129 protein-coding genes and 1 riboswitch (2 of these 130 running past the window's edge) are annotated in these 115,343 nt (G+C 38.6%); of the genes, 99 read left to right on the top strand and 30 right to left on the bottom strand.

The annotated features are described in order from the left end of the window. From AC4QJR_RS20660 to AC4QJR_RS20580, 17 genes are all read left to right on the top strand, one after another. On the top strand, nt 1–762 hold the 3' portion of the coding sequence (locus AC4QJR_RS20660) for a phosphate ABC transporter substrate-binding protein (protein WP_496524035.1). The gene continues 156 nt to the left of window position 1, outside the view; the window shows 762 of its 918 coding nt (coding positions 157–918); its start codon lies beyond the left edge, outside the window; the stop codon is at nt 760–762. Between the two features lie 79 nt (nt 763–841). Then, complete coding sequence (pstC, locus tag AC4QJR_RS20655) at nt 842–1,762, top strand: phosphate ABC transporter permease subunit PstC (protein ID WP_496524034.1); 921 nt, start codon at nt 842–844, stop codon at nt 1,760–1,762. Then, the gene (gene pstA / locus AC4QJR_RS20650; RefSeq protein ID WP_098571114.1) at nt 1,762–2,649 is read left to right on the top strand and encodes a phosphate ABC transporter permease PstA; all 888 of its coding nucleotides are present in this window, start codon (nt 1,762–1,764) and stop codon (nt 2,647–2,649) included. Before pstC ends, pstA begins: the two co-directional genes overlap by 1 nt. A 43-nt stretch (nt 2,650–2,692) precedes the next feature. Continuing rightward, the gene (gene pstB, locus AC4QJR_RS20645) at nt 2,693–3,487 is read left to right on the top strand and encodes a phosphate ABC transporter ATP-binding protein PstB (RefSeq protein ID WP_496526719.1); all 795 of its coding nucleotides are present in this window, start codon (nt 2,693–2,695) and stop codon (nt 3,485–3,487) included. A 12-nt stretch (nt 3,488–3,499) separates the two neighbouring features. After that, nucleotides 3,500–4,273 carry a phosphate ABC transporter ATP-binding protein PstB gene (pstB, locus tag AC4QJR_RS20640; protein WP_496524033.1) on the top strand — a complete coding sequence of 258 codons (774 nt, stop codon included), beginning with the start codon at nt 3,500–3,502 and terminating at the stop codon, nt 4,271–4,273. Nucleotides 4,274–4,286: 13 nt separating this feature from the next. Further along, nucleotides 4,287–4,946: a phosphate signaling complex protein PhoU gene (gene phoU / locus AC4QJR_RS20635; protein WP_496524032.1), complete on the top strand. Its 660-nt coding sequence runs from the start codon at nt 4,287–4,289 to the stop codon at nt 4,944–4,946. Between the two features lie 218 nt (nt 4,947–5,164). Continuing rightward, nucleotides 5,165–5,773 carry a hypothetical protein gene (locus tag AC4QJR_RS20630; protein ID WP_496524031.1) on the top strand — a complete coding sequence of 203 codons (609 nt, stop codon included), beginning with the start codon at nt 5,165–5,167 and terminating at the stop codon, nt 5,771–5,773. A gap of 105 nt (nt 5,774–5,878) precedes the next feature. Further along, the gene (gene rpmG, locus AC4QJR_RS20625) at nt 5,879–6,028 is read left to right on the top strand and encodes a 50S ribosomal protein L33 (RefSeq protein ID WP_015594975.1); all 150 of its coding nucleotides are present in this window, start codon (nt 5,879–5,881) and stop codon (nt 6,026–6,028) included. A gap of 246 nt (nt 6,029–6,274) precedes the next feature. Next, complete coding sequence (locus tag AC4QJR_RS20620; protein ID WP_496526718.1) at nt 6,275–6,841, top strand: 5-formyltetrahydrofolate cyclo-ligase; 567 nt, start codon at nt 6,275–6,277, stop codon at nt 6,839–6,841. After that, on the top strand, nt 6,838–7,626 hold the full coding sequence (locus tag AC4QJR_RS20615; RefSeq protein WP_496524030.1) for a DUF92 domain-containing protein: 789 nt from the start codon (nt 6,838–6,840) through the stop codon (nt 7,624–7,626). The genes AC4QJR_RS20620 and AC4QJR_RS20615 overlap by 4 nt, the downstream gene beginning before the upstream one ends. Nucleotides 7,627–7,685: 59 nt before the next feature. Beyond that, nucleotides 7,686–8,642 (top strand): L-lactate dehydrogenase, encoded by a 957-nt coding sequence (locus AC4QJR_RS20610; RefSeq protein ID WP_098571121.1) that lies wholly within the window; start codon nt 7,686–7,688, stop codon nt 8,640–8,642. Between the two features lie 70 nt (nt 8,643–8,712). Next, a complete protein-coding gene (gene yqgO / locus AC4QJR_RS20605) occupies nt 8,713–8,907 on the top strand; it encodes a protein YqgO (RefSeq protein WP_496524029.1) in 195 nt (64 codons plus the stop codon). A 172-nt stretch (nt 8,908–9,079) separates the two neighbouring features. Then, nucleotides 9,080–10,642: a rhomboid family intramembrane serine protease gene (locus AC4QJR_RS20600; RefSeq protein ID WP_496524028.1), complete on the top strand. Its 1,563-nt coding sequence runs from the start codon at nt 9,080–9,082 to the stop codon at nt 10,640–10,642. 113 nt (nt 10,643–10,755) lie between these two features. Next, nucleotides 10,756–10,962: a YqgQ family protein gene (locus AC4QJR_RS20595; RefSeq protein ID WP_098571123.1), complete on the top strand. Its 207-nt coding sequence runs from the start codon at nt 10,756–10,758 to the stop codon at nt 10,960–10,962. Nucleotides 10,963–10,976: 14 nt separating this feature from the next. Beyond that, entirely contained in the window at nt 10,977–11,948 is a 972-nt protein-coding gene (locus AC4QJR_RS20590; protein ID WP_496524027.1) for an ROK family glucokinase, read from the top strand. A gap of 174 nt (nt 11,949–12,122) precedes the next feature. Continuing rightward, nucleotides 12,123–13,268, top strand: coding sequence for a YqgU-like beta propeller domain-containing protein (locus AC4QJR_RS20585; RefSeq protein WP_496524026.1), 1,146 nt, complete (start codon nt 12,123–12,125; stop codon nt 13,266–13,268). Nucleotides 13,269–13,359: 91 nt separating this feature from the next. Next, nucleotides 13,360–13,677, top strand: coding sequence for an MTH1187 family thiamine-binding protein (locus AC4QJR_RS20580; protein WP_098571126.1), 318 nt, complete (start codon nt 13,360–13,362; stop codon nt 13,675–13,677). A 95-nt stretch (nt 13,678–13,772) separates the two neighbouring features. On the opposite strand, the gene AC4QJR_RS20575 is transcribed toward AC4QJR_RS20580, so the two are convergent. Next, nucleotides 13,773–13,949: a DUF2759 domain-containing protein gene (locus tag AC4QJR_RS20575; RefSeq protein ID WP_098571127.1), complete on the bottom strand. Its 177-nt coding sequence runs from the start codon at nt 13,947–13,949 to the stop codon at nt 13,773–13,775. A gap of 214 nt (nt 13,950–14,163) precedes the next feature. Here AC4QJR_RS20575 and AC4QJR_RS20570 point away from each other — a divergent pair, with 214 nt between their 5' ends. Continuing rightward, nucleotides 14,164–14,799, top strand: coding sequence for an MBL fold metallo-hydrolase (locus AC4QJR_RS20570; protein ID WP_496524025.1), 636 nt, complete (start codon nt 14,164–14,166; stop codon nt 14,797–14,799). A 163-nt stretch (nt 14,800–14,962) separates the two neighbouring features. Next, on the top strand, nt 14,963–16,054 hold the full coding sequence (locus AC4QJR_RS20565; protein ID WP_496524024.1) for a class I SAM-dependent methyltransferase: 1,092 nt from the start codon (nt 14,963–14,965) through the stop codon (nt 16,052–16,054). Nucleotides 16,055–16,098: 44 nt separating this feature from the next. Here the strand turns inward: AC4QJR_RS20565 and AC4QJR_RS20560 are convergent, their stop codons facing one another. The 12 genes from AC4QJR_RS20560 to AC4QJR_RS20505 all read right to left on the bottom strand — a co-directional run bounded on the left by AC4QJR_RS20560 (nt 16,099) and on the right by AC4QJR_RS20505 (nt 24,200). Continuing rightward, nucleotides 16,099–16,341 carry a DUF2626 domain-containing protein gene (locus AC4QJR_RS20560; RefSeq protein WP_088088969.1) on the bottom strand — a complete coding sequence of 81 codons (243 nt, stop codon included), beginning with the start codon at nt 16,339–16,341 and terminating at the stop codon, nt 16,099–16,101. A gap of 83 nt (nt 16,342–16,424) precedes the next feature. Then, nucleotides 16,425–17,123, bottom strand: coding sequence for a helix-turn-helix transcriptional regulator (locus AC4QJR_RS20555; protein WP_098571130.1), 699 nt, complete (start codon nt 17,121–17,123; stop codon nt 16,425–16,427). Nucleotides 17,124–17,340: 217 nt separating this feature from the next. After that, nucleotides 17,341–17,526 (bottom strand): YqzE family protein, encoded by a 186-nt coding sequence (locus AC4QJR_RS20550; protein ID WP_026563593.1) that lies wholly within the window; start codon nt 17,524–17,526, stop codon nt 17,341–17,343. A gap of 49 nt (nt 17,527–17,575) precedes the next feature. Next, nucleotides 17,576–17,962, bottom strand: coding sequence for a competence type IV pilus minor pilin ComGG (gene comGG, locus AC4QJR_RS20545; RefSeq protein ID WP_251457266.1), 387 nt, complete (start codon nt 17,960–17,962; stop codon nt 17,576–17,578). Continuing rightward, nucleotides 17,959–18,435: a competence type IV pilus minor pilin ComGF gene (gene comGF / locus AC4QJR_RS20540; protein ID WP_496524023.1), complete on the bottom strand. Its 477-nt coding sequence runs from the start codon at nt 18,433–18,435 to the stop codon at nt 17,959–17,961. Before comGF ends, comGG begins: the two co-directional genes overlap by 4 nt. Further along, nucleotides 18,383–18,721, bottom strand: coding sequence for a hypothetical protein (locus AC4QJR_RS20535; protein ID WP_251457262.1), 339 nt, complete (start codon nt 18,719–18,721; stop codon nt 18,383–18,385). The genes comGF and AC4QJR_RS20535 overlap by 53 nt, the downstream gene beginning before the upstream one ends. Then, nucleotides 18,705–19,145: a competence type IV pilus minor pilin ComGD gene (gene comGD, locus AC4QJR_RS20530; protein ID WP_251457259.1), complete on the bottom strand. Its 441-nt coding sequence runs from the start codon at nt 19,143–19,145 to the stop codon at nt 18,705–18,707. The genes AC4QJR_RS20535 and comGD overlap by 17 nt, the downstream gene beginning before the upstream one ends. A 6-nt stretch (nt 19,146–19,151) precedes the next feature. Further along, nucleotides 19,152–19,463 carry a competence type IV pilus major pilin ComGC gene (gene comGC / locus AC4QJR_RS20525; RefSeq protein WP_251457255.1) on the bottom strand — a complete coding sequence of 104 codons (312 nt, stop codon included), beginning with the start codon at nt 19,461–19,463 and terminating at the stop codon, nt 19,152–19,154. A gap of 21 nt (nt 19,464–19,484) precedes the next feature. Then, nucleotides 19,485–20,522, bottom strand: a complete 1,038-nt coding sequence (comGB, locus tag AC4QJR_RS20520; protein WP_496524022.1) for a competence type IV pilus assembly protein ComGB — start codon at nt 20,520–20,522, stop codon at nt 19,485–19,487. Next, entirely contained in the window at nt 20,503–21,585 is a 1,083-nt protein-coding gene (comGA, locus tag AC4QJR_RS20515; RefSeq protein ID WP_496524021.1) for a competence type IV pilus ATPase ComGA, read from the bottom strand. Before comGA ends, comGB begins: the two co-directional genes overlap by 20 nt. A gap of 157 nt (nt 21,586–21,742) precedes the next feature. Further along, nucleotides 21,743–22,534, bottom strand: a complete 792-nt coding sequence (locus AC4QJR_RS20510; RefSeq protein WP_496524020.1) for a YqhG family protein — start codon at nt 22,532–22,534, stop codon at nt 21,743–21,745. Continuing rightward, nucleotides 22,512–24,200 carry a DEAD/DEAH box helicase gene (locus tag AC4QJR_RS20505; RefSeq protein ID WP_375375639.1) on the bottom strand — a complete coding sequence of 563 codons (1,689 nt, stop codon included), beginning with the start codon at nt 24,198–24,200 and terminating at the stop codon, nt 22,512–22,514. Before AC4QJR_RS20505 ends, AC4QJR_RS20510 begins: the two co-directional genes overlap by 23 nt. Before the next feature lie 175 nt (nt 24,201–24,375). After that, nucleotides 24,376–24,463: riboswitch (glycine riboswitch) on the top strand. A gap of 172 nt (nt 24,464–24,635) precedes the next feature. On the opposite strand from AC4QJR_RS20505, the gene gcvT reads away from it, so the two are divergent. From gcvT to gcvPB, 3 genes are read left to right on the top strand one after another with little or no spacing between them, the layout of a single operon-like run. Continuing rightward, nucleotides 24,636–25,742 (top strand): glycine cleavage system aminomethyltransferase GcvT, encoded by a 1,107-nt coding sequence (gene gcvT / locus AC4QJR_RS20500; protein ID WP_375375640.1) that lies wholly within the window; start codon nt 24,636–24,638, stop codon nt 25,740–25,742. Nucleotides 25,743–25,760: 18 nt separating this feature from the next. Next, a complete protein-coding gene (gene gcvPA / locus AC4QJR_RS20495; protein WP_496524019.1) occupies nt 25,761–27,107 on the top strand; it encodes an aminomethyl-transferring glycine dehydrogenase subunit GcvPA in 1,347 nt (448 codons plus the stop codon). Continuing rightward, on the top strand, nt 27,100–28,560 hold the full coding sequence (gcvPB, locus tag AC4QJR_RS20490) for an aminomethyl-transferring glycine dehydrogenase subunit GcvPB (protein WP_251457244.1): 1,461 nt from the start codon (nt 27,100–27,102) through the stop codon (nt 28,558–28,560). Before gcvPA ends, gcvPB begins: the two co-directional genes overlap by 8 nt. Before the next feature lie 285 nt (nt 28,561–28,845). Here gcvPB and AC4QJR_RS20485 read toward each other — a convergent pair whose 3' ends face one another. Beyond that, a complete protein-coding gene (locus AC4QJR_RS20485; protein ID WP_098571143.1) occupies nt 28,846–29,229 on the bottom strand; it encodes a rhodanese-like domain-containing protein in 384 nt (127 codons plus the stop codon). Nucleotides 29,230–29,421: 192 nt separating this feature from the next. Here AC4QJR_RS20485 and AC4QJR_RS20480 point away from each other — a divergent pair, with 192 nt between their 5' ends. The 4 genes from AC4QJR_RS20480 to AC4QJR_RS20465 all read left to right on the top strand — a co-directional run bounded on the left by AC4QJR_RS20480 (nt 29,422) and on the right by AC4QJR_RS20465 (nt 34,863). After that, on the top strand, nt 29,422–30,258 hold the full coding sequence (locus tag AC4QJR_RS20480) for a lipoate--protein ligase family protein (RefSeq protein WP_251457238.1): 837 nt from the start codon (nt 29,422–29,424) through the stop codon (nt 30,256–30,258). Between the two features lie 328 nt (nt 30,259–30,586). Next, nucleotides 30,587–33,145, top strand: a complete 2,559-nt coding sequence (locus tag AC4QJR_RS20475; RefSeq protein WP_496524018.1) for a vitamin B12-dependent ribonucleotide reductase — start codon at nt 30,587–30,589, stop codon at nt 33,143–33,145. A 224-nt stretch (nt 33,146–33,369) separates the two neighbouring features. Further along, complete coding sequence (locus AC4QJR_RS20470) at nt 33,370–33,819, top strand: C40 family peptidase (RefSeq protein ID WP_496524017.1); 450 nt, start codon at nt 33,370–33,372, stop codon at nt 33,817–33,819. Nucleotides 33,820–33,978: 159 nt separating this feature from the next. Further along, nucleotides 33,979–34,863 carry a patatin-like phospholipase family protein gene (locus tag AC4QJR_RS20465; protein ID WP_251457231.1) on the top strand — a complete coding sequence of 295 codons (885 nt, stop codon included), beginning with the start codon at nt 33,979–33,981 and terminating at the stop codon, nt 34,861–34,863. Nucleotides 34,864–35,102: 239 nt separating this feature from the next. Here AC4QJR_RS20465 and AC4QJR_RS20460 read toward each other — a convergent pair whose 3' ends face one another. After that, nucleotides 35,103–35,498 (bottom strand): SA1362 family protein, encoded by a 396-nt coding sequence (locus tag AC4QJR_RS20460; RefSeq protein WP_306460572.1) that lies wholly within the window; start codon nt 35,496–35,498, stop codon nt 35,103–35,105. A 57-nt stretch (nt 35,499–35,555) separates the two neighbouring features. Then, nucleotides 35,556–36,500 (bottom strand): DUF1385 domain-containing protein, encoded by a 945-nt coding sequence (locus AC4QJR_RS20455; protein ID WP_251457229.1) that lies wholly within the window; start codon nt 36,498–36,500, stop codon nt 35,556–35,558. Nucleotides 36,501–36,789: 289 nt separating this feature from the next. Here AC4QJR_RS20455 and AC4QJR_RS20450 point away from each other — a divergent pair, with 289 nt between their 5' ends. The 17 genes from AC4QJR_RS20450 (at nt 36,790) to AC4QJR_RS20370 (ending at nt 49,448) form a co-directional block, all read left to right on the top strand. Beyond that, nucleotides 36,790–37,287, top strand: a complete 498-nt coding sequence (locus tag AC4QJR_RS20450) for a YqhR family membrane protein (protein ID WP_496524016.1) — start codon at nt 36,790–36,792, stop codon at nt 37,285–37,287. A 79-nt stretch (nt 37,288–37,366) separates the two neighbouring features. Further along, complete coding sequence (locus AC4QJR_RS20445; protein ID WP_496524015.1) at nt 37,367–38,428, top strand: M24 family metallopeptidase; 1,062 nt, start codon at nt 37,367–37,369, stop codon at nt 38,426–38,428. A 21-nt stretch (nt 38,429–38,449) separates the two neighbouring features. Continuing rightward, the gene (efp, locus tag AC4QJR_RS20440) at nt 38,450–39,007 is read left to right on the top strand and encodes an elongation factor P (protein ID WP_098571152.1); all 558 of its coding nucleotides are present in this window, start codon (nt 38,450–38,452) and stop codon (nt 39,005–39,007) included. Between the two features lie 134 nt (nt 39,008–39,141). Beyond that, nucleotides 39,142–39,639 carry a DUF6803 family protein gene (locus AC4QJR_RS20435; RefSeq protein ID WP_496524014.1) on the top strand — a complete coding sequence of 166 codons (498 nt, stop codon included), beginning with the start codon at nt 39,142–39,144 and terminating at the stop codon, nt 39,637–39,639. 150 nt (nt 39,640–39,789) lie between these two features. Beyond that, on the top strand, nt 39,790–40,239 hold the full coding sequence (locus tag AC4QJR_RS20430; RefSeq protein ID WP_496524013.1) for a PCYCGC motif-containing (lipo)protein: 450 nt from the start codon (nt 39,790–39,792) through the stop codon (nt 40,237–40,239). A 10-nt stretch (nt 40,240–40,249) separates the two neighbouring features. Further along, entirely contained in the window at nt 40,250–40,900 is a 651-nt protein-coding gene (locus AC4QJR_RS20425; RefSeq protein ID WP_496524012.1) for a c-type cytochrome, read from the top strand. 235 nt (nt 40,901–41,135) lie between these two features. Next, nucleotides 41,136–42,188, top strand: coding sequence for a hypothetical protein (locus AC4QJR_RS20420; RefSeq protein ID WP_496524011.1), 1,053 nt, complete (start codon nt 41,136–41,138; stop codon nt 42,186–42,188). A 13-nt stretch (nt 42,189–42,201) separates the two neighbouring features. Then, complete coding sequence (locus AC4QJR_RS20415; protein ID WP_098571157.1) at nt 42,202–42,654, top strand: cytochrome c maturation protein CcmE; 453 nt, start codon at nt 42,202–42,204, stop codon at nt 42,652–42,654. 25 nt (nt 42,655–42,679) lie between these two features. Next, nucleotides 42,680–44,662 carry a heme lyase CcmF/NrfE family subunit gene (locus tag AC4QJR_RS20410; protein WP_496524010.1) on the top strand — a complete coding sequence of 661 codons (1,983 nt, stop codon included), beginning with the start codon at nt 42,680–42,682 and terminating at the stop codon, nt 44,660–44,662. Between the two features lies 1 nt (nt 44,663). Beyond that, entirely contained in the window at nt 44,664–45,170 is a 507-nt protein-coding gene (locus AC4QJR_RS20405; RefSeq protein WP_098571159.1) for a cytochrome c-type biogenesis protein, read from the top strand. Between the two features lie 12 nt (nt 45,171–45,182). Beyond that, nucleotides 45,183–45,554: a hypothetical protein gene (locus AC4QJR_RS20400; protein ID WP_496524009.1), complete on the top strand. Its 372-nt coding sequence runs from the start codon at nt 45,183–45,185 to the stop codon at nt 45,552–45,554. Then, on the top strand, nt 45,551–46,546 hold the full coding sequence (locus AC4QJR_RS20395; protein WP_496524008.1) for a hypothetical protein: 996 nt from the start codon (nt 45,551–45,553) through the stop codon (nt 46,544–46,546). The genes AC4QJR_RS20400 and AC4QJR_RS20395 overlap by 4 nt, the downstream gene beginning before the upstream one ends. Nucleotides 46,547–46,570: 24 nt before the next feature. Beyond that, nucleotides 46,571–47,275, top strand: coding sequence for an ABC transporter ATP-binding protein (locus AC4QJR_RS20390; protein ID WP_496524007.1), 705 nt, complete (start codon nt 46,571–46,573; stop codon nt 47,273–47,275). Continuing rightward, nucleotides 47,272–47,952, top strand: a complete 681-nt coding sequence (locus tag AC4QJR_RS20385) for a heme exporter protein CcmB (RefSeq protein WP_375375658.1) — start codon at nt 47,272–47,274, stop codon at nt 47,950–47,952. Before AC4QJR_RS20390 ends, AC4QJR_RS20385 begins: the two co-directional genes overlap by 4 nt. 3 nt (nt 47,953–47,955) lie before the next feature. Further along, nucleotides 47,956–48,717, top strand: coding sequence for a cytochrome c biogenesis protein (locus AC4QJR_RS20380; RefSeq protein ID WP_496524006.1), 762 nt, complete (start codon nt 47,956–47,958; stop codon nt 48,715–48,717). Between the two features lie 12 nt (nt 48,718–48,729). Continuing rightward, nucleotides 48,730–48,861, top strand: coding sequence for a CcmD family protein (locus AC4QJR_RS20375; protein WP_081825327.1), 132 nt, complete (start codon nt 48,730–48,732; stop codon nt 48,859–48,861). Between the two features lie 77 nt (nt 48,862–48,938). Continuing rightward, entirely contained in the window at nt 48,939–49,448 is a 510-nt protein-coding gene (locus tag AC4QJR_RS20370) for a TlpA family protein disulfide reductase (RefSeq protein WP_496524005.1), read from the top strand. A 44-nt stretch (nt 49,449–49,492) separates the two neighbouring features. Here AC4QJR_RS20370 and AC4QJR_RS20365 read toward each other — a convergent pair whose 3' ends face one another. Next, a complete protein-coding gene (locus tag AC4QJR_RS20365; RefSeq protein WP_251457191.1) occupies nt 49,493–50,170 on the bottom strand; it encodes an SIMPL domain-containing protein in 678 nt (225 codons plus the stop codon). Between the two features lie 215 nt (nt 50,171–50,385). Between AC4QJR_RS20365 and spoIIIAA the strand changes: the two genes are divergently transcribed. From spoIIIAA to spo0A, 22 genes are all read left to right on the top strand, one after another. Then, the gene (gene spoIIIAA, locus AC4QJR_RS20360) at nt 50,386–51,309 is read left to right on the top strand and encodes a stage III sporulation protein AA (protein WP_251457188.1); all 924 of its coding nucleotides are present in this window, start codon (nt 50,386–50,388) and stop codon (nt 51,307–51,309) included. Further along, entirely contained in the window at nt 51,310–51,825 is a 516-nt protein-coding gene (gene spoIIIAB, locus AC4QJR_RS20355) for a stage III sporulation protein SpoIIIAB (protein WP_098571168.1), read from the top strand. Between the two features lie 11 nt (nt 51,826–51,836). Further along, the gene (gene spoIIIAC / locus AC4QJR_RS20350; protein ID WP_007084610.1) at nt 51,837–52,040 is read left to right on the top strand and encodes a stage III sporulation protein AC; all 204 of its coding nucleotides are present in this window, start codon (nt 51,837–51,839) and stop codon (nt 52,038–52,040) included. 15 nt (nt 52,041–52,055) lie between these two features. Beyond that, complete coding sequence (spoIIIAD, locus tag AC4QJR_RS20345; RefSeq protein WP_373561647.1) at nt 52,056–52,445, top strand: stage III sporulation protein AD; 390 nt, start codon at nt 52,056–52,058, stop codon at nt 52,443–52,445. 31 nt (nt 52,446–52,476) lie between these two features. Beyond that, entirely contained in the window at nt 52,477–53,676 is a 1,200-nt protein-coding gene (gene spoIIIAE / locus AC4QJR_RS20340) for a stage III sporulation protein AE (RefSeq protein ID WP_375375661.1), read from the top strand. Between the two features lie 11 nt (nt 53,677–53,687). Then, nucleotides 53,688–54,317 (top strand): stage III sporulation protein AF, encoded by a 630-nt coding sequence (spoIIIAF, locus tag AC4QJR_RS20335; RefSeq protein WP_496524004.1) that lies wholly within the window; start codon nt 53,688–53,690, stop codon nt 54,315–54,317. Beyond that, nucleotides 54,310–54,963, top strand: coding sequence for a stage III sporulation protein AG (gene spoIIIAG / locus AC4QJR_RS20330; RefSeq protein ID WP_496524003.1), 654 nt, complete (start codon nt 54,310–54,312; stop codon nt 54,961–54,963). Before spoIIIAF ends, spoIIIAG begins: the two co-directional genes overlap by 8 nt. A 207-nt stretch (nt 54,964–55,170) precedes the next feature. Then, complete coding sequence (locus tag AC4QJR_RS20325) at nt 55,171–55,740, top strand: SpoIIIAH-like family protein (protein WP_098576554.1); 570 nt, start codon at nt 55,171–55,173, stop codon at nt 55,738–55,740. Nucleotides 55,741–55,991: 251 nt separating this feature from the next. Continuing rightward, entirely contained in the window at nt 55,992–56,504 is a 513-nt protein-coding gene (gene accB / locus AC4QJR_RS20320) for an acetyl-CoA carboxylase biotin carboxyl carrier protein (protein ID WP_098574927.1), read from the top strand. An 18-nt stretch (nt 56,505–56,522) separates the two neighbouring features. After that, on the top strand, nt 56,523–57,878 hold the full coding sequence (gene accC, locus AC4QJR_RS20315; RefSeq protein WP_098574926.1) for an acetyl-CoA carboxylase biotin carboxylase subunit: 1,356 nt from the start codon (nt 56,523–56,525) through the stop codon (nt 57,876–57,878). Between the two features lie 18 nt (nt 57,879–57,896). After that, the gene (locus AC4QJR_RS20310; RefSeq protein ID WP_251457176.1) at nt 57,897–58,307 is read left to right on the top strand and encodes an Asp23/Gls24 family envelope stress response protein; all 411 of its coding nucleotides are present in this window, start codon (nt 57,897–57,899) and stop codon (nt 58,305–58,307) included. A gap of 223 nt (nt 58,308–58,530) precedes the next feature. After that, nucleotides 58,531–58,929 carry a transcription antitermination factor NusB gene (gene nusB / locus AC4QJR_RS20305; RefSeq protein WP_098574924.1) on the top strand — a complete coding sequence of 133 codons (399 nt, stop codon included), beginning with the start codon at nt 58,531–58,533 and terminating at the stop codon, nt 58,927–58,929. A 33-nt stretch (nt 58,930–58,962) separates the two neighbouring features. Beyond that, nucleotides 58,963–59,820, top strand: coding sequence for a bifunctional methylenetetrahydrofolate dehydrogenase/methenyltetrahydrofolate cyclohydrolase FolD (gene folD / locus AC4QJR_RS20300; protein WP_496524002.1), 858 nt, complete (start codon nt 58,963–58,965; stop codon nt 59,818–59,820). A gap of 91 nt (nt 59,821–59,911) precedes the next feature. Beyond that, on the top strand, nt 59,912–61,270 hold the full coding sequence (gene xseA / locus AC4QJR_RS20295; RefSeq protein WP_496524001.1) for an exodeoxyribonuclease VII large subunit: 1,359 nt from the start codon (nt 59,912–59,914) through the stop codon (nt 61,268–61,270). Beyond that, on the top strand, nt 61,260–61,493 hold the full coding sequence (locus tag AC4QJR_RS20290) for an exodeoxyribonuclease VII small subunit (RefSeq protein ID WP_311315808.1): 234 nt from the start codon (nt 61,260–61,262) through the stop codon (nt 61,491–61,493). Before xseA ends, AC4QJR_RS20290 begins: the two co-directional genes overlap by 11 nt. A gap of 3 nt (nt 61,494–61,496) precedes the next feature. Further along, complete coding sequence (locus tag AC4QJR_RS20285; protein WP_496524000.1) at nt 61,497–62,390, top strand: polyprenyl synthetase family protein; 894 nt, start codon at nt 61,497–61,499, stop codon at nt 62,388–62,390. A gap of 188 nt (nt 62,391–62,578) precedes the next feature. Then, entirely contained in the window at nt 62,579–64,474 is a 1,896-nt protein-coding gene (dxs, locus tag AC4QJR_RS20280; RefSeq protein WP_496523999.1) for a 1-deoxy-D-xylulose-5-phosphate synthase, read from the top strand. A 3-nt stretch (nt 64,475–64,477) separates the two neighbouring features. Next, nucleotides 64,478–65,317 (top strand): TlyA family RNA methyltransferase, encoded by an 840-nt coding sequence (locus tag AC4QJR_RS20275; RefSeq protein WP_496523998.1) that lies wholly within the window; start codon nt 64,478–64,480, stop codon nt 65,315–65,317. 161 nt (nt 65,318–65,478) lie between these two features. Continuing rightward, complete coding sequence (gene ahrC / locus AC4QJR_RS20270) at nt 65,479–65,928, top strand: transcriptional regulator AhrC/ArgR (protein ID WP_098574917.1); 450 nt, start codon at nt 65,479–65,481, stop codon at nt 65,926–65,928. Nucleotides 65,929–65,943: 15 nt separating this feature from the next. Beyond that, on the top strand, nt 65,944–67,662 hold the full coding sequence (gene recN / locus AC4QJR_RS20265) for a DNA repair protein RecN (RefSeq protein WP_496523997.1): 1,719 nt from the start codon (nt 65,944–65,946) through the stop codon (nt 67,660–67,662). Between the two features lie 180 nt (nt 67,663–67,842). Continuing rightward, on the top strand, nt 67,843–69,132 hold the full coding sequence (spoIVB, locus tag AC4QJR_RS20260) for a SpoIVB peptidase (protein WP_496523996.1): 1,290 nt from the start codon (nt 67,843–67,845) through the stop codon (nt 69,130–69,132). A gap of 380 nt (nt 69,133–69,512) precedes the next feature. Next, entirely contained in the window at nt 69,513–70,304 is a 792-nt protein-coding gene (gene spo0A, locus AC4QJR_RS20255) for a sporulation transcription factor Spo0A (protein ID WP_098574914.1), read from the top strand. An 83-nt stretch (nt 70,305–70,387) separates the two neighbouring features. On the opposite strand, the gene AC4QJR_RS20250 is transcribed toward spo0A, so the two are convergent. Next, nucleotides 70,388–70,525, bottom strand: coding sequence for a YycC family protein (locus tag AC4QJR_RS20250; RefSeq protein ID WP_144547617.1), 138 nt, complete (start codon nt 70,523–70,525; stop codon nt 70,388–70,390). Between the two features lie 37 nt (nt 70,526–70,562). Between AC4QJR_RS20250 and AC4QJR_RS20245 the strand changes: the two genes are divergently transcribed. Beyond that, complete coding sequence (locus AC4QJR_RS20245; RefSeq protein WP_496523995.1) at nt 70,563–71,291, top strand: glycerophosphodiester phosphodiesterase; 729 nt, start codon at nt 70,563–70,565, stop codon at nt 71,289–71,291. Between the two features lie 108 nt (nt 71,292–71,399). On the opposite strand, the gene AC4QJR_RS20240 is transcribed toward AC4QJR_RS20245, so the two are convergent. Next, nucleotides 71,400–71,633, bottom strand: coding sequence for a DUF2627 domain-containing protein (locus tag AC4QJR_RS20240; RefSeq protein ID WP_098574911.1), 234 nt, complete (start codon nt 71,631–71,633; stop codon nt 71,400–71,402). A 182-nt stretch (nt 71,634–71,815) separates the two neighbouring features. Between AC4QJR_RS20240 and AC4QJR_RS20235 the strand changes: the two genes are divergently transcribed. From AC4QJR_RS20235 to AC4QJR_RS20150, 18 genes are all read left to right on the top strand, one after another. Beyond that, nucleotides 71,816–73,891, top strand: coding sequence for a sigma 54-interacting transcriptional regulator (locus AC4QJR_RS20235; RefSeq protein ID WP_496523994.1), 2,076 nt, complete (start codon nt 71,816–71,818; stop codon nt 73,889–73,891). 129 nt (nt 73,892–74,020) lie between these two features. After that, complete coding sequence (gene yqiS / locus AC4QJR_RS20230) at nt 74,021–74,926, top strand: phosphate butyryltransferase (RefSeq protein ID WP_496523993.1); 906 nt, start codon at nt 74,021–74,023, stop codon at nt 74,924–74,926. A gap of 30 nt (nt 74,927–74,956) precedes the next feature. Continuing rightward, a complete protein-coding gene (gene bcd / locus AC4QJR_RS20225) occupies nt 74,957–76,060 on the top strand; it encodes a branched-chain amino acid dehydrogenase (protein WP_098574908.1) in 1,104 nt (367 codons plus the stop codon). Nucleotides 76,061–76,166: 106 nt separating this feature from the next. Next, entirely contained in the window at nt 76,167–77,270 is a 1,104-nt protein-coding gene (gene buk / locus AC4QJR_RS20220; protein ID WP_496523992.1) for a butyrate kinase, read from the top strand. Between the two features lie 21 nt (nt 77,271–77,291). Then, nucleotides 77,292–78,713 carry a dihydrolipoyl dehydrogenase gene (gene lpdA, locus AC4QJR_RS20215; protein WP_496523991.1) on the top strand — a complete coding sequence of 474 codons (1,422 nt, stop codon included), beginning with the start codon at nt 77,292–77,294 and terminating at the stop codon, nt 78,711–78,713. A 39-nt stretch (nt 78,714–78,752) separates the two neighbouring features. Continuing rightward, nucleotides 78,753–79,748: a thiamine pyrophosphate-dependent dehydrogenase E1 component subunit alpha gene (locus tag AC4QJR_RS20210; protein ID WP_251457144.1), complete on the top strand. Its 996-nt coding sequence runs from the start codon at nt 78,753–78,755 to the stop codon at nt 79,746–79,748. Nucleotides 79,749–79,760: 12 nt separating this feature from the next. Then, nucleotides 79,761–80,744 (top strand): alpha-ketoacid dehydrogenase subunit beta, encoded by a 984-nt coding sequence (locus tag AC4QJR_RS20205; protein ID WP_496523990.1) that lies wholly within the window; start codon nt 79,761–79,763, stop codon nt 80,742–80,744. Nucleotides 80,745–80,808: 64 nt separating this feature from the next. Then, nucleotides 80,809–82,116: a dihydrolipoamide acetyltransferase family protein gene (locus AC4QJR_RS20200; protein WP_496523989.1), complete on the top strand. Its 1,308-nt coding sequence runs from the start codon at nt 80,809–80,811 to the stop codon at nt 82,114–82,116. Nucleotides 82,117–82,242: 126 nt separating this feature from the next. Further along, a complete protein-coding gene (locus AC4QJR_RS20195; RefSeq protein WP_496523988.1) occupies nt 82,243–84,141 on the top strand; it encodes a methylmalonyl-CoA mutase family protein in 1,899 nt (632 codons plus the stop codon). Next, nucleotides 84,122–86,320 carry a methylmalonyl-CoA mutase gene (gene scpA / locus AC4QJR_RS20190; protein ID WP_496523987.1) on the top strand — a complete coding sequence of 733 codons (2,199 nt, stop codon included), beginning with the start codon at nt 84,122–84,124 and terminating at the stop codon, nt 86,318–86,320. The genes AC4QJR_RS20195 and scpA overlap by 20 nt, the downstream gene beginning before the upstream one ends. Beyond that, nucleotides 86,320–87,441: a methylmalonyl Co-A mutase-associated GTPase MeaB gene (gene meaB / locus AC4QJR_RS20185; RefSeq protein WP_496523986.1), complete on the top strand. Its 1,122-nt coding sequence runs from the start codon at nt 86,320–86,322 to the stop codon at nt 87,439–87,441. Before scpA ends, meaB begins: the two co-directional genes overlap by 1 nt. Nucleotides 87,442–87,545: 104 nt before the next feature. Then, nucleotides 87,546–87,983: a BrxA/BrxB family bacilliredoxin gene (locus AC4QJR_RS20180; RefSeq protein ID WP_098574899.1), complete on the top strand. Its 438-nt coding sequence runs from the start codon at nt 87,546–87,548 to the stop codon at nt 87,981–87,983. A gap of 123 nt (nt 87,984–88,106) precedes the next feature. Beyond that, on the top strand, nt 88,107–89,273 hold the full coding sequence (locus tag AC4QJR_RS20175; RefSeq protein ID WP_496523985.1) for a M20 family metallopeptidase: 1,167 nt from the start codon (nt 88,107–88,109) through the stop codon (nt 89,271–89,273). A gap of 210 nt (nt 89,274–89,483) precedes the next feature. After that, nucleotides 89,484–90,260: a transporter substrate-binding domain-containing protein gene (locus tag AC4QJR_RS20170; RefSeq protein WP_098574897.1), complete on the top strand. Its 777-nt coding sequence runs from the start codon at nt 89,484–89,486 to the stop codon at nt 90,258–90,260. 62 nt (nt 90,261–90,322) lie between these two features. Then, entirely contained in the window at nt 90,323–90,982 is a 660-nt protein-coding gene (locus AC4QJR_RS20165; RefSeq protein ID WP_098574896.1) for an amino acid ABC transporter permease, read from the top strand. After that, the gene (locus tag AC4QJR_RS20160) at nt 90,975–91,697 is read left to right on the top strand and encodes an amino acid ABC transporter ATP-binding protein (RefSeq protein WP_251457127.1); all 723 of its coding nucleotides are present in this window, start codon (nt 90,975–90,977) and stop codon (nt 91,695–91,697) included. The genes AC4QJR_RS20165 and AC4QJR_RS20160 overlap by 8 nt, the downstream gene beginning before the upstream one ends. 308 nt (nt 91,698–92,005) lie before the next feature. Then, entirely contained in the window at nt 92,006–93,001 is a 996-nt protein-coding gene (locus AC4QJR_RS20155) for an aromatic acid exporter family protein (protein WP_375375671.1), read from the top strand. A gap of 23 nt (nt 93,002–93,024) precedes the next feature. Then, nucleotides 93,025–93,537, top strand: coding sequence for a L,D-transpeptidase (locus AC4QJR_RS20150; protein ID WP_257148538.1), 513 nt, complete (start codon nt 93,025–93,027; stop codon nt 93,535–93,537). A gap of 41 nt (nt 93,538–93,578) precedes the next feature. Here AC4QJR_RS20150 and prli42 read toward each other — a convergent pair whose 3' ends face one another. Beyond that, a complete protein-coding gene (gene prli42 / locus AC4QJR_RS20145) occupies nt 93,579–93,677 on the bottom strand; it encodes a stressosome-associated protein Prli42 (RefSeq protein ID WP_155928433.1) in 99 nt (32 codons plus the stop codon). A gap of 162 nt (nt 93,678–93,839) precedes the next feature. On the opposite strand from prli42, the gene mce reads away from it, so the two are divergent. From mce to AC4QJR_RS20125, 4 genes are all read left to right on the top strand, one after another. Then, nucleotides 93,840–94,253: a methylmalonyl-CoA epimerase gene (gene mce, locus AC4QJR_RS20140; RefSeq protein ID WP_496523984.1), complete on the top strand. Its 414-nt coding sequence runs from the start codon at nt 93,840–93,842 to the stop codon at nt 94,251–94,253. 1 nt (nt 94,254) lies between these two features. Then, entirely contained in the window at nt 94,255–95,805 is a 1,551-nt protein-coding gene (locus AC4QJR_RS20135; protein WP_496523983.1) for an acyl-CoA carboxylase subunit beta, read from the top strand. Between the two features lie 142 nt (nt 95,806–95,947). Then, nucleotides 95,948–97,069 carry a tripeptidase T gene (locus AC4QJR_RS20130; RefSeq protein ID WP_375375674.1) on the top strand — a complete coding sequence of 374 codons (1,122 nt, stop codon included), beginning with the start codon at nt 95,948–95,950 and terminating at the stop codon, nt 97,067–97,069. A gap of 79 nt (nt 97,070–97,148) precedes the next feature. Then, entirely contained in the window at nt 97,149–98,426 is a 1,278-nt protein-coding gene (locus tag AC4QJR_RS20125) for a DNA polymerase IV (protein WP_496523982.1), read from the top strand. Between the two features lie 48 nt (nt 98,427–98,474). Here the strand turns inward: AC4QJR_RS20125 and zwf are convergent, their stop codons facing one another. Beyond that, nucleotides 98,475–99,944: a glucose-6-phosphate dehydrogenase gene (zwf, locus tag AC4QJR_RS20120; protein WP_098574933.1), complete on the bottom strand. Its 1,470-nt coding sequence runs from the start codon at nt 99,942–99,944 to the stop codon at nt 98,475–98,477. A 283-nt stretch (nt 99,945–100,227) separates the two neighbouring features. Here zwf and rnz point away from each other — a divergent pair, with 283 nt between their 5' ends. Then, nucleotides 100,228–101,151 carry a ribonuclease Z gene (rnz, locus tag AC4QJR_RS20115; protein WP_496523981.1) on the top strand — a complete coding sequence of 308 codons (924 nt, stop codon included), beginning with the start codon at nt 100,228–100,230 and terminating at the stop codon, nt 101,149–101,151. A gap of 52 nt (nt 101,152–101,203) precedes the next feature. On the opposite strand, the gene namA is transcribed toward rnz, so the two are convergent. From namA to proC, 3 genes are all read right to left on the bottom strand, one after another. Continuing rightward, nucleotides 101,204–102,223 (bottom strand): NADPH dehydrogenase NamA, encoded by a 1,020-nt coding sequence (gene namA, locus AC4QJR_RS20110; protein WP_375375677.1) that lies wholly within the window; start codon nt 102,221–102,223, stop codon nt 101,204–101,206. Between the two features lie 82 nt (nt 102,224–102,305). After that, a complete protein-coding gene (locus AC4QJR_RS20105) occupies nt 102,306–103,445 on the bottom strand; it encodes a glycosyltransferase family 2 protein (protein ID WP_496523980.1) in 1,140 nt (379 codons plus the stop codon). A 58-nt stretch (nt 103,446–103,503) separates the two neighbouring features. Next, entirely contained in the window at nt 103,504–104,349 is an 846-nt protein-coding gene (gene proC, locus AC4QJR_RS20100; RefSeq protein ID WP_496523979.1) for a pyrroline-5-carboxylate reductase, read from the bottom strand. Nucleotides 104,350–104,832: 483 nt separating this feature from the next. On the opposite strand from proC, the gene AC4QJR_RS20095 reads away from it, so the two are divergent. Then, nucleotides 104,833–105,795: an MBL fold metallo-hydrolase gene (locus AC4QJR_RS20095; protein ID WP_496523978.1), complete on the top strand. Its 963-nt coding sequence runs from the start codon at nt 104,833–104,835 to the stop codon at nt 105,793–105,795. Nucleotides 105,796–105,823: 28 nt separating this feature from the next. Further along, on the top strand, nt 105,824–106,621 hold the full coding sequence (locus AC4QJR_RS20090) for an SDR family NAD(P)-dependent oxidoreductase (protein WP_375375681.1): 798 nt from the start codon (nt 105,824–105,826) through the stop codon (nt 106,619–106,621). A gap of 53 nt (nt 106,622–106,674) precedes the next feature. Here the strand turns inward: AC4QJR_RS20090 and AC4QJR_RS20085 are convergent, their stop codons facing one another. Further along, complete coding sequence (locus tag AC4QJR_RS20085) at nt 106,675–106,866, bottom strand: YqzH family protein (protein WP_496523977.1); 192 nt, start codon at nt 106,864–106,866, stop codon at nt 106,675–106,677. Nucleotides 106,867–107,025: 159 nt separating this feature from the next. On the opposite strand from AC4QJR_RS20085, the gene AC4QJR_RS20080 reads away from it, so the two are divergent. The 3 genes from AC4QJR_RS20080 (at nt 107,026) to AC4QJR_RS20070 (ending at nt 109,046) form a co-directional block, all read left to right on the top strand. Continuing rightward, entirely contained in the window at nt 107,026–108,285 is a 1,260-nt protein-coding gene (locus AC4QJR_RS20080) for a Y-family DNA polymerase (RefSeq protein WP_496523976.1), read from the top strand. Between the two features lie 17 nt (nt 108,286–108,302). Then, a complete protein-coding gene (locus AC4QJR_RS20075; RefSeq protein ID WP_496523975.1) occupies nt 108,303–108,638 on the top strand; it encodes a YolD-like family protein in 336 nt (111 codons plus the stop codon). 75 nt (nt 108,639–108,713) lie between these two features. Next, entirely contained in the window at nt 108,714–109,046 is a 333-nt protein-coding gene (locus tag AC4QJR_RS20070) for an iron-sulfur cluster biosynthesis family protein (RefSeq protein WP_496523974.1), read from the top strand. A gap of 21 nt (nt 109,047–109,067) precedes the next feature. Here AC4QJR_RS20070 and AC4QJR_RS20065 read toward each other — a convergent pair whose 3' ends face one another. The 3 genes from AC4QJR_RS20065 to AC4QJR_RS20055 form a co-directional block, all read right to left on the bottom strand. Further along, a complete protein-coding gene (locus AC4QJR_RS20065; RefSeq protein WP_496523973.1) occupies nt 109,068–109,988 on the bottom strand; it encodes an alpha/beta hydrolase in 921 nt (306 codons plus the stop codon). Between the two features lie 137 nt (nt 109,989–110,125). Next, nucleotides 110,126–110,266 (bottom strand): hypothetical protein, encoded by a 141-nt coding sequence (locus AC4QJR_RS20060; protein WP_180230143.1) that lies wholly within the window; start codon nt 110,264–110,266, stop codon nt 110,126–110,128. Between the two features lie 78 nt (nt 110,267–110,344). After that, nucleotides 110,345–111,247 (bottom strand): hydroxymethylglutaryl-CoA lyase, encoded by a 903-nt coding sequence (locus tag AC4QJR_RS20055; RefSeq protein WP_496523972.1) that lies wholly within the window; start codon nt 111,245–111,247, stop codon nt 110,345–110,347. A gap of 153 nt (nt 111,248–111,400) precedes the next feature. On the opposite strand from AC4QJR_RS20055, the gene AC4QJR_RS20050 reads away from it, so the two are divergent. The 3 genes from AC4QJR_RS20050 (at nt 111,401) to AC4QJR_RS20040 (ending at nt 113,211) form a co-directional block, all read left to right on the top strand. Continuing rightward, complete coding sequence (locus AC4QJR_RS20050) at nt 111,401–112,090, top strand: CoA transferase subunit A (RefSeq protein WP_144547582.1); 690 nt, start codon at nt 111,401–111,403, stop codon at nt 112,088–112,090. Between the two features lie 23 nt (nt 112,091–112,113). Further along, the gene (locus AC4QJR_RS20045; protein ID WP_496523971.1) at nt 112,114–112,782 is read left to right on the top strand and encodes a 3-oxoacid CoA-transferase subunit B; all 669 of its coding nucleotides are present in this window, start codon (nt 112,114–112,116) and stop codon (nt 112,780–112,782) included. 174 nt (nt 112,783–112,956) lie between these two features. Continuing rightward, nucleotides 112,957–113,211, top strand: a complete 255-nt coding sequence (locus AC4QJR_RS20040) for a YqkE family protein (protein WP_251457084.1) — start codon at nt 112,957–112,959, stop codon at nt 113,209–113,211. 35 nt (nt 113,212–113,246) lie between these two features. Here AC4QJR_RS20040 and AC4QJR_RS20035 read toward each other — a convergent pair whose 3' ends face one another. Together AC4QJR_RS20035 and mciZ are read right to left on the bottom strand one after the other, a co-directional pair. Next, nucleotides 113,247–114,158, bottom strand: coding sequence for an aldo/keto reductase (locus tag AC4QJR_RS20035; protein WP_496523970.1), 912 nt, complete (start codon nt 114,156–114,158; stop codon nt 113,247–113,249). Nucleotides 114,159–114,221: 63 nt separating this feature from the next. Next, nucleotides 114,222–114,353 (bottom strand): Z-ring formation inhibitor MciZ, encoded by a 132-nt coding sequence (mciZ, locus tag AC4QJR_RS20030; RefSeq protein WP_496523969.1) that lies wholly within the window; start codon nt 114,351–114,353, stop codon nt 114,222–114,224. Nucleotides 114,354–114,423: 70 nt separating this feature from the next. On the opposite strand from mciZ, the gene AC4QJR_RS20025 reads away from it, so the two are divergent. Together AC4QJR_RS20025 and AC4QJR_RS20020 are read left to right on the top strand one after the other, a co-directional pair. Continuing rightward, on the top strand, nt 114,424–114,978 hold the full coding sequence (locus AC4QJR_RS20025) for an NUDIX hydrolase (protein WP_496523968.1): 555 nt from the start codon (nt 114,424–114,426) through the stop codon (nt 114,976–114,978). Next, nucleotides 114,975–115,343 carry the start of an endonuclease Q family protein gene (locus AC4QJR_RS20020; RefSeq protein WP_496523967.1) on the top strand. It continues 795 nt past the right edge of the window, so the window shows 369 of its 1,164 coding nt (coding positions 1–369); its start codon is at nt 114,975–114,977; the stop codon falls past the right edge of the window. Before AC4QJR_RS20025 ends, AC4QJR_RS20020 begins: the two co-directional genes overlap by 4 nt.

Below are 115,343 nucleotides of genomic sequence, written 5' to 3'. Positions count from 1 at the left end.
GGTTCCTCTGCGATGCAGCCATTAGTTGCAGCTGCTGCTGAAGAGTTTATGGCTGAAAATCCAAATGTCAATGTTCAGGTAAATGCGGGTGGATCTGGTACAGGCTTATCGCAAGTTGCTGAAGGGTCTGTTCAAATTGGTAACTCTGATGTATTTGCTGAAGAAAAAGAAGGAATCCCTGCTGACCAGCTTGTTGACCATAAAGTAGCTGTTGTGGGCATGACTGCTGCTGTTAACCCTAAAGTTGGTATTAAAGAAATTAAAAAGGCGGATTTAATTAAAGTTTTCACTGGTAAAATTACAAACTGGAAAGAACTTGGCGGTGCTGATCAAAAGATCGTTCTAGTAAACCGTCCAGACTCTTCAGGTACACGTGCAGTATTCAATAAATTCGCCCTTGATGGAGCAACACCTGCGGAAGGTATTACGGAAGATTCATCAAACACAGTTAAAAAGATTATTAATGAAACTGATGGTGCAGTTGGTTACCTTGCATTCTCATACTTCACTGACGATTCTGTCACACCACTTGCTATTGATGGAGTAGAACCAACAGAAGAAAATGTACAATCTGGACATTTCCCGATTTGGGCTTATCAACACTCTTATACAAAGGGCGAGGCAACAGATCTTGCCAAAGCGTTCCTTGACTATTTAATGTCTGATGATATCCAAAACACTTTATTAAAAGAACAAGGATATCTTCCTGTCACAAAAATGAAAGTAGAACGCGATGCTGAAGGGAATCAAAAAGACCTATAACAACAGGTTGAAAATAAAAGGGTAAATGCAAGTAGGCGTTTACCCTATTATGACGTATTTTAGGGGTGTTTGGTGCATTATGGAAAAATTAGAACCTGCAAAAGCTAGATTATTAAAGTCTAAGAAAAATTGGCTGGATGGGGAAATACGCGGGAGAATTCTCGTTATCCTATGTGCTGTCATAATGATATCTGCAACCATCTCAATCACCATTTTCCTAGGATCAAAAGGGTTACAATCCTTTATTAAAAATGGTGTAAGTCTTATTGAGTTCATAACCAGTACACACTGGAATCCTACAAATCTAGCAAAACCGGAATATGGGGCATTACCGTTTATTTTTGGATCCTTTGCGGTAACCTTTTTATCAGCTTTGGTTGCAGCACCATTAGGGATTGGCGGAGCGATTTTTATGACGGAAATTGCACCCTCATGGGGGAGGAAAATTTTACAGCCTGTCATCGAGCTTTTGGTTGGAATTCCATCGGTTGTTTATGGTTTCATCGGGCTTACAGTATTAGTTCCCTTTATTCGGGAGCATGTGGGCGGACTGGGTTTTAGCTTGCTGTCTGGAACGATTGTTTTATCTATCATGATTTTGCCAACAGTAACAACAATTGCAACAGATGCGATGAGTTCACTGCCTAAAAATCTTCGTGAAGGTTCGTATGCTCTTGGCGCTACTCGCTGGCAGACGATTCGAAAAGTATTAATACCTGCCGCATTACCTACCCTCTTAACTGCTATTGTTCTTGGTATGGCAAGAGCATTTGGAGAGGCTCTTGCGGTACAAATGGTTATTGGTAACGTAAGAGACTTGCCAACAAGTTTATTAGATGCTTCAGCAACCTTAACAACTATTATTACTCTAAACATGGGTCATACAACCTATGGCAGTGTAGAAAATAATACGCTTTGGTCAATGGGCTTAATATTATTAATCATGTCGTTTGCGTTTATTCTCCTTATTCGCTACCTATCATCAAGGAGGAAAATGTAATGAACAGTAAAACTGCAGATCGAATTGCTACAGGCGTATTTATTACCATTGCAATCATAATCATTTCTATTTTAGTTGGCTTATTTTATTATATTTTGGTTAATGGACTTAAACATATTTCTCTTGAATTTTTAACCACTCCATCAAGCAATGTACGTGCTGGTGGGGGCATTCGTGACCAATTATTCAATTCGTTTTATATATTATTTATTACGATGTTAATCGCCCTTCCGTTAGGAATAGGCGGGGGGATCTATATGGCGGAATACGCTAAGCCAGGAAAAATTACTGATATGGTTCGTTCCTGTATAGAAGTTTTAGCTTCGCTGCCATCTATTGTTATTGGGATGTTTGGTTTATTAATGTTCGTTAATTTAACAGGCTGGGGCTACACCATTTTGGGAGGAGCTTTAGCATTAACTGTTTTCAACTTACCGGTAATTGTTCGTGTAAGCGAGGATGCTATTCGTGCAGTCCCGAGAGAGTTGAAAGAAGGAAGTCTAGCATTAGGGATTACTAAGTGGCATACGATAAAAACTGTTTTATTACCAAGTGCTTTTCCGTCTATTTTAACAGGAGCGATTCTTGCTGCAGGGCGTGTATTTGGGGAAGCTGCTGCGCTATTATTTACTGCTGGTCTTTCAACACCAAGACTTGATTACGCAAACTGGAATCCATTTTCCCCTCAATCACCATTAAATATCTTTCGTCCGGCTGAAACGCTTGCTGTTCATATTTGGTCCGTAAACACACAAGGGTTAATACCTGATGTTGAGGAAGTTTCCAATGGGTCAGCTGCTGTTTTAGTTTTATCGGTATTAGTATTTAACTTACTTGCTAGGTGGATTGGAAGTATGATTCATAAGAAAGCTACTGCATCTAAATAAAAGGCGGGGAGATAGAATGGTTACAACATTTGAGGAAAAGGAAATGGTAAACCAAGCTGTTCGGTCAAACAGTCAATTACAAAATGACTTAATCCTAGAGGTAAATAATTTAGAAATATTCTATGGAGAAAAACGAGCAGTAAATGGAATTTCAATCGATATAGAAAAAAATTCAGTTACTGCTCTAATCGGTCCGTCAGGTTGTGGTAAGTCGACTTTTTTAAGAAGTATTAATCGAATGAATGATCTCATTCCCGGTGCAAGGGCAGAGGGAGAAATCATTTATGAAGATCTTAATATCTTGTCGGAGCAAATAGATGTTGTTGCTCTCCGTAAGGAAATTGGGATGGTTTTTCAAAAACCCAACCCGTTTCCAAAATCAATTTATGAAAATATTACGCATGCCCTTAAGTTTGCTGGTATCAAGAAGAAAAGCGAACTGGAAGAAATTGTAGAAGAGAGTTTGAAAAAGGCAGCATTATGGGAAGAGGTAAAGGACAGGCTTCATAAATCTGCACTATCCCTTTCAGGCGGGCAGCAGCAGCGTCTTTGCATTGCTAGGACGATTGCTATGAAACCTACAGTCATGCTTCTTGATGAGCCATCATCGGCGCTGGATCCGATATCCAATGCAAAAGTGGAGGATTTAATCGTTGATTTAAAAAAGGAATATTCAATAATCATCGTTACCCATAATATGCAGCAGGCATCTCGTATTTCCGATAAAACTGCTTTCTTTTTGAGTGGTGATATCATTGAATATGATTATACTGAAAAGATTTTTACCAATCCATCTGTAAAAAAGACAGAGGAATATATCTCTGGAAGGTTTGGATAAGGAGGAAAAGTTGTGGAAACTTCAACATTAACCAGACAGGTTTTTGATATAAAAGATCTGAATTTATGGTATGGTGAGCATCACGCATTAAAAAACATCAATTTTCCGATAAACAAGAAAGAGGTTACTGCAATCATCGGACCTTCGGGATGTGGTAAATCTACATTTATTAAAACACTAAATTTGATGATTAATATGGTCCCAAATGTAAAAATGACGGGCGAAATTAACATTAATGGCCAAAATATATTAGATAAGAAAGTGGATCTCGTCGATCTACGCAAACACGTAGGAATGGTTTTTCAGAAGGGAAATCCGTTTCCGCAATCTATTTATGATAATGTTGCTTATGGACCAAGAGTACATGGGATCACAAAAAAGACGCATCTAGATGAAATTGTCATTAAATCACTAATGGATGTGGCGTTATGGGAGGAAGTAAAGGATCGTTTACATGCTCCTGCATTAGGACTATCAGGGGGACAACAGCAAAGGTTATGTATTGCTAGAGCACTGGCGACCAAACCAGAAGTGATATTAATGGATGAGCCAACATCTGCGTTAGATCCAATTTCGACGCTAAAGATCGAAGAGATGATATTAGAATTAAAAGAAAAATACACGATTGTAATTGTAACCCACAACATGCAGCAGGCATCAAGGGTTTCAGATAAGACTGCATTCTTTTTAATGGGTGAATTAATCGAATTAGATTCAACATCGACAATTTTTTCAAATCCAAGAGACGAACGGACTGAAGGATACATTACAGGAAGATTCGGATGATGAGGTGTCTACTATGAGTACAAGGGCAATTTTTGATAACAATTTAAAAGAGTTGAAAGATTTGCTTTTAACAATGGCTGAAAAATCGGAGCATGCAATCAAGGAAGCGATGATTGCTCTTATTAATCAGGATATGGAAAAGGCTAACCAAGTTATCGATGGTGATAATGAAATCGATGATTTAGAATACGAAATAAATGATAAGGCATTATTATTAATTGCAAGACAATCACCCGTTGCGACGGATCTAAGGAAAATAAATGTAGCTTTAAAAGTATCATCTGAGGTTGAGCGATTTGCAGATATAGCAGTAAATATTGCTAAATCAGCATTGCATATTGGTAATGAAAAACACTTTAAAGAAATCATTGATATCCCAAAAATGATGGAAATGGCCTTGGAGATGGTTTCAGATTCGATTAAGGCTTATTATTCAGAGGATATTACGGTTGCAAAAAAATGTGCAGAAAAAGATGATGAAGTAGATAAAATGTTTGGACGTTTAATACAAGAATTGTTGAGTCATATTCCACAAAATCCACATGCAACAAACCAAATTATTCAATTGGCATTTGTTTGCAGATATATCGAAAGAATCGCAGACCATTCAACGAATATCGCAGAACATGTCATTTACCTCGTGACAGGAACCCGAGTTAATTTAAATGCCTAAAGGATCATAGAGTTGTAAAAGATAAGGAGTTTTTTGCCTTATCTTTTTTTAATAATAGGAAAAAGTTATGGGCCTCAAAGTTTCCAAAAAACGACAATTTGTGTTTATTGTGCGCGGTAGCAACTGGTGGTACGATTAAATTATCATTTATTATGAATAATTTGAAAATTACTTCATATGCAAATGAACCACTATAATGAATAAAAAGGTGTAATTAGATGAATATAATTGAACCGCAACAAAAAAAAATTAGCCCCCTTTTTCCACAGGAAACACTTCAGTTTATTCCTGGTTTATGGGTAAACGGAAAGTACGTTTGGCTCCAAGATTGTAAAGAAAAGGTTTTACATAACGAAGAAATAATAATCAAAGTGAAAGAAGAGCAGCTTCACTCGAAAATTCGATATTCAAGCGTTTATATTAGTAATCACAGCAAGGAAATGAAAGAGATTCATGTTTTGGCCATGCACTACTATCCAATTGTTATTCAAGACAATCTTGCCTTTGTATCACCGGTAGATAAAAGAATCTTCCATCATGCCAATAATAATATTTATCTGGTAAATGGAGAACATAATGGAGTTGGAATGAAGGAATACACAGCCATGCCACAATGGAAGGTTTTTACTGATCAAATATGGAATTCGCTTCATAAAGGGAGCCTAAATTACCTGCCAATGGCAAAAACTCCCGCTTCTAGTATTTTTTCGATAAAAATGTCGTTAGATCCGCAGGAGAATGGAAAAATGAACACGTGGACGATTACCGGGTCTAATAAAAATGAATTACTCTCTTTGGAGCAAGTACTTTTAAAGCAAGCGGAATGAAAGCAATAATTATCTAAAAAAAACATACTAGCATTTCCTTTTAAAAAATGATATTATGGATAAGTCGTATGAATGAAATGCTTAATTGTTTGGAGGGAAATAAACATGCGCGTGAATATTACATTAGCTTGCACTGAGTGTGGAGATCGTAACTATATTTCAACAAAAAATAAACGTAATAATCCAGATCGTCTTGAGCTTAAGAAATATTGCCCAAGAGAAAAACGTACAACAGCACACCGTGAAACAAAATAAGCAGTAGGGCTTCCTGCTGCTTTTTTTGTTGTCTAAAAATTGGATGTGTTAAGCTTTTATTTATTTGGAACTCTGATGATTGCAGTGGAAGGCACGAAGACTCCTGCGGGAGGACGGGGCAGGGGAGACCCCGCAGGAGCGCAGCGACGAGGAGGCTCCCCGGCCCGCCCGCGGAAAGCGAAGTGCCTGGAGCGGAAATCATCAGGCAACTTTAGCAGAGCCTAAAAATTAGGGGTGATACCTGTGATGAATAATAAAGTGTCTATTCGTAAGGATATGAAAGAGAAACTTTCCAGTCTTACAAAACCTTTATATGAACATTATTCAAATAATATAGCTTCCAGGCTTTATGAAGATCAAGATTGGAAACAAGCACAAGTGATAGGTCTAACCATATCAAAAAAGCCAGAAGTTGATACCTATCAAATTATTGAGAGAGCATGGGAATTAGGGAAACAAGTGGTTGTCCCAAAATGTGACCCCAAAGAAAAGAAAATGACTTTTAGAGCAATCACTGATTTTTCTCAACTTGAAACAGTATTTTATGGTTTACTAGAGCCAATTGAGGCATTAACAAATCAAATGAACGCTGATAGGATTGACTTAATCATAGTTCCCGGTTTGGCCTACACACGAGAAGGCTACCGTTTGGGTTTTGGCGGAGGGTATTATGATCGTTATTTACAAAATTACCCGGGTAAAACCCTATCACTTGCCTTTGCTGAGCAGTTGGTTCCACAATTACACGTAGAGGATCATGATATTCCTGTTTCAAAAATTATTACAAACGATGAGGTTATCAAAATAAAATGATTGTAACCATTATTATAGTGATTTTTATCCTATTAGGATCTGTTTCAGGATATCACTCTAAATCCTTGACTCGATCGGGTGCTTTGGCAGCTAGTATTGTTGGACTAGCTGTTTATTTAGGATTCGGGATAAATGGTCTTTACCTGCTTGGTGCTTTTTTTGCTTCATCAACTTTTTGGTCAAAATATAAGAGTAGTTCAAAGTACATAATAGAAGAAAAGTTGGCAAAAGGTGCTACAAGAGATTGGCGTCAAGTTGCTGCGAATGGTGGTGCTGCGGGGCTTTTCAGTATCATTCATTATTTTAATCATGATATGATTTGGTTAATTGGCTTTTTAGTGTGTCTTGCAAGTGCTAATTCTGATACATGGGCTTCGGAAATTGGCAGTTTAAGTAAACAAGACCCCTTATACATACGCACCTTTAAGCGAGTTGAAAAGGGGACATCTGGAGCGATTAGTTTTTTAGGAAGCGCGGCTTCACTTGCAGGGTCTTTTCTCATTTCAATTATAGGATTTTGGCTTTTTGATTTAGGTCTTTTTTTAACTTGTCTGGTGTTTTTATTTGGATATATAGGGAATGTCATTGATACGTTGATTGGGGCCTTTTATCAGCAGCTATATGTATGTGGGCAATGTGGTATTGAAACTGAGAAGAAGAGCCATTGTCAGATGCCAACCGCTAGAATAAAAGGTATGGTCTTTGTAGATAATGATATGGTGAATTTTCTTTCAGGCTTTCTTGCTTCGCTATTTGCAATCATAATCACGTTCTTAAATAAGTAGCTCAGCTTATCAATTGCACTTGATATAGTATTATTATACTTTCAAATGGAGGAATGGTCATGGTAAATCGACGAGTAAATAGGGTTGCCCTCATCGGAACCGGGTTTGTTGGCTCAAGCTATGCTTTTGCACTATTAAATCAAGGAATTACGGAAGAACTAGTCTTAATTGATTTAAATAAGGAAAAAGCAGAAGGAGACGCGATGGACCTAAATCATGGATTACCGTTCTCTCCATCACGAACAAAGATATGGTTTGGGAGTTACCAGGATTGTGGTCAGGCTGATCTTGTCGTAATTACAGCAGGAGCTAATCAAAAGCCAGGGGAGACACGGCTTGACTTGGTTGAAAAGAATACAAGAATCTTTAAAGGAATTGTGGATGAAATTATGGCAAGTGGTTTCGACGGTATTTTCCTTGTGGCCACAAATCCAGTAGATATTTTAACATATGCGGTTTGGAAATTTTCAGGGTTGCCAAAGGAACGGGTAATTGGTTCAGGGACGATTTTAGATACAGCGCGATTTCGTTTTTTGTTGGGAGATTACTTTGATGTGGACACCCGAAACGTGCATGCTTATATCATCGGAGAACATGGCGATACAGAATTGCCTGTGTGGAGCAATGCTGAGATTGCTGGAACTTCCATTAGTGATTGGTCAAAAAACAAAACTGGTTTTAAGAAAACAGATCTTGATCAAATTTTTCTAAATGTTCGGGATGCAGCCTACCATATCATTGAGCGAAAGGGTGCAACCTATTATGGAATTGCTATGGGTCTTGTCAGATTGACCAAAGCGATTCTCCGTGATGAAAATTCAGTCCTCACTGTTTCCTCGTATTTAGATGGAGAATATGGACAAACCGATATTTTTATTGGCGTACCAGCCGTAGTTAATCGTGAGGGAGTTAGACAAGTGGTTGAACTGAATTTAAATCAAGAAGAGCAAACAAAATTCGAGAATTCCGTTAATGTATTAAAGAAAACAATGGAGCCTGTCTTTAAGAACTATTAATAAGAATTCAATCATTTTAATTGGATAATTTAATCGTCATCATCACAAAATAGAAAAAGGAGGGATGATGATGTCTCGAATACTAACATCCATATTAATGATTGGTTCGATAGGGTTTTTGGTTTATAAGTATAAATTCCGACTGATTAATGTCCTGCTGGGATCTGGTTGGATGCGCAGAATTGCTGTAGGATCAATCATGAGTTTTCCAGGAGTAAAGCAAAAAATGATGCAATCGATGTTTGGAAGACCGTCTGAATGGTGAAAACCACAGATGGTTTTTTGTTTTGATTTGGAGAGTTAACTGCAAAAAATAATCAACTTGTTTAATTATTGTAACGAGAGATTTCGTTTATAATGAAAGTTATAAGGGATAGACGAATAATATGAAAGCAGATTTGCCTAAAGCTTATTCTTACATAGGAAGTTGGGGGGATATGAGTAATAAAGAAGGATTCATTTTTTGGAATTTGGCCTATTCATTGATATCTGATCATGGTTATCGTATTATTCAGTTATTTGAAAATCAAAAAGAATTATGGCTCGAAAAGCTTGAAAATAAAAGAGCACCTATCATTCGCATGCTGCATCATAATTTGGATTGGAGTAATGCCATGCAGCGGGATATTGAGTTTACTGCTGCCAATGGAGAAAAAGTTCGAAAACAAATTGGTCGTCATGAGTTGAAGGTTGTTAACATCTACGTCAGTCAATTTCCACCTGTTGATGAATACGAATTTCGACTTACAAAGCCTTTTGTCCATTCAGATGCAAAAAAGACTATGGTCACCTCGGTCCTATTTGCACAGGGACAATACGAGGAAGGCTTCAGACATTTATCCGAGAGGCTATCGCTTGATATTTCTTTTGCAATAAATGAAAACTATTCAGAAGAAGATGTTGAGTTAATGAAGAAAGCAGCCTTAGATTATGCAATAAAAAAAGTAAAGACGGAGCGAGCGATTTTATTAAGTGGTAAACCATTCTTCACTTATGTATTTATCGCAATCCAGCTTACTGTTTTTTTCTGGCTTCAAGTACATGGTGGCAGCACCAATACATCCACTTTGATTAAATATGGAGCAAAAGTTAATCAATTGATTGTTGATGGGGAATGGTGGAGATTTATTACGCCAGTTTTTCTTCATATTGGTTTTGTCCATCTAGCGATGAATACACTAGCTTTATACTTTCTTGGTATAGAAGTAGAAAGAATTTATGGCAGTATTCGGTTTTTAGTGATTTACTTATTTTCTGGAGTTATAGGCTTTGTTGCTAGTTTTATCTTTAGTGCGAACTTATCAGCAGGGGCAAGTGGTGCAATTTTTGGCTGTTTTGGCGCTTTACTTTATTTTGGAGTTATTTACCCGAAATTATTTTTCCGAACAATGGGAGTAAATTTGCTTGTTGTGCTAGGAATTAATTTGATGATCGGGTTCTCTGCATCTGGAATAGATAATGCAGGACATCTAGGCGGATTGGTTGGGGGATTCCTTGCCGCTGGTGTTGTCCACTTGCCGAAGAAAAAAAAGTTACTGTTGCAAATGTTATTTTTAATTGCATCTGCAGCATTGTTGTGGGGTTCTTTATTGTATGGTTATAGTGCATCTGGAAAAGCTCATGATGAAAACTCCAGTTTGTTAATGGCACAGGAATATATAAAACAAAACAATTATGATAAGGCATATACCGTATTAAAGGAATCTGAAAAAAATGCAGTGAATGTATCGGAGAGAACTTATTTTCTCTTATCCTACGTAGAAATTAAGAAGGATATGCTCTCTGAAGCCAAGGTACATTTGGAAAAGGCAATAAAACTAGATCCAAGTTTTGATGAGGCGTTTTATAATTTAGCTCTTATTAACCTAGAACAAAAAGAGTTGGAAGAAGCTAAAGAAAATATACAGCAGGCTAAGAAGCTTAATCCGAAACAACAGGATTATGCTGATTTACTACAAGAGATTAATCACCAACTCCAATCTTCCAATAATGGGGAGTAGAATTGAAGTTTCTCTAAAACTAAGATTATATTTTCTTGAGGATAGATGCCGGGGTGGGTTATACTTTTTCTTGGATAATATTTTTTCTCCATTACATAACTAGGAGATATAGGATGAAAACAATTTATGATATTCAACAATTTTTAAAGAGATTTGGAACGATAATTTATATTGGTGATCGGGTTGCTGACCTTGAATTAATGGAAATGGAATTAAAGGAACTGTATCAGTCACAACTAATAGAACCAAGAGAATTCCAAACTGCATTATTAATTTTGAGGCATGAAATACAATTTCAAAAAGAAAAAAGTCAAAAATAAGATGGGTGATTTTATTGTCGAAACAATGGATTGTCGGTGTTGACCTTGGTGGTACAACGACTAAACTAGCTTTTATAACAATGGATGGAGAGATTGTTCGTAAATGGGAAATACCAACAGATAATACGAATGAAGGAAAAAACATAACCCATAATATTGCAAGAGCAATTGATGAAAAATTAACAGAACTTGGTCAAACAAAAGATTGTTTAATAGGAATTGGGATGGGAGCACCCGGTCCAGTTAACTATGAAAAGGGCATACTTTTAAATGTTGTAAACTTAGGCTGGCCTAATAACTATCCTTTAAAGAACAGTCTCGAGACCGCAACATCACTCCCAGCTGCAATTGAAAATGATGCAAATTGTGCAGCGTTGGGTGAAATGTGGATGGGAGCGGGCAATGGAGCAAAGGATCTTGTTTGCGTAACCCTTGGAACAGGTGTCGGCGGGGGTGTTATTGCTGGTGGAAAAGTTGTTCAAGGTATTAATGGTGCAGCTGGTGAAATCGGTCATATTACTGCCATTCCTTCTAATGGTGCACAGTGTAACTGCGGGAAATCGGGATGTCTAGAAACAGTTGCTTCTGCAACAGGAATAGTACGCCTTGCCCGATTGGAACTTGCTAAGGGAACACAAAGTGAATTAACTGCAATAATGGCTGAGAATCACACGATTACAGCTAAAGACGTCTTTGATGCAGCACGAAATAACGATCAGTTGGCTCAGACCGTTTTGAATGAGGTTTCCTTTCACTTAGGTTTTGCATTGGCTAGTATTGCTAATACACTAAATCCAGAGAAAATCGTTCTTAGCGGCGGTGTTTCTAAAGCAGGCGATATTTTATTAAATTCAGTCATAAGTAATTTTGAGAAGTTTGCTTTTTCAGCAGTTCGTGACTCAACAAAACTAGCATTGGCTACACTCGGAAATGATGCAGGTGTGCTTGGTGCTGCTTGGCTTATTAAAAATCAATTGAATCAATAAACAGACTATAAAGGAAAATCCGCAGATATGTGGCTTTTCCTTTATTACTTTCCGTAATACTTGTAATAGATGATTATGGCTTTTTTCCTATTTTGAAAAATTTGTTATAATATTGAAACAATATAGTTTAAAAAACGTACTTATTTATGAGAGAGAATAAGAGAGGAGGAAGTATTGAATACTTTGAAAAGGAATAATAGTAAATATCCAATGTTTCTGATCCTCTATTTATTTATATCCGTCCTCATCTTAGGTGCATGCGCTCAAAACGAGCAAGTAAAACAAAAAGTTCCTTCTAAACATGGAAAAACTAATTCTCCTGTTACCACTGCTTCAGGAGATAAGTGGAAATTACCAATTTCGATCCCTGAAGGTGAATTTTCCAAACTCGCCGGCTGGCTTTCTGAGAAACAAATCCTCTATATTACGAATCTAGAACAAACTTCAAGTATATACCGCTACGAACTCTTTACAGGTAAAAGTGAATTAATTTATAAAAGTGAATATCCCATTATCAATGTACAAATTAGTCCATCCCGAAAAAGTATTCTTATCCATGCTTCGAAAACAAATGCTGAAGGATTAGTTACAATAATTGATACGAAGGGAAACGTAATCTTTAAAAAGGATTTTCCATCCTATGAATTAGCATTTGAATGGAATCCATATAATGAATCTCGGGTCTTAGTAACAAAATTTGCTGAGGATTGGAGTTTTCAAGTGTTATTACTGGATTTGGAACAATCAACCACAACCGAACTTGATGTGCCTCAGCCTTTTATGAAGTGGATAGCTTCGAATCAGATAGCTTGGATTAGTTGGAATGTGGATCAGCCATCGTTATTTGCACCGCTTAATAGTAGAAATTTAGATACTGGAATGGAGAAGAAGTTGTTTTCTTCAGTTATTCATTTTTCTGCATTTCCTGACTTAACCATGACAATCACCTTAAATGAACAAAACCAATCCATGTCCAGTTATTCATTTTATGATAAAGACCTGCGTAAACTATCTACTTTTTCAATGCCGCAATTAACAAAGTATTCAGATTGGTTAGTTCCTTTTTATGACTATAATAAAGAAAAAGGACAATTTACAACCTTAAGACCCCTATCAAGCGGAGAATCGGATGCTTATTCAGAGGGTTTCCAGCTTCTAAATTATAATATTAAAAATGGCCGCAGCGAGCTAATAATGGAAGGATTAGAAAATGAGCCATTGATACTGTCACCTACAGGTGGGGCACTTTTGTATGGGAATCGGTTTGAAAAAATTATTGATCTTAATCATAAGAAAATATATGAATTGATAAAAGAATGACACTAGGATACACAGTGTCATTTTTTTATTTTATCTTCTGTTATGATAAAATCACGTTGAATCAAAAATTAAAAGAGGCAGGTATTCAGTCATGGCTATTGTAGATGTAACTGTTATTCCAATTGGAACAGAAACTCCTAGTGTAAGTAAATATGTAGCAAGTGTTCAAAAGGTTTTGAGAAAATATCAAGACGAAGGGAAAATACGTTTTCAATTAACACCCATGAATACCATTATCGAAGGTGAGCTTCCCATCCTATTTGAAGTTATCCAAGAAATGCACGAGGTACCCTTCTCTGAAGGAATCCATCGGGTCGCTACGACGATTCGTATTGATGACAGAAGAGATGTCAAGCGAAGCATGGAATATAAAGTAGACCGGGTTACTAGCCTTTTAAATGAGGACTAAATTAAGGAGATTACAAAAAAAGTAATATGTGCGTCGAGGACAATTTCACTCCATGTAAAATAAAAAGACTGCCGGTTGGCAGTCTTTTAAAATTCTTAGTGAGTTCCTGTTGGAAATCCAGAATTAATGATGGTCATTACTGTAAACCAGCCAAAAACCACAAATGAAGCTACACCCCAAAATGCAGCTAAGAAATTTTTTTTCTTAAGTGCTGAAAGTCCACCGAAAGCAGCAAGAATGGTTACAAGAGCAAAAATTATTACTAAACCCATGGAAACCCCCCCTTTTATTATGATAAGCAGGCATACATCAAACAAATTTAAGAAAATTATGTACCTATATTATTTACATTCGTTTCTTATTTTATATTTTTTTCTTTCGTTTGTCGAGAGCAAAAAAGAACTCGGGTGAATTTGTATTCTTTCTCTCTGCTTAAAACTTAGTGTAAAATAATGATATCGCAAATTCAATTGGAGGTACGAAAGTATGAAATGGCAGCAAATTCCATTGGGGGCACTTCAAACTAACTGTTACATCGTAGAAAATTCTGACCGAGCATGTTTAATTTTTGATCCCGGCGGTGAAGGGAAGAAGCTCATTCAGTTGTTGAATAATAGAAAACTGAAACCTCTTGCTATTATTCTAACTCATGCACATTTTGATCATATCGGAGGTGTAGATGAAGTAAGGGACTTTTATAAAATTCCAGTATATCTTCATAAAAAGGAAGAAAACTGGCTTGGTGATCCTGCGCGAAATGGTTCACAATTTTTTATGATTCAGGATTCAATAAGAGTCAATCCCGCTGATCAGATTATTAATAATGAAGGTGTTATGAAAATTGGCGAATTTGAATTTAGCATTTTTCATACTCCTGGTCATTCACCAGGAAGTATCTCTTGTTATTTTAAAGAGCAAGGGTTTGTTATCTCTGGAGATGCCCTTTTTCAAGGCAGTATTGGCCGTACAGACCTAATGGAAGGGAACGCATCACAGTTATTAAAAAGTATCCACGATAAACTGCTTGTATTACCTGAGGATACGTATGTATTATCTGGTCATGGACCTGTGACAACCATTGGTGCAGAAATGGATAGTAATCCATTTTTGAATGGATTTTAGCAATTAGGGGAGACGATATAGAAAAACCCTTCTCCGAAATGAGAAGGGTTTTTCTGGGGGATATTCTATTCTAATATGGGAGGGGATAAAGTTTAAGCTACTATCCTTACAATATTATAAAGTTTTCACTGTGTCAATAGTGTTTATTTGAAAAGGAGTATATATGGACACATTTTTTAGAACATTAATTTCAACTTCTCCCAATGAGTTAATTTCCTATGAAAAATACATTGGCTCAGCATTGTATCATCCTGAATTTGGCTATTATATGAAGGATAAACAAAAAATTGGGCGGCAAGGTGATTTCATAACAACAAGTAATATTTCTGATATATATGGAAGAATGATGGCGACTTGGTTTTCTCACATATGTACCAATTCACAACTTGACCCTGTATTTTGTGAAATAGGTGCTGGAAATGGACGATTTGCCAAAGCGTTTTTACAGGAATGGAAAGAAAGGATTCAAACGCCTTTAACATATATTATTGTTGAAAGCAGCCCTTTTCATCGAAAACTGCAACGGGAATTGTTAATGGATGATTTTCCCATTGTCCAAGTGGAGAACATCAACGAAGTTATCGCATTTGAAGGAATGATTTTTTCAAACGAACTCTTTGATGCATTACCAGTTCATGTCATTGAAAAAGAAAATCAGGAACTGCATGAAGTTATGATAGGGATTCGAAATAATGAACTGTATGAACAAAAGGTACCTTTAACCAATACTGATATCAAATTGTTTTTAAAGGAAAGCCAGATTGAATTAAAGGAAAAGCAGCGGTTGGAGGTCCCGTTAGCCATGGTGGAGATGATAAAGGGAATCTCCCGTGCATTGATAAAAGGGATTGTAGTAACAGCTGATTATGGTTATACAAATGAAGAGTGGATGGACCCTAGAAGGGTAAAGGGGAGTTTGAGAGGTTATTATCAGCATCAGATGATTGATGATATCTTGCAAAACCCTGGTGAAATGGACATTACCACTCATATCCATTTTGATTACCTAATTCAAAAAGGGGAACAGGAAAACTTAGAACTTGTTTCAAAGCTAAGACAGGATGAGTTTTTATTACAGGCAGGTATTCTGAAAGAATTAGCAAACCATTACAATCCCAATCCCTTTTCAGAGGTAAGCAAACGGAATCGAGCGATTCGCAGTTTGATTATGCCTTCAGGAATTAGTTCCTATTTTCATGTGGTTATCCAGCAAAAAGAGCTAAAATTAAAATGGAGAGATTTCTTCAGCGAATAAAGAAAAAACGCCGGAATTTTCCGGCGTTTTTTTCTAATGGTTACTTAATGTCCTGCACCAGGCACCATCATGAACGTTGTCCAATAAGTGAAGCCTGCGAAGAAAACTGTTAAATAAGCTCCGAATACCCACAAATACATGCGCTCGGATAGTTTTAGATAGCTAAGCAGAACGAAAAAACCTGTTTGGGCTAAGAATAACATTGCCGTCTTATCCATATCACCAAGATAAAACATTACTGTAAAAATGCCCGTCCAGAAACCACAAACTCTGAACATGCGATCCATATGTATCCCTCCTTTTACCCTTCGATCCCATCATTACAATATTATAAAGTAAAAGGAGGTACAATGTAAATAATGGTTTCGATTTAGTTTGTTACAAGCGCTTGATAAGAACAAGTTTCACAACCAGAAATAATATTATCTTTTTCAATTAACTCAACTGATTCAAAAAGTGCTCCAAACATTCCTTTTAAGAATTCATGGTGCATACTGCAAACTGTTTCCGAATGATCTTCTGCCACTTCTTTGAAAGGGCAATTGAAAATTTGGAAATAGATTTTTGTTTTATCGCCATTTGCTTCAAATTCAGGATAAAAACCAGCAAGCGTTGCCGCACTTTTTAATATTGTTAGCTTTTGGTCAAATTCTAATTCCTCTCCAAACGCCCTTTTTGCCTTTTCTTGTTCAATCAGCTCTGCACCGAAACGCTTTCCAGTATGGAAAAGTGCTTTTTTACCAATCTCTCCAAGTGAAATCATGGTTTGGAATGCGACTTTAGATAAGAGCATGTAGTCACGAAATGGGAAATGCAACTGTATTACATCATCTGAGAGACGATACAATCTACTCGGTCTGCCGCCTTTACCAGTTTTCTTAGTTTCAGACACTAACATGTTCACATCTTCAAGTTTTGATAAATGTAATCGTGCAACATTTGGGTGAATATTAAAGTTTTCTGCCACTTCTTGTACTGTTACTTCTTGATGACGTTTGGTAATGTATTGATAAATATAGTACCGCGTTGGATCTGATAAAACGTTTGTTATCTTTAATGTTTGTTCCATCATTGTTCACCTCGGACCCCCATAATTTATTCCATTATAATACAGCCCTTCTAACATGGGAATGAGGTTAACAATGTTAACACAGTATGTTTAGAAAATGTTCACAATTTGCGACTTTATATTGTAACAATGTGTTAAAAGAAAGCAATTTTAGGTTATAAAATCATTTGTCAACAGTAAAATTATCATTTTTTGAAAAATAAGGCATTTAGAGAAGCTACATTCTTCGCCTTTTTTTAACTTCAAAATAGAGGATGTAAGGAAGTATACCGAACCAACGATACCAGAAAGAAGCTTTTGTTTCTTTTCGTTCGGTACGAAGACGCTTCCTTTCATCCTTTGGTTGATCTGCATATTTTACAATCGTTTGAGTCATGAATTTTACATAATCATTGGTTTTCATGGACATACACCTGCCTTTAAATTTCATGAACAAGTATGCCCATATTTAGTTATTTCAATTCAAGCCATTTGGATAATCGTTTGGTCCGCGTATCAAAATATCCCCTTCCGTTAACTGTTATACCATCAGTATTGAGGTGCAATGTAAAATTGACCTTTTGAATATACCCTATGGGTGTTTCAGTTTGGTAATCTATGTTTCCCTTTACATACGGCAGCGTCCCTTTGGCAGGCAGTATGCCAGTCTTTTGATAAATCGATTCAATCTTTTTTACTGATGAGAGGAAATAATACTCCTCGAGCATGATGGTATTCGTTTCGTGAGCAATTTTTCTTTCAGATAAAAATACTTCAATTCGGCTCGAAAGAAATAATAAAAAAATGATTAGAAGGCACAAGGTTAGTGGGTAAGTGAAGCCACTCTCATTATTTTTCATGGGACATTCAGCCAATTTCCCATGGAGAAAGCAGTAACTGAATTTTTTCTTCCCCTTAGGTCAGTTACATCGATTTTGACGGCATTATTTAAGAGCGTGAACGAATGCTGTGAAACATTTTGGAGGAGTATTTCATGACCAGTTGAATTGACACGGCGCCTAAGGTTCGTTCCGTATTTTTCATACTGAATGGTTTCCGCATCTTTTGTTAGAATTAAGCGATTCGAGATCACCTCTGCACGACTGGAAAGCCGAATCTCCTTTTTAATTTGGCTCGAAAAAACATCCCACTCCATTGCTTGTAAAGAAGCCTCCGTATCCTTATGATTAAGAATTATTTGGAATAATGGTGTCATAAAAAAAATAATTGTTGTGAAAATAGAAAAAGAAATAAGCACTTCAATGAGTGTAAAGGCATCGTCATTCAAGCAGCCCGCAAACTTCAACTTCAGGAAGGAACGAATTTTTTTCAACTCTCACACACACCTCCTTTTGTCCAGCCATCTCACTGTCCTTCCATATGATTTGAAATTCAATTCCATTTTGAATAGAAGTGGAATTTGATGTTCCCTGATTACTGACTAAATTCGCTTGTAATTCTTCGTACATCAACTGTCTAGACATATTTTCTAATTCCAATTGCCGGGATTGTTCTCTTAGTTCGGTCAATAATGGCAGTAAAAACGAACTAATTATAAACAATGCTGATAAGGACAGTAGAAGCTCAAGCAGAAAATAGCCTTTAGAACTCCTTAACATAAAACCGTCCCTTTCCGATTAACAGGGTCATTTGATAGGTTTTATTTTTGGTTTGGATGAGAAAGGTACCAAACTGGTTCACATTTCCATCGTTTAGGAATTTGAAATATAAGGGTATGGAAGCTTCAGCAAGATAAATATTTCTTGAATAATTTCGTACGAGGATTGGCGGCATGTCGGTCCTCAAAAACATGTAATACTTAAACTGCGTTGGAAGAATAACAACGGATACTTCATGTTGATGAGAGATAGCATATTGTTGTGAATAATATAGGTCTGCTTTTAATTGGGTTAAAAAGGCCTCATCCTCCAGGACTGAGTGCTGCGGTTTTAAGGAGAAAACTGTAATTGAGGAGATAATCATGAAGATGGAGAGAACTAACAGGGACTCAATTAAAGTGAAGCCGTTTTGATCGTTTTTCATTGGGGATTAGTTACTTTCAGTTGAAGTTACATTGCCATCAACGTCTATTGCAACTGTATTCCCATTCGGACAACCTTTTGAGTCTTCCTTTAAATATCCTTCTGATTTTAGTTCCGCAATTGTGGGGATTTTGTTTTTGTCCATTTCATATGCTTGAACTTGAGCCTGGACCATTTTCACGTAGGCCTCACATCCTTTATTGTTGATATTTGAATTATGTTTAGCAACGTTAGGAATTGTAATAATTAACAGTACTGAGATTACTAGCATAACAATCATCATTTCTATTAATGTAAAACCTTTTTCATTTTTTATCATTCTAACTAACCTCCAATTTTTTTAAATACCATCAAGCAGGTGAAACATGGGTAAAAGAATAGCTAAATACATTGACACGACAAGAAATCCAATAATGATGTAAAGAATAGGTTGAATAGTTGCTAAGCGTTTTTGAATCATTTCTTCCATGTTTGTGATACAGTGCTTGCTGAAAAATAGCAGTTCCTGCTCCAACTTTCCATTCTCTTGTCCATGTTTTACAATCATCGGAAATTCTTTTTCGAAGTATGACATCGTTGCCAAAATTGACTCTAATCTTTCTCCGGTAATTAGCTTACATTTAATTGCAGCAGCTAAGTGACTGTAAAAAGGATGTCTGAGATTCTGTTCAAAAAGTAGTAGTGCTTCAGAAACCGATAATCCACCGGAAAGTAAGAAGCTTAGTTGAATGGAAAAGTAGTGAGTGAATAGTAATTTGAGGATCCTGCCAACAATTGGGATGCGAACTAGATGTGCCCTTTGTTTTAGGACGGTGAGCTTTCGAAATATCAGCAAATAATACATTGCTCCCAATGATAGAGTAAAAAGCAAGATGCCGATCACGATTGGAAAATAACGATCGAAAGCGTAAACGACATTCATAAAAAAATTTGCTTCTAGACCAAGGGACGAAAAAAGACTTGTGAACCTTGGGAGTAATGTATTTTCGACGAAAATAAATAGAAATCCTGTAATGACAATGAGCAAAGCAGGATACTGAAGCAGTTTTAGAAGCTTGTGTAAATCTTTATCTTTAAGTAATGCAAGTTCACTTCCCTCCAGCAGAGCATCCGCAAAGCAGCCATGTTGTTCGGCAAAATAGACATAACCGACTAAATCTTTTTGGAAGCCAAGATTATTTAGTGCAACATGAAATGGTAGACCTTTTTTCAATTCTTCTAAACAATCATTAAGTTCCTCCTTTCGTTTTGAGGGTAATTGTAATGCTATGGATTCAATTGCAAGTGCAATTGGATATCCCCTTGCCAAAAGTTCACCAGTTCTTCTTAAGAAATTTGCTTGTTCATTCACTGTCCATTTATGACGATTCATCATCATACACCAATCGCTCGTATTCAGATTCTTGAATATAACCAAGGGCAATACCTTTGTTTATTACATCTTTTAAGGTGCGGTAACGCGTATTTATTTTATCACCTTGGGCTGCCTTCATTACCCCGTGTAAATTTCTTCCTGATAATAGTTCAAACACACTTGCGCGTTTCCATCTGTTATAGGAATAGCAAATAGGTGTGCAATCCCCCTCGCAAAAAGGGCACGAGAGTTCCACCAATCTTTGTGCAGTAATGGCAATCAGTGTCTGTTCAACTTCTAACCAATTCACACCAAACTCTCGCAGGCGATAAACTGCCCCCTTTGCGTCGCGAGTATGCATTGTGGAGAGGACAAGATGGCCTGTTAAGGCAGCTCTTACTGCGATTTTTGCCGTCTCAGCATCGCGAATTTCACCGACCATAATAATGTCTGGGTCATGACGCAGAATTGCCTTTAGACCAGTCGCATATGTTACGCCTGCTTTTTCATTGACCTGTATTTGCAGGACGGAGTCATAGTTTTTTTCGATGGGATCCTCGAGCGTGATGACATTGCGGTGAAATAGGTGGGCTGTTTCATTTAAAAGGGAATAAAGTGTAGTTGTTTTGCCGCTGCCAGTTGGCCCGGTGAAAATGATAAGTCCATGAGCATGTTTGAGAAGGGCAAGTAGTTTTCGTGTCATTGACGGGAATAGTGAGAGTTGGTGAAAAGGGATTTGTTCTTGCTGTGGGAGCAGCCGGATGACAAGGCTCTCTCTGTTATTAGAAGGAAGCGTGGATAGTCTTAAACCCATTAATTGTCCGCCAACTTCACAAAAAAATGCTCCGCTTTGTGGCCGTCTTCTTTCACCGATATCCATATTGGCTGTGAATTTAAAATGTGAAATTAATCTGTCGCATTCGTCTTTAGGAAGGGATAGTCGGGGAATGAGTTTGTTGGTTAATCGTAGTTGAATGAGTGTGTCATTCTTCCTTGGAATAATGTGAATATCTGTTGCCTGATTCCTTGCCGCATCGGCAATAATTCGATTTGCTAAGATTTCTATCGCGCTAACAATAGGTACCACCGCCTTTAATATTTTTCATTTGATAATATTCGACAGCGTTCCTGCTTATCCTTCTTTATTTTCAAAAAATATTTTTATTTTTTCAGCAAAATATTTTAAGGGTGTCAGGCACCATGTGAAATTTTCACATGGTGCCTGACACCCTCATTTTGTGCCTTTATATGGCTTTGTCGGTTAGATAGAAGAGGCCTCCGTTGATGAAGGATATGGATATTTTTGGTTCGTATTGCTCTTTTAGGGCTAGTTTTTCCGTTTCGAAGTTTTCATTTTCTTCTTCGACATCTTCATAAAAATGGTTTAAGAGTCGTAAATCCTGCTCCCAGCGTTTTCTTGCGTCTTCAGCCCAGGAGTGGTCATCTTTCTCAATCACGGAAGTTAGATACGCTTCTATCCTTGACATCCCACTCTGCGGCCTCACTAATGGTGATAAGGTAAAGGAATAATCCGGAATTTTTGGTGTTAACGGTATTTGCAGAAGCCTGTCATGGAAATCTTCGACCATTGTTCCGTTTATGAGTTGTAAACCGATGGACTTAAAAATATCACGCTTACGATCACATTGATATGAGATTTTAACATTCATACATAGCCATGGCAGCAAGGGGGTCTGCCTGTTCTGATGGCAATGATTTTCGTAAAGCCGCATATAGCTGGCTAGTTTCTTAGTTGAAGCAAAAATTTGATGTAGACGAGGAGAACCAAAATGAATGATTTCCCCTTTTATATTTTCAGGAGCTGCATCTTGATTCGTGATAAAGGTTAGCCTCATCGGATTTGGAATCCCGCCTGTTTTTTCTAAATAATGCCAGTAAAAAGGGCGGTTCATTAATTCCTTGTCAAGTTCCACTGTTAACTGAACCATTAAATATCCAGGGCCATTCTCTACAATTTCACAATCATTAGCCTGAAAATAGGTCAATAGAAAGTTATGAATTTCCTGCTGCTGCATGGGAATCTCCTTTCTTCATCGATTCTGCAAATTCAATCATTGATGATAAGTTTTCCATTTTTATGCGCATTTCCCCTTCAGTAGAGGATTGTCCGAATATATCTATTAAGTGGTCTTCAATATTGCCAAATTCCAACTTTGTTAAAATATCGTCCAGTTCGCCGATTACTTTTTCGAATAAATGGATTTTTTCATAAAGAAGCTTTAAGATATGCTCCTCGACCGTGTTTTTTATTGCAAAGTTATAAATCATGACATCTTTTTCCTGCCCAAGACGATGAATACGACCAATCCGCTGTTCTAGCCGCATTGGATTCCATGGCAAATCGAAATTAATTATATGGTTGCAAAATTGAAGATTAATTCCTTCGCCGCCCGCTTCTGTCGCAATTAGAACTTGTGCATGCTTTTGAAATAATTCTCTCATCCAGTCCTTTTTCCCGCGCTTAAACCCGCCGCGAAAAGGGACAGATGTTATTCCATGCTGTTTTAAATACCATTGTAAGTACATTTGAGTGGCTCGATATTCTGTGAAAATAATCACTTTATCATTTACCTTTTGAATTAACTCTAATGCTTTTTCCGCTTTGGAATTTTTCTGAACAGCTTCGACCTTTTTCATTAAATATTGAATTTGTTCTTCGAAAGCTGGAGTTGGATTTTCCTTTTTTTGCAGCATATTCTTTAATGTATAAAAAACGGCCTCTCTGCTGCTGCATGCCTCACGCTGCAACGTCATGACTGAGAATGAACTAGTTTGTACCCAATTCCCTTCACTTTTTAAGTTTGTAATTGACTCGTAAAGATCTTTCTCCTCAGGGGTACATTCAATTGGAATCGTCTCAACATGCCGTTTTGTCCATTCGATTCCTGTATCTGCCCGCCTATTCCGAATCATGACCTTGTTTACTAATTCTTTTAAATGTTCATCATCATTTAAGGATCGTGCATCACGCTTGTATTTTTCATAGAATGCCGTTTCGCTCCCTAAATGTCCTGGTTTTAATAACGAAACCAGATTGAAAATTTCCTCGACTCGGTTCTGAATCGGTGTTGCCGTCAACAATAAACAAAATTTCTTTTTCAGATTTTGAACAAATTCGTAGTTTTTTGTTTTGTTATTTTTTAGTTTATGTGCTTCATCAATGATGATGAGATCATAGTCTTGTTGGTAGATAATGTCGCGATGTGGATTACGTTTTGCTGTATCAATCGAGGATACGACGACATCGCACTGTTCCCACACATAGCTTTTTCTTTGTGATATAGCAGGAATGAAAAATTTGCTATTTAGCTCGGTCGACCACTGTGTAACTAAAGAAGCAGGGACAAGGATTAATACCTTTTTCACCAATCCGCGTATCATATATTCTTTTAGAATTAATCCAGCTTCAATTGTTTTTCCGAGCCCAACTTCATCAGCAAGGATAGCTTTTCCGTTCATATTTTCAATTACTTGTTTCGCTGTTTCGAGCTGGTGTGGAAGCGGGGTTAAATTAGATAAATGACTTGGTGCCAATAAACCGTTGAAATCAGGAACAACGAGATGTTTTTCTACTCCAATTGCTAGTTTAAAAAGCTCCCAATTCCCCCATGGACCATCGTTATCGATTCTATGTAAAAAATCATCCTTCCAAGAGGAATCAAATTCAATTTCGATCGACATGGTGTCAACTCCTTTTTTACAATTTCCAGCTTTATTCTTTCAAATAAAATTATTGCCCAATGTATTATTTTAATGGTAGGATGATTATAGTCTTGAATGTTTTAAATATTTTAATAAAGTAATTTATTTTATAAGTATAATTAGTATGACCAATTTGGATAATATTATAATGCGAATGATAACAAGGGGAGAGACTACCTTTGTAGCGCCGAAGGAGCAAGCAGAAATGTGAATCTCTCAGGCAAAAGAACTCTTGTTTGACGCAGCTCTGGAGAGTGCTGATTAGACATTTACAGCCACCAAAGGGGAAAGCCTTTAAAGGTAAACTTTCAGGTGCAAGGACAGAGACCTTCCTAATTTTACATGGGAGGTTTCTGTCCTTTTTTATGGTTATCCTAAGAATAGTATGTGCCAAAGATTGAAGGGGGATTAAGAATGTCTGAATTAAAACGAACTCCGCTTTTTGATGTGTATAAGGAATGGGGAGGAAAAACCATTGATTTCGGTGGTTGGGAGCTGCCAGTTCAATTTTCCAGCATTAAAGAAGAGCATGAAGCTGTTCGCACACGTGCAGGATTATTTGATGTTTCCCATATGGGTGAAGTGGAAGTAAAAGGCAAGAATAGCTTGGATTTTTTACAAAAAATGATGACAAATGACATTTCAAAAATTAAAAATGGCGGTGCCCAGTACACGGCCATGTGTTATGAAAATGGCGGTACTGTCGATGACCTTCTTGTATATAAAATTGAGGACAATCATTACCTGTTAGTTGTTAATGCATCAAATATTGAAAAAGATTATAAGTGGCTTGAAGACCATGTAACTGGAGATGTTACTTTAGAAAACTTATCAGAAAAAACAGCGCAGCTTGCCCTTCAAGGACCACTTGCAGAAAAAGTACTGCAAAAGCTCGCTGGGAATACGGATTTGAGTGGGATTGGTTTTTTCAAATTCCAGCAAGAAGTAATACTTAATGGGAAAAAATCCTTAGTATCAAGAACAGGATATACCGGTGAAGATGGTTTTGAAGTATATTGTGATGCAGAGGATGCAGTTGATCTTTGGAAAGATATTTTAGCAGCAGGTAAGGAAGACGGAGTAATTCCTGTTGGATTAGGTGCCCGCGATACACTGCGTTTTGAAGCAGTATTAGCACTTTATGGCCAAGAACTTTCTGCAGAAATTTCACCACTAGAAGCAGGGATTGGCTTTGCCGTGAAATTATCCAAGGAAGTTGATTTTATTGGGAAAGAAGCATTAATCCAACAAAAGGAAAAGGGCTTACCAAGAAAATTGGTAGGAATTGAAATGATTGATCGTGGGATTCCACGTCATGGATACCCAGTATATAGTGGGGATCAGTTAATTGGTGAGGTTACAACAGGCACTCAATCACCAACTTTAAAGAAAAATATTGGTCTTGCTCTAATTAATTCGGAATTTACAGGGCTTGAATCCGTTGTTGAAGTGGAGATTCGCGGTAAACGCTTAAAGGCTACTGTCGTTCCAACACCTTTTTATAAAAGAGAAAAGAAATAACAGAAGGGAGTTAGTTTTATGAAACATCGCTATTTACCTATGACTGAACAAGATAAGAATGCTATGCTCGAGGCAATTGGTGTTTCCTCTATTGATGAACTGTTTAGCGATATCCCTGAAAAAGTAAAATTTAAGGGTGAATACAATATCAAAGCAGCTAAGTCTGAAACAGCCTTAATGAAAGAACTGTTTAATATGGCTAGCAGGAACGCTGACCTAAAAAGAAATGTTTCTTTTATTGGTGCAGGTGTATATGACCATTACATGCCTGTTATTGTCGACCATGTTATTTCTAGATCAGAATTTTATACAGCTTATACACCATATCAACCAGAAATATCTCAAGGTGAACTTCAAGCAATCTTTGAATTTCAAACGATGATTTGTGAATTAACTGGCATGGATGTGGCCAATTCCTCTATGTATGATGGCGGAACAGCACTTGCTGAAGCAGCAATGCTTAGTGCGGGCCATACAAAAAGAAAAACAATTATAGTCTCTAGTGCCGTACATCCTGAAGCACGCGATGTTCTTAAAACATATGCAAAGGGTCAGTACCTCAATGTGGTCGAAGTACCTGTGAAAGATGGAGTTACGGATCTAGAAGCATTAAAAGGGCTCGTAAATGAGGATGTTGCAGCTGTTATTGTCCAATATCCAAACTTCCTTGGACGAATCGAGCCTTTAAAAGAGCTGGAAGAAATTATCCACGCAAATAAGTCCATGTTTGTAGTTTCAAGCAATCCATTATCCCTTGGGGTGTTAACACCTCCAGGTAAATTTGGTGCTGACATTGTTATTGGTGATGCCCAGCCATTTGGAATTCCAACCGCTTTTGGCGGCCCTCATTGCGGCTATTTCGCAGTTACTACTAAGTTGATGAGAAAAGTTCCTGGACGTCTTGTTGGACAGACGACAGATGACCAAGGCCGTCGTGGGTTTGTTTTAACCTTGCAAGCTCGTGAACAGCATATCCGTCGTGATAAGGCGACATCAAATATTTGTTCCAACCAAGCTTTAAATGCCCTTGCAGCATCTGTGGCAATGACAGCTTTAGGTAAAAAGGGTGTACGTGAGATGGCGGCTGCCAACTTACAAAAGGCTCATTATGCAAAAAATGCATTTAAGGAAGCTGGCTTTGAAGTGGTATATGATGGTCATTCATTCAACGAATTCGTTGTAAAATTAAATAAACCTGTCAAAGAAATTAATCAACAGCTTTTACAAAAAGCAATTATTGGCGGCTATGATTTGGGTCGTGATTATCCAGATCTTGTTAACCATATGCTGATTGCTGTAACAGAACAACGCTCTAAGGAAGAAATTGATACTCTAGTGAAAGAATTGGGGGATTTCCATGCATAATCAAGACCAGGCACTCATTTTTGAACTTAGCACACCAGGCCGCATCGGTTATAGTCTGCCAGAAATGGATGTACCAGAGCTAGATCTCAATGGACTTCTTCCTGATGGTTATATTCGTACGGAAGAGCCAGAACTTCCTGAGGTTTCAGAACTTGATATTATGCGCCACTACACGGCACTATCAAAAAGAAATCATGGTGTTGATTCAGGATTTTATCCACTCGGCTCTTGTACAATGAAATATAATCCAAAAATTAATGAAAATGTAGCACGCTTTAACGGCTTTGCACATGTCCATCCGCTGCAAGATGAAAGTTCTGTACAAGGTGCACTTGAACTTTTATATGATTTGCAGGAGCATTTAATTGAAATTACCGGGATGGATGAAGTGACTCTGCAGCCAGCAGCTGGAGCACATGGGGAATGGACCGGTTTAATGATGATCCGTGCTTACCATGAAGCCAACGGTGATATGAAACGTACAAAAGTTATTGTTCCTGATTCCGCACACGGGACAAATCCAGCATCAGCAACAATTGCAGGTTTAGAAACCATTACCGTTAAATCCAATGAACATGGTCTAGTTGACCTTGAAGATTTAAGAAGAGTGGTTGGTGAAGATACTGCAGCACTAATGTTAACCAATCCGAATACGCTTGGTTTATTTGAAGAAAACATTCTTGAATTAGCTGAAATTGTTCATGAAGCAGGTGGAAAGCTTTATTATGATGGAGCTAACTTAAATGCGGTTCTTTCAAAAGCACGTCCGGGAGATATGGGGTTTGATGTGGTTCACTTAAACCTTCATAAAACGTTTACAGGCCCACACGGTGGCGGCGGTCCTGGTTCTGGCCCAGTCGGTGTCAAAGCAGATTTGATTCCGTTCCTGCCTAAACCAATTATCACAAAACAAGGCGATGAGTTTGTTCTTGATTATGATCGCCCACTGTCAATTGGTCGTGTGAAGCCATATTACGGAAACTTTGGCATTAATGTTCGTGCGTACACATATATTCGCTCGATGGGTCCGGATGGATTAAAAGCAGTAACAGAGTATGCTGTACTAAACGCGAACTACATGATGAGAAGGCTTGCTGAATATTACGATCTACCATTTGATCGTCATTGTAAGCATGAATTTGTCCTTAGCGGAAGACGTCAGAAGAAATTAGGTGTCCGCACATTAGATATTGCGAAACGACTGCTCGATTTTGGCTATCATCCGCCAACCATTTACTTCCCGTTGAATGTAGAAGAATGTATCATGATTGAACCGACAGAAACCGAATCAAAAGAGACATTAGATTCATTCATCGATATTATGATCCAAATTGCTAAAGAAGCTGAGGAAAATCCAGAAATCGTTCAAGAAGCCCCACATACAACTGTGGTCGGCCGTATGGATGAAACAAAAGCTGCTCGTAAGCCAGTCTTAAAATATCAAAAAGCTTAAATATTAGAAAGGTCAGATTCGAAAATGGAATCTGACCTTCTCTATTTTTTATATAAAGGCTGTGTTAAACTTGTCTGTTGATTTCCGTTCCAGGCGCTTCGCTTTCCGCGGGCGTTGCGGGGAGCCTCCTCGGCGCTTTCAGCACCTGTGGGGTCTCCCCAGCCCCGTACTCCCGCAGGAGTCTTCGCGCCCTCCACTCCAATCATCAGAGTGCCAAAATCAACATTAACCTTTAACACAGCCAAAATAAAAAAGGCCCCGAAATACGGAACCTTGTTTATCTCATTATTTCTTCGTTTTAACTTTACCAGACCATTTTTTAAACCCGCCTTGTAGTTGGGTTAGATCCCGGTAACCTTTTCGGTGTAAGAATTGTGCTGCACGGGCGCTGCGCATCCCACTTTGGCAGTATAAATATACCGGCATATCAGGTCGAATTTCTTTCATGCGCATTTTCATTTGTGACATGGGGATATTACGTGATCCTAAAATATGGCCGCCTTCGAATTCGTTTGCTTCACGAACATCTATTAGTTGTGCCTTTCTGTATCCCGCACGGAATTCTTCTTCTGTTACCGTTTTAACAATCCTTTTCTGATAGAAATAGGTGAAAACGGAATAGATGATAACTGCTGCAATGATAATTAATAAGGGATAAAGTGAACTCAATTTCTTTTTGCTCCTTTCAAGCTTTCCTGCACTAGTTTATTATATAAGCCAATCTCATAAAGATAAAGATGAATGCTAAAAAATCTTTTCAAAACTTCCTAAATTAATTATAGCAGAAACATCTTATTTTGAATCTATATCAGATTTTGGTAGACTTAAACTCGTAATAATATAAAAAATGAGGTCATTATAATGAAAAAAGAAGTTTGGCGTTTTATTGATACTGGAAATAGTTCACCATCTTTTAATATGGCTTTAGATGAGGCGCTGCTCGATTGGCATAGTGAGGGGAAAATTCCTCCAGTGATTCGATTCTATGGCTGGAATCCAGCAACCCTGTCAGTAGGATATTTTCAAAAAGTGGAAAAGGAAATTGATATGGAGGCGGTTAAGGCTCATCAATTAGGTTTTGTCAGGAGACCTACAGGCGGCCGTGGAGTACTTCATGAACACGAGCTTACGTACAGTGTAATCGTTTCTGAAGACCATCCAGAAATGCCAAATTCAGTGACAGAAGCCTATCGTGTGATATCTGAAGGTATTTTAAAAGGATTTCACCATTTAGGACTTGAGGCATACTTTGCTGTCCCAAAAACAGCGGAGGAAAGAGATGCATTAAAAAACCCTCGATCTGCTGTTTGCTTTGATGCCCCAAGTTGGTATGAGCTTGTGGTCGAAGGCAGAAAGGTAGCTGGCAGTGCACAAACAAGGCAAAAGGGAGTCATATTACAGCATGGATCCATATTGTTGGATTTAGATGAGGATAAATTATTTAGTTTATTTAAATATCCTAGTGAAAGGGTAAAGGAACGAATGAGGAAAGCCTTTAAGGATAAAGCGGTTGCTATCAACGCTATTAGTCCGAGGAGAATTTCTCTTGAGGAAGCAAAGGAAGCTTTTTATAAGGGCTTTGCGGAAGGTCTAAATGTTGAACTAGAGCCTTATCAATTAAATGAACAAGAGCTAGCCTACGTTAATAAGATTGCAAAAGAGCGCTATGAGAATGATGAATGGAATTATAAGAGATAATTGGAAGCGGCACACGTCGCTTCTTTGTTATTTAAGCAAAATAAGCAACCTGCGAATTTTGTTGAATTTTCCTGTTTTATGACGAAAATCTTATTATTGCTATTGATTACTATTAATTATATTATTTTTTGAGTTTGACAAAAAGAATCTTGTTTGTTTGATTTACAATATATAGTGGTGTCGAAAATATTTTCGGTACTATATATTGATATTTAGTTGATTTATTCTAGGTGCCTATGATAACCTAAAAATACAAACCAACTAGATATAGCGCAATACTGCTAGATTTAGCACAATAGGTAGATATTAACATGAAGGAGTTGTTCTCATGTCTGTAGTTTTTAGACATACAATGAATATTGATTTTGAAAGGTTGAATGAGGATATCCGCTTATTCCCCCAGGTGCATCCAGTTACCCCAGATATGAAAATAACTCACAAAGGTGTTTCTCGTTTGGTAATGTTGGACCGCTATACCTTTAAAGACACTGCAAAAATTACCCTTTCTAACGACGACTTCGTTGTTTTAACTATAAAAGAAGATCCGAAATTTCCAGCACGCGGCCTTGGCTATATCCAGGAAATCGATTGGGAAAAGAAAAAAGCAAAAGTTTTAGTGGAAGAGGAGTTTAGAGGAGTACTCGATGATCCTGAAGAAGCTAGCACAGGTGTGATTATTAGGTCATTAGATGTGATTGAAAAGCCGTTAGAGCTGTTCTACGAGCAAATTGCGAAGCGTAATGCTACTGGTCTGGCCTCTGTCGAAGAAACGGAAGAGAAGCGAAGAGAATGGACAGAACGGTTTTATCAAGAACTTGTAAACATGAACTTCATTCCTGCAGGCCGCGTTCTTTACGGTGCTGGGGCAGATACCGATGTTACTTACTTCAATTGCTATGTTATGCCTTTTGTCCCAGACTCACGTGAGGGTATCTCTGACCATCGTAAGCAGGTGATGGAGATTATGAGCCGTGGCGGCGGAGTTGGTACAAATGGCTCAACATTGAGACCGCGTAATACACTGGCCAGAGGCGTAAATGGTAAATCATCTGGTTCGGTTTCATGGTTGGATGATATTGCGAAGTTGACACATTTGGTTGAGCAGGGTGGATCAAGACGTGGAGCTCAGATGATCATGTTAGCAGACTGGCATCCAGACATTATTGAATTTATTATCTCTAAGATGCAAAATCCTAGAATTCTACGATTCTTAATTGAAAATACAAATGATGATACGATCAAAAAACTTGCAAAAGATAAATTAAAGTTTACCCCTCTAACTCTAAGTGAAACTGCAATGTACCAAGGAATTGTAAATTATAAAAACATTCAAGGTTTCGGTGGATTTGATGAAAAAATCATTGCTGATGCAGAAGAGAAATTATTAACCGGTGGTAACTACACGGTACACAATTCTGAGTTCCTTACTGGTGCAAATATTTCTGTTTGTTTAACAAAGGAATTTATGGAAGCTGTTGAAAACGATAGTGATTACGAACTGCGCTTCCCATATGTTGAACACTATGATCAAGAAGAAATGAAGATTTATAATGAAGAATGGCATAAAGTGGGAGATGTCCGCGAGTGGGAAAAACTTGGACATAAAGTACGGGTGTACAAAAAGTTCAAAGCAAAAGAACTATGGAACCTTATCAATATTTGTGCTACCTACTCAGCAGAACCAGGAATATTTTTTATCGACAATGCCAACGACATGACCAATGCAAAAGCATATGGCCAACAGGTAGTTGCAACAAACCCATGTGGGGAACAACCACTTGCACCATTTTCCGTCTGTAACCTTGCAGCAGTCAACTTGGCGGAAATGGCTGATAAAGAAACAAAGACGATCGATTTTGAAAAGCTTAAGCGAACAGTAGCCGTAGGAGTTCGGATGCAGGATAATGTCATCAATGCAACACCATACTTTCTTGAAGAAAATAAAAAGCAGGCACTTGGTGAGCGACGTGTAGGGCTTGGAGTAATGGGCTTGCATGACATGCTGATATATTGTGAAACAAAGTATGGATCACCAGAAGGAAACGAACTAGTCGATCAAGTTTTTGAAGTAATTGCAACTACTGCATACAGAACTTCAATTGAATTGGCGAAAGAAAAAGGAAGTTTCCCATTCTTAACTGGGAAAACAACAGGTGAAACTAATCGATTACGTCAAGCTTTCATCGATACAGGGTATATGAAGAAAATGCCTGAAGATATCCGCCAATCTATTTTAGAAAGTGGAATTAGGAACTCTCATTTACTAACGGTTGCTCCCACGGGATCCACTGGAACAATGGTTGGAGTCTCCACCGGCTTAGAGCCTTATTTCTCATTCTCTTATTTCCGCAGCGGACGTCTTGGTAAATTTATCGAAGTCAAAGCGGATATCGTGAAAGAATACCTTGATAAGCACCCTGAAGCGGATGAAAACAATCTTCCACATTGGTTTGTTACTGCGATGGAACTTACGACAGAAGCACATGCAGATGTTCAATGTGTCATCCAGCGCTGGATCGACAGTTCCATTAGTAAAACAGTCAACGCACCAAAAGGGTATAGCGTAGAACAGGTTGAAAAAGTATACCAGCGTTTATATCGTGGCGGAGCAAAAGGTGGAACTGTTTATGTTGATGGCTCACGTGATTCACAGGTACTAACACTGAAAGCAGAAGAAAACACCAATGAACAATTATCCATTTTTAATGAACAACCAAAACAGCATGTGGTCCTTGTTGATACAATCAGTGAACTTCGTTCAACAAGTGTGACCATCGGATCAGAAGTAGGAAACACATGCCCGGTGTGCCGTACCGGTAAGGTAAAAGAAATGGGCGGCTGCAACACGTGTACCAACTGCGGAGCCCAATTGAAATGTGGTTTATAATTTGTGAGTAATTAATGGGGGAAGAGTTTCCCCCATTTTTTTGCGTGATAAATGTCGATAAATCTGATAACTAATATGAAATTTACTACAATTCAAATGAATATTTACTAGAATTTTTAGAATAAAGTCGAAAATTGTAATATATCTGTAATCTACCTGTTACTTCGATGTTACTCTTTTTTTGTATATTAATAGTATCGAAGCACACAGGGGGATTAAACAAGATGTTGAAAAAAATCATTGCAGCCGTAGCTATGACAATTATTCTTAGTTCATTGTTTACCACTATGGGTGATAAAGCGGAAGCGGCCTCTTATCATACAAAAGCAATCAAAGTTGCAAAAGCAAATCTCGGAGTTCCATATCGATGGGGCGGGTTATCACCAAGAGGGTTTGACTGCTCAGGTTTGGTTAAATATTCTTATGGTAAGGCTGGTAAAGTATTGCCAAGGACGGCAGCTGAAATGTACTACAAAAAAGGATACAAAGTTAAATCTCTAAGAGTTGGGGACTTAATGTTCTTTGCACAGAATAAGGCAAGCAGGCCTAGTCATGTTGCGATATACATAGGTGGCGGAAAAATGATTCAATCTGCATCTTCAAAGGGAGTTTCCATCGCATCTACAAGCAACAGTTATTGGAAGCCAAGATTTATTGGAGCAAAAAGATTTTAATGAATAGTTAAGCGGTTTCAACCTCATTAATAAACCAAGAACATCGTGCAGAGACGATGTTCTTTTTTATTTACAAATTTTTTTGCTTGTCTACCGTACTATTTATGAATGCAACTGCTTAAAGATGTAAAAATAACTTCATCTTTAGGAGTGACTGCCATGTTTATAGACGGCGTTTTTTCCGGAGGAGGAATAAAAGGGTTTGCCTTAATTGGAGCCTGTGCAGAAATAGAAGATAAAGGTTTGCGATTTGTAAGGTTGGCAGGAACAAGTGCAGGATCCATCGTTGCTGCATTAATAGCCGCCGGTTATACCAGTAAAGAAATTTTCCAACTGGTCGACGAATTAGATCTTTCAAAACTACTGGATACCCGAAAAACAATCATTCCATTCCCATTTGCTAAATGGCTGTTTGTCTATTGGAGGCTGGGTCTTTATAAGGGAAACGAGCTTGAAAAATGGCTTTGTGAAAAACTTGAGGCTAAAGGGTTAAAAACATTTGCAGATTTACCCCCTCAGGCCCTTAGGGTCATCGCTTCAGACCTTTCAAATGGGCGAATGATTGTTTTACCAGACGACTTACAGAAGTATGGCATCTCACCCGGTTCCTTTTCCATTGCTAAAGCGATAAGAATTAGCTGCAGTATCCCATATTTTTTTGAGCCAGTAAAAATGCGTTCAATGGACGGTATGAATGTATTAGTTGACGGAGGAGTTTTGAGCAATTTTCCAATGTGGCTTTTTGACCAAGAGAATGTACAAAAAGTAAGACCAGTGCTCGGAATTAAATTAAATGCTAGTGAATATGAGCATGAAAAACATAAAATCAAAAATGCGGTACAATTATTTGCTGCCTTATTTGAAACGATGAAAGATGCCCACGATTCCAGGTATATTTCCAAAAAACATGTAAAGAATATAATCTTTATCCCAACTGAAGGTGTTTTATTTACGGAATTTTCATTAACAGAAGAAAAGAAACACGAATTATTTAATTTAGGAAAAGAAAAAGCGAAACAATTTTTGAAAACATGGGGGTATTAATTAAGATATATTTCTGCTTGTTCATAAAAATATGGCTGTGTTAAAGGACAATGTTGATTTTGGCACCCTGTTGATTGGAGTGGAGGGCACGAAGACTCCTGCGGGAGTACGGGGCAGGGGAGACCCCGCAGGAGCGCAGCGACGAGGAGGCTCCCCGGCACGCCCGCGGAAAGCGAAGTGCCTGGAACGGAAATCAACAGACTAGTTTAACACAGCCAAAAATATAAAAAATCGAGCGCCTATAGTGACGCTCGATTTTTCTTTTTCCCCTTTTTGCCGTCGATAACGGTCAAATGTGCAGGAGATTTCTTTTTTGTCTTGTTGCTTTTCTTTAATGAGGCTAACGTTCCGAGAGAAGAAGTCTTAACAGTTCCTTCCCCGCTCTTTTGTTGTAATCGTTTTTTTGATTTTTTTGCTGCTTTTAGAAATGCCCGCTGCTCTTTTTTCTGAGGGCTTGAGCCGGTAAACTTTCGAACTAGGAAATAAACGACTAAAACAACCAGTGCCATGACAGCTATACTTTGAATGAAACCGGCTGGATTAGCTGTAAATGTACCAATAACACCAAGTAATGCTAGAATAATAAGTCCCCCAATAACCACATTAACAAATGTCCGATTTTTCAAGAAAGCCACCTCCCTAAGAGCATCTTAAGCATTTTTATAATCTTTTAAACACGATAAAACAAAGATTTAGACAATTTCTTCACTTTCTATGGAGAACTCAGTTTCTTTCTCCATTTTCAATAATCGGTTAAAAGAAAGGATCGCCACTTCCACTTGGTCATCTTGAGGTTCCTTCGTTGTTATTAATTGAAGCCAAAGACCAGGTATCCCAAGATATTTCAAGACAGGAACATCTCTGAGTTTGTTTGTCACTTGAAGAATTTCAAAGGCGATTCCTAGAACAACCGGGATTAAAAGGAGTCGGTCGACAACCCGTAACCAAAGCGGAGTAGTAGGTACAAACATGTAAACAAAAACACCTACAATTACAGTAAATAAAATGAAACTGCTCCCACAGCGGTAATGGAGTCGAGAATGTGCCTGCACATTTTCTACAGTTAACTCTACACCTGCTTCAAACGTATTAATTACTTTATGTTCAGCTCCGTGATATTGAAACACTCTTTTTATCAATGGAGTAAGGGAGACAAAATAAATATAAGCTATTAGTAAGATTAGTTTAAAAAAGCCTTCCACTAGCACTTGAGCAAAATCAGAAGGGAAAATTGGTTTTGTTAAAACGGCAAGAAAAACTGGAATTAATGTAAAAGCGAATTTACCAAATAAAAATGAGATGACACCAATTGCTGCTACACCAAGATACATGGTTAATTTAGATACTTCTTTTTCTTTTATGATTTCATCTTCTTTTGGGTCAACATCAAATCTTTCCGTTGAAAAGTTTAAATGTTTTGATCCATTTGCACTCGACTCAATAATGGCAATAATCCCACGTAGAAAAGGGATTTTTTTTAACATTGTAAAATAAGGATTTGCTTTACGTGGCAAATGAAAATATTCTACAGATTGATCCTTTCTGCGAACCGCAGTAACATAATGATGCTTACCGCCAAACATAACTCCTTCGACAACCGCTTGGCCGCCATAAACGGGTTTTTGCGAACTAGACATATACATAACACCAACCTAATCAAAAGTTGCACAACAGCAGAAGTAGAAAAATCTGTATGTACTTAATTCTATTCTACTAGAAAAACAAAAAAACCTCTAGGAATGACATAATATTTCCAATTAAAAAAGTTTTTTTTTATGCAAGGGATTGAATACCTAAGGACATAATAAAAAATGGAGTTTATTATGGCTTTTTGTTGACCCTGTATTGTTTTAGGGACAGTATTACATGAATGATGGACGGCAAATAAGGCAGCAAAGAAGCAGAATGTTAATGGAGGTTGTTATTATGTCAAATGAGCAAAAACTAAGTAATTATCCTAAACCCATGTCCTTTCCGGTAATGGTCTTTTGGACAGGGTTATTTGGAGGCTTGTTTTGGGGAACAATTGGCTGGATTGCTTCCTATTTTAGTTTTACAGAAATTCGTCCTACTGTCTTACTGGAGCCCTGGGCGCTAGGCGATTGGAAGTATGAATGGCTTGGTACACTCATTTCCATCATTTTAATTGGAATTTGTTCAGTGGTTGCTGCATTTATTTACTATGCAGCCTTGAAAAAGTTCAAAGGTTTTTGGTTTGGTCTGGCGTATGGTCTTGTATTGTTTGCAGTGGTATTTTTCTTACTTAATCCACTCTTTCCGGGAATTAAGCCCTTCTTTGATTTAAACAGGGATACAATTATAACTTCCGTTTGTTTATATATCGTATATGGAATTTTTATTGGATATTCCATAAATTATGAGTATCAAAATAATAAAGTTCAAGAGAAAGAGGAATCAGCCTAAGTTTCGATTAGTCGGATTTGGTAGGTTATGATAAAATATTTTTGTCCTCATTGATTTGAAAAGGAGAGTGGAGAATATCATGGAAAAAATAGAAAAATTGAGATCTAATTTCTCAACACATGGAATAGATGGGATCTTGATCACAAGTCCATTTAATCGAAGGTATATATCTAACTTTACTGGTACCGCAGGTGTTGTATTAATTAGTGCAGATAAAGCGCAGTTTCTTACAGATTTCCGCTATATTGAACAAGCAGCTAAACAATGTCAGGGATTTGAGATTATAAAGACTACAGGATCTATCCCTGAGGAGGTAGCGGTCCAAGCAAAGAAACTTGGTATTCAAAAGCTTGGATTTGAAGCGGATTTTCTAACGTTTTCTTCTTTTAAATTATATGATAAGGAATTGGAAGCTGAACTAGTACCAATTTCCGGAGTAATTGAAAAGTTACGCTTGATAAAGACGGATTCAGAGCTTAAGATATTAAAGGTGGCAGCTGATATCGCGGATGCTGCATTTAAACATATTTTAGACTTCATTCGTCCAGGAAAAACGGAATTAGAAGTATCGAATGAGTTAGAGTTTTTTATGAGAAGAGCTGGTGCTACATCTTCTTCATTTGATACGATTGTTGCTTCAGGTCATCGCTCTGCACTTCCTCATGGTGTAGCAAGTGACAAAGTTATTGAGGCTGGAGATATTGTAACAATGGATTATGGATGTTATTACAATGGTTATGTATCTGATATTACAAGAACCGTGGCAGTTGGTGAGCCGAATGCCAAGCTTAAAGAGATTTATGAAATTGTTCTTGAAGCCCAATTACGTGGGATGGCGGGAATCAAACCAGGATTGACCGGTAAAGAAGCAGATGCAATCACACGAGATTACATAACAGAAAAAGGTTATGGTGAATACTTTGGACATTCAACTGGACACGGAATAGGACTTGAGATTCACGAGGGTCCAGGATTGTCGATGAAATCAGATGTCGTTTTAGAACCTGGCATGGTGGTAACATGTGAACCGGGCATTTATATCCCAGGTCTCGGCGGTGTTCGAATTGAAGATGATACGTTGATTACAAAAGACCATAACGAAGCACTTACACATTCTACAAAAGAACTAATAATACTGTAACGATTTTAGGAGGATTTTAACATGATATCTGTAAATGATTTTAAAACAGGATTAACAATTGAAGTTGATGGAGGCCTATGGCGTGTTCTGGATTTCCAACACGTAAAGCCAGGTAAGGGTGCAGCGTTTGTTCGTTCCAAACTTCGTAACCTACGTAATGGTGCCATTCAAGAAAAAACGTTTCGTGCAGGTGAAAAAGTAGAGAAAGCTCAAATTGATAATCGTAAAATGCAATATTTATATGCAAGCGGCGATAATCATGTGTTTATGGATATGGAATCTTATGAGCAGGTAGAATTACCAGCAGCAAACATTGAGTATGAATTAAAGTTCTTAAAAGAAAACATGGAAGTACACATTATGATGTTTAACTATGAAACCCTAGGGATTGAATTACCAAACAACGTTACTTTAGAAGTGACTGAAACAGAGCCAGGGATTAAAGGTGATACATCTTCCGGCGGTACTAAAAATGCTACTCTTGAAACTGGACTTAATGTTCAAGTGCCTTTCTTTATCAATCAAGGTGATAAATTAATTATTAACACTTCTGATGGTTCATACGTTTCTCGTGCATAATCATGATCAAAGCCTTAGTCCGGTAAATACGGATTAAGGCTTTTTTTTTAACAATTTCTCCATACTTTCTCCTAAGTTTCTGCACACTTTTTCACTACATTAAGGATGTAGAAAAATTAAAGGAGAAGATGAATATGAATATGACGCATTATATGGGATTATTAGCAGACAATCAACCTTGGAATTTATTGATTTTTATGGCGGTTCCAGTCATTTGTGCAGAAATCCTTGCGATATCGGAAATAGCGATATTGTTTACAAGAAAATTAGATGGTGCACTAAAAAAATTGAATAAAGTAACAGGTATCTTTGCAGGCTTTTATTTTACCGGAATATTTATTTACCTTATGAAATCGGCTTATATACCATTAACTGTTAATGGGGAGTGGAAAGGTTGGATTGACGTTGTAGCTGTTACTTTCTATTTACTTGGAATCATCCCATTTCTTGGCATGGCGCTGCTGGATTTAGGTCTTATTTTCAGACATAAAACTGAGGAAGAAAAACTGAAAATTCATGCTATATTTGTAAGTATTTTTCTAGTAGTTGCTCACATCGCAATGATATTTGGGATGATTGACCCATCACTTGGAACCGGTTCACCTTCTAGTCACGATATGATGAATATGTAATAAAGGATGAATAAGCAATGAGGAAAAAGTTAATAACTTAAACTACTTAAAAAACTTCACGAAATAGTAAGATTTAGTTACATTTTGACTAATCTCTTTTTGCTAAACTTAAAGAGTATTTAATACTATAGGGAAGGGGGGCAATAGATATTGAAACGAATTACATCTCTCTTGTTCCTTGGGATTTTGTTTGCCATTGTTGCAGCTGGCTGCAGTTCCAAACTAAGTGATGAAACCTGGAAACTTGATAAAAAACATTCGCCATTACCAGAGTTTGTTCTGAATACATCTGAAAAGGTTAATGAAACTTATGTTATGGCTGCAACTTATCCAGAAGTGGTAGCTTCGGTTCCTTGCTATTGTGGTTGCGTTGTCGAGGGGCATAAGAGCAATTTAGATTGCTTTGTAAAGCAGGTTGGTGAAAATAATGCAGTGACAGAGTGGGATTCACACGGAATATCTTGCGACACTTGTATCGATATAGCTAGAGATGCAGTTGAGATGCATCTTAGTGGAAAAAGTCCTAATAAAATTTATCAATTAATTACAGGTAAATATGAAGATATTGGGGAGCCAACCCCAACGCCCGAACCTAAGTAAGGGGTAACCCATGAAGAAAATATTAATCGGATTTTATATTTTGATTATTATTGGCATTATTGTCTGTATTAGTAATAGTGGCATTTTTAATAGCAAGAAGTCAGAGGCTATTGCTGCAGGTGAGAAAATCTACAAAAAAAATTGTATCTCCTGTCACGGTGAGACTGGAAAAGGAGAAGGCTCAAAAACTGGAACGGCGTTAAATAGCCAGAATTTTTTAAGCAATGTATCCGATAAAGATTTGTATAATTATATGAAGTATGGAAGAGATGGCACGGTTATGCCTGCCTACGGTCCCAGATTATCAGACAAGGACTTAAAGAATCTTGTTGCTTTTATTAGAGACTGGCAAACGAAGGAAATAACATTTGATACTCCAAAAACAATTGCTGGTGATCCTAAGCGTGGGATGGCGCAATTTAACTTGTATTGCCTTAACTGCCATGGTGAAGCTGGTATTGGTAAGGAGAAAATGGGAACAGCGCTTTCTAATCCACAATATTTGAAATACACTACTGATAAACAAATTTGGATTGATGCAGCTTATGGGCGTGAAGAAACACGGATGGGACCTTCATTAAAAGGTTTAGAAGGTGCACGTCAACTGAAGGAAAAGGATATTACCCATATTGTTACTTATATCCGTTCGTTGGAGAAGTAAAAACTATACTATTGTTGTAAGACCTGAATCTATCAAGTGGATTCAGGTCTTTTTTTTTGAATAGGGACCAAATGTGAACAATTTGTTGTGGATTTTTGACGAAAACGCAACGATTTATATCCTTTAACAAAATGTTCAAGAGTGATTCAACAAATAAGATCGGATAAAGATTATATTTATTCCAAAGAGGACTATAGTAAAAAATAGTATTTTCTTCAAGTCAAGGAGGATTAAGATGCTAAAGAAAAAGTGGTTGGCATTATTCGTAATCGCATCATTTTTAACGAATTTCATCATCCCGCAGGCTAGTGCTGAAACAGCCTTTCATGCAGAAAAATTTCCTTTTAAGGAAATGCAGATTCAAGTAATGCCAGAATTTGATTATCCCGAAGGTTGGTCACGTGATATTCCGTCATTATTAGTTGGTCAGTACGGAACCATTACCAATAAAAGTGGTCAAGATTATGATGGCAAGATAGAGATTGCCGTTCCAGCAATGGAAAAAGGATTTGAAGCCTTCTTAGTAGCAGAATTCCCTGAGAAAGATAAGCCTGAAGTACAGCGTCCGTATGATGTTGATAAAGAAAAAGGACTTATTACTTGGAAGCCAGCTAAGGCGATTAAGAATAATGAGACTTACGAATTTGTAATTGAGTACTATACAAAGTCAATCAAAGTGAAGGATAACAAGACTTTTACATATGAGCTTAAAAATAAAGCTACTATCGATCTTTTAGATGTAATTTTTTATGCTCCGATGGATGCTAAGGATATAAAAATTGAGCCAAAGGCCAAGAACAATTCGAAAAATGAATATGGAGAAGAGCTTTATTACTACCAATATAAAAATGTAAAAGCTGATGCAGGCTTAAAATACTCCTTTTCATATAAAAAAGATGGTACGGAATCTACGATGGAAGCTATAAACAAACAGCAGCCGCCAAACGATGAAAACCATAGTGGTGTAACTGCAACTGATCAAGTTGTTAAAAATGGTGGAACTACCGGTACTTCCAAACGTCCAATTATCGGACTTGGTGGTACAGCAATCATTGGTATAGCGATTGTTATAGCTGGGCTCTTTATATTCCTAGGCTTAAAAGGAAACTATCAATCAGCGTCTAAGGTTACCAAACAACCTAAAACACAACCAAAGAAACAAACTCAAACGGCAAAAAAGGACAATAAGATCAAAAATTCTGAGGAAAAGAAAGAATTACGAAAAAAGCTGTTAACAGGAAAGATTGATCAAGAAATGTACGAAGAGGAAATGAAAAAACTAATCTAATGAGGTGAGCAGGATGAAAAAAAATACGATTGTCATGCTTGGTGGATTTATAATTGCGGGCGCCATTGTTTTCCTTTTGATGGCAGCAACTCCTGGGTCAAGTGGAGTTGAACTAACAATGAAAGAACTATTGGCTACTCAAGAACAACATAAAGATGATTTTGTTACGGTTGAGGGTTTATTAATTGAAGACTCGATTAAATGGGATGCTAACAAAATTGAATTGAAATTTGATGTGAAAGATAACGACGGCAATGTTATGCACGTCATTCACAACGGAACTAAGCCGGATAATTTTTCAGAAGGTGTTATCACGATTCTCCAAGGAGCACCAACCAAAAAGAACACATTTGTTGCAGAAACAGTTAAAACAAGATGTCCGTCCAAATATGAAGGAAAAGATATCAAGGATTACGACCCAGAGACTCATAAAGATAAGTTAAATAAAACACCGAATGAAAAATAACAGGCTAACTTAAGAAGGTGACGAAATGTATTTATTTTCCAATGCAACAATTTATATAGGCTTAGCCATTGCGATTTATTCTCTTCTTATTATCACGTTGGGGATTAGCAAGAAAAATCAAAAATACGTTAACAGTGGTAAAGGTGGATTAATAGCATTATTAGTTTGTTCCTCACTTGCCATGCTATCATTGTTCTACCTTTTAGCAACCTCTCAATTTCAATATGAATATGTTCATGATTACACAAGCAGTGAGCTCCCTATTATCTATAAACTGACGGCACTCTGGGCTGGTAATGCCGGATCGTTGTTATTGTGGACGTTTTTCTTAACTTTATATACCTGTATGATTGCTTTCTCACGGAAGTTAAAGGGGAACCCAATGGTCCCATACATATCTGCCATTTTACTAGCTAATGCTGTTTTCTTCTTCTTTATTCTAGGCTTTGTAGCGAAACCTTTCATTCTATTAGATGAGATTCCAATCGAAGGTAAAGGCTTAAATCCAATGCTTCAAAACCCTGGTATGATTATACATCCAGTCACACTTTACTTAGGATATGTTGGACTTGCCATACCATTTGCCTTTGCGATGGCCGCACTGATTTTGAAAAATGTTGATGATTTCTGGATTAAAATGACAAGACGCTGGACGATTATTGCTTGGTTATTTTTAAGTCTGGGTAATATCTTTGGCGGGCAATGGGCTTATGTTGAACTTGGGTGGGGCGGATACTGGGCATGGGATCCAGTTGAAAATGCTTCCTTTATGCCGTGGCTAACGGCTACTGCATTCTTGCACTCTGTTATGATTCAAGAACGAAAAAACATGTTAAAGGTATGGAATATTAGCTTAATCATTGTATCCTATGCACTTACTTTATTTGGCACATTCCTTGTACGAAGCGGGGTACTGACTTCTGTCCATGCCTTCGCCAATTCAAATCTAGGATTATACTTCTTAATCTTTATGGGCGTGGCAGTGATTGGAGCGCTTTATGTATTGATGAGCCGATACAACCTGCTAAAAAGGAGTGCAGGTGAATTTAACTCCTTTGTGTCTAAAGAAAGCAGCTTCTTAATTAATAATTTATTACTTGTTGGGGCTGCCTTTGCTGTATTTTGGGGAACCATTTTCCCATTAGTATCGGAAGCAGTTCGGGGTACAAAAGTGACGGTGGGACTCCCATTCTTTAATAAGGTTGAAGCACCGATTTTATTATCAATGATGTTTATCATGGCGGTTTGTCCATTGCTTGCTTGGCAGAAATCTACCGTAAAAAATCTTAGGAAAAACTTTATGATTCCGGCAATCCTAGCAATTCTAGCGATGATTTTAATGGTAGTATTGGGAATTCAAAAGGCCTGGGCAGTCATTGGTTACGGTGTTATCAGTCTATTATTAATAACTCATTTCTTGGAGTTTTATAGAGGTGTGAAAGCCAGAAGAAAAATGACCAAGGAATCTCCACTAGTTGCCCTCTATCGCTTAATGATCCGAAATCGACGCAGATATGGCGGATATATCGTTCACCTTGGAATTGCTTTTATTACGATGGGGATTATTGGTTCACAGAACTATGATTTACAAACAATGAAAACGGTCGATTTAGGAAAGTCAATTGAATTACAAGATTATCGAATCAACTATGAACGGCTAGATCAGAAAAAAGAAGGAATTAACGACATCGTTTATGCCGATGTAACTGTGTTTAGAAATGGTAAAAAGCTGGGCACATATCAGCCGGAAAAGGTTTTTTATGGAAACTGGGAACAGCCGTCTTCTGAAGTGGCCATTATATCCTCACTTAAGGAAGACTTATACATCGTATTAAGCGCATGGGAAGACGATGGAAAAGCTACCTTTGTTGTAAAAGTTAATCCCATGATGAATTGGTTGTGGATTGGATCATTCATGATTGTTATTGGCGCACTATTCGCCGTCTGGAATGGAAAATATGGAAATGTAACTCCGAGATACACAGGAGTTCGTAAAGAGGTGTCTTAATATGAAAAGTAAAATATATATGGGGCTCCTTATTATCTTAGCCATATTTCAAGGATCATTCCTTCGTGCGGAAGCTGCAAAACAGATTGACTATAAATCTGCCGAATTCAAAGCTGTTGCTCAGCAATTCGCCTGCACATGTGGCTGCGGTCAGGATCATTATGAATGTGATCCGAATACATGTAATCTAACAACTGAGTTTAAAGCAGACTTAGTTGATATGATGAACAAGGGCTGGGATAAGGATAAAATTCGTGAATATTACGTCAATATTTATGGGGAAGAGATATTAACTTCACCAGAGAAAAGTGGTTTTAGCCTAACCGCTTGGGTACTGCCGTTTGTTGTAATAGGAGCAGCAGGAATTGCAGTGTTTTTCATCATCCGTAAATGGGTGAAGAAAAAAGGAACAGAAGAAGATGTGGCGGAATATGAGAGTCCCGAGGATGAAGTAGAAGGAGAAATCCTTTCCTCTATCATTGATGAAGAACGCAAAAAGTATCTTTAGGATGTGAACAATATGCAAGATATCACCGTCATTTCGATGATTTTTACTACCATTTTAGCGCTTGCTTGTCTATTTCTAATCTTATCACCTTTATTTAAGTGGGATACGTATATACAGGTTTCTTCTAAAGGAAAAGATATCAATGTTACCAAAGAAGCACTTTTGACCACTCTTAATGAAATAGAATTTGAGTTCAAGATGGATAAAATCTCACACGCTGATTATAAGCATTTAAAGAAACAATACGAGACAGAAGTGGCTAGTATTATGAAGGAAGAAGAATTAATGATAACGAATATCGACAGAGAATTAATGGATGAAGTGGAAAAAGAAATTGAAGCTCAGATGAAGACCTATAAGAACAAAAAGGGGGAAGGAAAGTGATCAATAAAATCACCGTTTTCTTCCTCGGGCTGATGCTGTTAATCCCTTTACATGGATTAGCGGCATCAGATTCAAAGGTTTCAATTGATATGCATTATATCGTGATTAGTCCTACAGAAGACGGCGGGACGAATATGATGAATATGGTTAACTATACAAATACCGCAGACCATGTATATAAAGGGGACGGAAAAAGCGAAGCTGTCTTAAATGTAACCCTTCCTGAAGGAGCAGAAGATCTTAACTTTTTAGATAATCAAATTGCCTTTAAAGAGAAGAATAAGGGGTTCATTACAACCACACCAATTCCAGCCAATCAAACGATGGTATTGCCATACAGTTATAGAATGGCAAAACGGAAAGTAATAAGTTTAAAATCTGACTATTCCGTACAAATGATGCAGATTCTCGTTCCAGAAGGAAGAGGAAGTATTGAAGTAAAAGGCGCTGAAGCGACAAGTCAAGGCAGCTTCAAATTTGATGATCAAAATTACTTTGGCTATAGTATTGAAGGACTTAAGGCTAATCAGGCGTTTACTCTGGTTTATAACAAAGACGTTCAGCCACCGGCAGATGAAACCAAAGAAGCGGAAACAACTAGTGAAAGTGGAAATAATAGTTCAGTCACACACACAGCGCCTGCTTTCCATAATCCTGGTCATCTAAGAATTTGGGCACAATCCCCATTACATCGCTTTAACCCGCATGTGTTCTTGATTATTTTAGTGGCGATTGTCATTGCAGGAATCTCTTATTATATCTATTTTAGGAGGAAAGCAAGAATACTTGATGAACGCCTTGGGGCAGATAAGGAAGAGAAAGCATTTAAACTATTAATGACCAAGCAAAAAGCAATTATGGATAAGATCATAGAATTGGAAGAATCCTTCGGTGATGGGAAGTTTTCAGAGGATGAATACCACGCAAAGCTTGAGGCATATAAACAACATCTTGTCCAAGTAAAATTAAATCTGCGTAACTTTGTAGAGTAGCAGCTGGGATGGGAGAGACTTCATATGATAGAAATAAAAAAGCTAACGAAGCAAGCCGATAATAAACTTATCTTGCGTGGTGTAGACCTCTTAATCAATAAAGGCGAAACAGTTGCCATACTCGGACCCAATGGAGCAGGGAAAAGTACACTTCTTAAAGTGCTGGCAACCTTAATAAAACCTACATCAGGACTGATACAGGTTAATGGTATGGATTTGAAAAAAAACGATATAAAAATAAAAAAAATAATGGGTTATTTACCCCATTCCAGCTTGCTTTATGATCATTACACACCATTAGAAAATATTGTCTTCTTCGGAAATATATATGGTGTTAAGAATGTTGAACAACGAGCAACGGAGCTTGTTAAAGAGGTAGGCTTATCATTCTTTTTGAATGAACCTGTAAAGAACTTCTCACGCGGGATGATTCAAAGGATTGCTATCGCAAGGGCCATCGTTCATGAACCAGAAATCCTCTTATTGGACGAGCCGCACACCGGGTTGGACCAAGGGGCTATTGGGATATTGAATAATGTGATCCTTTCTATGAAAGCAAAAGGGACGACTACTTTGATGGTAACACATGATTTTAAACAAGCGGCTGAAATCTGCGACAGGATTATTATTGTTAAAAATGGAAAGATTGTCGATGATTTTAGGATTGAAAATCAAAACTTAGGATATGTTTCTGAGAAATATGAACAATTAGTGGAGGGAGTATCATGAACATTTTTCGAACAGCCCTCTTACTAGCTAAAAAGGATCTATATTCCGAGCTAAAAACAAAGCAAATAATGGTCACACAAATTATATTTGCTGGTCTAGTGATTGTGGTTTTCAGCTTTGCCTTTGACCCTGCTAATAATACAACCAAAGCAGTTATTCCGGGGGTGATTTGGGTCATTATCGTTTTTGCAGGAATTTTAGGTCTGAACAGGTCGTTTATTTCAGAGCAGCGGAATGATACGATGCAAGGATTATTGGTGGCACCAATGGAGGCAGCCAGTATTTATTTAGGAAAGTTCTTAGCCAATTTTACCATGATGCTGATTGTGGAACTTGTTTCGATCCCGTTTTTGTTCCTATTATTTGATTTCAAATTCTATGGAAGTCTTCCATATTTTATCTTAGTAGTATTCTTGGGAAGTTTTGGATTTATTGCGATTGGTACATTCCTTGCTGCATTAGCAGCCAATTCTAAAAGCAGTGAAATGCTGCTTCCGCTCTTGCTGTTCCCGATAACAACACCCATCTTAATCGGTGTTGTCCAAGCGACAAGAATCATCCTAACCAACATGGAGAAATTTTCAAGTGCCGTGGCGTGGATTCAGTTGGTTACAGCGTACGATGTTATCTTCTTTGTTGTGTGTTTCTTATTAATAGATTATGTGCTGGAGGTTTAAGTGATGAGTATGAATCTCGAACGGGAGAAAGCAGTGTTTCCTGGAACTCAATTAACTGTTAAAAATAACCTGGATCTGTCAAAGATTTTATTTGGTGCGACAGTTATTTCGATGCTGGTTGCCTTGTATTTTATCTTTATCTTTGCTGCTGAGGAAGTAACGATGGGAGCAGCCCAGAAAATCTTTTATTTTCATGTAAGCTCTGCATGGCTTGCATTCATGGCATTCTTTGTAACATTTGTATTTAGTATATTGTTTTTAATCAAACGGAAAAGAATTTTTGACACCTATGCCTATATTTCTGCGGAAATTGGAGTGGTGTTTACAATCATCGTTTTAACGACAGGTCCGATTTGGGCAAAATCTTCATGGAATACTTGGTGGGTATGGGAACCGCGGTTAATTACCACGTTGATTCTATTTTTCATCTATATTGCCTACATAATGATCCGACAAATGGATGGAGTTTGGGATAAAAAAGCCAGGCTGGCTGCTGTATTTGGAATTATCGGGTTTGCTGATGTTCCGATTGTATTCTTCGCGATTCGCTGGTGGCAAACAAAGTTTCACCCAATTGTATTTGGTGAGGGACCTTCTCAAAAAGGTGGAGGTATTGAAGGTACCATGTTAGTAGCCCTGTTTGTTTCACTTGCAGCATTTACCATTCTTTATTCTTACCTTCTTCAAAAAGGTGTTTCCTTTGAAAAAATGAAACTTAAAGTTGAGCAGTATAAAGAAAAATTACGAGAAGACTTGGAAAAATAGGAGGAATTTATCATGGGATTTGAATTTATGTATGGTGCGTATTCAGTGGCGTGGGTTGTTATATTCTCATATATGCTAATACTTGGGAAGAGACATACAAAACTGAAGAAAGAAATTGAATTCTTAAAACAACTAGAAAAATAATTAGTATGTAATTTAGGGCCTGTGTAGAATTTACAGGCCTTTTGCATAGAACCTTAGAGGTGTCAGGAGGAAGTACGATGAACAAGCGGGTCATTAAATTACTCGTATTGATTCTTATTGTAGGTATGTTCGGTTTCTTTGGTTATAGTTTAGTAACAAAAGGCAAACATACAGATGTAGGGGATAAAGCGTATAATTTTTCATTGCCAAATTTAGATGGAAGTACAACCAAACTCAGTGATTTTAAGGGAGAGGTTGTCATTTTGAATTATTTTGCCTCATGGTGTGCTCCGTGTAAGGAAGAGTTACCGGAACTAGAATCGTTCCAAAAAGAATATGGGGCTAAGTATAATTTTCTGATGATTAATCGCGGAGAGACCATGGATAAGATTAATAAAGTAACAGAGAAAAATAAAGCTGGAATGAATTATTTATTCGATTATAATTCTAAAGTTTCGAAAATGTATAATGTGACAGGGCAGCCTGAAACCTTTGTAATTGATAAACAAGGGGTAATAAGAGAGCATTTTAATGGTCCAGTTACAGAAATGCAATTATATAATTGGGCAAAGAAATATGATAATTAAACCACAAAAAAGGATTGAACCATAAAAATTGGTTCAATCCTTTTTTAATGTGAAGAAGTAAATTTAAATTCTGCGATTACTTCAGCTTTGACTTTTATTTGTCCCGGTTCTAATGGTGTGGAAGTCATTCCTTTCACGAAAGTGGCAGACTGATTAAAGACAGGCTGGACGGTACTTCCTCCTTCGATGATTTGAATTGGAGTTGGTCTTAACGAAACCTTTATGGTGCTTGCAATGGTTTTAGCTTTTTCAGAGGCATTATTTACAGCAAGAACTAAGGCCTGCTGATAAAATAATTCTTTGTTTTTTGCAGTAAATTGAACATTAGAGACGTAGTTTACCCCATTCTGAACAGCGGTGTCAACAACCTTTCCAATGATTGATAAATCATCAATTATTACTTTTAAAATATGAGTAATTTTATAGCCGCGAAATATTTGTTTCCCTTGATCATAATCATAATCGGATTCAATACGATAATCGAAAGTTTGAATATGATTTTTTGTAATACCTAGTTCAATAAGTGAGTCGATTACTTTAGTTGCTTCAGCGGAGTTTTGTTGTTGCGCCGTGATTAATTGCTTACTTTCAGTAATAATCCCTAAGTTTACTGAAGCTGAGTCAGGTTGTACGTCTATTTCTCCCTCACCTGATACTTTAATTAAGTTGCTCCTGTGAGGGTGTCTATTGCGGTCAAGGGGAGGGGAATTGAAATTGTACACTTTTTAACGCCTCCTTGATGGATATTCTTTCCTATAAAACACGGTTTACCTTATGATACGTTCTGAGATTTAATTCATTCCTGTTAACTTATCAACTTTGTTCTAGCAATAATCTAGGATATTGAAAAAGAATTGACAGATTTGAAAGTCATAATGTGACCAAGCAGGCATACATTTTAAATAATGATAAATGCAAATAAGAGGAGGTTGCACACGTGGAAAAAATCTTAAACTTTTTACCTAAAAAAATAGCAGACCTAATCAGCAAAATCCCTCCTAACCTAAAAGAAGAATTAGAAGAAATTCGTATTCGCATCAATCGCCCTATTGAAATAACAATGAGAGGGAAACCCAGATTTTTATCCTATATTATCCAACCAGAAGATGCTATTCATCTAATGAATAAAATAAGTCATTTCTCCATCTATACACTTGAAGAGGAGCTTAAGCAGGGGTTTATCACTGTTTCTGGAGGACATCGGATTGGACTCGCAGGCAAGGTAATCCTAGAGGGTGGCAAGGTGAAGGCTATTAGAGATATTTCCTCTTTTAATATCCGGATTGCCAGAGAGAAGGTGGGAATAGCAGAACCTCTTATACCATACATCTATCAAGGCAGATGGATGCATACCATGGTGATTGGACCGCCCCAAACCGGTAAAACAACATTACTTCGTGATATTGCAAGAATTGCCTCCTCGGGATTCGGAGTAAGCGGAATAGAGTCAAGTAAGGTCGGAATTGTAGATGAACGAAGTGAAATTGCCGGTTGTGTTCATGGAATCCCACAATTGACTTTTGGTGACCGCTTAGATGTATTAGATGCCTGTCCGAAAGCTGAAGGAATGATGATGATGATCCGCTCTATGAGTCCAGATATATTGGTAGTTGATGAAATCGGACGGAAAGAAGATAGTGAGGCGATCCAAGAGGCTGTTCATGCAGGAATTACTTTGATGATGACCACACATGGGACGAGCATTGAAGAAGTAAAGAACAGACCATCTCTACGATATATTCTCGAACAAAGAATCTTTCAACGGTTTATTGTTCTTGATAGGTCATCAGGACCAGGTACAATTACACACATTTTAGATGTGAATGGAAATGAAATGAATCAAAAAGTGAGAGTGACATAAATGATTAAGCTAATAGGTGCTGTTTTCATAATTGTCGCAACAACCTGGATTGGGTTTGAGATTTCCAGACGCTTTAGTGAACGGCCAAGACAGCTCAGAGCATTAAGGTCTGCACTTCAATCACTTGAAGCAGAAATCATGTATGGTCATACACCGTTACACGAAGCGGCCCGAAGGTTAGCCGACCAATTATCAAAACCACTTTCGCCCTTTTTTGAAGCCTTTTCCAAGAAATTAACAGACACAGAGACAACGGTTAAAGAAGCCTGGGAAACGAGTTTAAGAGATATATGGAGTTCCACAGCATTAAAGCAGGGAGAATTTGAAATAATGAAGCAATTCGGGGAAACCCTAGGCCGGCATGATCGGATCTCCCAGCAAAAACACATTATGCTGACACTGACACATCTAGAAAGAGAAGAGGCAGAAGCGGTTCAAGCACAAGCCACATACGAAAAAATGGTAAAGAGCCTGGGATTTTTGTCAGGGTTATTATTGATTATTTTATTATTTTAGGGGGAAAAGCAATGGGGTTAGAAGTGGATATCATATTTAAAATTGCCGGTGTGGGAATCGTGGTTGCCTTTTTGCATACCGTTTTGGACCAAGTGGGAAAAAAAGAATACGCTCAGTGGGTCACGCTGTTTGGGTTTATTTATATTTTATTTCAGGTAGCTTCAATTGTGGATGATCTCTTTCAAAAAATTAAATCCGTATTTTTATTTCAATAAAGGAGGGGCCCTAAGATTGAAATCATAAAAATCGTCGGCATATCACTCGTAGCAACCTTTCTCGCATTAATTGTAAAGGAACAAAAACCTAATTTTGCTTTTCTCCTAGTCGTCTTTGTAGGTTGTGTCATTTTCCTATTTTTAGTCGATAAAATATATGAAATTATTCATATGCTTGAAAAACTTGCAGTGAATGCAAATGTGAATATGGTTTATATTGAAACGATCCTTAAAATTATTGGAATTGCGTATATAGCTGAATTTGCGGCCCAGATTACCAAGGATGCAGGTCAGGGAGCACTCTCTTCTAAAATTGAAATAGCCGGAAAAATTATTATTCTTGCAATGGCTATTCCGATTTTAACTGTTTTAATAGAAACAATCATAAAGCTTATTCCAAGTTAATGACATACCTGAAAAAGAGGTGTTAAGGAAATTGAAGCAGCGATGGCAGTTTATTCCTATTACCATTCTCGTATTCTTTTTTTTATTGATTCCAAATGTACAAGCTGCTGAAGAGGGAAAAGACCAAACCAATCCGCTTTCCCCCCAGGAGTTGGTTGATGAACAGCTCAAATCGCTCGATATCACAGAACTTAAACAATTTTGGGAGGACATCAAGTATAAATATGGGGGATTCCTTCCAGAAAGTCAGAAAGGCAGTTTGTATGACTTCATTAGTGGTGAGAAAAAATTTTCTTTAAAACAATGGGGATTGGGAATCGTTAAATTTGCCTTTCAAGAATTTGTTGCAAACGGTAAATTACTAGGTTCATTGATTATGTTAACCATTTTTAGTATGTTCCTTCAGTCAATGCAAAATGCTTTCGAGAAAAGCGCCATTAGCAAAGTTGCCTATTCGATTGTTTATATGGTGTTAGTCATTATTGCCCTAAACAGCTTCCATATCGCAATCAGTTATACAAATGAGGCAATCGGGTCGATGATCTCGTTTGTGCTTGCTCTTGTCCCACTTTTACTTGCATTAATTGCAGCATCAGGAGGCCTGATTTCAGCAGCCTTCTTTCATCCGGTGATTTTATTTCTTATGAATATGAGCGGATTGTTTATGCAGTATATCATTCTGCCTCTCCTTTTTCTTGCTACACTTTTGAGTATTGTGAGTACGATGTCCGAGCAATATAAAGTGTCACAACTAGCAGCCTTGCTAAGAAATTGGAGTATTGGACTTATGGGACTCTTTTTAACTGTGTTCCTTGGTGTAATCTCAGTACAAGGGGCTTCGGCGGCTGTTTCTGATGGAATAACGATTAGAACAGCGAAGTTTGTGACAGGAAATTTTATTCCTGTAATCGGGAGGATGTTTACAGATGCTACAGATACGATCGTTAGTGCATCAGTCCTATTAAAAAATACGGTAGGTATTGCTGGGGTGGGAATCTTACTTATTATCGTGGCCTTTCCGGCTATTAAAATATTAATGATTGCCTTTATATATAAATTTGCCGCTGCAATTTTACAGCCGTTAGGCGGCGGCCCAATCATTACCTGTCTAGATATTATTAGTAAAAGTGTTATATATGTTTTCGCAGCACTGGGTATCGTGTCACTTATGTTCTTTTTATGTGTAACAGTTATTGTTGCAGCTGGAAATCTGACGATGATGATCAGATAGGGGGGATAAAAATGGATTTTTTAATAGAGTGGGTAACGAATATTATTCTTTTTATCTTATTAGCAACGGTAATTGATATGCTCCTCCCCAATTCAAGTATGCAAAAATATACGAAAATGGTTACGGGGCTCCTCTTAATTGCCATTATTCTAACCCCAATCTTTAAATTGATCTCCAAGGATTTTGAAACTGCACTTGGATCTATCCCTTCATATCAAGCCCCTGGAGAAAAAAATATGAAAAATTCAATAGATTTGAAGAAAAAAGAAATACAAGCCTTGCAACATGCATATATTTTAGAAGAAATGGCTGTCCAACTGGAAAAGGACGTGAAAGAGGAGTTGATGGAACAATACGGATTGGAGATCGCAAAAATTGATCTAGCTACAAATGAAGAAAGCGACCAAGCATTCCCTGAAAACCTCCAAAAGGTTATGGTTCTTCTGAAACAACCAGAAAATGAAGTGAAGACAGTCGAAGCAATTAAACAAATTGAAATTAACACAGAAACACCTCTTCCATCTAAAAGCTCAACAGAAGAAACTGAAAAAATAGCCGCTTTTCTTTCGCAAAAATGGAATGTGACCGAAAAAACAGTTGAAGTTTCGATTGAAGGGGGGAGTAATAACAAAAATGGATAATAAAAACCAGGGGCCATTTTCATGGCTTAAAAGGGTACTGAAAATCGAAGGAAGTTCTGAAAAGAAGCCAGGTAAATACCAATATATGATCGTTGTTTTATGCATTGGTGCAGCCTTTATGCTTGTTGGCAATATTGTCTTCAAAAAAAACCCGAGTTCAGCAGATATCCCGGTTACGGCCAATGATAAGGTCGAAGCCGAAGATGTACCTGCATTTGGTCTAAACCAAGGTTCCGGCAATAAGACAGTGTCTGCATATGAGGAAAAATACGAAAGTCAACTTAAGAAAGCCCTCCAGCAAATGTTAGGAGTAAACGATGTGACAGTGGTCGTCAACATCGACTCAACTGATAAAAAGGTCCTAGAAAAAAATAGAGTTTCCAAATCACAGACGACAGAAGAAACAGATCGAGAAGGCGGGGAACGTAAAGTTCAGGAGGCCTCAACAGATGAACAGCTTGTGATTATCCGTAATGGTGAAAAAGAGGTTCCTATTGTAGTAGAAACAAAAAAGCCTGAAATTCGAGGGGTCCTAGTAGTCGCGAAAGGCGCAGATAATATTCAAGTAAAAAAATGGATTGTAGAAGCCGTTACACGCGCCTTAGATGTACCAAGCCATCGGGTAGCAGTAATGCCTAAAAAATAGACTGTGTTAAAGCTTATTGTTGATATTGGCACCCTGTTGATTGGAGCGGAAGGCACGAAGACTCCTGCGGGAGGACGGGGCAGGGGAGACCCCGCAGGAGCGCAGCGACGAGGAGGCTCCCCGGACCGCCCGCGGAAAGCAAAGTGCCTGGAGCAGAAATCAACAGGCCAGTTTAAAAGACCTAAAAAATAAAAGGGGTGTTTTTAGATGTTATTGAAAAAACAAACAGTTTGGTTATTAACGATGTTAAGTTTAGTTGTTGTATTATCTGTTTATTACATCACATCACCAGAGCAAAAGGGTAATGATCTTGCAGCTATCCAGCAAGATGCCAAGGAACAAAATAAAGGAAAAACAACAACAAAAACAACAACAAAAACAGAAGCAAAAGATGATAAAACAATTGTATCAACCGTTGCTGGTGATCAAGAGTTTGAAGAACTTCGAATGAAGTTAGATGACCTAAGAAGTCAACAGCAAGAGGATTTAACGACTGAGCTTGCATCAACTGATCTTCCAGCTGTCGAACGCAGCAAAGTAAAAGACCAAATGGATAAATTAAATCAAACTGCACAAAAAGAAGAAATACTTGAAACGCTAATTAAAACAATGGGTTATGAAGATGCATTGGTCAGAGCTGATGGTGAGGAAGTACGAGTTACCGTTAAATCTAAGAATAAGCCTTCCGCAACTGAAGCAAATAAAATCATCTTACAAGTGAAAAAAGAAATTGGTGAAACCAATTATGTAGCAGTAGAATTCCAGCCAACAAAATAAGTTACGAGCAAAAAGGAAAGTCACTGACTTTCCTTTTTTTTGATTGTGGACCCTCATATAGGGTAAAATAATATGTTGTGAGACATCCACTGTCCAAAATTTCCTTTTGTTCATAAAAATATTAAGATAGAGGGATAAGGCAGAGGGTGGGATATTCTATGGTGAAAATATACATCATTGAACTTTCACTAGATATTATCGTATAGTTATAGTAGTTAGTCATAATTTTGTTGTATGAGGGGTGTAACTCAATGTTAAAAGTTCAAGAAATTCGCGAATTAATAAAATTGGTGGACCAATCGAGTATTGATGAGTTTGTATATGAAAACGAAGGTTCAAAAATTAAAATGAAAAAAAATGTTTCTGCTACATATGTTTCACAAGTTAGTGCTGCTCCATCTGTAATTGAAACTGTACCAACTTCAGTAGCACCAATCGTTCAAACCGCAACACCATCGGCTGCCGTTCAGGAAGTAAGCCAAGAAGATCAAAAGCAAGAACCTGTAAAGCAAGCCGATACAACAAATCTTCACAAAATTGTCTCACCTATGGTTGGAACTTTCTATGCTTCACCAACACCAGATGCTGACGCTTATGTTAAACAGGGATCGAACGTCACAAAAGATTCCATTGTGTGCATTGTAGAAGCAATGAAATTATTCAATGAGATCGAAGCGGAGATTGACGGAGAAATCGTTGAAATCCTCGTTAAAGATGGACAATTAGTAGAATACGGCCAGCCTTTATTTTTAGTAAAGCCATAAGTTAGGAGCGATAACAGGATGATAAAAAAACTGTTAATTGCAAACAGAGGGGAAATTGCAGTTAGAATTATTCGTGCATGTCGAGAAATGGGTATTGAATCCGTAGCTGTATTCTCTGAAGCAGACCGCGAAGCATTACATGTTCAGCTGGCAGACGAGGCCTACTGCATAGGACCAACTTCATCAAAAGACAGTTATTTAAATGTAACCAATCTTATTAGTGTAGCGAGGTTAACAGCTTGTGACGCTATCCACCCAGGGTATGGGTTCTTAGCCGAAAATGCTGATTTCGCAGAGCTTTGCCGGGAATGCAATATTACATTCGTCGGTCCAAGCCCTGAAGCGATTACAAAAATGGGTACAAAGGATATTGCAAGGGAAACCATGCGGGAAGCCGGTGTTCCAATTGTCCCAGGGTCAACTGGGATTATTAACGACATCGATGAGGCGCTTGAACTTGTGAAAAACATCCAATATCCAGTAATTATTAAAGCCACAGCTGGCGGAGGCGGCAAAGGAATTCGTGTTGCCAAGAACGAACAAGAATTAGTAAAAGGCATTAGTATCACACAGCAGGAAGCGATGACAGCCTTTGGAAATCCTGGTGTCTACATTGAGAAATATATTGAGGATTTTCGTCATGTTGAAATACAAGTCCTTGCTGATTCCTATGGTAACACTATTCATTTAGGAGAAAGAGACTGTTCCATTCAACGCAGACTCCAAAAGCTTCTTGAAGAAACCCCATCTCCAGCATTAGATGGAGAGATAAGAGAAGAGATGGGAAATGCGGCTGTAAAAGCTGCGAAAGCAGTTGATTATTCAGGTGCCGGCACGGTAGAATTTATATATGACTACCGCAATCGGAAATTTTATTTTATGGAAATGAACACACGAATTCAGGTGGAGCATCCTGTAACGGAAATGGTCACCGGAATAGATCTCATTAAAGAACAAATCCGAGTGGCTTCTGGAGAGAAACTAAAGTTGAATCAGAAGGATGTAACTTTCACTGGATGGGCAATCGAGTGTCGGATTAATGCCGAAAACCCGGAAAAGAATTTTCTTCCATCAGCCGGAAAAATCAACATGTATCTTCCACCAGGTGGATTTGGTGTACGAATTGACTCAGCAGCATATCCAGGGTATACGATTCCGCCATATTACGATTCCATGATTGCAAAAGTCATTGCATATGGCGCAAGCAGGGAAGAGGCAATTTCAAGAATGAAACGTGCTTTAAGTGAATTTGTTGTAGAAGGTATCCATACAACCATTCCATTCCATTTAAAACTGCTCGATCATGAAAAATTTGTAGAAGGCAGCTTTAATACAAAATTCTTGGAATTGCATGATGTGATGAAGTCTCATTAAAAATTGGAGGTGCTATGAATGAGTGAATTTAGTGTCTTGGAAATGGAACAAGGCAATAACGGACATGGGAAAGTTGAAATTGCTCCTGAAGTAATCGAAGTTATTGCAGGTATTGCTGCATCTGAGGTGGAAGGTGTTGCTGCGATGCGTGGAAATTTCGCAACAGGTGTGGTTGAACGGTTAGGGAAAAAAAACCACGGAAAAGGCGTTAAAGTGGAACTAACCGAGTCAGGAATAAAAGTTGATGTTTATTGCATGATGAAGTTTGGAATATCCATTCCATCTGTTGCAAGTAAAGTTCAGGATAATATTCGGCAAGCATTGCTGAATATGACTGCTCTAGATGCTGAGGAAGTTAACATTCATGTAGTGGGCATACAATTTGAAAACCAAAAGAATGAACAAGAGATTATTGACACGGAAGTCTAAATTATGGAAACCAAAGGAGTTTATTCCTTTGGTTTTTCTATTTTTGGAATATAGTTTTAAATAAAAGTGCTTACATAATGGAAAAATAACAAGGTTAGAGTGCGAATCATTTTTAGTTATGCTATTATCGTTAATGTGAAACCTATTCTATGACTTATTACCATTGATGTGTATAAAAAATAGACAAAATTTAATTAATTTCTCTAAAGGAGTTAAATGTATAATGAAAAGAAGAACAGCAAGGGAAAAGGCATTGCAGGCACTTTTTCAAATTGATATAAGTAATACTGAGCCTTCAGCCGCAATTGAACATGTACTGGAAGGGGAGGCGGGTGACGAATATCTTACTAGTCTCGTTCTAGGGGTAATTGAACAAAAAGCCGCAATTGACAATTTAATCAGTGAAAATCTAGAAAAATGGTCGATGGACCGCTTAGCGACAGTTGACCGAAATTTATTAAGAATAGCTGCCTATGAAATGAAATTCTTTAGAACAGAGGTCCCAGAAAATGTTATTTTAGATGAAGCCATCGAAATAGCAAAAATATATGGTGATGACCAATCAAGTAAGTTTATTAATGGTGTACTTTCAAAAGTAAAAAATAAGCTGCAAAACAATTAATGATTTGAGAATTAAGTGAAGGGTGAAGAGAAAATGACCGCTATAATTATTAATGGAAAAGAAATTGCAGAAAAGAAAAGAATGGAAATAGCTGAAGAAGTTAGCAGAATAAAAAGACTTGGGGTAACACCAGGACTTGCGGTTATCCTTGTCGGAAATAACCACGCTTCTCGGACATATGTAACAAATAAAGAAAAAGCCTGTAAAGAACTAGGAATGAATTCTGTTTTAATTGAATTGCCAGAGGAGATTTCTGAAGAGGAGTTACTCTCTAAAATTGATGAGTTAAATAATGATATTAATATTCACGGAATATTAGTTCAGTTACCTATTCCTAAACATATTGATGAGAAAAAAGTGATTGAATCAATTTCTCCTCTTAAAGATGTTGATGGATTTCATCCAATAAATATTGGCAGAATGATGACAGGGCAGAATGCCTTCCTCCCATGTACTCCTTACGGAATTATGGTCCTCCTAGAAGAGACAGGTATTTCAATAGCTGGGAAGCATGTTGTTGTGGTTGGGAGAAGTAATATTGTCGGCAAGCCGGTGGGACAATTATTCCTTAATCAGCATGCAACTGTTACATACTGTCATTCGAAAACAAAAGATTTAAAGTTACATACAAATCAGGCGGATATCCTGATTGCTGCTGTTGGGATAGCTAACTTTATTAAAGCTGAGCATGTAAAAGATGGTGCTGTCGTCATTGATGTAGGTATTAACCGTAATGAAGCCGGAAAGCTTTGTGGTGATGTTGATTTTGCTGAAGTGTCCGAAAAAGCCGGATACATTACACCTGTTCCTAAAGGTGTTGGTCCGATGACAATTACGATGCTTATGTATAATACCCTAAAATCTGCTGAAGAGAGTCTTGACCGCAATTAGAGGGGAATTGTCCTTATCTGTTATTTTAGATAAGGACTGTTTTTCGCTAATCGAAGTGTTCTTTATTATTGGGTAAAAAAAGGAGTTACATATGCAGGAACAAAGATATTTAACTGTGAATGCTCTAACCAAGTACATAAAAAGAAAATTTGATGCAGACCCGCATTTACGAGATGTGCATGTAAGAGGTGAAATTTCAAATTTTAAACAGCATTCGAGCGGACATATGTATTTTACCTTAAAGGATGAAAGGGCCCGAATTCTTGCCGTTATGTTTTCAAGTAACTCTCGTACTATGAAATTCACACCCGAAAACGGCATGAAAGTGATCGTAAAAGGTGAAATTTCGGTATATGAACCAAGTGGTCAATATCAGATCTATATCAAAGAAATGCTTCCAGATGGAATTGGGGAATTGTTTTTAGCTTATGAACAGCTTAAACAAAAACTTGAATTAGAAGGGTTATTTGCGCTTGAAACAAAAAAGACGATACCATTATATCCGAAAACAATTGGTGTGATTACTTCGCCCACAGGGGCTGCCATTAGAGATGTCATTACTACCATTAAAAGGCGATATCCTATTGCAAATATTCTTGTCTTTCCTGCCCTTGTACAAGGTGAAAATGCTGCACCATCGATTGCCAAGGCTATCTCTCAAGCAAATAGTATGACCGGAATTGATGTGCTAATAGTTGGACGAGGCGGAGGTTCCATTGAGGAATTGTGGGCCTTTAATGAAGAACTCGTTGCACGTACAATTTTTTCTTCCGATATTCCTATCATTTCAGCCGTTGGACATGAAACTGATTTTACCATTGCCGACTTTGTCGCAGATTTACGTGCACCTACACCAACTGGTGCAGCTGAACTGGCAGTTCCGCATATTGAAGAGTTAATGGAAAGAGTCTTGCAGCGGCAGACTCGCCTTCTTCGTTCAATGAAAGGGAAATATCAGTTAGAAAAAGAACGGTTAACACGTGTTCAGAAATCCTATGCCTTTCGTTATCCACATCGACTATATGAACAAAAACTAGAGCAGGTTGATAAACTAACAGAACTGCTTGTCCGTGGTGCGTCTAGGTTGTCTCAGATTAAAAAAGGGCAACACGAAACTATTCATAAACGCTTACAAAGGAACCATCCGAGCCAATCTTTACACGAAGCAAATAAACGATTAGATCATACCAATAAAGAAATGAAACGTGCCATGCTCCAGGTATTTTCAAAAAAACAAACTGAATTTGAACGAATTCTTTCCACCTTAGGGGCATTAAGTCCTTTGAAAATTATGGAACGTGGCTATAGTTTAGCATATTCGGAAGAGAACAGACTGATAAAAAGTATTCATCAAGTGAGGATGAATGAGCAAGTTCAGATTCAATTAACAGATGGCAGTCTATTTTGCAAAGTCGAGAATATTAAGGAGAGTGAAAAACGTGAAGACTGAAAATAAACTATCCTTTGAAGAAGCGATGACTAAATTAGAGCAAATAGTGGATAAGCTTGAAGAAGGTGATGTACCTTTAGAAGAAGCGATTATCTTCTATAAAGAGGGTATGGAGTTGTCCAAACTTTGCCATGATAAATTGAAAAATGTTGAAGACCAATTAACACAGATTATTACGGAGGACGGTCAAACAGAGAGTTTTACCATTGACGAGGAGGTATAAGACTTGGGAACCGGGTTACTAGATGCATTTGCGCAAGAATATAAACTTCTGCTTGATTCGGAGCTTCGGACTTTAGTTAATAAGCTTGATGCCCCCCCAATCATAAAGGAATCGATGATTTATTCCCTTGAAGCAGGTGGCAAACGTATACGCCCATTATTACTATTCGCTACTTTAGACTCATTTGGAGTTGAGCCGCAAAAAGGGCTTTTTGCTGCTTCGGCTATTGAGATGATCCATACATACTCTCTCATACATGATGACTTGCCAAGCATGGACAATGATGATCTAAGGAGAGGAAAGCCGACAAATCATAAAGTTTTTGGTGATGCAATAGCTATTTTGGCTGGAGATGCATTATTAACTTATAGTTTTGAGGTAATAGGGAACATTCCCCCTGAGATTGCATCAGATGCAACGAAACTAAAATTAGTGATTGAATTAGCAAAGGCTGCAGGCACAGAAGGAATGGTTGGCGGCCAAGTGGCCGATATGGAGGGTGAAGGGAAATCCTTAACTTTAGAAGAACTTGAGTATATACACATACATAAAACAGGAAAATTGCTAAAGTTTAGTGTTCTTGCAGGTGCGATTATGGCAAATGCGACACAAGATCAATTAGAGAACCTTTCATCATTTGCCCATCACTTAGGTCTCGCTTTTCAAATTCAGGATGATATTCTTGATTTAGTTGGGAACCAACAATTAATTGGGAAGCCTGTTGGCAGCGATACTAATAATCATAAAAGTACTTATCCGCAGTTGTTAACATTAGAAGGGGCAACTGCAGCATTGCATAAACAAATCAATCTGTCAAAGAAGTATTTAAGCCTGACAGGATTGAATACAAACCTACTTTTGGAAATAACTGATTTAGTTGCTTCAAGAGACCATTAATATACGGAATTTGAGGCATTGAAATAAGTGTGTTATAATTATTTTCATTGTAGAAAACGTTGTCAATGCCGTTATCACTCAAGTGTTAGCGGCTATTTTTTAATCAGAGTTAAATTTTCTGAATGTGTCCTTTTTACACAGCTACTAAACAGAGAATGCATAAACGTATGAAAGTGAGTGGTCCAAAAATGGATCTATTATCAATAAAAGACCCGTCCTTTTTAAAAGGCATGTCGAATACCGAATTGGAGGCTTTAAGTCAAGATGTCCGAAAGTTTTTGATTGAAAAGCTGTCTGTTACTGGAGGCCATATTGGACCAAATTTGGGTGTTGTTGAATTAACTATTGCTTTACATAAATGTTTTAACAGTCCTACGGATAAGATTATCTGGGATGTGGGACATCAATCCTATGTTCATAAAATTTTAACTGGCAGGGCTTGTGAGTTTGATACATTGCGGCAGTATAAAGGCTTATGCGGATTCCCGAAACGAACTGAGAGTGAGCATGATGTATGGGAAACGGGTCATAGTTCCACATCTCTTTCAGCGGCGATGGGGATGGCTATAGCTAGAGATTTAAAAAAGGAAAAATCTTTTGTTATTCCTGTGATCGGCGATGGTGCTTTAACTGGTGGAATGGCGTTGGAAGCCTTAAATCATATCGGACACGAGAAGAAAGACATGATTGTTATCTTAAATGATAACGAGATGTCAATCGCGCCTAATGTTGGTGCCGTTCATAATATCCTTGGCCAATTACGCACAGCTGGAAAGTACCAATGGGTTAAAGATGAATTGGAAGTACTACTGAAAAAAGTACCGGCAGTGGGTGGGAAATTAGCCGCAACTGCTGAGCGAGTGAAAGACAGCCTTAAATATTTATTTGTTTCAGGAATGTTTTTTGAGGAACTAGGTTTTACCTATCTCGGTCCAATTGATGGTCATAATTTTGAAGCGTTATTTGAAAACTTCAGCTATGCCAAAAAGACAGAAGGCCCAATCCTTCTGCACGTCATTACTAAAAAGGGAAAAGGTTACCAGCCAGCGGAAAGTGACAAAACAGGGACATGGCATGGAACTGGACCTTATAAAATGGACACAGGTGCCTTTGTTAAGCCAGCAAAAACTCCACCGCCAGCCTGGAGCAGTCTTGTAAGTGAAACTGTTCGTAAGCTTGCTCGAACTGATGACCGAATTGTTGCGATTACACCAGCGATGCCTGTGGGTTCCAAACTTGAAGGCTTTGCAAGTGAGTTCCCTGAGCGTATGTATGATGTCGGGATTGCTGAGCAGCATGCTGCGACAGTTGCAGCTGGTTTAGCTACACAAAATATGAAACCTTTTCTTGCTATTTATTCAACCTTTTTACAACGAGCCTATGACCAAGTTGTTCACGATATTTGCAGGCAAAATTTAAATGTCTTTATGGGAATTGACCGTGCCGGTTTGGTTGGCGCAGACGGAGAAACCCATCAAGGTGTGTTTGATATAGCTTTTTTAAGGCATATTCCCAATATGGTATTAATGATGCCAAAGGATGAAAATGAAGGCCAGCATATGGTATACACCGCACTTAATTATGATGACGGGCCGATTGCGATGCGATTCCCGCGTGGAAATGGACTTGGGGTTCCAATGGATCAGGAATATCAAAATATTCCAATTGGTACATGGGAAGTTCTTAAAGATGGCGATGATGCAGCAATCTTAACCTTTGGAACTACCATACCGATGGCGTTAAAAGCTGCTGAGATCCTTAATAAGAAGGGGATATCTGTTAAGGTTGTCAATGCCCGTTTTATTAAGCCATTGGATGAAAAAATGCTAACTAATCTCCTTTCAAAACATATGCCGATTCTCACCATTGAGGAGGCTGCATTACAAGGCGGTTTCGGGAGTGCAATTCTTGAGTTTTCGCAAAACCATGGCTTTTATCATTCACACATTGACAGAATTGGAATACCCGACAAATTTATCGAACATGGGGATGTTAACTCCCTTCTTGAAGAGATTGGTTTAACAACCGAAGAGGTAGTCAAAAGAGTTTCCATTCTAGCTAGAAAAAAACAACAAAGGGCTTAAGAAATGAAAAATAAAGAACGGTTAGATGTATTACTAGTAGAAAGAGGTTTAATCGAAACAAGGGAAAAGGCAAAGCGGTCAATTATGGCAGGGCTTGTTTATTCAAATGAGGAGCGGTTGGATAAACCTGGAGAGAAAGTCAAAATTGATATCCCGCTTTCTATAAAAGGAAAAGTGCTTCCATATGTCAGCCGCGGGGGATTAAAGCTTGAGAAGGCTTTAAAAGTTTTCGATGTCAGTGTTGCAGATAAAGTACTCTTAGACATTGGATCGTCTACAGGAGGCTTTACAGATTGTGCACTTCAAAATGGAGCAAAGATGTCCTATGCCTTGGATGTAGGTTATAATCAACTCGCCTGGAAACTTAGACAGGATGAACGAGTTGTAGTGATGGAAAGGACCAATTTCCGCTATGTCACACCAGCTGATTTAATTGGAGAAATGCCGAATTTCGCCACAATTGATGTTTCCTTTATCTCGTTAACTTTAATCTTGCCAGTTTTAAAAACACTTTTAGTTACTGGAAGTGATGTAGTGGCTCTGGTTAAACCACAATTTGAAGCAGGCCGTGAGCAGGTTGGGAAAAAGGGAATTGTCCGAGATGAAAAAGTGCATCTTCAAGTAATTGATAAAATCATAAATTTTGCGGTCCAACAAGGGTACACGATTAAAAACTTATCCTTTTCACCAATTACAGGTGGTGATGGGAATATTGAATACTTGCTCCACTTAAAATGGGAAGGCGAACGGGAAACGGGCGACAATCAATTACCTGTCACACCTGTTGAAATTGTAAAGGACTCCCATTTGGAATTTAAAACAAAACAAAATTCAGAAGGATAGGCAGAGGCTTATCCTTCTCTTCGTATTCAAGGCCCTTAATCCGCAGCCATTTTTTAAAGAAAAAATGTACAAGTTTATAAAAATCGGCTAACATATGGGTAGAAGCACGTTTTAGTACAAAATACATAGATAAACTTTTTTAATGATTATGGGGTGAGACAATGAATAAAGGCCAACGTCATATTAAAATAAGAGAAATTATTGCAAGTAATGACATAGAGACACAAGATGATTTAGTGGATGAACTGAAGAATGCAGGCTACAATATAACCCAAGCCACGGTTTCAAGGGATATTAAGGAGTTACATCTTGTTAAAGTTCCCTTAAGCGACGGAAGGTATAAATACAGCCTGCCTGCCGACCAAAGATTTAATCCATTACAAAAATTAAAAAGATCATTAATTGATGCGTTCGTGCGAATCGATGCAGCAGGTCACTTGCTTGTCATGAAGTGCTTGCCAGGTAATGCAATGGCCATAGGCGCATTAATTGATAATCTGGATTGGGAAGAAATATTAGGAACCATCTGCGGTGATGATACGATGTTAATTATTTGCCGAACTCCAGAGGATACTGAAGTAATCACCAATCGGTTCCTAGATATGCTTTAATTGGGGGAATGTTCCTTGTTAGCTGAATTATCTATTAAAAATTTCGCCATTATCGAATCCTTGTCTGTAACTTTTTCAAAGGGATTAACGGTTTTAACGGGAGAGACTGGAGCAGGAAAATCAATCATTATTGATGCTATTCATTTATTAGTTGGAGGCAGAGGGTCTGCAGAGTTTGTTCGGCATGGCGAGGAGCGTGCCGAAATTGAAGGACTTTTCCAGCTGGATGATAGTAAACATCCTGTCATTGCTAAAGCTCTTGAATTTGGCATCGATATTGATGAAGGAATGGTTATATTACGACGAGATATTTCCCAGTCGGGTAAAAGTATTTGCCGGGTGAATGGGAAGTTAGTGACGATTGCTACTCTTAGGGAAATTGGGTCAACACTTGTTGACATTCATGGTCAGCATGAGCATCAGGAATTAATGGATGAGTCGAGACACTTAACCTTGTTAGATCAATTTGGTGCGGATGATATTTTTCCATCTCAAGGGGAATATCAGCAGGTTTTTCGGCGTTATGAGCAAACATTGCAAAGGTTAAAAGCATTAAGTGAAAATGACCAACAGACTGCCCATCGGCTCGATCTTATTTCGTTTCAATTGGATGAGATCCAAAATGCAAATTTAAAGATAAATGAAGATGAAGAACTTTTTGAAGAAAAAAGAAAACTGAATAATTTTGAACGAGTGTTCGAAGCTCTTCAATCGAGTCATAACGCCTTACAAGGGGAACAAAAGGGGCTTGATTGGATTAGTATGGTAATGGGGCATCTCGAGGATGCTGCTGCCATTGATAGCGCATATAAGGACATGTATGAAGCGGTTTCAAACAGCTACTACCAATTGGAGGATGCTGCACGGTCCTTAAGAACTGAATTAGATGCATTAGAGTTTGATCCTCAGCGGTTGCACGAAATTGAAGATCGCCTAAATGAAATTAATCGCCTAAAACGGAAATATGGTAAAACCATTGATGAAATATTAGAATACGCCAGAAATATTGAAGAAGAAATTGAAACATTACAAAATAAAGAAACGCATATAAGCGAATTAGAAAAAGAATTAGCCTCGATAAAAAAAGACTTAATGCTAGAAGCAAAACAATTAACGGAAATTCGTCTAAAATGGGCTGACAAACTTACAAAGTTAATACATAAAGAGTTAAAAGAGTTGTATATGGCGAAGACTGTTTTTGAAATTCGCTTTGAGTCTAACCCAATGCAGTTTACCAAAAATGGGGTGGACCATGTCGAATTTTACATATCAACTAATCCTGGTGAGCCACTAAAGCCTTTATCAAAAGTTGCTTCAGGAGGGGAATTATCACGAATGATGCTGGCATTAAAAAGTATTTTCTCTCAGCATCAAGGCGTGACTTCAATTATTTTCGATGAAGTAGATACAGGGGTGAGCGGCAGGGTTGCTCAGTCTATTGCCGAGAAGATCTATAAGGTGGCAAGCCTTTCCCAGGTTTTATGTATTTCGCATTTGCCACAGGTTGCTGCGATGGCCGATATACACTTGTTTATTTCCAAACTTATTAAAGGCGGAAGAACAAAGACTTCTGTTACTCCATTGCAGCTTGAAGATAAAATTAATGAAATCGGCCGGATGATTTCTGGATCTGAAATAACCGACCTTACAAAAAAACATGCTGAAGAATTATTATATTTAGCTGCAGAGAGTAAGAAAAGCGGCAGTGGAGCACTGATCCGACTTAATCGTTAGTTTTAGACATTTTTCCATTCAGAAAAGCTATATTTACTATATTTTTAATAAAAATTGTAATGCTATCCATTTCGGGTAGCTTTTTTATGTTGAACCAAGTTATAAATGATTGTCAAGGAGGCAAAATTAAAGATGTAGCCATTTAAGTTTAATGAAAAGAAGCGAGGAGAGTGAAAAAATTTGAAGTTAGAACTAATTAGAAAGATTATTGGTGGAATTCTCCTTGTTTCATTAATTAGCCTTATTTTTTTTCAGCCTATACAGCAATATCTCGCGATACCCAAGACTATTACGGTTTTCGAAGGACAAGACTATACTTTTCAAAAGGCTGTACCGGTATCAGCCTCTTTGGTTTCTCAAAATTCAAATATCACTTTGGATGAAGGAAAACACACGGTTTCAATGGCGGCATCTAAAAATGGTAAAAATGAAATGCTGTTAGAATATGCGGGGATACCGATCAAGAAGGTAGATGTACGTGTATTAAAAGATTTTAGGGTTATACCAGGCGGACAGTCGATTGGAGTGAAGTTAAATACCGTAGGTGTATTGGTAGTGGGCCACCATTTAATCAATACCATTTCGGGAAAAAAGTCTCCAGGTGAAATTGCAGGGATAAAAATTGGGGATATCATTACAGAAATAAATGGTAATAAAATAGAAAAAATGACGGATGTGGCACCATATGTGCAATCTGCTGGACAAGAAGGTAAAGCGCTCAATATGGTTATTAGTCGAGAAAGTGGAAAATTTACTACAAAACTTACCCCATTAAAAGAAAAAGGGGAAAACAATTATAAGCTTGGTTTGTATATTAGGGATTCTGCAGCAGGAATTGGAACAATGACATTTATTCACCCACAATCAAAAAAATATGGTGCCCTAGGGCATGTAATATCTGATATGGATACAAAACAACCGATCGTTGTAGAGGACGGCCAAATTGTCCGTTCCACGGTTACTTCTATTGAAAAAGGGAGTAACGGAGACCCGGGTGAAAAGCTTGCACGCTTTTCGTCGGACCGTGAGATAGTTGGGAATATCCAAAAAAATAGTCCATTTGGAATTTTTGGAGAGATGGTCAAAGATTTAAAAAATGGTGTTATGGATAAACCACTGCCGATTGCCTTATCGCATCAGGTAAAAGAAGGACCTGCTAAAATTTTAACGGTTGTAAATAATGACCGAGTAGAAGAATTTGATATTGAAATCGTAAGCACAATTCCGCAAAAGTTTCCAGCAACCAAAGGCATGGTAATCAAAGTAACCGACCCTAAACTCCTTAAAAAAACAGGAGGAATTGTTCAAGGGATGAGCGGTAGCCCAATTATTCAAGATGGAAAACTAATTGGCGCTGTTACACATGTTTTTGTTAATGATCCAACCTCCGGATACGGAGTACACATCGAATGGATGTTAGATGAAGCTGGAATTAACATATATGAAATGCCAAAAAATAAAGCAAGTTAACAATTGGGAGCAAAATAGGAAAAATCCCTATTTTGCTTTTTTTACATTGACTGTGTTCCAGGTTAATGTTGAATTTTTACACTTTGTTGATTGAAGTGCCTGGAACGGAAATCAACAGCCAAGTTTAACACAGCCATTACATAAAAGTTTTTCGACAAAAATAACCCAAACATTGGAAAAAACGCGTTTTACGTCGAAAAGGTGAGAAAAACAAAGAAAAGATAAGATTTTATCACTATTTTAAGAAATATTAAAAAAATGAGAGGAATTTTTGTTGCATTGTCGAATTTCTAATTTAGAATATAATTAGGAGAATACAACTGATTAGGAATGTAAGTTGAAATAGAGGTTATGAACTGAACCCTGAGGAGGAACTGGAAGTGAAGAAAATCAAAGTATGTGTCGTTGATGACAATAGGGAACTAGTAGGATTATTAGAGGACTTTATTTCGTCCCAGGATGATATGGAAGTTGCAGGGATTGCCCACAATGGTCAGGAATGTTTAGAAATGTTATCGCAAACGGATCCTGATGTTCTAGTTTTAGATATAATCATGCCCCACCTAGATGGCTTAGCAGTATTAGAGCGCCTCCGTGAAATTAAAAAAGGAGTTTTGCCGAATGTAATCATGTTAACCGCATTTGGACAGGAAGATGTTACGAAAAAAGCGGTTGAACTTGGTGCATCCTACTTTATTTTGAAACCATTTGATATGGAGAATCTAGGCAGCCATATTAGACAAGTTAGTGGAAATACTAACTCTTTTACCCGAAAATCAACATCCTCCACCTACCGTACTCAAACTGAACAAAAACCTAAAAACTTAGATGCCAGTATTACAAGTATTATTCATGAAATTGGTGTCCCAGCCCATATTAAAGGGTACTTATATTTACGAGAAGCCATCTCCATGGTTTATAATGATATCGAACTTTTAGGTTCCATTACGAAAGTGTTATATCCAGATATCGCAAAAAAATACAATACGACTGCAAGCCGTGTGGAACGAGCCATCCGTCATGCGATAGAAGTAGCTTGGAGCCGTGGAAATATTGATTCTATTTCCTCGCTGTTCGGCTATACGGTCAGTATGTCTAAAGCAAAGCCAACCAATTCCGAGTTCATTGCAATGGTTGCTGACAAGCTTCGTCTAGAGCACAAGGCGTCTTGAACTGAATAACAATGAGAAAAGCCTTCATCACAAAAATGAAGGCTTTTCTCATTCTTTAAAGTTGAATCAAGCTTTTTAGAGAATTATTTCTTTTCATTCTCTAGTTCCATCAGTTTTTGAATAAGAATATGTTGAGGCATATGCATAAGCTGTTCTATCGGAACATTTAACTTTTGGGAAAGCTTTATGGCCGTTTCAGGTGATAACTGTAAGGGTTTCATTAGTAATCCTCCTATATTGAAGTTGGGAAGTGAAAAGATGACTCAAATTTTTGCGCACCGTGGTTATTCCGCTTCTTTTGCCGAAAATACACTAACAGCCTTTATAGAAGCAGAAAAAGCCGGAGCTGACGGATTAGAATTGGATGTACAATTAACTAAGGACGGCGAAATAGTTGTCATTCATGATGAAAAAGTTGATCGAACTACGAATGGTAAAGGGTTTGTCAAAGATTTTTTATATAAAGATTTAAGAAAGTTGAATGCGAATAATAAAAACAGCAAAATGGAACCAATTCCAGCATTAACGGAAGTGTTGGAGTGGCTATCTACAAATAAATTGTTATGTAATATTGAACTGAAAAATGGACTTATTCCCTATAGAGGGTTGGAAGAAAAAGTCATTCAGCTTATTTACAAATATAAGTTAGTGGATAGAATTATTATTTCCTCTTTTAATCATTATAGTATTGTCTATACCTACAGTATCGCACCGGAAATAGAAACAGCTCCTCTATTTCTTGAGGGAATTTACATGCCATGGGTCTATGCTAAAGCAATTCGAGCAAAAGGGATTCATCCCAAACATTCTGCGATATCTAATGAAATTATCATTAAAACCATTGAAAATGGGATTGCTGTACGACCTTATACAGTAAATAAAGAAGTAGATATGCAGCGTCTGTTTAATATTAATTGTACGGCACTTATTACTGATGACCCAGTCAAGGCGTTAACAATACGAAAGCAATTTGAAAAGAGACCGTAGGGGCCTCTTTTTATTTTTTTGCTGTGTTATACTTGTTTGTTGATTTCTGTTCCAGGAGCTTCCACTCCCAATCAACAAAGTGCAATCAGCATTAACCTTTAACACAGCCTATTTTTTAAATCTCTTTTGAACTTTGCTTCTTTTTCGATCGCGGTGGAAAATAAATCCTGCGACGAAGCCTAGTCCTCCGATAAAAAAGATTAATCCAGTTAGAAATTGAAGTAATAAATTAGGAAATGGTGCTTGTACTATTCCGAATAACATATCACGCATTAATTTAATGCCAATAGCAGCTAGGATACCTGGAATTAATACAATCAAGAGGGCAATAATTCGCTTCATAAATAAATCCTTCCAATATCAAATTTTGCAAAGTGAAAGCCTTAGTTTGATTATATCTCAAGAAAATATTATTACATAGAAATAATTTGTCAATAATTGTGATTAAAGTTAAAATGAATATGAAAAAAGTTGCATGGATTTCCTAAATATTATGAAAAAAATTTCTTATGAGAGGTATTTAAATGCAAAACGTAATGATTGTTGGTGCAGGAAAAGGTGGTACGGCAATCTTAAAAATCCTAAAAGAATCTGAGGTTTTAAAGGTAAGTGTTGTCGTTGATCGGAATTTAAATGCACCTGGCATGTTGTTAGCCCGCAAAGAGGGGATAAATACTGGTACAGATTGGCAGCCTTATTTAACTGACCAGATTGATATTATTATCGAAGTTACTGGAAATGAGGTAGTATTCCAAGAGTTAAGAAATACAAAAAGTAAACAGACCGTTTTGATTCCAGGAAGTGTTGCCTTTCTAGTTGCAAAGATTATGGAAGAAAAAGAAGATCTCATTGAAAAGCACAAAAATGAATCCTACCAGCAAGAACTTATTTTTAATGCAACTAATGACGGAATGGTTGTTATTGATAAATATGGTAAGGTCATTTTATTTAACACCCGCGCACAAGAAATTATCGGTGTAACAAAGGAACATGCAATTGGCAAATATGTAGTCGAAGTTATTCCTACAAGCAGACTCCCTTTCATCCTTGAGTCAAGAAGAACAGAAGCAAACCAAGAACTGGTTTTAGAAAATGATCGAAAAATTATTACTACGAGGATTCCTATTATCGAGGAAAATGGCACCTTGATAGGAGCGTTTGCTGTCTTCAAAGATATCACTGAAGTGGTTAATCTTGCAGAGGAACTTACAGATTTACGGGAAATTCAAACGATGCTTCAGGCCATTATTCATTCTAGTGATGATGCCATTTCTGTTGTGGATGAGAATGGCAGGGGAATTCTTATTAATCCTGCTTACTCACGGATTACAGGTCTTACACAGGAACAAGTAATAGGCAAACCTGCCACAGCCGATATTTCTGAGGGCGAGAGTATGCACATGAAAGTGCTGCAAACGAGAAGAGCTGTTCGCGGGGTACCAATGAGAGTGGGACCCAGTAAACGAGAAGTTATTGTGAATGTTGCTCCAATTATTGTAAAGGGAAAGTTAAAAGGCAGTGTCGGTGTTATCCACGATATGTCTGAGATGAAATCTTTAAGCAGGGAATTAAATCGTGCACGCCAACTCATTCGCAAACTTGAAGCGAAATACACCTTTGAGGATATCGTCGGCCAATCCGATGAAATGATGCTGGCGATAGAACAAGCAAAATTAGGAGCAAAAACCCCTGCAACCGTCCTCCTGCGAGGTGAATCGGGTACAGGGAAGGAACTGTTTGCTCATGCCATACATAATGCCAGTGACCGGAAATATAACAAATTTATCAGGGTCAATTGTGCTGCCATTTCGGAAACCTTGTTGGAAAGTGAACTATTTGGCTATGAAGAGGGTGCTTTTTCGGGTGCAGTGAGAGGCGGAAAAAGAGGCTTTTTTGAAGAAGCAAATAATGGGAGTATTTTTCTTGATGAAATCGGTGAGCTTCCAGTGAATACGCAGGCAAAGCTGCTCAGGGTTCTGCAAGAAAAAGAAATCATCCGAGTAGGCGGAACAAAGCCTATTTCCATTAATGTTAGGATTATTGCGGCAACTAATGTCAATTTAGAAAAAGGTATTGCTAAAGGCTCCTTTCGGGAAGACTTATATTATCGATTAAATCGTATGCCAATTCATATTCCGCCATTAAGAAAACGTATTGAAGAAATCCCTCTTTTAAATGAGCGGCTAATTCAAAAAATAAGCCAGGACTATGGAAGGAATGTAGAAGGAATTACCCCGTCTGCATTGAAGCAATTAATGGAATATGACTGGCCGGGAAACGTACGAGAATTAGAAAATATTCTTGGAAGAGCGATCATTTTTATGAAATTTAATGATCAGTTTATAGATGTGCAGCACTTACCGGAATTAAAAAATCAACAAAACCTAACGGAATCATCTGTAAATAATACTACTGATTCCGTAGTTATGGATCGTACATTATCAGATATGATGGAAGAATTTGAGGCTAAAATTATTAAGCAGACACTTCTTCGTTTGAATGAGAATAAAACATTAACAGCAAAAACGCTTGGATTGTCTGTAAGGAATTTATATTATAAGATTGAAAAATACAAGATTGAAAAAAATAGCATGCAATAAATTTCATATTTGAAAAAAAATGCACACTTGAATGCGAATGATAAAGCGTTTTCATAAACTGTGATTTGGCATGGAAATTGCATATTATAGAATGGGAGTTGCAGTAAAGGAGAAAGGGTTGATGACAACTTGTTGCTTGATTCACTAATTGAAAAAGCAGCCCAAGAACGAATAAACACCGTTGCAGTTGCTGCGGCAGAAGATTTAGAAGTCATCGAAGCAGTTATCGCTGCTTTAGAACAAAATCTTGCAAAATTTATTCTTTTCGGTGACGACGAAAAAATCAAATCCATAATAAAAGAAAAACACCCAAACATTAGCGAACTTAATTTAAAAGTTGTCAATGCTGATTCAATTGCTGCAGCGGCAGAATTAGCTGTAAAGGCAGTCTTTAATAAAGAAGCAAATGTCCTGATGAAAGGGAATATTCCCACAAATATTTTTTTAAAGGCAGTCCTGAATAAAGAGCATGGATTGAGGACAGGAAATGTTTTATCACATATTGCTGCATTTGAAGTTCCTGGTTTCAATCGTTTTACGATCATTACAGATGCTGCAATGAATATTGCTCCGGATTTAGAAATGAAAGCACAAATTATTAAAAATGCAGTTTCCGTTGCAAGGTCAATTGGAATAGAAATACCGAAAGTGGCACCTCTAGCTGCAGTGGAAGTAGTAAATCCGGCTATGCAAGCTACATTAGATGCTGCTGCATTAACGGTAATGAATAGACGAGGACAGATTTTGGACTGTATTGTGGATGGTCCATTAGGGTTAGATAATGCTGTGTCAATGCTTGCTGCAGAACATAAAGGGATTCATAATGATGTAGCTGGAAATGCAGATATTTTATTAGTACCAACCATTGAAGTTGGCAATGTTTTATATAAATCATTAATTTATTTTGCAAATGCAAAAGTGGGCGCCGTTATTGCCGGAGCAAAAGTACCAATTGTGTTAACTTCCAGATCAGATTCTGCTGAAAGTAAGCTTTATTCAATTGCACTAGCGGTATGCTGTGCTACATCAAAATAGATAGTCAATCATTTGAGGAGGAATTTTTACATGGAAATTTTCAAATACCTGGAACAATACGATTATGAGCAAGTGGTATTCTGTCAGGATAAACAATCAGGATTAAAAGCAATTATTGCTATTCATGATACAACCCTAGGGCCAGCTTTAGGTGGAACACGGATGTGGACGTATGCATCTGAAGAGGCTGCCATTGAAGATGCACTCAGACTTGCTAAAGGAATGACTTATAAGAATGCAGCGGCTGGGCTAAATCTTGGCGGTGGTAAAACTGTTATCATCGGCGATCCAAGAAAAGATAAAAATGAAGAAATGTTCCGTGCATTTGGCCGTTACATTCAAGGATTAAACGGAAGATATATTACTGCAGAAGATGTCGGTACAACAGTGGCTGATATGGATTTAATTCATGAAGAGACAGATTTTGTAACTGGAATTTCTCCAGCGTTTGGTTCATCTGGTAATCCATCCCCAGTAACAGCATTTGGTGTATACCGCGGTATGAAAGCAGCTGCGAAAGAGGCATTTGGATCGGATTCTCTTGAAGGAAAAGTAGTGGCTGTTCAAGGTGTTGGAAATGTTGCTTATACACTTTGCGAATATTTACATGAAGAAGGGGCACAGCTGATTGTAACTGACATTAATAAAGAGGCAGTTAACCGTGCGGTTGAAGCATTTGGTGCTCTAGCTGTTGATCCTGATGAAATTTATGGTGTGGAATGTGATATATATGCCCCATGCGCACTCGGAGCAACGATTAATGACGAAACCATTCCACAGTTAAAAGCAAGAGTGATTGCTGGTTCTGCGAACAATCAATTAAAGGATACCCGTCACGGTGATATTATTCATGAAATGGGTATCGTTTACGCCCCGGATTATGTAATTAATGCTGGAGGTGTAATCAATGTGGCAGATGAATTGTATGGTTATAACCAAGAGCGCGCAATGAAAAAGGTTGAGCAGCTATATTCCACCATTGAAAAAGTAATTGAAATTTCAAAACGTGACGGCATTCCAACTTACGTAGCGGCAGACAGGATGGCAGAAGAAAGAATTGCAAGAATTCGTAATTCAAGAAGCCAATTTCTCCAAAACGGTCATCATATTTTAAGTCATAGAATATCAAGATAACAACCTTTGACAAAAAATAGTATTTGGAAAGCGCTGAATGGGAATTCAGCGTCTTTGCCTTTCATGGGGCAATTAGGTTGAAAAATAAAATTGGAGGTCAAATACGTTGCACGATAATGAATATCGGATTCTCGTCATCAACCCAGGCTCGACATCCACGAAAATTGGGGTTTTCGATAATGATATTTCTATTTTTGAAAAAACAATTCGTCATGATTCTGAGACAATCAACTCTTTTGCAAATATTATTGATCAATATGAATTTAGAAAAACAACAATTTTGGAAACAATGGATAATGAAGGGATCAATTTTTCCAAACTATCGGCTGTATGTGCACGTGGGGGATTGCTGCGTCCGATCGAAGGGGGTACCTATGCAGTTAATGATGTGATGTTAGCAGATTTACGGTCTGGTTATGCAGGGCAGCACGCATCCAATCTTGGCGGGATCATTGCTTATGAAATTGCTTCTGGTTTAAATATTCCTTCTTATATCGTTGATCCAGTTGTTGTGGATGAGCTTGAACCAATTGCAAGAATATCTGGATTTTCCTTAATTGAACGGAAAAGTATTTTTCATGCATTGAATCAGAAGGCCGTTGCAAGAAGAGTTGCCAAGGAGTTAGGAAAAAGATACATCGACTTAAACTTAATTGTAACCCATATGGGTGGCGGTATTACAGTGGGTGTCCATAAGCAAGGGAAGGTCATTGATGTAAACAATGGTCTTCATGGGGATGGCCCCTTCAGTCCAGAACGATCCGGTACCGTTCCTGTTGGGGATTTAGTGTCCCTTTGTTATTCTGGAGAATATTATCGGGAAGAAATTATGAAGATGCTGGTTGGTCAAGGCGGCCTTGTAGGTTATCTTGGCACCAATGATGCGGTAAAGGTAGAGCAGCGAATAGCAGCAGGCGACAAAGAGGCAATGCTTATTTATGACGCAATGGCTTATCAAGTGGCTAAAGAAATTGGGGCTGCTAGTGCTGTTCTCTCTGGAAAAGTGGATGCAATTGTTCTAACTGGGGGCCTCGCATACGGGAAAGGATTTGTGAAATCTATTACCGATAGAATCAATTGGATTGCTGATGTAATGGTTCAACCGGGTGAAAATGAACTACAAGCACTTGCTGAGGGTGCGCTTCGGGTCTTAAGAGGCGAAGAAGAGGGAAAAATTTATCCTGGGAATTTTAAAACAGTTAAAATTTAAGGTTATGGGGAGGAAAAAAGAGTGGCACAAGAATATGATTTGGTAGTTCTTGGCGGGGGAACTGGCGGCTATGTCGCCGCTATTAGGGCCTCACAGCTTGGTTTAAAAACAGCGATTGTTGAAAAAGGGAAACTTGGCGGGACATGTCTGCATCAAGGGTGTATACCAAGTAAAGCACTGCTTAGGAGTGCTGAGGTTTTTGCAACTGCAAAGAATAGTGAGGATTTCGGGGTTATTACTAGTGATGTATCAATAAATTTTGCTAAAGTACAAGAAAGAAAAAATAAAATTATTGACCAACTTCATAAAGGTGTACAACATTTAATGAAACAGGGTAAAATCGATGTCTATGAAGGAATAGGCAGAATCTTAGGACCGTCCATTTTTTCTCCTATGCCAGGAACTATTTCAGTTGAAATGAATAACGGGGAAGAAAACGAAATGCTTCTTCCTAAAAATGTGATCATTGCAACAGGTTCAAGACCAAGGACCCTTCCAGGTCTTGAGATTGATCGTGAATATGTCATGACATCTGATGAAGCATTGCATTTAGAAACACTACCTAATTCTATTATTATAGTTGGTGGTGGCGTAATTGGAATAGAATGGGCGTCCATGCTTCATGATTTCGGTGTTGATGTAACAGTTATTGAGTATGCTGACCGTATTATTCCGACAGAAGATAAAGAAATTTCAAAAGAAATGCAGCGTTTAATGAAGAAAAAAGGAATTAAACTGGTAACAAGTGCAAAAGTCCTCCCTGAAACAATGGTAAAGGACAATGGTGTTACGATTTCTGCAGAAGTAAAGGGTACAGTGAAAGAATTTAAAGCTGAAAAAATTCTTGTTTCTGTAGGTCGTCGGGCAAATACAGAAGGAATTGGCTTAGAGAATACAGAAATACAAGTAGAGAATGGTTTTATTGCAACAAATGAATTCTTCCAAACAAAAGAATCACATATTTATGCGATTGGCGATGTAATTGGGGGATTACAACTTGCCCATGTGGCATCGCATGAAGGAATCATTGCTGTCGAACATATTGCCGGAAAAGATCCTTCGCCAATGCAGTATCATTTAGTTTCTAGATGTATCTATAGCAACCCTGAGGTTTCTAGTGTGGGAATAACAGAAGACCAAGCGATAGAAAACGGTCATAAAGTCAAAACAGGGAAGTTTTCTTTCCGAGCGATTGGGAAAGCGCTTGTGTTTGGAGAATCGGACGGATTTGTGAAAATTGTTGCGGATGAAGAGACCAATGATATTCTAGGGGTGCATATGATTGGACCACATGTAACTGATATGATTACGGAAGCAGGACTTGCGATGGTATTAGATGCGACCCCTTGGGAAATTGCACATACAATTCATCCACACCCAACTCTTTCAGAAGCCATTGGTGAGGCAGCACTTGCCGTTGATGGGAAAGCGATTCATTCTTAAGTGATTTTTTTCATTCGAACATTAGGAGGTAAGAAATAGATGACAGAAAAGCGTCATGATGCTTTAGGTTTAAATGACGGAAAAGTATTGGAAATGTACGAAACTATGCTATTGGCACGCCGTATTGATGAGCGGATGTGGTTATTAAACCGTGCCGGGAAAATTCCCTTCGTTATATCCTGTCAAGGGCAGGAGGCAGCACAAGTAGGGGCTGCATTTGCGCTTGATCGTGAAAAAGATTATGTTCTTCCGTATTATCGTGATATGGGTGTGGTCTTAACTTTTGGTATGACTCCGAGGGAATTGATGCTTTCAGGATTTGCAAAAGCGGAAGACCCTAACTCAGGCAGCAGGCAAATGCCAGGTCACTTTGGCCAAAAGAAAAATCGGATTGTCACAGGTTCTTCTCCTGTAACAACTCAAGTTCCACACGCTGTTGGTATTGCCCTTGCCGGGAAAATGGAAAGAAAAGATCTCGTAACTTTTGTAACTTTCGGAGAGGGCTCTTCTAACCAAGGGGACTTTCATGAGGGCGCCAATTTTGCAGGTGTACATAAACTTCCTGTTATTTTTATGTGTGAAAATAACAAATACGCAATTTCCGTTCCAATCGAAAAACAATTGGGGTGTGAAAAAGTTTCCGACCGTGCGATAGGTTATGGTATGCCAGGGTTCACTGTTGATGGAAACGATCCACTAGAGGTTTATAAAGCAGTGAAGGAAGCAGCAGAGCGAGGTCGACGCGGAGAAGGACCAACGTTAATTGAAACCATTTCTTATCGTCTAACGCCGCACTCTTCTGATGATGATGACCGTTCCTACCGTGCACCAGATGAGGTTGCCAAAGCAAAAACCCAAGATCCAATTATTACCTTTGGGGCATATTTAAAGGAAACAGGTGTCATGGATGATGCGTTAGAAAAAGAAATTAATGACCGCGTAATGAAGCTTGTCAATGAGGCGACAGACTATGCAGAAAATGCACCGTACTCTGCACCTGAAGATGCGCTGAAATTTGTTTATGCGGACTTGTAAGGGGGATGAAACATGGCGATAATTTCATATATTGATGCCATTACAATGGCAATGCGAGAAGAAATGGAAAGAGATTCAAAAGTTTTTGTCCTTGGGGAAGATGTTGGGTTAAAAGGCGGGGTATTTAAGGCAACCCAAGGATTATATGACCAATTTGGGGAAGACCGAGTCATTGATACACCACTTGCTGAATCAGCTATTGCTGGCGTAGGAATTGGTGCAGCGATGTATGGCATGCGTCCGATTGCCGAAATGCAATTTGCTGACTTTATCATGCCGGCAGTGAATCAAATTATTTCAGAAGCAGCGAAAATCCGCTATCGTTCCAATAACGACTGGAGTTGTCCGATGGTTATTCGTGCTCCTTATGGCGGTGGTGTTCATGGTGCACTTTATCATTCCCAATCCGTTGAGGCAGTATTTGCAAATCAGCCTGGATTAAAAATTGTTATGCCATCCACACCTTACGATGCAAAAGGTCTGTTAAAGGCCGCTGTCCGTGACAATGACCCAGTTTTATTTTTCGAGCATAAGCGGGCGTATCGATTAATTAAAGGTGAGGTACCTTCAGATGATTATACCCTGCCAATAGGAAAAGCAGATGTAAAGCGCGAGGGAGAAGATATTACCGTCATTACGTATGGGCTATGTGTTCATTTTGCCCTTCAAGCAGCGGAAAAATTAGCGAAAGATGGTATCTCCGCTCATATTCTTGATTTGAGAACTGTCTATCCTCTGGATAAAGAAGCCATCATTGAGGCGGCATCGAAAACCGGTAAAGTTCTCCTTGTTACAGAGGACACTAAAGAAGGCAGTATTATTAGTGAAGTTGCTGCAATTATTGCAGAAAATTGTTTATTCGAATTAGATGCGCCAATTATGAGATTAGCTGGACCAGATGTACCAGCTATGCCATACTCGCCAACAATGGAAAAATTCTTTATGGTAAATCCTGATAAAGTCGAAAAAGCGATGCGTGAACTAGCTGAGTATTAAAACGAAAGCCCTGGCAACTGAAAGGGGTTAGGCGCCAGTGCTTGACAATAGGAGTGTGTAAATAGTGGTAATTGAACAAATTAAAATGCCTCAGTTAGGGGAGAGCGTAACCGAAGGTACGATCAGCAAATGGCTTGTATCTGTAGGAGATAAAGTAAATAAATACGACCCCCTGGCAGAAGTAATGACAGATAAGGTAAATGCGGAAATTCCATCCTCCTTTACAGGTGTAATAAAGGAACTAATTGCTGAAGAAGGGGATACCTTAGCCGTTGGGGAGCAAATTTGCACGATAGCGTTGGAAGGTGGAACAACTGAAGAGGTTCCCGAAGAAGCACCTGCTGCAGCTGGCACAAGCACACCATCAAATACTCCAGAAAATGTGGAAAAAGCTGATCATGGCAACAAAGCACGTTACTCGCCTGCTGTCCTTAAAATTTCTCAAGAACATGGCATTGATTTAACTAGGGTGTCAGGCACCGGTGCAGGCGGGCGAATTACGCGGAAAGATCTCTTAAAACTAATTGAATCAGGTAATATTCCTGAGGCAGGACAAGATGTTAAACCAAAAGCTGAGCCTGAAGTTACCAAGGTACCAAAACAAGCAACGGTTCAGCCAGTTGCCCAGTCAACGGCACCTGCTCAAGCTGTGAATATTCCAGTAGCCGTTGGCGACATTGAGATTCCAGTCACAGGTATTCGTAAAGCAATTGCCGCAAATATGCTTAGGAGCAAACACGAAGCACCGCATGCTTGGACAATGATTGAAGTGGACGCCACGAATTTGGTGGAGTACCGTAACTCAATAAAAGATGAATTTAAGAAAAATGAGGGCTTTAATTTAACTTTCTTTGCATTCTTTGTGAAGGCTGTTGCACAAGCGTTAAAAGAATTCCCACAAATCAATTCTATGTGGGCAGGGGATAAAATCATTCAAAAGAAAGATATCAATATTTCCATTGCAGTGGCAACAGATGACGCCCTATATGTTCCTGTCATTAAACAGGCCGATGAAAAAACGATTAAAGGGATTGCACGTGAAATATCTGAGCTTGCAGTCAAAGTGAGAACCGGGAAACTAAGATCTGAAGACATGCAAGGCGGAACCTTCACGGTGAACAATACGGGTTCTTTTGGATCTGTTCAATCAATGGGTATCATCAATTATCCTCAAGCAGCTATTCTTCAAGTGGAGTCTATCGTCAAACGGCCAGTCGTCATGAATAATGGAATGATTGCTGTTCGTGATATCGTAAATTTATGTATGTCTCTCGATCATAGAGTATTAGATGGCCTCGTTTGCGGACGTTTCTTACAGCGAGTGAAGGAAATACTAGAAAATACTTCAAAATCAACGACTTCGATTTATTAAAACAAAACAACCGCTACCAAGCATGGAAGCGGTTGTTTGTTTTTAGATTGCTTGAAATGTGTTTGTGCCATAAAATAGTTGTAGGTAGAATTATTTGAATTTTAATTCAATTAAGTCGAGAGGGGGATGAGAAGTTTGAATAATTTAAAGAACCAGTCTTTTCCTTCAATATCAGAACAAGCATGGACAGAAAAGGCAGAGCAATCCTTAAAAGGAAAATCGGTTGAATCTTTACAAACTACTACATATGAAAACATTATTTTGAAACCGCTTTATACTCGTCAAGATGAGTGTCAGGTACCGGAATACCCAGGAGGTTCGGATTTTAGAAGAGGGATCTATCCATTAGGTTATCTGACAAATGATTGGAAGGTTGCCCAAAGACTATCCTTTCAATCGGTAGAAGATCTGCAGGCGAAACTCAAACAAGCACTTATAAAAGGACAAACAGCCATTTCATTTCATGTCTCGAAAAGTCTCCTAAGTGGGAAGCAAAACTTAGTAAAAGTTTTAGGAGATTCATATAAGAGATATCCATTTTCAATCGACGCTAAAGAATTACAATCCACTTTTCTATCTGAATTAGAAGGAATAGTAGAACAAGAAGATGCTGGAGAAAAAATCAGTGGATACATTGGTTCAGATCCAGTTGCCATTTTTGCTAAAGAAGGAGTTATTTCAGAAGCATTTCTAAAAGACTGGGGTAAAAACATTAGTAAATCGGCTGTAAAGTTTCCTAATTTACGTACAATTCTAATTGATACTAGTGCCTATCATAATGGTGGTGCAAGTGCAGCTCAAGAACTGGGAATTGCAATAGCTGAGGGGATATTCTATCTCGAACATCTTCAGGATTCAGGCATGGATTTAGATACAATTTTTACAAAAATGATTTTCCAATTCTCCATTGGCAGCAATTTTTTCATGGAAATCGCTAAGCTTCGAGCTGCCCGAGTCCTATGGAGCCGTGTGAGCAGTGTTTATGGAGCGAATGAAGATAGTTCCAGGATGAATATTTCTGTTGAAACTTCCACTTACACAAAAACTATACATGACCCATATGTTAACCTCCTAAGGGCTGGAAATGAAGCTTTTGCGGCCGTGGTTGGGGGTATTCAATACCTGCATGTGAGTCCTTTCGATGAACTCACATGTGTCACGTCGATTTCGGATAGAATTGCTAGAAATACTCAATTGCTTTTGAAAGAAGAAGCACATCTGCAAAAGGTTATTGATCCTGCAGGAGGTTCTTGGTATGTGGAGCATCTAACCAATGAACTTGCCGAAAAAGCTTGGGGATTTTTTAAACATATTGACGGACATGGAGGCATGTTAGAAGTACTAAAATCCAAATGGCTGCAACAAGAAATTGCAGCGGTCTCTGAAAAAAAGATCCATGATATCCAAACAAGAAGGAAAAGTATTGTGGGAACAAATGTCTACGCCAATCTTGATGAAGTGGTTACATATAAAAACCTGCCAGAGAAAAATTCATATTTTGCAAATGATGAAAACTCATTAATAAATATAGAGGCTATTCCAAATCGTAGATTGGCAGAACCATTCGAAGAATTACGAAAAAAGTCAGCAAATCTCGAAGGAAAAGTAGGATCTAAGCCCACTGTAGGTATGATTTGTCTCGGGGGACTAAAACAGCATAAAGCAAGGCTTGATTTTATGAAGGGGTTTCTCGCAGCCGGAGGTTTGGAAGCACTTATAAGTAATTCCGTTTTAACTGTTGAGAATGCCAGACAATTCGTATTAGAACATCCTGCAAGCCACTATTGCTTATGCGGAACGAATGATCAATATGAAATAATTGGACATGACATTCTAAAGATTCTTAAAACTGAATATCCTGAGCGGTCTTTTTACTTAGCTGGACTGCCAGAAAAAGAAAAACAGGATCTGTGGATGGACGAAGGTATTAAGCAGTTTATCCATGTGAAAAGCAATTGCTATGAAACGCTGTTGTCCATTCTAAGTGAGTTGGAGGTGGGTAAGGTTGAAGAAACAAAAGCCTGATTTTCAAAATATATCCTTATTTGAAGAACAGAAATTTATCACCAAAGAAGAGTGGCAGCAAAAAGTCGATCAAGAAATAAATGGTGCGATCGATGATTTACTGTTTGAGACGAATGAACAAATCAGTCTAAAACCGCTTTATACAAAAGAGGATCGTAATGATCTACCGCATATTGATGATCTTCCCGGGCTCCCTCCTTATACAAGAGGTCCGTATCCAACCATGTATGTCAACCGTCCCTGGACAGTTAGACAATATGCAGGTTTTTCAACAGCTGAGGAAAGCAATGCATTCTATCGTAGAAATCTAGCAATGGGACAAAAGGGATTATCAGTTGCTTTTGATTTAGCCACACATCGCGGCTATGACTCCGATCATCCACGAGTAGTTGGTGATGTCGGTAAAGCAGGTGTTGCGATCGATTCCATTCTTGATATGAAGACATTGTTTGAGGGAATACCATTAGACCAGATGTCTGTATCAATGACCATGAACGGGGCAGTTCTGCCGATCCTTGCCTTTTTCATCGTGACTGCTGAAGAACAAGGTGTAAGTCAGGAGAAACTGGCTGGTACCATTCAAAATGATATTTTAAAAGAATATATGGTTCGAAATACCTATATATATCCACCTGAAATGTCTATGAAAATAATAGCAGATATCTTTGAATATACGTCCAAACACATGCCAAAGTTTAATAGTATTAGTATTTCCGGTTATCATATGCAGGAGGCGGGAGCACCAGCTGATTTAGAGCTGGCATACACTCTTGCAGATGGTTTGGAATATGTACGTACAGGTCTTAAGGCAGGTATTGATATCGACTCATTTGCACCAAGATTGTCCTTTTTCTGGGCAATTGGGATGAATTACTTCATGGAAGTAGCTAAAATGCGCGCTGCTCGATTGATTTGGGCAAAAATGATGAAATCATTTTCTCCAAAAAACGAAAAATCATTAGCGTTACGGACACATTCGCAAACATCCGGCTGGAGTTTGACTGAGCAAGATCCATTTAATAATGTCACTCGTACCTTGATAGAAGCACATGCTGCTGCAATGGGACATACCCAATCATTGCATACGAATGCCTTGGATGAAGCAATCGCACTGCCAACCGATTTTTCTGCACGGATTGCCCGTAACACACAATTATTTTTGCAAGAGGAGACGGGGATTACTAATGTCATCGATCCCTGGGCAGGTTCTTACTATGTTGAAAAATTAACCGATGAATTGGTTAATAGAGCTTGGTCACACATTGAAGAAATTGAAAATCTAGGTGGTATGGCCAAGGCAATTGAAACTGGCCTTCCAAAGATGAGAATTGAAGAAGCTGCAGCCAGAAGACAGGCACAAATCGATTCTGGGAAGGAAACAATCATCGGTGTCAATCGCTATCGACTAGAAAAGGAAGAAGCGATTGATATTTTGGATATCGATAATACAGCAGTTCGTTTAAAACAAATTGAAAAATTAAATACATTGAAAGCTGATCGAGATGAGAAGAAAGTAAAAGAATCGCTTACTGCATTAACGAATGCGGCGGAAACGGGTGTACAGAATTTATTAGAATTGGCTGTCCAAGCAGCAAGGGCGAGAGCCACACTTGGAGAAATTTCCGATGCAATTGAACAAGTGGCTGGCAGACATAAGGCAGTAATTCGTTCGATCAGCGGCGTTTATAGCACAGCTTTTAGCAATGAAGAAGAAATCGATGCAGTGAAAAAAATGACGGATGAATTCTTAGAAAATGAAGGCAGAAGACCAAGAATACTGATTGCCAAAATGGGTCAGGATGGCCACGACAGAGGTGCCAAAGTTATTGCTACGGCCTTCGCTGACCTTGGCTTTGATGTCGATATTGGGCCTTTATTTCAAACTCCAGCAGAAACAGCGCTGCAAGCGGTTGAAAACGATGTTCATGTGATTGGGATAAGTTCGCTTGCCGCAGGTCATAAGACGCTTCTCCCGCAATTAGTCGAGGAATTAAATAAACTCGGCAGAGATGATATTTTGGTCGTGATTGGCGGGGTCATTCCGGCGCAGGATTATCAATTTTTATATGATCACGGTGCTTCAGCTATTTTTGGACCGGGGACGATTATTCCAGTTGCCGCACAAAAAGTCATCAAAGAGATTTATCACAAACTCGGTTATGAGGAAGTGTCACAATAATGACTCTTGACCAAAAGCCAGAATGGAGCGATCCAAACCAACCAGATAATTGTTCAAGTGTAATAAGAAAAGGTCAGGAGCTTGAAGAACAAACGGAATCCATCCAACCAAATATCCGTTTTCAAAAGCGGAGAAATTCTGAACCGACGGTAGAGGAGCTTTATGAAGGAGTAATAAGGGGCGATAGGAGTCTTTTAGCTAGGGCGATTACGCTTGTTGAGAGCAATGCAGAGCAGCATTTTCAAAAAGCACAGCAACTCCTGCAGAAACTCCTGCCTAAAAGTGGCCAAGCTATTCGAATTGGAATAACTGGTGTCCCCGGTGCAGGGAAAAGTACTTTTATTGAGACCTTTGGTACGTACCTTTGCAGCTTAGGACATCGAGTAGCCGTATTAGCCATTGACCCAAGCTCAAGCATAAGCGGTGGCAGTATTCTTGGTGACAAGACAAGGATGGAGCATTTAGCAAGGAACCCTCGCGCCTTTATCCGTCCTTCTCCAACTGCAGGAAAACTAGGCGGGGTTCATCGGAAGACGAGAGAGGCGATGTTAATTTGTGAGGCAGCCGGTTTTGATGTCATCTTAATCGAAACTGTCGGGGTTGGGCAAAGTGAAGTAATTATTAGAGATATGGTAGACTTTTTCATGCTGTTAGTTCTTACCGGTGCGGGCGACGAATTGCAAGGGATGAAGAAAGGGATTATGGAATTGGCTGATGCCGTCCTAGTTCATAAAGCAGATGGGGAGAACAAACCAATCGCTGAGCAGACGAGAAAAGAGTATAACCGTATCCTTCATTTTCTTCATCCAGCCACAAAGGGCTGGGCTACTAAAGCTTATACGTGTTCTTCGTTGACTCAAGAGGGGATAAGTGAGGTATGGAATGTAATACAGTCTTTTGAGCAAAAAGGTAAAACATCAGGTGTGCTAGTTGAAAGAAGAAGAATTCAGGCGAAGGAATGGCTCTATTCGATGATTACTGACCAACTTCAATTTCATTTCTTTCATCATATTGGAGTGAAAAGTGCTCTATCTACTTTAGAAAATGAAGTAATTGCTGGTGAAAAGACAGTGGCTACAGCTGTAGATGAGTTATTTACTATTTATTGGAAAGAAAAGTGAAGCGGTCATTAAATTCTTCTAAAGTATTAAGATGCTACATTTGAAAAAAACATATTTTTACTGTTAATATGTAAGTATAGTCATAAATCTAAGGAGTGAACTTAATGAGCATGGATTTTAATTTCTTTATGAATGATGTTGTGAAACAGGCACGACAAGAAATCGTGTCTGCCGGATATAAAGAATTGACAACACCTGAGGAAGTGGAAGCAGCACTTGATCAAAAAGGGACTACTTTAGTCATGATTAATTCCGTATGTGGTTGCGCTGGAGGCGTGGCGCGTCCAGCAGCAGCACATGCCCTGCATTATGATAAGCGCCCTGATCATCTTGTCACTGTTTTTGCAGGACAGGATAAAGAAGCAACTGAAAAGGCTAGAAGCTATTTCACTGGTTATCCACCATCCTCACCCTCATTTGCCCTTTTAAAGGACGGTAAGATTATATCAATGGTGGAAAGACATCAAATAGAGGGCTATGACCCTGCAACCGTTGTATCTAAACTTCAAAATGAATTTGATCAACATTGTGAAGAGGTATAATAAATGAATACGAAAAGAGCCATATCATAAGATTTGGCTTTTTTTCTTGTCGAAATGAATTTTTTAATGTATATTTATTAATTATTTCGCAATTTTAATCATAATAAAGAGGAGTATTTCATCATGAAGGATGTATTAAAAAATTATTTAGAAAAAATTCAAAATAGATTATGGGAGATAAGTGATACACTATACTATCATCCTGAATTAGGTGATCAAGAATTTGAATCTAGTAAACGGTTAATAGAGTTCCTAGAAGAACATAATTTTGTCGTTGAAAAGGGAATTGTTGGCAGGCCGACATCGTTTAAAGCCGTTTATGATAGCAAAAAGGATGGACCAACAATTGCATATTTATCTGAATATGACGCGTTACCTGAGGTTGGGCATGGGTGCGGCCATAATTTGATAGGAACCATGAGTGCTGGGGCTGGAGTGACTTTAAGTAAAGTGGTAGATGAAATTGGCGGACGTGTGGTTGTCTTAGGAACACCCGCTGAAGAAACAAATGGTGCCAAAGTGCCGATGGCTGAACAGGGCATTTTTAATGATATCGATGCTGCAATGATTTTACATCCTGCTGATGAATCCTATGAAAGTGGTGAATCTCTAGCAATGGATGCGATTCAGTTCGATTTCCGAGGCAGGACCAGTCATGCGGCGGCTTCCCCAGAGATGGGAATTAATGCACTTGATGCAGTCATTCAATTATTTAATGGGATCAACGCGCTCCGTCAACATGTGACTTCAGATGTTAGAATCCATGGAATTATTAAAGAAGGCGGAGTAGCAGCGAATATTGTCCCAGATAAAGCCGTAGCACAGTTTTATGTTCGTGCCAAAGATCGCAGCTATCTAAATGAAGTGGTTCAAAAGGTAATTGGTATTGCAAAAGGGGCATCTTCGATGACAGGGGCAGAGGTTCACATCGAAAATTATGAACTTAGCTATGATAATATGGTGACCAATCAAACACTTTCCCAGCTATTTACTGCCAATCTGTTAACTACCGGTGTGAAGCAAGTAAAGAAAGCGAAAGACTCATACGGTTCCATAGATATGGGAAATGTCAGTCATGTTGTGCCAGCCGTTCATCCTTATATTGGTCTTGATTCACCTGGATTAATTGCTCACACAAGGGAGTTTGCTGACTTAACCATCACCGATAACACCCACGAGATTCTTTCAAGAGGAGCTTTGGCCCTCGCTTTAACTGGATATGATTTAATAACTAACAAAGAAGCATTGGAAAAAATGAAAAATGAATTTAGTCAAACAGTATTAAGTTAACTGTATTTTTAAAAGCATCTCTTTCTCATTGAGGTGCTTTTTTATATGGATATTAATATTATTTTAATATAATTAGGTGCAGAATCTTTAGAATATTTTTATATTAGGAAAATATCTTTTCAAAATAAATTCTATGTGTTAATATTCGTTTTGTTGAATAAAAATTCAAATCAAAGAAAGCAGATATTACATATCATAGGAGGATAAATCATGAAAAAAACAATATTATTTTTTACGATGATTTTAACATTAGTGGCTTTGGCTGCTTGCGGTCAGAGCAATAAAGACGGGGCAAATGGAGAAAAAACAGCTGATAAGAAAGTACTAACGATGGCTACTTCAGCAGATTTTGCTCCATTTGAATCAAGAGACCCATCAGGTAAGGTCGAGGGCTTTGATATTGATTTAGCTAATGCCATTGCTAAAGAATTAGGTTACACACTAGACATAAAAGACATGAAGTTTGATGGGTTAATCGGTGCATTACAGGCAAAACGTGTGGACATGGTACTTGCTGGTATGTCTGCAACTGAAAAGCGTAAGCAAAATGTTGATTTCTCAACAGCATATAACCATTCAGGTGAGATGTTTATCACGCTAAAAGATTCTAAAATTAAAACAATCGATGATCTTAAAGGAAAAACAGTTGGAGTACAGTTGGGAACCATTCAAGAAGAGGGTGCAAAAACTCTTCAAAAAAAGGTTGATTTTACACTGAAGCCATTAGATAATGCAACAACATTAATTCAAGAACTATTATCAAATCGAATCCAGGTTGCTTATATGGATAAATCTGTTGCAACAGGATATATCAAGGAACAAGGTTTAGCCGGATTTGATGATCCGACAACAAGCTCTCCAGGAATGGCCGTTGCTTTTCCTAAAGGCAGTGACTTAACTGAAAAAGTAAATAAAGTTCTTAAAGACTTAGAAGAAAATGGAAAACTTCAAGAATTAAAGGACAAGTGGTTAAAAGACCAGCAATAAGCATAAACTTAATTTCAACAAGACTAGTGCTGCAAAGAAAATTATAAAGTGAGGTGTAAGGCATGAATTTGGATTTTAGCCAAATTGTGCCTTATATTCCTTTTATTTTAGAGGGAATATGGGTTACATTAAAATTTGTTATTATTTCTATTATATTAGGTTTTATTCTTGGAACAATTTTAGCTCTATGTAAAATATCACGAATTAAAGGATTAAATTGGTTTGGGGACCTATATACATCTATTTTTCGCGGGACACCATTAATTTTACAATTGATGTTAATCTACTTTGCCATTCCGCAATTAACGGGTTATGACATTTCACCATTTTTATCATCCATCCTTGCGTTTGGCTTAAATTCATCAGCATATGTTTCAGAGATTATCAGAGCCGGAATTCAAGCGGTTGATAAAGGTCAGACCGAAGCAGCCCAAGCATTAGGAGTTCCTTATCGTCTCATGATGAAGGACTTGATATTACCACAAGCACTAAAAAATATTTTACCTGCACTTATGAATGAATTTATAACCTTAACCAAAGAATCAGCCATCGTCTCGACGATTGGTTATTTAGACTTGATGCGCCGTGCGCAGGTTGTTGGAGCGGATACGTATCGGAATTTTGAACCACTAATTTTTGTCGGTTTCATCTATTGGATTTTAGTAATGGTGCTGACTTTGGCAGGTAAACGGTTTGAACGGAGGCTGAAGTACAGTGATTAAAGTGGAAAACCTCTATAAGCAGTTCGGCAATCACGAAGTATTAAAAAATATTTCAACAAATATTGATAGTGGAGAAGTTGTCTCGATTATTGGGCCGTCGGGTTCTGGTAAATCTACCTTTCTTCGCTGCTTAAATTTATTAGAGACACCAACCAAAGGGAAAGTTTGGATTAATAATCAAGAGCTTACCGATAGCAAAACGAATATCATGAAAGCCCGTGAACAAATCGGTATGGTTTTTCAACACTTTTATTTATTTCCACATCTGTCGGTTTTGGATAACTTAACTTATGCACCGATGAAAGTAAAAGGCGAATCGCGGGAACTTGCTGAGAAAAAAGCCCGGGAATTGCTTGCGCGCGTTGGTCTTACTGATAAAGAGAAAGCCTTTCCGAATAATTTATCAGGTGGGCAGAAGCAGCGCGTAGCGATCGCTCGAGCACTTGCGATGGAACCGAAGTTAATGTTATTTGATGAGCCAACATCCGCACTTGACCCTGAAATGGTAAAAGAAGTACTTAATGTTATGAAGGATCTTGCACAATCAGGAATGACCATGGCCATTGTTACCCATGAGATGGGCTTTGCGCGCGAAGTTTCTGATAGAATAATCTTCCTAGATGATGGGGTACTACTAGAAGAAGGATCTCCAGAGGAATTCTTTAATAACCCTCGGACTAGCAGAGCGAAGGACTTTTTAGAAAAAGTATTGTAGAAAATCACAATCTTAAATATAAGACATTCTTGCAAAAGAATGCTTTAATAAGGATATGCTAAAGATGGTCTTAACGATCATCTTTTTATTTTTATGCTGTGTTAAACTAGTCTGTTGATTTCCGTTCCAGGCACTTCGCTTTCCGCGGGCGTGCCGGGGAGCCTCCTCGGCGCTTTTAGCGCCTGTGGGGTCTCCCCTGCCCCGTACTCCCGCAGGAGTCTTCGTGCCTTCCACTTCAATCAACCGTGTGTCAAAATCAACATTAATCTTTAACACAGCCTATTTTTTAATAATTTGGAGAGGTACCTATGAAATTTCGGATTGGATATCGGACAATTAAAACAGCTATTGGGACAGCCATTTCAATTTTACTTGCTCAGCAAATAGGACTGCAGAACTTTGCTTCTGCAGGAATACTGACCATATTATGTATCCAGGTGACAAAGCGGAGGTCGTTCAGAACAGCATGGGCTCGCTTTTTAGCCTGTGTATTAGCAATGCCTTTTTCTGCCGTTTTTTTTGAGCTAATCGCTTATCATCCAATTGTAATTGGGATTATGTTATTTTTCTTTATCCCAACGATTGTCATGTTGAAGGCTCCTGACGGAATTGTGACAAGTAGTGTTATTATTCTACATATTTATATGGCAAAAAAAATAACCTTGGCCATTTTTCTAAATGAGCTTGGGGTAATCACGATTGGTATTGGGGTCGCATTACTTATTAATCTTTATATGCCGAGCGTTGAGAAAAAACTAAAGGATTATCAAAGTGAGATTGAGGAGAATTTTAGAATCATCTTCGTTGAAATGGTACGTTATTTACGGACTGGGGATAGTAATTGGGATGGTAAAGAGATTACGGTTGGTGCGCGTCTACTTGATGAAGCGATAGCCATAGCCCTTCAGGATGTTGAAAATCATTTTTTACGAGATGAGAATATATATTTTCATTATTTTAAAATGAGACAAAAGCAATTTGAAATTATCGAACGTGTCTTACCAATTGTCACTTCCCTTACCCGGACGGTAAAGCAAGGGCATATGGTAGCGGAGTTTCTGGAAGAACTTTCTGAAAATGTCCATCCTGGAAATACAGCTTATATATATCTTGAAAAATTAAGAGAAATGAAAAAGGAATTTGAGGAAATGGAGCTCCCAAAGACAAGAGAAGAATTTGTAACGAGGGCAGCTCTGCTGCAGTTGGTAAATGAAATGAACGAATATCTAATTATTAAAAGTTCATTTAAGGGAATAAAAACAGCGGTTAAAGTGAATGAACAGAAGGAGATTGAAGCAAACTAGGAAAAAAAAGGCAGGTGGCTGCTTTGATAAAAATTTTATCGCCAATCCTGATTGCTTTTTTCATGTCACCACTTTGGCCTTTGGGGCCAAACCCTATGCCAGGTGATCCATTTCTTATTGTGAATAAAAGTAAAAATGAAATGGCTTTTATTAATGAAAACAAAGTACAAACGGTTGTAAGTGTCGGAACGGGAAAAACACAAGAGCTGACACCTGAAGGTCTTTTCACCATTACAGTAAAGGCCAAAGAACCTTATTTTCGGAAAGGGAATATCCCTGGAGGAGATCCTAAGAATCCACTGGGAGCGAGGTGGATTGGCTTTGATGCAAAGGGAACAGATGGAAGAATCTATGGCATCCATGGAACGAATCAGCCTGCTTCAATCGGCAAATATGTCTCTCAAGGCTGTATCCGCACTCAAAATGAAGTGGTTACCTCACTATATCCGATCATTCCATTAGGAACAAAAGTATTAGTTATTTCTTCAAAAAAATCATATGAGACACTAGCAAAAGATCATGGAGCAATTAAATAGGAAAAGGGACTGTTCAAATGGAAACAGTCCCTTTTTTTATATTATGACAGAAATTGACCAATTCCAATGAGTAGTGTTGAGGCAAGCATAGCAAATAACATTAAATAAACAATGATTTTTCTCGTTTTCTTACTTTTCAAAATGGGTACCTCCCTTAACTGATTGAAACTTTACTTATATTGTACAAGGAAATGCAAAAATGAACAACGGAACAACTAAGTAATTAAGGAAGGATTTATGAACTTTTTAACGAATAAGATTATTGTCGAATAAATTTTAATTTTTAGAACAGAGGGGTAAAAATGATTAAAAAAGTCGACCATATTGGGATTGCAGTGAAGTCTCTTGAGAAAACGCTTTCTTTTTATACCGATGTGTTAAATCTGCCTTTGGTAGGGATCGAAGAGGTGGATACTCAAAAGGTAAGAGTTGCCTTTTTACAGGCAGGAAGTACTAAGCTTGAACTGCTTGAGCCCACTTCAGAGGAAAGTACCATTGCCAAATTTATCGAAAAACGCGGTGAGGGAGTCCACCATGTTGCCCTTGGGGTGGATTCGATCGAAGAAAGAATTCGCGAAATGAAGGAAAAAGGGATACGTATGATTGATGAGCAGCCAAGACCTGGGGCTGGTGGGGCAAATATTGCTTTCATGCATCCAAAATCGACATCTGGGGTTTTATTCGAGCTTTGTGAGAAGAAAGGGATGAAGGGGTAAAATGATAGACATCTATGAAAAAATAAATGAGTTGTATGATAAACGTCGTGAGGTTGAGTTGGGCGGCGGCGATGAGAGAATTGAGAAACAGCATCAAAAAGGCAAATTGACTGCTAGGGAAAGAATCGATCTTTTAGTAGATAAAGGCACATTTTTTGAACTAAATCCTTTCATTGAGCACCGTACAAATGATTTTGGTCTAGATGAGCAAAAGGGGCCAGGGGACGGAGTGGTGACTGGTTACGGAAAAGTAAATGGTCGGCCTATTTATCTTTTTTCCCAAGATTTTACTGTTTTTGGCGGAGCATTAGGGGAAATGCATGCCAAGAAGATTGCTAATGTCATGGACTTAGCAGCGAAAAATGGAGCCCCTTTTGTCGGTTTAAATGATTCCGGCGGGGCACGCATTCAGGAAGGCGTTGTCTCATTAGATGGGTATGGACATATTTTTTACCGAAATGCAATTTATTCCGGTGTCATTCCGCAAATCTCGGTAATTATGGGTCCATGTGCGGGCGGTGCTGTCTATTCACCAGCGATTACTGATTTTGTATTTATGGTGGAAAAGTCGAGTCAAATGTTTATTACTGGACCTAAAGTCATTGAAACAGTGACAGGTGAGAAGATTTCAGCAGAAGAATTGGGTGGGGCGAATGTCCATAGCTCCATTAGTGGAAATGCCCATTTTCAGGCTGATTCAGAAGAAGTGGTGTTACAAAACGTCCGCAGGCTGTTAAGCTATCTTCCGCAGAATAATGAAGAGAAGGCTCCTAGGTTTGAGGTAAAGGATGACGAAGATTATCGTCCGGATTTAATGGATGTTATTCCATTTGATACGGTTCGTCCGTATGATGTCCGCAATGTCATCGACCAAGTGGTTGACGAGAGCAGTTTCATGGAAGTTCAAAAGGATTTTGCTAGAAATATCGTGGTTGGATTTGCGCGAATTAAAGGTGAATCTGTAGGTCTTGTTTGTAATCAGCCAAAGGTGATGGCTGGCGGCCTGGATATCGATTCTTCTGATAAAGCGGCGCGATTTATCAGAACCTGTGATTCTTTTAATATCCCAATCATCACTTTTGAGGATGTGACAGGCTTCTTCCCTGGAGTCAAGCAGGAACACGGTGGAATCATTCGCCATGGGGCAAAAATCTTATTTGCTTATTCCGAGGCGACCGTTCCGAAGTTAACAGTGATCTTAAGAAAAGCTTATGGCGGTGCCTATGTTGCGTTAAACAGTAAATCAATTGGTGCTGATTTGGTATTTGCCTGGCCGAATGCTGAAATTGCAGTTATGGGACCTCAAGGAGCCGCTAATATTATTTTTGCGAAGGAAATTAACAATAGTGAGAATCCAGAACTGACAAGACAGCAGAAAATTGATGAATACCGTGAAAAGTTTGCCAATCCCTATGTGGCAGCGAGCAGAGGAATGGTCGATGATGTGATTGACCCACGCGAAACTAGAATGAAAATTGTCCAAGGCTTAGAAATGCTTAGAACCAAAAAAGAGTCAAGGCCATATAAAAAACATGGGAACATCCCGCTGTAATTAAACTCTCTTTTAACCTTTTTGGATGTGCTCTCTATCATTTGATGATACTTTTATTAAAAGGTATACTAAAATAGGAAAAGCGAAAGCGGCATTGGCGCTTAGAGCTGGACAATGAGTACATAATTGGAGGTTCAATATAATGGTTAATCAGGAACGTCTATTGAATGAGTTTTTAGAACTTGTGCAAATTGACTCAGAAACAAAATTTGAGACCGAAATTGCCAAGGTGTTAAAACAAAAATTTACAGAACTTGGTCTTGAAGTGTTTGAAGATGATACGACTGCGGTGACAGGGCATGGTGCAGGCAATCTGGTTTGTACGCTAGCGGCAACTAAAGAGGGCGTTGACCCGATTTATTTTACTTGTCATATGGATACTGTTACACCAGCTAAAGGTGTAAAACCTTCTATAAAAGACGGCTATGTGGTTACGGATGGCACAACAATCTTAGGTGCCGATGATAAAACTGGAATTTCTGTTATGCTTGAAACCATCCGTCAGTTAAAAGAACAAAACATCCCGCATGGTCTGATTCAATTCGTGATTACTGTTGGGGAAGAGTCCGGTCTTGTCGGTGCAAAAGCACTTGATTCCTCACTGATGAAAGCAAAATTCGGTTACGCATTGGATAGCGATGGCCTAGTTGGTAATGTAGTTGTAGCTGCTCCAACACAAGCAAAGGTAAAAACCGTTATTTACGGAAAAACAGCTCATGCAGGTGTTGCACCTGAAAAAGGTGTTTCCGCGATTACGATTGCAGCAAAATCGATTGCGAGGATGCCATTAGGAAGAATCGATCACGAAACAACGGCTAACATTGGACGCTTTGAGGGTGGTCAAGCAACCAATATCGTTTGTGACCGTGTGGATATTTTAGCTGAGGCCCGTTCTCTGATTCCTGAAAAAATGCAAGCGCAGGTAAGCAAAATGAAGGAAGCATTTGAAACAGTGGCAGCAGAAATGGGCGGCAGAGCCGAAGTTAATGTGGAAGTCATGTATCCAGGATTTAAATTTGGCGAAGGCGACCATGTTGTCGAAGTGGCTCGTAAGGCTGCTGCAAAAATCGGCCGTAGTTGTGAGCTTCAGCATAGCGGCGGCGGCAGTGATGCAAACGTATTTGCTGGCTTTAATATTCCAACTGTCAATCTAGCTGTTGGCTATGAAGAAATTCATACAACCAATGAACGCATGCCAGTGGAAGAATTGTATAAGCTGGCAGAAATGACACTTGCTATAATCGATGAAGTGGCAAATCAATAATCTTATGGAGGAGAACCTAACCGCGGTTCTCCTTTTTGATATACTAAGAGAAGAAAAAGTGAGTTAAGGAAGTGCGAGCATGAAGGAAATGTACCCGAAAAACGGAAGAGTTATTTTACATGTAGATATGAATAGCTTTTATGCATCCGTTGAAATGGCCTATGATCCTAATCTGAAGGGGAAACCACTTGCAATCGCTGGTAATGTCGAGGAACGCAGAGGAATCATTGTCACCTGCAATTACGAGGCAAGAAAATTCGGTGTCAAAACAACGATGGCGCTTTGGGAAGCGAGAAAGCTATGTCCCCAGTTAATCGTCATGAAACCGAATTTTGAGCGCTATCGTGCAGTTTCTATTGCTATGTTTGAAATTCTCAGACATTATACGGAAATTGTTGAACCTGTTTCGATTGATGAAGGATACTTAGATATTACAGAAAGCTTTGAAAAGGGGAGTCCAATTGAAATCGCTGAAAGTATTCAAAAAAGGATATTGGAACAATTAGATATTCCTTGCAGTATAGGGATAGCGCCTAATAAATTTTTAGCGAAAACCGCATCCGATATGAAAAAGCCAATGGGGATTACCATTCTTCGAAAACGTGATATTCCCATAGTTCTTTGGCCGTTGAACACAAACGAAATGCATGGCGTCGGAAAAAAGACAGCGGAAAAATTACAAACAATGGGGATTCATACCATTGGTGAGTTAGCAAAGGGAAATGAGATTCAACTGAAAACACTGCTTGGGATTAATGGAATTCGATTAAAAGAAAGAGCCAATGGGATTGATCACCGCCCAGTTGATCCGGAATCAATTGAGGAATTTAAGAGCATTGGAAATTCAACAACCCTTCCTCGGGATGTTAGTAATCAACAGGAACTACTTCGTGTATTAACATCATTAGCTGAAACGGTTTCCGTTAGACTGAAGCGAAAGAAGGTCCTTGCGGGAACGCTTGGAATCACCATCCGATATAAGGATCGAAGAACGATTACTAGAAGTAAAAAACTTCCGAACCCTATTAATTATAAAGATGAGATATCTTCATTTGCTCAGCAGATTTTCCTGAAAGCTTGGAATGGCGATGCTGTTCGACTGTTAGGAATCACAGGCACCGATTTAGTGGAGCATACCCGAGCCTTTAAACAGCTAGATTTATTTTCTTATGAAAAGGATGCCAAAAAAGAGCCTTTACTAAATACTCTATCTAGTCTTCGTGAAAAATACGGAAAAAAAATCATTGAAAATGCGGGGGAACATCAAGCCCCTTCCTCGGATAATATCGGTACTGGAACGAGCTTTAATAAAGACTTTCTCCAAACTCTTCCCAAAAAAAATAATGACCCAGACTAAAAAGCACCACTTTTGCTTTCATAACAAAAGTAGTGCTTTTTGAATTTCTTATTTACAAATATCTACTTCTAAATCTGTTACCGGCCACCAGAAGAAGCCGTCTTTTTCTAAAAGCTCATCCGCCTTTTTTGGTCCCATGGTTCCAGATTGATAATTTGGAAAGTTGTCAGCCTTGTTATTTTCCCAGACTGCGGAAATTTTATCCACAAAACTCCAAGAATAGGCAACTTCATCCCAATGCGTAAAATTCGTGGCATCGCCCCGCATGCAATCGTAAAGAAGCTTTTCATAGCCTTCAGGCGTGTTCATCGCATGGATGCCGGTGTTGGCAAAGCTAAGTTTTACCTCCTGTGCATCTAAGTGTCCGCCAGCTTTCTTAGCGTTTAGATGCAACGTAATTCCTTCTTCAGGTTGAATATGAATCACTAGTAGATTTGGATTTAACATTTTTTCCGTTTGATAATATAAATTCATTGGAATATCTTTGAATTGAACAACAATTTTGGTTGATTTTGTTGACATTCTTTTTCCTGTCCGAATGTAGAACGGAACACCAGCCCAGCGGAAATTATCAATCATAATTTTACCGGCAACAAAAGTTTCTGTATTCGATTCTTTGTCCACCATCGTTTCATCACGATAGGCAGGAACTGGAACATCCTCAATCGTACCCTCGCCGTATTGGCCGCGGACAAAATAATTATTAACCTCTTCTCCTTCAACCGATCGAAGTGCACGAAACACACGAACTTTTTCGGAACGAATTTCATCGGTAGAGAGGTTGATTGGAGGTTCCATCGCAAGCAAGGCTACCATTTGCATCATGTGGTTTTGAAGCATATCTCTAAGGGCGCCGCTTGTTTCATAATAACGGCCGCGTTCTTCAACCCCGAGGATCTCACTGGAGGTGATTTGAATATTTGAAATATAACGGTTATTCCAAAGCGGCTCAAAAATAGCATTAGCGAAACGTATAACTTCGATATTCCTTACCATTTCTTTCCCTAAATAATGATCGATACGATAGACTTCTTTTTCTTTAAATGCACTTCTAATTTGTCTATTTAACTCGATGGCAGATTCTAAGTCATGTCCAAATGGTTTCTCAATGACGAGGCGTTTATAGCCCTTTACCTCTGTAAGTTTGTCTGATTTTAAGTGTAAAGCAATCGTTCCGAAAAATTCAGGAGCCATTGCAAGGTAAAAGATACGATTGCCTTCTAATTGATAGTTTTCATCAATCTCATCCGCTAAATTTTTTAACAAAGCGTAAGAGTTGGAATCACTAACATCATGCGATTGATAGTAAAAATGCGAGATAAAATCATCAATCTTATCTTTATTTCCTAAGGCTGAGATGACCGAGTCTTTGACTGAATGCTGAAATTCATCATTGGATAGCGATCTTCTTGCAACCCCAATCACCGCAAATTTAGTTAATTTTCCTTTCTCATATAACCGGTAAAGGGAAGGAAACAACTTCCTTTTTGCTAAATCACCAGTCGCACCAAAAATCATAATTAATGAAGTCATGTTTCCAGTTTGCTCCAAAGTAAATACCTCTTTTCTGTTTATGTAAAAATGTATATTGCTCTTATGTTTATATTGTTTGATTTTATCTCATTCGACTAGACTTCGCAAAAATAATACAACGCAATTTGACAATTTTTTTTATTTTTCACAAAATAATCCCTGATATTCACTAATTACTAGCTGCCCATGGAGGAGAAAATAATATTTTTTTGTGCTATATTATCAATATTGGAATCCAAGGAACGGAATTTGAGAGGAGTTTATTATTGTGGATATTTTTTTCCTAGGAACAGGGGCTGGAATGCCGGCAAAACTCCGCAATGTCACGTCCATTGCACTGAAATTGCTTGAGGAGCGGGGGGCGGTTTGGTTATTCGATGCCGGTGAGGCTACCCAGCATCAAATTTTGCATACTCCCATAAAACCACGGCGAATCGAAAAAATCTTTATTACACATCTTCACGGTGATCATATCTACGGGCTGCCAGGATTATTATCAAGCCGCTCTTTTCAAGGCGGGGAATCAGAGGTAACCGTTTATGGCCCCAAAGGGATAAAAGACTATATTCATGTCAGTCTATCAATAAGCCAGACTTATTTGAAATATCCTCTAGTTGTCATTGAAATTGAAGAGGGAATTATTTTTGAGGATGAGCAGTTTTTAGTGGAATCCCGCCGGCTAGACCACGGTATACCTTCCTATGGGTATCGGATAGTAGAAAAGGACAGGCCTGGAACATTACTTGCTGATAAATTGAAAGAAGCAGGGGTCCAGCCGGGGCCAATCTTTAGAAAAATTAAAAATGGTGAAGCTGTAACTCTTGATGATGGCAGAACGATTGATCCAACTGAGTTTCTTGGTCCTGAACAGAAGGGGAGAGTTGTGACGATTTTAGGGGATACCCGCTACTGTGAAAATGCCATTTCATTGGCTATGAATGCCGATCTTTTGGTACATGAAGCGACTTTTTCTGCTCATGAAGAAAAGCTGGCCCATGACTATTTTCATTCAACCACACATCAGGCTGCAGATGTTGCAAAGAAGGCCCATAGTAAATTGTTGTGTCTTACACACATAAGCTCTCGTTATGACCGCAATGCTTGGCAAGAGTTAGTAGATGAGGCGAAAGAAGTATTTTCGAATACGGATATTGCTGAGGATTTTAAAGAAATAAAGCTGCCACTTAAATAATATAAAAACACACTTACCTAAGTTATAGGTAAGTGCGTTTGATTTAAATGGTTCAAATCCAGCCGCGTTCGTATTGTTTTGGTCCTTCAATATTTACACCAAGCTCCTTCGCTGCAGTCCTCGGCCAATACGGATCGCGAAGCAATTCACGAGCTAAAAAGACTAAATCGGCTCTTTCATTTTGTAAGATTTCCTCCGCTTGGATCCCCGTAGTGATTAATCCTACCGCACCGGTGGGAATGCTGGCACCATTCTTAATGGTTTCCGAGTATTTTACTTGGTATCCGGGATATACGTCAATATGGGCAGGGACAAGCGCACCAGAACTTACATCGATTAAATCGACACCTTGTTCTTTCATCCATTGACTATAATGTATGTAATCATTTGGAGACAATCCTTCTTCGTGGTAATCATGTGCGGAAACTCTCACAAATAATGGACCATCCCAAACGGTTTTTACGGCATCAATCACATCGCGGAGGAATCTGTAGCGGTTCTGTGCTGATCCCCCGTATTCGTCAGTTCTTTTATTGGATAGCGGCGAAAGGAATTCGTTGATAAGATACCCATGAGCACCATGGATTTCGATTACATCGAAACCAGCTTTTGCAGCACGCTCTGCGCCTTTTTTAAATGCTTCGATTGTTTCTTCGATATCTGTTTTGGACATTTCCTTTGGCGTTTTCATTTTCTCATTAAAAGCTAGTGCAGATGGAGCAAGAATTTCACCTTCTAACACTGCTTTTCTGCCAGCATGGGCGAGTTGAATGCCTGTTTTGGCTCCATGCTCTTTCATTAGACTTACAAGCTCAGTGAAGCCCTCTACATGCTTATCACTCCATATACCTAAATCACGAGGTGTAATTCTGCCTTGAGGTGTTACCGATGTTGCTTCAACAATAATCAGCCCTACCTGGCCAACTGCCCTGCTTGTATAGTGAGTGCGATGCCAGTTTTGTATATGTCCATCTTCGTTATGACTCGAATACATGCACATGGGCGCCATGACAACTCGATTTTTAAATGTGACACCCTTTATGGTATAGGGGGAAAATAGTTTTACTGCCATTTTAGAAGCCTCCATAAAATTAAATAATAAACATTCCTTTTTAGTATAGCAAAAGGAATGTTTTATTGAAAAAAAACAGTTTCTACTCTTCCTCCCGGAGTTCGCTTAACCGATAGGTGGTTCCCCTCCAAACAATCCCGCCGCGCTTAAAGGTTAGAAGGCTTGCCCGGATAATTGAATAAATAAATAGTAAGGCTGTGATTGGCAAAACCAAAAACATGAGCGGAGAGAATAAGGTTAGTTTTTTTATGACCATTACATAAAGTATTCCACTTATTATTATATTTCCGATGGATAATAGGGCAACAGTCTTGTTCCCGGAAAAAATCATCAAAAAGGGCAGAACGTTGGTGATAAATACACCGAGGATTGCAAAAATCACCATACTGATTCGGTAGTGTAATCCGGCAAATGTATTCTTTTCTAGCCCGATGAAGGCCTCCTTTAAACTTCCATACCATTCTACTTCGATTAAATGTAATGCAGTTATGATTCTTTGTCGATAACCAGCCTTTTTCATCTTCATCCCAAGCTGTAAGTCATCATCCGGGCGCATTTTTATTCTTTCATGTGTTCCGAATGACTCATAAGATTCTTTTAAAACAAGATTAAAAGCGCCGATTCCTGTTCCAATCTTTGATTTGGGGTTGTTGGCTAACCACGGGCGTTTGAAATATGAAAAGCCAAACAGGAAAAAGGCAACAAATGATTTTAACCAAAACCGTTTAGCGCTTAAGTTTGGCGCTGCAGTTAGGTGATCCAATTTATTTCTTTCAAAATAATGGAGCGCTTTTGCGAATGCTTGTTTTTCAAAATGTATGTCGGCATCAGTAAACAATAGCCATCTACCTGAAGCATGACATGCACCAGTGTACAAGGCGTTATTCTTCCCAAGCCAGCCCTCAGGTAATTTCTCAATATGGATAACCCTTATGCGTGGGTCTCTTGTTGTTAATTCTTCCATAATAGTACCTGTGGCATCAGTGGACCGATCATTGACGAGAATCCATTCCACATTTTTGTAGGTTTGCTCTAACTGGCTGAGGATGCTTGCAGCAATCTGCTTTTCCTCATTACGGGCAGAAACTACTACAGTCAACAATGCTCCTTGCGCTAAGTCTTCCTCTTTTTCTAATGGATCTATTTTTCGCAGCCCAATCATTCCGTCTATAAGAAAGATAATCCAGACTAGAATTCCTAATGAAAATAAAATCGTTAGCATGCATGACACTTCCCTAGCCTTTTTTCCTAGTTTAAAGTAATAAAGGCAAAAATCCAATTTAGGAAGGTTGGTCGGCAGTTTGAAGCTTAGAACTTAATTCAGTTCCCATTTTTTTAGATTGGGCCGTTGCTGCTTTGATACATGAAATGAAAGCCTCTTGTACCCCGTGTTCCTCAAGCACTCGAATCCCAGCTTCTGTTGTTCCGCCAGGACTTGTTACGTCTTTACGCAGCTGGGTAGAAGATTTACTTGAGTTTTTGACCATTTCTGCTGCACCAAGCAGTGTTTGTACAATCAATTCACTGGCCATATCTTTTTCAAGACCAACTTCAACGGCACTTTTCTCCATTGCTTCAATTAGATAATAAATATAGGCGGGGCCGCTGCCGGAAAGTCCAGTTACGGCATCTAATTGTTCTTCTTCCACAACGGAAGCCATGCCGACGGTTCCAAATAAGGTTTTAGTTGTTTCTAACTGAGAATCGGTAACACGATGATTCACGGCAACAGCAGTAGCTGATTTTCCAACCGCTGCCGAGGTATTTGGCATGGACCTTACAATCGCAAGTGGGATTCTTGCCAATGTTTCAATGGTATTCATGGATACACCTGCTAAGACAGAAACGACGAGCATCTCTTCAGTTAAGTGTTCACGAATCGATTGAATAGCAGTCGCGACGTCTTTTGGTTTCATGGCTAACATCACAATGTCTGTTTGATCAAACAGTTCATTCAAATTATAAGTCGTTCGAATTCCATAACGTGTTTCTAATGTTGCTAATCTTTCTTGATTAGAATTGTTCGTGATCCAAATATTTTTTTTATCAATAAAACCATTTTCAAGAATTCCTGAAATGAATGCTTCAGCCATCGATCCTGCGCCAATAATTGCGATTTTTTTCATGTTTATTCCTCCTTTATTTTACCGAAAACATAAAAAAACCCTTCATCCATAAAGGACGAAAGGTTTCGCTTCCGTGGTACCACCTTCATTTACCCTTGCTTAAATTTCAAGAAGGGTTCACTCGACTCCGATAACGCCGGATGTGCGTTAGGTTTTCCTAAGTGCTCCTAAGGTAGGTTCAATGATTAAGAGGGCGGTGAAGTCTTTCAGCCATCGAACTTCACTCTCTTTCGCCATTTCTCATTTACTGGCCTTATTCATCGCTTTAGCGAATCAAATTTTTACTAGATTATGCAAGATAAACAACCTATCTGTCAATAGATAAATTTAGCGAATTTTTTATTTTTTCTAAAAAATTATGCAGAAATAATGACAATTGGTTTAAAAGTCGCTACACTTTAGTATATATAATAAATGTCACATAATGTTCGTATTTATACCATTGGATTCTTTATTCAAAAATAATGATAAGGGGTTTTAGGAATGACAAAATGGAAAGACGGAATAGCAAAAATTACGGTGCCGACTCCTTTTGCGGTTGGGGATGTCAATGTTTATTTGATTAAAGGCGAGCGCTTAACACTTGTTGACGCGGGAGTGAAAACGGAAGAGTCCTGGATGTCGTTTAAGGAGCAATTAGAGGATTTAGGCTTAAGTCCTGCTGATATCGAGCAGGTGATTCTAACGCATCATCACCCTGATCATGTTGGTATGCTTGATTACTTTCCAGACACCTTAGAAGTATATGGTCATCAACTGAATGAACGATGGATTCATCCCACTGAAGCTTTTTTTCAAGAGCAAGAAGAATTTTTTCGTGTGTATTTTCTAGAATTCGGTCTGCCTGAAGAATACTTTCCTTTGCTTTCAAATTTAAGAAAAACATTGAAATATTCTTGCAACCGCTCATTGACTGGCCATCTTGTTGAGGGAATGAGACCTCCTGGGCTTAATGAATGGCAGGTCATTGAAACACCGGGGCATGCCCAAAGCCATATTGCCCTCTACCGGGAAAAGGATGGAATTTTAATTGGCGGAGATTTAATTTTAGCACATATCTCACCCAACCCATTGCTAGAGCCGCCAGCCCCTGGGGAAACAGAAAGACCGAAGCCACAGCTGCAGCATAATGACTCAATGAAGAAGCTGCTTTCGTATCCCATTCAATGTGTCTACACAGGGCATGGGGAGGAAGTTTATAAGTTAGCAGAGTTGGTTGATAAACGATTGGTGCGGCAGCACGAGCGGGCCATGACGGTTCATAGCTGGTTAAAAGAAGAAGAGATGACCGTATTTGAAATCTGTAAACGCTTGTTTCCGTCGGTTTACCAGCGCGAACTGATGCTGACCATTTCCGAAACCGTCGCACAACTTGACTATTTATCATCTATTGGGGAGATTAGTAGTAAGGGGACGAATCCTGTTCTTTTTCAGGCTAAAATTTAGTTGGAATCAACTCAGATGAGGTGTAGAAATGGTTAGGGAACAATTAAAAGGTAAAAATATCGTGATTACTGGTGCATCAGGAGGTATCGGAGCAGAAATCGCTAAACTTTGTGCTTCTAGCGGGGCCAATCTTGTGCTATTAGCACGAAGTATTAGTAAGCTCGAGCAATTGCGAATGGACCTCCAGCAAAAGCATCCCGTTAAAGTTGCTGTTTATCAGTTGGATGTGTCGGACACAGCTGAGGTAAAGAAGGTTTTTCAACGGATTTTCGATACAATTGGGGATATTGATATCCTTGTTAATAATGCCGGCTTTGGAGTCTTCCGTGAAGCCCATTTGGCGACATTGGATGAAATTAAAGGCATGTTTGATGTCAATGTGGTTGGGCTGATGGCCTGCACAAGCATGGTGCTGCCGAAAATGCGTGAAAGGCGTTTTGGCCATATTATTAATATTGCCTCTCAAGCTGGGAAAATTGCCACACCTAAATCAAGTGTCTACTCGGCCTCAAAGCATGCGGTTCTTGGTTACACCAACTCATTGCGGATGGAATTAGCAGATGTTAATGTACTTGTAACCTCTGTGAATCCTGGTCCAATCGCTACCAATTTTTTTAATATTGCCGACGAAAAAGGCACCTATGTTAAAAATGTGCAGAGATTTATGCTTAAGCCCGAGTATGTCGCCGAGAAGGTCGTTGACAGTATGCTGACGAAAACAAGGGAGATTAATTTGCCGCGTTGGATGAATATGGGGAGCGTTGTGTACGTACTCTTCCCCCGACTGTTTGAACGGATTGGCAGACGGGCTTTTAATCAGAAATAAACAATGAAGCAGAAAGCCTCTCATCAGGGGCTTTTTTTGTTTTGATGGCATAATTAGCCTGTTAAAAATTCATACACTGTATCATTGATGACCTCGTATAAGTCTGCAGTTGGTTCGTCCTCTTTTAATTGGATAATTCGCTTTGTGAGCATCTCCAAATCCTTTTCACCAATAGGCATGGAGTCCGCTTCGTAATATTGTTTAAAACAATTTTTAATCATCTTCCCGACTAGTTTTTTATCCATAAACATGCACCTCACTCACATTATACTATTTTTTATCCAGTTTCCATAAATGAATAAATGCCAAAAAATTTCCATTGAATACGAACGCATATTCGCTTATGATAGTGAATATAATAAAAAGGAACGAATGTTCGATATTTAAGTTGTGAGGGATCAGTCATGGTGGATTACAGCGTACTGCCACAAAATAAAATTTTATGTGTGGACATGAAGAGTTTTTATGCCAGTTGTTCGGCTGTCATGCACGGCCTTGACCCAATGGAATGTTATTTAGCCGTTGTCGGTCAAAAAGAGCGGCAGGGAAGCATTGTCCTGGCTGCTTCACCGCGAATGAAAAAAGAATTTGGCATCAAAACGGGTTCGCGAATGTTTGAGATTCCCAATGACCCGAGGATTCAAATTGTGGAACCGAAAATGGCAACCTATTTGCGAATTGCGACAGAAATTTCGCGTGTATTTAATCGCTATGTTCCAAAAGAAGCAATTCATGTCTATAGCGTCGATGAAAGCTTTATTAAAGTGGATGGTGCGATGCAGTTGTGGGGGGATGCCCACACGATCGCCCGAAAAATAAAGAATGATATTGAACGGGAGTTTCAATTGCCATGTGCCGTTGGAATTGGCCCGAACATGCTACTGTCGAAGCTATGTCTCGACCTTGATGCCAAGAAAAAGGGAGTGGCCGAGTGGACATATGAAGATGTCCAAACCAAGCTTTGGAAGCTGTCTCCGCTTAGAGAAATGTGGGGGATCGGCAGGCGCGTGGAAAAAACATTAAATGGGATGGGCATTTTTACTGTCGGTCAGCTCGCTCGCTATGATTTAGAAACGTTGGAAAAGAAATTTGGCATCATGGGAAACCAGCTTTATTATCATGCCTGGGGTGTTGATCTCTCTGAATTGGGTGCACCGCTTATTCAAGGGCAGATTAGCTTTGGAAAAAGTCAAATTCTGTTAAGGGACTATAAAGAGGAAGCGGAAATTAAGACGGTCATTTTAGAAATGTGTGAGGAGGTAGCAAGGAGGGCACGGACGCATCGAAAGGCAGGGAGAACGATTAGTCTCGGAGTCGGCTATAGCCAGGATGAATTTGGCGGCGGTTTTCATCGCTCGAGAACGATCGGACAGCCAACAAATGTGACGATGGAGCTTTACCGTGTTTGCCTTGAATTATTTCATGAGCATTATACCGGAAAGACGGTACGGCAAATTTCGATTGCCATCAGCAATATTGTTGAAGACATCGAGCTTCAGCTTGACCTTTTCGACATGGGTGCTTATAAGCGGCGTGAGCTTGGCTATGTGGTAGATACGGTGCGCAGACGCTTTGGCTCAGGTGCTTTGTTGCGCGCTGTTTCTTATACGGCAGCCGGAACGGCTAAACACCGGGCCACACTTGTCGGCGGACATAAAAGATAGGAAAGAAGGAGAGGCGTATGATTCGTGACCGCGGAAGAATCAAATGGACGTCGATGATGCTTCCTGAGCATGTGAAATTACTCAGGGATTGGGTGAAGGAGGATCGGTATGAACAGAAACGAGAGATGGATGAACAGCAGATGGAACTCATGAACGAGATTTTATCTGAAGCGATTGAGTATAATCAGTACGTAACAATTACCCATTACCGAAATCGGAACTATGAAATCGTGATTGGCAAAATCCATTACTGGGATGAACTAACTCAAAGGCTTCATGTATTGGACCGCTTTGAAGAGGTGCACCGGATTCCGATGGATGCCATTGCTGACATTCGGATGACGGAGACTTAACTATGAGCAAAGTTGAGTCAACCTCACGTAACATGTGGTACAATCACCATATGCTAAACAGAGGGGGTAATCAACGTGGAAATCAATATAACGGCAGCGGCAGCTGAAAAAATAAATCAAAGAGTTCATGGTCGAGAAGGCTACTTAAAGCTAAAATATGATACCGACGGCTGTGGTTGTGCGGTTAATGGGGTAGTGGCATTGTGGTTTGTCCCGAATCTAGATTCAGATGATATTGCGATTGAAACAAATGATCGAACGGTGTATGTGGAAAAATCAAAAATAGTTTTTTTTGATGAGCAAATGAAAATTGATTTTTCTAATGCGGCCAATTGCTTTCAACTAAAGAGTCCACAGCAGATCCTTAATGGTCATATGAGCTTACTAATCAAAGAAAAAACAGACTGATCCATTTTGGACAGTCTGTTTTTAGCTTGGTAAGGGATGATCAACATACTTTTGTAAAAATTCATCAATTACCCGTTCATAATCAGCCCGGTTTTCGTTAAAGGACTGAGCGTGGCGGCCATTAGCTGCTAAATAGAGCATTTTAGGCCCTTTTTTATGTTCGAACAAATCCTTTGACATGGTCGGAAGAATAAAATCATCCTTTTGGCTGTGAATAAACAAAATCGGATGTTTGATATTTTCGATGACCGAAATCGGTGATACATTTCGAATCGAATATTTATCCCGCAGACGTAAAAGTGCATCACCAAGCGGCAATAAAAGGCTAGGGATGAGCTTAAAATCCTTTTTAATGAGATAGGCAAGCTGCTCCTTAAAATCCGAAAATGGACAATCAGCAATATAAAAATCAGCACCGTCCTCAAGAAGCCCAGCATAGAGAAGCATGGTAGCGGCCCCCATCGATTCGCCATGAATTCCCAGTTCCAGCTGAGAGCCTTTTTCTTTTTTGAGCCAATCGACAACAGTTTTTAAATCAAATTTTTCATAATGACCAAAGCTAGTGGTTTTGCCCCCGGATTCCCCGTGGCGGCGATGGTCATAAATTAATGTATTAAACCCCCGCGCTAAAAACAGATTAGCGTATTTAATCGAATTAACTTTTGTTTCGGTTACACCATGAGAGATAATGATATAACGATTGGTCTGATGCGGTTCAACGAGCAGAGCTTTAATCATATAACCAAAAGGGGAAGGGATATCTATTTCCCGCTTCGGCAAGGATTCAAATTCCTCAGGATTATATCTGCCAGCCTCTTTTTCACGTCTTAAAATTAAATCCTCATCCTTCTTTTTCATATACATAAGGCGGTTTGTAAAATACAAACCGAGAGATAACCAGAATAACAACAAGGCAATCAAGGTTCGGAATGTCTTCTTCACCAATGGCACCTCCTGTGTTTTTTAATATAAGGTATGAAAAAAGTAATCTCCAAGCGCCCATAAATTAACAGTTTTAATTTTAGCATAAAAAAAGCCGCTGGCACTAACGAGCGGCTTCCTGAGTTGACCAAAATAATTTATTGCTCAGCGTTTTGTCTTTTGGTAGGGTGGATTGCTTTTTCGACTTCTTCAGCAGCCATCACTCGCTGTCCTCCACCAGCAGTCTCCGCATAGTTTTTTCCTTTTTGACTGGAACCCTTATCGCGTTTTTGGCTCAAAATAATCAGTCTCCCTTCAAGCTAGTCTCAATTAATAAGATGCATTAGTAGTAGAATGATTATTCACTGAAAGTTAATTTAGACAGTTTGCGCATGCAGGCGATAGTATCCGCTTTCAATTTGCCGGGAGAGATGAGGGCGAATGACTTCAATCGCATCAATCAATTTATTCAAATCAACCCCTGTATCAATTCCCATCCGTTCAAGCATATAAACCACGTCCTCTGTTGCTACATTTCCAGAGGCACCAGGTGCAAATGGACAACCGCCAAGCCCGCCGGCAGAGGTATCGAATCGGTCAATTCCTGCCTGGAGAGAGGCATAAATGTTCGCAAGGGCAAGCTTTCGTGTATCATGATAATGGGCAGTTAAAAGTGTATGAGGAAAAAGACTGTTCAATTGGGAAAACAAAGCAAAGCACTCATCAGGAGTTGCCATCCCGATGGTATCGGCGACGCTTAATTCATCGACACCTGCATCAACAAATTCTTGGCAAAGCTTTATCGTATCACTTTCATTGATTTTTCCCTCATAAGGACAATAAAAGGAGGTAGAAATGCAGGCCCGGACAAAATAATTCTTCTCCTTTAATTCAGAAATGATCGGTACAAGTTCTGTCATACTGTCCTTTGTTGTTTTATTAATATTTTTAAGATTAAAGCTATTGCTGACGCCCACAAATACAGCAACAGCTTGACAATTGGTAGAGTATACCCTGTCAATCCCTCTACGGTTCGGTGCTAGAACAATATCTCTGGAATCAGCATCAAGGCAGTCGGCTGCTATTTCAGCGGCATCGTTCATTTGAGGCACCCATTTCGGTGATACAAACGACGTGAGTTCCATTTCCTGAAGACCAGCAGTTCTTAATCCATTGATAAATTGTTTTTTTATATCAGTGGGTACAAATAACTTTTCATTTTGCAGCCCGTCACGAGGACCTACCTCGATGATCGTGACCTTTTTAGGTAAATTTAGCATTCATTTTCCACCTCCGATAATCATACTTTCATTGTAGTGGTGTTAATTTCAAAAAAGCAAGAATAATAGAAATTTTGACAAAATAAAAGGACTTTTTCGTATTTTACTAGAAATAATAAAGGAAAAAAGGATGGATGAAGGAGGGAAAACTGGATGAAGAAAATTTGTACATCCTTCCAGGAGGCAGTTGCCGATATTCATGATGGGGCTACCCTGATGGTTGGTGGATTTGGGTTGTGCGGAATACCGGAAAATCTGATTCTGGCCTTAGCAGAAAAAGGCGTGAAGGATTTAACGGTCATTTCAAATAACTGTGGGATTGATGAGTGGGGGTTAGGGTTGCTCCTAAATAATAAACAAATCAAAAAGATGATTGGATCCTATGTAGGTGAAAATAAAGAGTTTGAGAGACAGGTTTTAACTGGTGAACTAGAGGTAGAATTAACGCCTCAAGGCACACTCGCTGAAAAAATCAGGGCAGGCGGGGCTGGGATTCCAGCATTTTATACACCTGCTGGAGTAGGAACTCCGGTTGCAGAGGGGAAAGAAACGAAGATTTTTAACGGAAGAGAATACCTGCTAGAAGAGGCACTAACGGCCGATTTTAGTCTTGTGAGGGCTTGGAAGGGTGACAAAATGGGAAATCTTGTTTACCACAAAACGGCACGGAATTTTAACCCGATGATTGCGGCGGCTGGGAAAGTAACGATTGCAGAAGTGGAAGCGCTTTATGAAATTGGTGAATTAGATGCTAATTTTATTCATACTCCAAGCATCTATGTGCAAACAATCATTGAAGGAACACAGGAAAAACGAATCGAGAGATTGACAGTGAGCAAATAGTTTTGGGGAAGGGAGAGAGTACAATGGCGGATGAAAAAGTCTCTGTCAGAGAGAGAATTGCAATCAGGGCAGAGAAGGAAATTGAAAATGGTTTTTATGTAAACCTAGGCATTGGTATGCCAACCCTGGTTGCCAATTATATGTCAGCTAATAAACAAGTGGTCTTGCAGTCTGAAAATGGTCTTCTTGGCATCGGGCCATATCCAGGTGCGGACGAGGTGGATCCTGATTTAATCAATGCTGGTAAAGAGACAGTTACGGCGATAAGTGGTGCCGCCTATTTCGATAGTGCCGAATCGTTTGCGATGATACGTGGCGGCCATGTCAATTTGGCGATCCTTGGTGGAATGGAAGTATCCGAAACGGGTGATTTAGCGAATTGGATGATCCCAGGAAAAATGATTAAGGGCATGGGCGGGGCGATGGATCTTGTCCATGGAGCTCAAAAAATAATTGTAATCATGGAGCATGTTAATAAAAAAGGTGAATCAAAAATATTGAAAGAGTGCACGCTTCCTCTTACAGGTAAAGGGGTAGTCAATCGGATTATCACCGAGCGCGCAGTCATGGATGTGACGGACGCTGGTCTTAAGTTGGTGGAAGTAGCAAAAGGGTTTACAATTGAGGAAGTCGTCAATTCTACAGAAGCCGCACTATCAGTGGACGAAAATGTGAAAATTGAATCTTATTGAGATAGCCACTCTGTTGATTGGAGCGAAGCCGCCTGGAGTGGGAATCAACAGACTAATTAAAAGAGCCAATAATATAGAATAGCAGGCTGCAAGAAAATAAAGCCTGCTTTTTCCTGTGGGCATTTTTGATGACATGATATAATATAAATGAATTTTGACAACGGAGGCGTTTTGATGAAAAAGCAAAACAGACAAAAAAATCAATCGAAACCCAAAAAGGATGATTCAGCGGTCACGCTTGGCGATATGATCAATCCAAATTTATTTAAACAATTAAAAGATCAACAGGAACAGCTGAAAGCAGCAGAAGAAAAAAGAAAAGAAGAAGAAGAGCAAAGAAAACGGGAAGAAAGAAGATTAAAAGAAAAAAACAAATCATTTGAAGAACTATTAAATGAAAGCGGCATGAATTGGAAAGAGTTTAAATAAAGATGATAAAAAGGAGAGCGGATAAACGCTCTCCTTTAACGATGTTCTTTATAGATACTTACTTTCGTTAATTCTTTAATGAGAGAAACTTCTTCAGCAGAAAGTGCTTGACTTCTAACTGCTTTCGCATTATTTCTAATTTGCTCTGGACTGCTAGCCCCGGCAATAACAGAAGCAACAACAGGATTAGCGAGATTATACTGAAGGGCGATCTCTGTAAAGGAGCGTGAGTCCGCTAGTCTTTCCTTTAGGATTGGCAAAACTTCATTCAGCTCGGTTAAGCTATAGTCTTGATACCCCTTATCGGTTGCTTTCTCCAGCATTTTATCACTTAAAAGGCCTTTGGCAAGCGGGCCGCGGCTTACAACGCTTACACCAAACTCTTGCAGTAATGGAAGTGCTTCTTCTTCAGGACGGCGGTCTAGGATACTATATTGCATCATCACGGAAACGAGACTCGACTTTTTCACATATTCCCTAATGACATTGGGGCGGATCGATGAAATCCCGTAATAACGGATAAAGCCTTCTGCTTTTAATTCTTCGAATGCTTCGATCGTTTCCTCAATAGGATCATCAATTGTACCGCCATGCAGCTGATAGAGATCGATATAGTCCGTGCCTAGTCGTTTAAGACTTTGTTTGACTTCTTCCTTTATATATGACTTCGATGGATCCCATGACCATCCTTTCTTATCCTGATTCCAGCGGTTTCCAACCTTGGTGGCAATAATCACATTTTCACGTACATCCTTTAATGCAGCTCCGACAATTCTTTCGTTTTCACCAAAATCATATAAATCAGCCGTATCATAATAATTAATACCTTCCTCAAGTGCGGTCTCAATAATATTTCGTGCCGTTTTCTCTTCGGTACCAATTGACATACAGCCAAGCCCTAATTCTGTTACATACAAATCTGAATTTCCAAGTTTTCTCTTTTTCAAAAAATCACCTGTCCTTTTTTTACAATTTTAATAAAGAAAAGGACAGACTACAATCGAAAGGCATTATTTTTGATTGACCTTTTCAACCCATTCGGAAACGGTGTGATGATCTTTGTTATATTCTTTTAGTTTCTGAACTATTTCCCACCCCTTTCCAACAAGAATGATTCCCTTTTCGTGAACGTACACCTTCATCTCATACCCTCCAATTAAAGTATGGTAAAATGTATGAGCAGATAATAGGAATAGAACAGGAGTGACCCATATGAACAATCTTGAAGAAAAAACGCTCCAGAGCGAAGAGATTTACTCTGGAAAAATAATCAGTGTTCACTTACAGGATGTCGAACTTCCGAACGGGAAACAATCCAAGCGGGAGATTGTTAAACATCCCGGTGCTGTCGCTATTTTAGCGCTGACTGATGACAAAAAAGTCCTTATGGTGGAGCAATACAGAAAAGCACTGGAACGGACCATTGTCGAAATTCCTGCTGGAAAGTTGGAAAAGGGCGAAGAACCAGCCCTTTGTGCGCGCCGTGAACTGGAAGAAGAGACAGGTTATGAGTGTAAGAGTTTAGAGTGGCTCACCTCTTTTTACACCTCCCCAGGATTCGCCGATGAAATCGTACATGTCTATGTAGCAACAGGTCTGACTAAGAAAGAAAATGCAGCCGCACTCGACGAAGACGAGTTTGTGAATCTTGAGGAATTAACCCTTGAAAAGGCCGTTCAATATGTGAATGAGCAAAAGATCTATGATGCCAAAACGATTTTCGCTGTACAGTATTTACAGTTACAAGAGGCTTTGAAGAGTAAATGAATCGCTACTATGTAGATTTACATATTCATATTGGCCGGACCTGGACCGGAAAGCCGGTAAAAATCACTGGGGCCAAGTCATTAACGTTTACGAATATCATTGAACACGCACGACATGAGAAAGGGCTTAATATGGTGGGAATCATCGATAGTCATTCACCTGAAGTCATTCTCGAAATGGAGAGTCTTATTGAAAGTGGAGATGTAGTCGAGCATCCAGACGGGGGCTTAATATTTGGTGATTTAACGGTAATCCCTGGTTCGGAATTAGAAATTTACGATGAGCAATGCAATGGTCCAATCCATCTATTGAGCTACTTTCCGAATCTTTCTGTCATGAGGGAATTCTCCACATGGCTTTCAGGT

It is taken from the genome of Neobacillus sp. BP17 (assembly GCF_059579525.1).
The sequence above is the reverse complement of the archived record's forward strand: the minus strand, read 5'-3'. Positions and strand labels throughout refer to the sequence as shown.

Excerpts from the sequence above, each read along its gene's own strand:
- pstC (WP_496524034.1), top strand. The coding sequence starts at position 842 with ATGGAAAAATTAGAACCTGCAAAAGCTAGATTATTAAAGTCTAAGAAA.
- pstA (WP_098571114.1), top strand. The coding sequence starts at position 1,762 with ATGAACAGTAAAACTGCAGATCGAATTGCTACAGGCGTATTTATTACC.
- pstB (WP_496526719.1), top strand. The coding sequence starts at position 2,693 with ATGGTAAACCAAGCTGTTCGGTCAAACAGTCAATTACAAAATGACTTA.
- phoU (WP_496524032.1), top strand. The coding sequence starts at position 4,287 with ATGAGTACAAGGGCAATTTTTGATAACAATTTAAAAGAGTTGAAAGAT.
- AC4QJR_RS20630 (WP_496524031.1), top strand. The coding sequence starts at position 5,165 with ATGAATATAATTGAACCGCAACAAAAAAAAATTAGCCCCCTTTTTCCA.
- rpmG (WP_015594975.1), top strand. The coding sequence starts at position 5,879 with ATGCGCGTGAATATTACATTAGCTTGCACTGAGTGTGGAGATCGTAAC.
- AC4QJR_RS20620 (WP_496526718.1), top strand. The coding sequence starts at position 6,275 with ATGAATAATAAAGTGTCTATTCGTAAGGATATGAAAGAGAAACTTTCC.
- AC4QJR_RS20615 (WP_496524030.1), top strand. The coding sequence starts at position 6,838 with ATGATTGTAACCATTATTATAGTGATTTTTATCCTATTAGGATCTGTT.
- AC4QJR_RS20610 (WP_098571121.1), top strand. The coding sequence starts at position 7,686 with ATGGTAAATCGACGAGTAAATAGGGTTGCCCTCATCGGAACCGGGTTT.
- yqgO (WP_496524029.1), top strand. The coding sequence starts at position 8,713 with ATGTCTCGAATACTAACATCCATATTAATGATTGGTTCGATAGGGTTT.
- AC4QJR_RS20600 (WP_496524028.1), top strand. The coding sequence starts at position 9,080 with ATGAGTAATAAAGAAGGATTCATTTTTTGGAATTTGGCCTATTCATTG.
- AC4QJR_RS20595 (WP_098571123.1), top strand. The coding sequence starts at position 10,756 with ATGAAAACAATTTATGATATTCAACAATTTTTAAAGAGATTTGGAACG.
- AC4QJR_RS20580 (WP_098571126.1), top strand. The coding sequence starts at position 13,360 with ATGGCTATTGTAGATGTAACTGTTATTCCAATTGGAACAGAAACTCCT.
- AC4QJR_RS20575 (WP_098571127.1), bottom strand. The coding sequence starts at position 13,949 with ATGGGTTTAGTAATAATTTTTGCTCTTGTAACCATTCTTGCTGCTTTC.
- AC4QJR_RS20570 (WP_496524025.1), top strand. The coding sequence starts at position 14,164 with ATGAAATGGCAGCAAATTCCATTGGGGGCACTTCAAACTAACTGTTAC.
- AC4QJR_RS20565 (WP_496524024.1), top strand. The coding sequence starts at position 14,963 with ATGGACACATTTTTTAGAACATTAATTTCAACTTCTCCCAATGAGTTA.
- AC4QJR_RS20560 (WP_088088969.1), bottom strand. The coding sequence starts at position 16,341 with ATGGATCGCATGTTCAGAGTTTGTGGTTTCTGGACGGGCATTTTTACA.
- AC4QJR_RS20555 (WP_098571130.1), bottom strand. The coding sequence starts at position 17,123 with ATGGAACAAACATTAAAGATAACAAACGTTTTATCAGATCCAACGCGG.
- AC4QJR_RS20550 (WP_026563593.1), bottom strand. The coding sequence starts at position 17,526 with ATGAAAACCAATGATTATGTAAAATTCATGACTCAAACGATTGTAAAA.
- comGG (WP_251457266.1), bottom strand. The coding sequence starts at position 17,962 with ATGAAAAATAATGAGAGTGGCTTCACTTACCCACTAACCTTGTGCCTT.
- AC4QJR_RS20535 (WP_251457262.1), bottom strand. The coding sequence starts at position 18,721 with ATGTTAAGGAGTTCTAAAGGCTATTTTCTGCTTGAGCTTCTACTGTCC.
- comGD (WP_251457259.1), bottom strand. The coding sequence starts at position 19,145 with ATGAAAAACGATCAAAACGGCTTCACTTTAATTGAGTCCCTGTTAGTT.
- comGC (WP_251457255.1), bottom strand. The coding sequence starts at position 19,463 with ATGATAAAAAATGAAAAAGGTTTTACATTAATAGAAATGATGATTGTT.
- comGB (WP_496524022.1), bottom strand. The coding sequence starts at position 20,522 with ATGATGATGAATCGTCATAAATGGACAGTGAATGAACAAGCAAATTTC.
- AC4QJR_RS20510 (WP_496524020.1), bottom strand. The coding sequence starts at position 22,534 with ATGCAGCAGCAGGAAATTCATAACTTTCTATTGACCTATTTTCAGGCT.
- AC4QJR_RS20505 (WP_375375639.1), bottom strand. The coding sequence starts at position 24,200 with ATGTCGATCGAAATTGAATTTGATTCCTCTTGGAAGGATGATTTTTTA.
- gcvT (WP_375375640.1), top strand. The coding sequence starts at position 24,636 with ATGTCTGAATTAAAACGAACTCCGCTTTTTGATGTGTATAAGGAATGG.
- gcvPA (WP_496524019.1), top strand. The coding sequence starts at position 25,761 with ATGAAACATCGCTATTTACCTATGACTGAACAAGATAAGAATGCTATG.
- gcvPB (WP_251457244.1), top strand. The coding sequence starts at position 27,100 with ATGCATAATCAAGACCAGGCACTCATTTTTGAACTTAGCACACCAGGC.
- AC4QJR_RS20480 (WP_251457238.1), top strand. The coding sequence starts at position 29,422 with ATGAAAAAAGAAGTTTGGCGTTTTATTGATACTGGAAATAGTTCACCA.
- AC4QJR_RS20475 (WP_496524018.1), top strand. The coding sequence starts at position 30,587 with ATGTCTGTAGTTTTTAGACATACAATGAATATTGATTTTGAAAGGTTG.
- AC4QJR_RS20470 (WP_496524017.1), top strand. The coding sequence starts at position 33,370 with ATGTTGAAAAAAATCATTGCAGCCGTAGCTATGACAATTATTCTTAGT.
- AC4QJR_RS20465 (WP_251457231.1), top strand. The coding sequence starts at position 33,979 with ATGTTTATAGACGGCGTTTTTTCCGGAGGAGGAATAAAAGGGTTTGCC.
- AC4QJR_RS20455 (WP_251457229.1), bottom strand. The coding sequence starts at position 36,500 with ATGTCTAGTTCGCAAAAACCCGTTTATGGCGGCCAAGCGGTTGTCGAA.
- AC4QJR_RS20450 (WP_496524016.1), top strand. The coding sequence starts at position 36,790 with ATGTCAAATGAGCAAAAACTAAGTAATTATCCTAAACCCATGTCCTTT.
- AC4QJR_RS20445 (WP_496524015.1), top strand. The coding sequence starts at position 37,367 with ATGGAAAAAATAGAAAAATTGAGATCTAATTTCTCAACACATGGAATA.
- efp (WP_098571152.1), top strand. The coding sequence starts at position 38,450 with ATGATATCTGTAAATGATTTTAAAACAGGATTAACAATTGAAGTTGAT.
- AC4QJR_RS20435 (WP_496524014.1), top strand. The coding sequence starts at position 39,142 with ATGAATATGACGCATTATATGGGATTATTAGCAGACAATCAACCTTGG.
- AC4QJR_RS20425 (WP_496524012.1), top strand. The coding sequence starts at position 40,250 with ATGAAGAAAATATTAATCGGATTTTATATTTTGATTATTATTGGCATT.
- AC4QJR_RS20420 (WP_496524011.1), top strand. The coding sequence starts at position 41,136 with ATGCTAAAGAAAAAGTGGTTGGCATTATTCGTAATCGCATCATTTTTA.
- AC4QJR_RS20415 (WP_098571157.1), top strand. The coding sequence starts at position 42,202 with ATGAAAAAAAATACGATTGTCATGCTTGGTGGATTTATAATTGCGGGC.
- AC4QJR_RS20410 (WP_496524010.1), top strand. The coding sequence starts at position 42,680 with ATGTATTTATTTTCCAATGCAACAATTTATATAGGCTTAGCCATTGCG.
- AC4QJR_RS20405 (WP_098571159.1), top strand. The coding sequence starts at position 44,664 with ATGAAAAGTAAAATATATATGGGGCTCCTTATTATCTTAGCCATATTT.
- AC4QJR_RS20400 (WP_496524009.1), top strand. The coding sequence starts at position 45,183 with ATGCAAGATATCACCGTCATTTCGATGATTTTTACTACCATTTTAGCG.
- AC4QJR_RS20390 (WP_496524007.1), top strand. The coding sequence starts at position 46,571 with ATGATAGAAATAAAAAAGCTAACGAAGCAAGCCGATAATAAACTTATC.
- AC4QJR_RS20385 (WP_375375658.1), top strand. The coding sequence starts at position 47,272 with ATGAACATTTTTCGAACAGCCCTCTTACTAGCTAAAAAGGATCTATAT.
- AC4QJR_RS20380 (WP_496524006.1), top strand. The coding sequence starts at position 47,956 with ATGAGTATGAATCTCGAACGGGAGAAAGCAGTGTTTCCTGGAACTCAA.
- AC4QJR_RS20375 (WP_081825327.1), top strand. The coding sequence starts at position 48,730 with ATGGGATTTGAATTTATGTATGGTGCGTATTCAGTGGCGTGGGTTGTT.
- AC4QJR_RS20370 (WP_496524005.1), top strand. The coding sequence starts at position 48,939 with ATGAACAAGCGGGTCATTAAATTACTCGTATTGATTCTTATTGTAGGT.
- spoIIIAB (WP_098571168.1), top strand. The coding sequence starts at position 51,310 with ATGATTAAGCTAATAGGTGCTGTTTTCATAATTGTCGCAACAACCTGG.
- spoIIIAC (WP_007084610.1), top strand. The coding sequence starts at position 51,837 with ATGGGGTTAGAAGTGGATATCATATTTAAAATTGCCGGTGTGGGAATC.
- spoIIIAF (WP_496524004.1), top strand. The coding sequence starts at position 53,688 with ATGGATTTTTTAATAGAGTGGGTAACGAATATTATTCTTTTTATCTTA.
- spoIIIAG (WP_496524003.1), top strand. The coding sequence starts at position 54,310 with ATGGATAATAAAAACCAGGGGCCATTTTCATGGCTTAAAAGGGTACTG.
- AC4QJR_RS20325 (WP_098576554.1), top strand. The coding sequence starts at position 55,171 with ATGTTATTGAAAAAACAAACAGTTTGGTTATTAACGATGTTAAGTTTA.
- accB (WP_098574927.1), top strand. The coding sequence starts at position 55,992 with ATGTTAAAAGTTCAAGAAATTCGCGAATTAATAAAATTGGTGGACCAA.
- accC (WP_098574926.1), top strand. The coding sequence starts at position 56,523 with ATGATAAAAAAACTGTTAATTGCAAACAGAGGGGAAATTGCAGTTAGA.
- AC4QJR_RS20310 (WP_251457176.1), top strand. The coding sequence starts at position 57,897 with ATGAGTGAATTTAGTGTCTTGGAAATGGAACAAGGCAATAACGGACAT.
- nusB (WP_098574924.1), top strand. The coding sequence starts at position 58,531 with ATGAAAAGAAGAACAGCAAGGGAAAAGGCATTGCAGGCACTTTTTCAA.
- folD (WP_496524002.1), top strand. The coding sequence starts at position 58,963 with ATGACCGCTATAATTATTAATGGAAAAGAAATTGCAGAAAAGAAAAGA.
- xseA (WP_496524001.1), top strand. The coding sequence starts at position 59,912 with ATGCAGGAACAAAGATATTTAACTGTGAATGCTCTAACCAAGTACATA.
- dxs (WP_496523999.1), top strand. The coding sequence starts at position 62,579 with ATGGATCTATTATCAATAAAAGACCCGTCCTTTTTAAAAGGCATGTCG.
- AC4QJR_RS20275 (WP_496523998.1), top strand. The coding sequence starts at position 64,478 with ATGAAAAATAAAGAACGGTTAGATGTATTACTAGTAGAAAGAGGTTTA.
- ahrC (WP_098574917.1), top strand. The coding sequence starts at position 65,479 with ATGAATAAAGGCCAACGTCATATTAAAATAAGAGAAATTATTGCAAGT.
- AC4QJR_RS20250 (WP_144547617.1), bottom strand. The coding sequence starts at position 70,525 with ATGAAACCCTTACAGTTATCACCTGAAACGGCCATAAAGCTTTCCCAA.
- AC4QJR_RS20245 (WP_496523995.1), top strand. The coding sequence starts at position 70,563 with ATGACTCAAATTTTTGCGCACCGTGGTTATTCCGCTTCTTTTGCCGAA.
- AC4QJR_RS20240 (WP_098574911.1), bottom strand. The coding sequence starts at position 71,633 with ATGAAGCGAATTATTGCCCTCTTGATTGTATTAATTCCAGGTATCCTA.
- AC4QJR_RS20235 (WP_496523994.1), top strand. The coding sequence starts at position 71,816 with ATGCAAAACGTAATGATTGTTGGTGCAGGAAAAGGTGGTACGGCAATC.
- bcd (WP_098574908.1), top strand. The coding sequence starts at position 74,957 with ATGGAAATTTTCAAATACCTGGAACAATACGATTATGAGCAAGTGGTA.
- AC4QJR_RS20210 (WP_251457144.1), top strand. The coding sequence starts at position 78,753 with ATGACAGAAAAGCGTCATGATGCTTTAGGTTTAAATGACGGAAAAGTA.
- AC4QJR_RS20205 (WP_496523990.1), top strand. The coding sequence starts at position 79,761 with ATGGCGATAATTTCATATATTGATGCCATTACAATGGCAATGCGAGAA.
- AC4QJR_RS20195 (WP_496523988.1), top strand. The coding sequence starts at position 82,243 with ATGAGAAGTTTGAATAATTTAAAGAACCAGTCTTTTCCTTCAATATCA.
- meaB (WP_496523986.1), top strand. The coding sequence starts at position 86,320 with ATGACTCTTGACCAAAAGCCAGAATGGAGCGATCCAAACCAACCAGAT.
- AC4QJR_RS20180 (WP_098574899.1), top strand. The coding sequence starts at position 87,546 with ATGAGCATGGATTTTAATTTCTTTATGAATGATGTTGTGAAACAGGCA.
- AC4QJR_RS20175 (WP_496523985.1), top strand. The coding sequence starts at position 88,107 with ATGAAGGATGTATTAAAAAATTATTTAGAAAAAATTCAAAATAGATTA.
- AC4QJR_RS20170 (WP_098574897.1), top strand. The coding sequence starts at position 89,484 with ATGAAAAAAACAATATTATTTTTTACGATGATTTTAACATTAGTGGCT.
- AC4QJR_RS20165 (WP_098574896.1), top strand. The coding sequence starts at position 90,323 with ATGAATTTGGATTTTAGCCAAATTGTGCCTTATATTCCTTTTATTTTA.
- AC4QJR_RS20155 (WP_375375671.1), top strand. The coding sequence starts at position 92,006 with ATGAAATTTCGGATTGGATATCGGACAATTAAAACAGCTATTGGGACA.
- mce (WP_496523984.1), top strand. The coding sequence starts at position 93,840 with ATGATTAAAAAAGTCGACCATATTGGGATTGCAGTGAAGTCTCTTGAG.
- AC4QJR_RS20135 (WP_496523983.1), top strand. The coding sequence starts at position 94,255 with ATGATAGACATCTATGAAAAAATAAATGAGTTGTATGATAAACGTCGT.
- AC4QJR_RS20130 (WP_375375674.1), top strand. The coding sequence starts at position 95,948 with ATGGTTAATCAGGAACGTCTATTGAATGAGTTTTTAGAACTTGTGCAA.
- AC4QJR_RS20125 (WP_496523982.1), top strand. The coding sequence starts at position 97,149 with ATGAAGGAAATGTACCCGAAAAACGGAAGAGTTATTTTACATGTAGAT.
- zwf (WP_098574933.1), bottom strand. The coding sequence starts at position 99,944 with ATGATTTTTGGTGCGACTGGTGATTTAGCAAAAAGGAAGTTGTTTCCT.
- namA (WP_375375677.1), bottom strand. The coding sequence starts at position 102,223 with ATGGCAGTAAAACTATTTTCCCCCTATACCATAAAGGGTGTCACATTT.
- AC4QJR_RS20105 (WP_496523980.1), bottom strand. The coding sequence starts at position 103,445 with ATGCTAACGATTTTATTTTCATTAGGAATTCTAGTCTGGATTATCTTT.
- proC (WP_496523979.1), bottom strand. The coding sequence starts at position 104,349 with ATGAAAAAAATCGCAATTATTGGCGCAGGATCGATGGCTGAAGCATTC.
- AC4QJR_RS20095 (WP_496523978.1), top strand. The coding sequence starts at position 104,833 with ATGACAAAATGGAAAGACGGAATAGCAAAAATTACGGTGCCGACTCCT.
- AC4QJR_RS20090 (WP_375375681.1), top strand. The coding sequence starts at position 105,824 with ATGGTTAGGGAACAATTAAAAGGTAAAAATATCGTGATTACTGGTGCA.
- AC4QJR_RS20085 (WP_496523977.1), bottom strand. The coding sequence starts at position 106,866 with ATGGATAAAAAACTAGTCGGGAAGATGATTAAAAATTGTTTTAAACAA.
- AC4QJR_RS20080 (WP_496523976.1), top strand. The coding sequence starts at position 107,026 with ATGGTGGATTACAGCGTACTGCCACAAAATAAAATTTTATGTGTGGAC.
- AC4QJR_RS20075 (WP_496523975.1), top strand. The coding sequence starts at position 108,303 with ATGATTCGTGACCGCGGAAGAATCAAATGGACGTCGATGATGCTTCCT.
- AC4QJR_RS20055 (WP_496523972.1), bottom strand. The coding sequence starts at position 111,247 with ATGCTAAATTTACCTAAAAAGGTCACGATCATCGAGGTAGGTCCTCGT.
- AC4QJR_RS20050 (WP_144547582.1), top strand. The coding sequence starts at position 111,401 with ATGAAGAAAATTTGTACATCCTTCCAGGAGGCAGTTGCCGATATTCAT.
- AC4QJR_RS20045 (WP_496523971.1), top strand. The coding sequence starts at position 112,114 with ATGGCGGATGAAAAAGTCTCTGTCAGAGAGAGAATTGCAATCAGGGCA.
- AC4QJR_RS20040 (WP_251457084.1), top strand. The coding sequence starts at position 112,957 with ATGAAAAAGCAAAACAGACAAAAAAATCAATCGAAACCCAAAAAGGAT.
- mciZ (WP_496523969.1), bottom strand. The coding sequence starts at position 114,353 with ATGAAGGTGTACGTTCACGAAAAGGGAATCATTCTTGTTGGAAAGGGG.
- AC4QJR_RS20025 (WP_496523968.1), top strand. The coding sequence starts at position 114,424 with ATGAACAATCTTGAAGAAAAAACGCTCCAGAGCGAAGAGATTTACTCT.